The organism is Anaerotaenia torta, assembly GCF_050433395.1.
In the GTDB taxonomy this organism is placed as follows: domain Bacteria; phylum Bacillota; class Clostridia; order Lachnospirales; family Lachnospiraceae; genus Mobilitalea; species Mobilitalea torta.
On the sequence record NZ_JBNPXH010000009.1, the window covers coordinates 57,672 to 173,014 of the forward strand.

The 115,343-nt window shown below is 47.7% G+C and carries 99 protein-coding genes, 1 tRNA gene, 2 pseudogenes, 1 riboswitch and 1 other annotated feature (2 of these 104 cut by a window edge); of the genes and pseudogenes, 11 read left to right on the forward strand and 91 right to left on the reverse strand.

The window, feature by feature from the left end; translation table 11 throughout:
• The 8 genes from trpC to HNQ56_RS15135 form a co-directional block, all read right to left on the reverse strand.
• On the reverse strand, nucleotides 1-673 hold the 5' portion of the coding sequence (gene trpC / locus HNQ56_RS15100) for an indole-3-glycerol phosphate synthase TrpC (RefSeq protein WP_429147875.1). The gene continues 164 nt to the left of window position 1, outside the view; 673 of the gene's 837 nt are visible here — the first part of the coding sequence; its start codon is at nucleotides 671-673; the stop codon falls past the left edge of the window.
• 44 nt (nucleotides 674-717) lie between these two features.
• A complete protein-coding gene (trpD, locus tag HNQ56_RS15105; protein WP_429147878.1) occupies nucleotides 718-1,725 on the reverse strand; it encodes an anthranilate phosphoribosyltransferase in 1,008 nt (335 codons plus the stop codon).
• Nucleotides 1,726-1,847: 122 nt separating this feature from the next.
• On the reverse strand, nucleotides 1,848-2,462 hold the full coding sequence (locus tag HNQ56_RS15110) for an anthranilate synthase component II (protein ID WP_429148327.1): 615 nt from the start codon (nucleotides 2,460-2,462) through the stop codon (nucleotides 1,848-1,850).
• 48 nt (nucleotides 2,463-2,510) lie between these two features.
• The gene (trpE, locus tag HNQ56_RS15115; RefSeq protein ID WP_429148329.1) at nucleotides 2,511-3,983 is read right to left on the reverse strand and encodes an anthranilate synthase component I; all 1,473 of its coding nucleotides are present in this window, start codon (nucleotides 3,981-3,983) and stop codon (nucleotides 2,511-2,513) included.
• Between the two features lie 197 nt (nucleotides 3,984-4,180).
• Nucleotides 4,181-4,435: a binding site (T-box leader), on the reverse strand.
• Nucleotides 4,436-4,494: 59 nt separating this feature from the next.
• Nucleotides 4,495-5,412, reverse strand: coding sequence for a helix-turn-helix domain-containing protein (locus tag HNQ56_RS15120; RefSeq protein WP_429147881.1), 918 nt, complete (start codon nucleotides 5,410-5,412; stop codon nucleotides 4,495-4,497).
• Between the two features lie 80 nt (nucleotides 5,413-5,492).
• Nucleotides 5,493-6,086 carry a hypothetical protein gene (locus HNQ56_RS15125; protein WP_429147883.1) on the reverse strand — a complete coding sequence of 198 codons (594 nt, stop codon included), beginning with the start codon at nucleotides 6,084-6,086 and terminating at the stop codon, nucleotides 5,493-5,495.
• Between the two features lie 223 nt (nucleotides 6,087-6,309).
• On the reverse strand, nucleotides 6,310-7,170 hold the full coding sequence (locus HNQ56_RS15130) for a prenyltransferase (RefSeq protein WP_429147886.1): 861 nt from the start codon (nucleotides 7,168-7,170) through the stop codon (nucleotides 6,310-6,312).
• An 82-nt stretch (nucleotides 7,171-7,252) separates the two neighbouring features.
• The gene (locus HNQ56_RS15135) at nucleotides 7,253-7,861 is read right to left on the reverse strand and encodes a lactate utilization protein (RefSeq protein WP_429147889.1); all 609 of its coding nucleotides are present in this window, start codon (nucleotides 7,859-7,861) and stop codon (nucleotides 7,253-7,255) included.
• A gap of 229 nt (nucleotides 7,862-8,090) precedes the next feature.
• Between HNQ56_RS15135 and purE the strand changes: the two genes are divergently transcribed.
• Nucleotides 8,091-8,582, forward strand: a complete 492-nt coding sequence (gene purE / locus HNQ56_RS15140; RefSeq protein WP_429147891.1) for a 5-(carboxyamino)imidazole ribonucleotide mutase — start codon at nucleotides 8,091-8,093, stop codon at nucleotides 8,580-8,582.
• 334 nt (nucleotides 8,583-8,916) lie between these two features.
• Nucleotides 8,917-9,021: a putative holin-like toxin gene (locus HNQ56_RS15145; RefSeq protein ID WP_429147894.1), complete on the forward strand. Its 105-nt coding sequence runs from the start codon at nucleotides 8,917-8,919 to the stop codon at nucleotides 9,019-9,021.
• Nucleotides 9,022-9,162: 141 nt separating this feature from the next.
• Here HNQ56_RS15145 and HNQ56_RS15150 read toward each other — a convergent pair whose 3' ends face one another.
• The 3 genes from HNQ56_RS15150 to melA all read right to left on the reverse strand — a co-directional run bounded on the left by HNQ56_RS15150 (nucleotide 9,163) and on the right by melA (nucleotide 12,140).
• Nucleotides 9,163-9,483, reverse strand: a complete 321-nt coding sequence (locus HNQ56_RS15150) for a rhodanese-like domain-containing protein (RefSeq protein ID WP_429147897.1) — start codon at nucleotides 9,481-9,483, stop codon at nucleotides 9,163-9,165.
• 197 nt (nucleotides 9,484-9,680) lie between these two features.
• Entirely contained in the window at nucleotides 9,681-10,643 is a 963-nt protein-coding gene (locus HNQ56_RS15155) for an aldo/keto reductase (protein ID WP_429147900.1), read from the reverse strand.
• A gap of 12 nt (nucleotides 10,644-10,655) precedes the next feature.
• Entirely contained in the window at nucleotides 10,656-12,140 is a 1,485-nt protein-coding gene (melA, locus tag HNQ56_RS15160) for an alpha-glucosidase/alpha-galactosidase (protein ID WP_429147903.1), read from the reverse strand.
• 144 nt (nucleotides 12,141-12,284) lie between these two features.
• Between melA and HNQ56_RS15165 the strand changes: the two genes are divergently transcribed.
• A complete protein-coding gene (locus HNQ56_RS15165; protein ID WP_429147905.1) occupies nucleotides 12,285-13,187 on the forward strand; it encodes an AraC family transcriptional regulator in 903 nt (300 codons plus the stop codon).
• Here HNQ56_RS15165 and HNQ56_RS15170 read toward each other — a convergent pair whose 3' ends face one another.
• The 15 genes from HNQ56_RS15170 to HNQ56_RS15240 all read right to left on the reverse strand — a co-directional run bounded on the left by HNQ56_RS15170 (nucleotide 13,188) and on the right by HNQ56_RS15240 (nucleotide 40,854).
• Nucleotides 13,188-16,214 carry a glycoside hydrolase family 31 protein gene (locus HNQ56_RS15170; protein ID WP_429147907.1) on the reverse strand — a complete coding sequence of 1,009 codons (3,027 nt, stop codon included), beginning with the start codon at nucleotides 16,212-16,214 and terminating at the stop codon, nucleotides 13,188-13,190.
• A gap of 308 nt (nucleotides 16,215-16,522) precedes the next feature.
• Nucleotides 16,523-17,509 (reverse strand): carbohydrate ABC transporter permease, encoded by a 987-nt coding sequence (locus HNQ56_RS15175; RefSeq protein WP_429147910.1) that lies wholly within the window; start codon nucleotides 17,507-17,509, stop codon nucleotides 16,523-16,525.
• Complete coding sequence (locus HNQ56_RS15180; protein WP_429147913.1) at nucleotides 17,478-18,410, reverse strand: carbohydrate ABC transporter permease; 933 nt, start codon at nucleotides 18,408-18,410, stop codon at nucleotides 17,478-17,480. Before HNQ56_RS15180 ends, HNQ56_RS15175 begins: the two co-directional genes overlap by 32 nt.
• Nucleotides 18,411-18,414: 4 nt before the next feature.
• Entirely contained in the window at nucleotides 18,415-20,715 is a 2,301-nt protein-coding gene (locus HNQ56_RS15185) for a DUF5696 domain-containing protein (protein ID WP_429147916.1), read from the reverse strand.
• Nucleotides 20,702-22,798, reverse strand: a complete 2,097-nt coding sequence (locus tag HNQ56_RS15190; RefSeq protein ID WP_429147919.1) for a hypothetical protein — start codon at nucleotides 22,796-22,798, stop codon at nucleotides 20,702-20,704. The genes HNQ56_RS15185 and HNQ56_RS15190 overlap by 14 nt, the downstream gene beginning before the upstream one ends.
• A gap of 287 nt (nucleotides 22,799-23,085) precedes the next feature.
• Entirely contained in the window at nucleotides 23,086-24,006 is a 921-nt protein-coding gene (locus HNQ56_RS15195) for a carbohydrate ABC transporter permease (RefSeq protein WP_429147922.1), read from the reverse strand.
• A 12-nt stretch (nucleotides 24,007-24,018) separates the two neighbouring features.
• Nucleotides 24,019-24,936, reverse strand: a complete 918-nt coding sequence (locus HNQ56_RS15200) for a carbohydrate ABC transporter permease (protein WP_429147925.1) — start codon at nucleotides 24,934-24,936, stop codon at nucleotides 24,019-24,021.
• Entirely contained in the window at nucleotides 24,926-27,892 is a 2,967-nt protein-coding gene (locus HNQ56_RS15205; protein ID WP_429147928.1) for an extracellular solute-binding protein, read from the reverse strand. The genes HNQ56_RS15200 and HNQ56_RS15205 overlap by 11 nt, the downstream gene beginning before the upstream one ends.
• A 100-nt stretch (nucleotides 27,893-27,992) precedes the next feature.
• The gene (locus HNQ56_RS15210; RefSeq protein WP_429147931.1) at nucleotides 27,993-29,546 is read right to left on the reverse strand and encodes an ABC transporter substrate-binding protein; all 1,554 of its coding nucleotides are present in this window, start codon (nucleotides 29,544-29,546) and stop codon (nucleotides 27,993-27,995) included.
• An 86-nt stretch (nucleotides 29,547-29,632) separates the two neighbouring features.
• Nucleotides 29,633-31,840, reverse strand: a complete 2,208-nt coding sequence (locus HNQ56_RS15215; RefSeq protein ID WP_429147934.1) for a glycoside hydrolase family 65 protein — start codon at nucleotides 31,838-31,840, stop codon at nucleotides 29,633-29,635.
• A gap of 56 nt (nucleotides 31,841-31,896) precedes the next feature.
• Nucleotides 31,897-33,729, reverse strand: coding sequence for a glycoside hydrolase family 125 protein (locus tag HNQ56_RS15220; RefSeq protein ID WP_429147937.1), 1,833 nt, complete (start codon nucleotides 33,727-33,729; stop codon nucleotides 31,897-31,899).
• Nucleotides 33,730-34,079: 350 nt separating this feature from the next.
• Nucleotides 34,080-36,803 carry a glycoside hydrolase family 31 protein gene (locus HNQ56_RS15225; protein WP_429147940.1) on the reverse strand — a complete coding sequence of 908 codons (2,724 nt, stop codon included), beginning with the start codon at nucleotides 36,801-36,803 and terminating at the stop codon, nucleotides 34,080-34,082.
• 57 nt (nucleotides 36,804-36,860) lie between these two features.
• Complete coding sequence (locus HNQ56_RS15230; protein ID WP_429147942.1) at nucleotides 36,861-37,907, reverse strand: LacI family DNA-binding transcriptional regulator; 1,047 nt, start codon at nucleotides 37,905-37,907, stop codon at nucleotides 36,861-36,863.
• 445 nt (nucleotides 37,908-38,352) lie between these two features.
• The gene (locus tag HNQ56_RS15235) at nucleotides 38,353-39,024 is read right to left on the reverse strand and encodes a flavin reductase family protein (protein ID WP_429147945.1); all 672 of its coding nucleotides are present in this window, start codon (nucleotides 39,022-39,024) and stop codon (nucleotides 38,353-38,355) included.
• Between the two features lie 324 nt (nucleotides 39,025-39,348).
• On the reverse strand, nucleotides 39,349-40,854 hold the full coding sequence (locus HNQ56_RS15240) for an alpha-N-arabinofuranosidase (RefSeq protein ID WP_429147948.1): 1,506 nt from the start codon (nucleotides 40,852-40,854) through the stop codon (nucleotides 39,349-39,351).
• Nucleotides 40,855-41,075: 221 nt separating this feature from the next.
• On the opposite strand from HNQ56_RS15240, the gene HNQ56_RS15245 reads away from it, so the two are divergent.
• Complete coding sequence (locus tag HNQ56_RS15245; protein WP_429147951.1) at nucleotides 41,076-42,014, forward strand: ArsR/SmtB family transcription factor; 939 nt, start codon at nucleotides 41,076-41,078, stop codon at nucleotides 42,012-42,014.
• Nucleotides 42,015-42,050: 36 nt separating this feature from the next.
• Here HNQ56_RS15245 and HNQ56_RS15250 read toward each other — a convergent pair.
• From HNQ56_RS15250 to HNQ56_RS15275, 6 genes and pseudogenes are all read right to left on the reverse strand, one after another.
• A pseudogene (locus tag HNQ56_RS15250) lies at nucleotides 42,051-42,152 on the reverse strand (hypothetical protein); the annotation flags it as partial.
• Between the two features lie 267 nt (nucleotides 42,153-42,419).
• Complete coding sequence (gene yicI / locus HNQ56_RS15255) at nucleotides 42,420-44,765, reverse strand: alpha-xylosidase (protein ID WP_429147954.1); 2,346 nt, start codon at nucleotides 44,763-44,765, stop codon at nucleotides 42,420-42,422.
• Between the two features lie 120 nt (nucleotides 44,766-44,885).
• Nucleotides 44,886-46,403, reverse strand: a complete 1,518-nt coding sequence (locus HNQ56_RS15260; RefSeq protein ID WP_429147957.1) for a response regulator — start codon at nucleotides 46,401-46,403, stop codon at nucleotides 44,886-44,888.
• 23 nt (nucleotides 46,404-46,426) lie between these two features.
• Nucleotides 46,427-48,718, reverse strand: a complete 2,292-nt coding sequence (locus HNQ56_RS15265; protein ID WP_429147959.1) for a glycoside hydrolase family 95 protein — start codon at nucleotides 48,716-48,718, stop codon at nucleotides 46,427-46,429.
• 146 nt (nucleotides 48,719-48,864) lie between these two features.
• Entirely contained in the window at nucleotides 48,865-49,578 is a 714-nt protein-coding gene (locus HNQ56_RS15270) for a M48 family metallopeptidase (protein WP_429147962.1), read from the reverse strand.
• Nucleotides 49,579-49,682: 104 nt separating this feature from the next.
• Nucleotides 49,683-50,609 carry an NYN domain-containing protein gene (locus HNQ56_RS15275; RefSeq protein WP_429147965.1) on the reverse strand — a complete coding sequence of 309 codons (927 nt, stop codon included), beginning with the start codon at nucleotides 50,607-50,609 and terminating at the stop codon, nucleotides 49,683-49,685.
• A 164-nt stretch (nucleotides 50,610-50,773) separates the two neighbouring features.
• Here HNQ56_RS15275 and HNQ56_RS15280 point away from each other — a divergent pair, with 164 nt between their 5' ends.
• Entirely contained in the window at nucleotides 50,774-51,136 is a 363-nt protein-coding gene (locus HNQ56_RS15280; RefSeq protein WP_429147968.1) for a DUF5658 family protein, read from the forward strand.
• Between the two features lie 546 nt (nucleotides 51,137-51,682).
• Here HNQ56_RS15280 and HNQ56_RS15285 read toward each other — a convergent pair.
• The 6 genes from HNQ56_RS15285 to HNQ56_RS15310 all read right to left on the reverse strand — a co-directional run bounded on the left by HNQ56_RS15285 (nucleotide 51,683) and on the right by HNQ56_RS15310 (nucleotide 56,848).
• Complete coding sequence (locus tag HNQ56_RS15285) at nucleotides 51,683-52,414, reverse strand: HAD family hydrolase (protein ID WP_429147971.1); 732 nt, start codon at nucleotides 52,412-52,414, stop codon at nucleotides 51,683-51,685.
• A gap of 205 nt (nucleotides 52,415-52,619) precedes the next feature.
• Nucleotides 52,620-53,987, reverse strand: coding sequence for a DUF6179 domain-containing protein (locus HNQ56_RS15290; protein WP_429147974.1), 1,368 nt, complete (start codon nucleotides 53,985-53,987; stop codon nucleotides 52,620-52,622).
• Between the two features lie 66 nt (nucleotides 53,988-54,053).
• Entirely contained in the window at nucleotides 54,054-54,572 is a 519-nt protein-coding gene (locus HNQ56_RS15295; protein ID WP_429147977.1) for a DUF6323 family protein, read from the reverse strand.
• 247 nt (nucleotides 54,573-54,819) lie between these two features.
• Nucleotides 54,820-55,473 (reverse strand): hypothetical protein, encoded by a 654-nt coding sequence (locus HNQ56_RS15300; protein WP_429147979.1) that lies wholly within the window; start codon nucleotides 55,471-55,473, stop codon nucleotides 54,820-54,822.
• A gap of 114 nt (nucleotides 55,474-55,587) precedes the next feature.
• Nucleotides 55,588-56,043, reverse strand: coding sequence for a DUF1905 domain-containing protein (locus HNQ56_RS15305; protein ID WP_429147982.1), 456 nt, complete (start codon nucleotides 56,041-56,043; stop codon nucleotides 55,588-55,590).
• Nucleotides 56,030-56,848, reverse strand: coding sequence for a lytic transglycosylase domain-containing protein (locus HNQ56_RS15310; RefSeq protein WP_429147985.1), 819 nt, complete (start codon nucleotides 56,846-56,848; stop codon nucleotides 56,030-56,032). The genes HNQ56_RS15305 and HNQ56_RS15310 overlap by 14 nt, the downstream gene beginning before the upstream one ends.
• 275 nt (nucleotides 56,849-57,123) lie before the next feature.
• Between HNQ56_RS15310 and HNQ56_RS15315 the strand changes: the two genes are divergently transcribed.
• The gene (locus tag HNQ56_RS15315; protein WP_429147988.1) at nucleotides 57,124-58,332 is read left to right on the forward strand and encodes an FprA family A-type flavoprotein; all 1,209 of its coding nucleotides are present in this window, start codon (nucleotides 57,124-57,126) and stop codon (nucleotides 58,330-58,332) included.
• 63 nt (nucleotides 58,333-58,395) lie between these two features.
• On the opposite strand, the gene HNQ56_RS15320 is transcribed toward HNQ56_RS15315, so the two are convergent.
• From HNQ56_RS15320 to HNQ56_RS15335, 4 genes are all read right to left on the reverse strand, one after another.
• Entirely contained in the window at nucleotides 58,396-58,746 is a 351-nt protein-coding gene (locus HNQ56_RS15320; protein WP_429147991.1) for a hypothetical protein, read from the reverse strand.
• Between the two features lie 122 nt (nucleotides 58,747-58,868).
• Entirely contained in the window at nucleotides 58,869-60,335 is a 1,467-nt protein-coding gene (locus HNQ56_RS15325) for an alpha-L-fucosidase (protein ID WP_429147993.1), read from the reverse strand.
• A gap of 145 nt (nucleotides 60,336-60,480) precedes the next feature.
• The gene (locus tag HNQ56_RS15330) at nucleotides 60,481-62,079 is read right to left on the reverse strand and encodes a multicopper oxidase family protein (RefSeq protein ID WP_429147996.1); all 1,599 of its coding nucleotides are present in this window, start codon (nucleotides 62,077-62,079) and stop codon (nucleotides 60,481-60,483) included.
• Between the two features lie 126 nt (nucleotides 62,080-62,205).
• Nucleotides 62,206-63,489, reverse strand: a complete 1,284-nt coding sequence (locus tag HNQ56_RS15335; protein ID WP_429147998.1) for a glycosyltransferase family protein — start codon at nucleotides 63,487-63,489, stop codon at nucleotides 62,206-62,208.
• 453 nt (nucleotides 63,490-63,942) lie between these two features.
• Between HNQ56_RS15335 and HNQ56_RS15340 the strand changes: the two are divergent.
• A pseudogene (locus HNQ56_RS15340) lies at nucleotides 63,943-64,815 on the forward strand (choice-of-anchor A family protein); the annotation flags it as partial.
• A gap of 41 nt (nucleotides 64,816-64,856) precedes the next feature.
• Here the strand turns inward: HNQ56_RS15340 and HNQ56_RS15345 are convergent.
• Nucleotides 64,857-65,312, reverse strand: a complete 456-nt coding sequence (locus HNQ56_RS15345) for a hypothetical protein (RefSeq protein WP_429148335.1) — start codon at nucleotides 65,310-65,312, stop codon at nucleotides 64,857-64,859.
• Between HNQ56_RS15345 and HNQ56_RS15350 the strand changes: the two genes are divergently transcribed.
• The gene (locus HNQ56_RS15350; RefSeq protein ID WP_429148337.1) at nucleotides 65,298-65,510 is read left to right on the forward strand and encodes a hypothetical protein; all 213 of its coding nucleotides are present in this window, start codon (nucleotides 65,298-65,300) and stop codon (nucleotides 65,508-65,510) included. The genes HNQ56_RS15345 and HNQ56_RS15350 overlap by 15 nt on opposite strands.
• Nucleotides 65,511-65,840: 330 nt before the next feature.
• Here HNQ56_RS15350 and HNQ56_RS15355 read toward each other — a convergent pair whose 3' ends face one another.
• From HNQ56_RS15355 to HNQ56_RS15365, 3 genes are read right to left on the reverse strand one after another with little or no spacing between them, the layout of a single operon-like run.
• The gene (locus HNQ56_RS15355) at nucleotides 65,841-66,527 is read right to left on the reverse strand and encodes a methyltransferase family protein (RefSeq protein WP_429148000.1); all 687 of its coding nucleotides are present in this window, start codon (nucleotides 66,525-66,527) and stop codon (nucleotides 65,841-65,843) included.
• Between the two features lie 52 nt (nucleotides 66,528-66,579).
• Nucleotides 66,580-67,029 (reverse strand): chemotaxis protein CheX, encoded by a 450-nt coding sequence (locus HNQ56_RS15360; RefSeq protein WP_429148003.1) that lies wholly within the window; start codon nucleotides 67,027-67,029, stop codon nucleotides 66,580-66,582.
• Nucleotides 67,019-67,447 carry a bacteriohemerythrin gene (locus tag HNQ56_RS15365; protein ID WP_429148005.1) on the reverse strand — a complete coding sequence of 143 codons (429 nt, stop codon included), beginning with the start codon at nucleotides 67,445-67,447 and terminating at the stop codon, nucleotides 67,019-67,021. The genes HNQ56_RS15360 and HNQ56_RS15365 overlap by 11 nt, the downstream gene beginning before the upstream one ends.
• 655 nt (nucleotides 67,448-68,102) lie before the next feature.
• Between HNQ56_RS15365 and HNQ56_RS15370 the strand changes: the two genes are divergently transcribed.
• Both HNQ56_RS15370 and HNQ56_RS15375 read left to right on the forward strand, forming a co-directional pair.
• The gene (locus HNQ56_RS15370) at nucleotides 68,103-68,663 is read left to right on the forward strand and encodes a DUF2975 domain-containing protein (protein ID WP_429148008.1); all 561 of its coding nucleotides are present in this window, start codon (nucleotides 68,103-68,105) and stop codon (nucleotides 68,661-68,663) included.
• 12 nt (nucleotides 68,664-68,675) lie between these two features.
• The gene (locus HNQ56_RS15375) at nucleotides 68,676-68,888 is read left to right on the forward strand and encodes a helix-turn-helix domain-containing protein (RefSeq protein ID WP_429148011.1); all 213 of its coding nucleotides are present in this window, start codon (nucleotides 68,676-68,678) and stop codon (nucleotides 68,886-68,888) included.
• Nucleotides 68,889-69,086: 198 nt separating this feature from the next.
• On the opposite strand, the gene HNQ56_RS15380 is transcribed toward HNQ56_RS15375, so the two are convergent.
• From HNQ56_RS15380 to HNQ56_RS15425, 10 genes are all read right to left on the reverse strand, one after another.
• Nucleotides 69,087-70,475, reverse strand: a complete 1,389-nt coding sequence (locus HNQ56_RS15380) for an FtsW/RodA/SpoVE family cell cycle protein (RefSeq protein ID WP_429148013.1) — start codon at nucleotides 70,473-70,475, stop codon at nucleotides 69,087-69,089.
• Nucleotides 70,459-70,806: a PadR family transcriptional regulator gene (locus HNQ56_RS15385; RefSeq protein ID WP_429148016.1), complete on the reverse strand. Its 348-nt coding sequence runs from the start codon at nucleotides 70,804-70,806 to the stop codon at nucleotides 70,459-70,461. Before HNQ56_RS15385 ends, HNQ56_RS15380 begins: the two co-directional genes overlap by 17 nt.
• Before the next feature lie 208 nt (nucleotides 70,807-71,014).
• Entirely contained in the window at nucleotides 71,015-72,259 is a 1,245-nt protein-coding gene (locus tag HNQ56_RS15390) for a diguanylate cyclase domain-containing protein (RefSeq protein ID WP_429148019.1), read from the reverse strand.
• A gap of 174 nt (nucleotides 72,260-72,433) precedes the next feature.
• On the reverse strand, nucleotides 72,434-73,033 hold the full coding sequence (locus HNQ56_RS15395; RefSeq protein WP_429148022.1) for an ABC transporter ATP-binding protein: 600 nt from the start codon (nucleotides 73,031-73,033) through the stop codon (nucleotides 72,434-72,436).
• On the reverse strand, nucleotides 73,020-73,979 hold the full coding sequence (locus tag HNQ56_RS15400) for an ABC transporter ATP-binding protein (RefSeq protein ID WP_429148025.1): 960 nt from the start codon (nucleotides 73,977-73,979) through the stop codon (nucleotides 73,020-73,022). The genes HNQ56_RS15395 and HNQ56_RS15400 overlap by 14 nt, the downstream gene beginning before the upstream one ends.
• 47 nt (nucleotides 73,980-74,026) lie before the next feature.
• Nucleotides 74,027-74,872: an ABC transporter permease gene (locus HNQ56_RS15405; RefSeq protein ID WP_429148028.1), complete on the reverse strand. Its 846-nt coding sequence runs from the start codon at nucleotides 74,870-74,872 to the stop codon at nucleotides 74,027-74,029.
• The gene (locus tag HNQ56_RS15410; protein WP_429148031.1) at nucleotides 74,869-75,858 is read right to left on the reverse strand and encodes an ABC transporter permease; all 990 of its coding nucleotides are present in this window, start codon (nucleotides 75,856-75,858) and stop codon (nucleotides 74,869-74,871) included. The genes HNQ56_RS15405 and HNQ56_RS15410 overlap by 4 nt, the downstream gene beginning before the upstream one ends.
• Nucleotides 75,859-75,861: 3 nt before the next feature.
• Nucleotides 75,862-77,469 (reverse strand): ABC transporter substrate-binding protein, encoded by a 1,608-nt coding sequence (locus tag HNQ56_RS15415; protein WP_429148034.1) that lies wholly within the window; start codon nucleotides 77,467-77,469, stop codon nucleotides 75,862-75,864.
• 230 nt (nucleotides 77,470-77,699) lie between these two features.
• Nucleotides 77,700-78,476: a formate/nitrite transporter family protein gene (locus HNQ56_RS15420; protein WP_429148037.1), complete on the reverse strand. Its 777-nt coding sequence runs from the start codon at nucleotides 78,474-78,476 to the stop codon at nucleotides 77,700-77,702.
• 216 nt (nucleotides 78,477-78,692) lie between these two features.
• Nucleotides 78,693-79,502 carry a transglutaminase-like domain-containing protein gene (locus HNQ56_RS15425; protein ID WP_429148040.1) on the reverse strand — a complete coding sequence of 270 codons (810 nt, stop codon included), beginning with the start codon at nucleotides 79,500-79,502 and terminating at the stop codon, nucleotides 78,693-78,695.
• A 13-nt stretch (nucleotides 79,503-79,515) separates the two neighbouring features.
• Nucleotides 79,516-79,600: riboswitch (cyclic di-GMP riboswitch) on the reverse strand.
• 378 nt (nucleotides 79,601-79,978) lie between these two features.
• Here HNQ56_RS15425 and HNQ56_RS15430 point away from each other — a divergent pair.
• A tRNA-Glu gene (locus tag HNQ56_RS15430) sits at nucleotides 79,979-80,050 on the forward strand.
• A gap of 164 nt (nucleotides 80,051-80,214) precedes the next feature.
• On the opposite strand, the gene HNQ56_RS15435 is transcribed toward HNQ56_RS15430, so the two are convergent.
• From HNQ56_RS15435 to cheB, 35 genes are all read right to left on the reverse strand, one after another.
• Nucleotides 80,215-84,807, reverse strand: a complete 4,593-nt coding sequence (locus tag HNQ56_RS15435; RefSeq protein ID WP_429148043.1) for a PolC-type DNA polymerase III — start codon at nucleotides 84,805-84,807, stop codon at nucleotides 80,215-80,217.
• Nucleotides 84,808-84,837: 30 nt separating this feature from the next.
• A complete protein-coding gene (ispG, locus tag HNQ56_RS15440; RefSeq protein ID WP_429148046.1) occupies nucleotides 84,838-85,908 on the reverse strand; it encodes a flavodoxin-dependent (E)-4-hydroxy-3-methylbut-2-enyl-diphosphate synthase in 1,071 nt (356 codons plus the stop codon).
• A gap of 99 nt (nucleotides 85,909-86,007) precedes the next feature.
• Entirely contained in the window at nucleotides 86,008-87,300 is a 1,293-nt protein-coding gene (rseP, locus tag HNQ56_RS15445; RefSeq protein WP_429148049.1) for an RIP metalloprotease RseP, read from the reverse strand.
• 7 nt (nucleotides 87,301-87,307) lie between these two features.
• Nucleotides 87,308-88,477, reverse strand: a complete 1,170-nt coding sequence (locus tag HNQ56_RS15450; protein ID WP_429148052.1) for a 1-deoxy-D-xylulose-5-phosphate reductoisomerase — start codon at nucleotides 88,475-88,477, stop codon at nucleotides 87,308-87,310.
• 55 nt (nucleotides 88,478-88,532) lie between these two features.
• Nucleotides 88,533-89,333: a phosphatidate cytidylyltransferase gene (locus tag HNQ56_RS15455; protein WP_429148055.1), complete on the reverse strand. Its 801-nt coding sequence runs from the start codon at nucleotides 89,331-89,333 to the stop codon at nucleotides 88,533-88,535.
• 32 nt (nucleotides 89,334-89,365) lie between these two features.
• Entirely contained in the window at nucleotides 89,366-90,079 is a 714-nt protein-coding gene (uppS, locus tag HNQ56_RS15460; RefSeq protein ID WP_429148058.1) for an undecaprenyl pyrophosphate synthase, read from the reverse strand.
• A 90-nt stretch (nucleotides 90,080-90,169) separates the two neighbouring features.
• Nucleotides 90,170-90,724, reverse strand: coding sequence for a ribosome recycling factor (gene frr, locus HNQ56_RS15465; RefSeq protein WP_429148061.1), 555 nt, complete (start codon nucleotides 90,722-90,724; stop codon nucleotides 90,170-90,172).
• A 70-nt stretch (nucleotides 90,725-90,794) separates the two neighbouring features.
• Complete coding sequence (gene pyrH / locus HNQ56_RS15470; RefSeq protein WP_429148063.1) at nucleotides 90,795-91,499, reverse strand: UMP kinase; 705 nt, start codon at nucleotides 91,497-91,499, stop codon at nucleotides 90,795-90,797.
• A 17-nt stretch (nucleotides 91,500-91,516) separates the two neighbouring features.
• Nucleotides 91,517-92,437 (reverse strand): bactofilin family protein, encoded by a 921-nt coding sequence (locus HNQ56_RS15475; protein ID WP_429148066.1) that lies wholly within the window; start codon nucleotides 92,435-92,437, stop codon nucleotides 91,517-91,519.
• 27 nt (nucleotides 92,438-92,464) lie between these two features.
• Entirely contained in the window at nucleotides 92,465-93,670 is a 1,206-nt protein-coding gene (locus HNQ56_RS15480) for a polysaccharide deacetylase family protein (RefSeq protein ID WP_429148069.1), read from the reverse strand.
• A 163-nt stretch (nucleotides 93,671-93,833) separates the two neighbouring features.
• Complete coding sequence (locus HNQ56_RS15485) at nucleotides 93,834-94,262, reverse strand: VOC family protein (RefSeq protein ID WP_429148072.1); 429 nt, start codon at nucleotides 94,260-94,262, stop codon at nucleotides 93,834-93,836.
• A 19-nt stretch (nucleotides 94,263-94,281) separates the two neighbouring features.
• Entirely contained in the window at nucleotides 94,282-95,121 is an 840-nt protein-coding gene (locus HNQ56_RS15490; protein ID WP_429148074.1) for an endonuclease VIII, read from the reverse strand.
• Between the two features lie 67 nt (nucleotides 95,122-95,188).
• Nucleotides 95,189-95,902: a zinc ribbon domain-containing protein gene (locus tag HNQ56_RS15495; protein WP_429148077.1), complete on the reverse strand. Its 714-nt coding sequence runs from the start codon at nucleotides 95,900-95,902 to the stop codon at nucleotides 95,189-95,191.
• Between the two features lie 164 nt (nucleotides 95,903-96,066).
• Nucleotides 96,067-96,201, reverse strand: a complete 135-nt coding sequence (locus HNQ56_RS15500; protein WP_429148078.1) for a hypothetical protein — start codon at nucleotides 96,199-96,201, stop codon at nucleotides 96,067-96,069.
• A gap of 166 nt (nucleotides 96,202-96,367) precedes the next feature.
• Nucleotides 96,368-97,228: an SDR family oxidoreductase gene (locus tag HNQ56_RS15505; protein WP_429148080.1), complete on the reverse strand. Its 861-nt coding sequence runs from the start codon at nucleotides 97,226-97,228 to the stop codon at nucleotides 96,368-96,370.
• Nucleotides 97,229-97,246: 18 nt separating this feature from the next.
• Entirely contained in the window at nucleotides 97,247-98,377 is a 1,131-nt protein-coding gene (locus HNQ56_RS15510; protein ID WP_429148082.1) for a zinc-dependent alcohol dehydrogenase, read from the reverse strand.
• A 622-nt stretch (nucleotides 98,378-98,999) separates the two neighbouring features.
• The gene (locus HNQ56_RS15515) at nucleotides 99,000-99,563 is read right to left on the reverse strand and encodes an HD domain-containing protein (protein ID WP_429148084.1); all 564 of its coding nucleotides are present in this window, start codon (nucleotides 99,561-99,563) and stop codon (nucleotides 99,000-99,002) included.
• Nucleotides 99,564-99,671: 108 nt separating this feature from the next.
• A complete protein-coding gene (locus HNQ56_RS15520; RefSeq protein WP_429148087.1) occupies nucleotides 99,672-100,211 on the reverse strand; it encodes a histidine phosphatase family protein in 540 nt (179 codons plus the stop codon).
• Between the two features lie 597 nt (nucleotides 100,212-100,808).
• A complete protein-coding gene (locus HNQ56_RS15525; protein ID WP_429148090.1) occupies nucleotides 100,809-101,117 on the reverse strand; it encodes an SRPBCC family protein in 309 nt (102 codons plus the stop codon).
• A 147-nt stretch (nucleotides 101,118-101,264) separates the two neighbouring features.
• Nucleotides 101,265-101,447 carry a hypothetical protein gene (locus HNQ56_RS15530; RefSeq protein WP_429148092.1) on the reverse strand — a complete coding sequence of 61 codons (183 nt, stop codon included), beginning with the start codon at nucleotides 101,445-101,447 and terminating at the stop codon, nucleotides 101,265-101,267.
• A complete protein-coding gene (locus HNQ56_RS15535) occupies nucleotides 101,428-101,862 on the reverse strand; it encodes a hypothetical protein (RefSeq protein ID WP_429148094.1) in 435 nt (144 codons plus the stop codon). The genes HNQ56_RS15530 and HNQ56_RS15535 overlap by 20 nt, the downstream gene beginning before the upstream one ends.
• A 491-nt stretch (nucleotides 101,863-102,353) precedes the next feature.
• Nucleotides 102,354-103,286 (reverse strand): translation elongation factor Ts, encoded by a 933-nt coding sequence (tsf, locus tag HNQ56_RS15540; protein ID WP_429148097.1) that lies wholly within the window; start codon nucleotides 103,284-103,286, stop codon nucleotides 102,354-102,356.
• Between the two features lie 36 nt (nucleotides 103,287-103,322).
• Complete coding sequence (gene rpsB, locus HNQ56_RS15545) at nucleotides 103,323-104,078, reverse strand: 30S ribosomal protein S2 (RefSeq protein ID WP_429148099.1); 756 nt, start codon at nucleotides 104,076-104,078, stop codon at nucleotides 103,323-103,325.
• A 179-nt stretch (nucleotides 104,079-104,257) separates the two neighbouring features.
• Nucleotides 104,258-106,639 (reverse strand): DNA helicase RecQ, encoded by a 2,382-nt coding sequence (gene recQ / locus HNQ56_RS15550; RefSeq protein WP_429148101.1) that lies wholly within the window; start codon nucleotides 106,637-106,639, stop codon nucleotides 104,258-104,260.
• Between the two features lie 198 nt (nucleotides 106,640-106,837).
• On the reverse strand, nucleotides 106,838-107,566 hold the full coding sequence (locus HNQ56_RS15555; protein ID WP_429148104.1) for a hypothetical protein: 729 nt from the start codon (nucleotides 107,564-107,566) through the stop codon (nucleotides 106,838-106,840).
• A gap of 21 nt (nucleotides 107,567-107,587) precedes the next feature.
• Nucleotides 107,588-108,238, reverse strand: coding sequence for a DUF6115 domain-containing protein (locus HNQ56_RS15560; protein ID WP_429148107.1), 651 nt, complete (start codon nucleotides 108,236-108,238; stop codon nucleotides 107,588-107,590).
• A gap of 16 nt (nucleotides 108,239-108,254) precedes the next feature.
• Complete coding sequence (locus HNQ56_RS15565) at nucleotides 108,255-108,566, reverse strand: hypothetical protein (protein ID WP_429148110.1); 312 nt, start codon at nucleotides 108,564-108,566, stop codon at nucleotides 108,255-108,257.
• A 16-nt stretch (nucleotides 108,567-108,582) separates the two neighbouring features.
• On the reverse strand, nucleotides 108,583-110,184 hold the full coding sequence (locus HNQ56_RS15570) for a flagellar assembly protein A (RefSeq protein ID WP_429148113.1): 1,602 nt from the start codon (nucleotides 110,182-110,184) through the stop codon (nucleotides 108,583-108,585).
• Nucleotides 110,185-110,285: 101 nt separating this feature from the next.
• Nucleotides 110,286-111,053: a FliA/WhiG family RNA polymerase sigma factor gene (locus HNQ56_RS15575; RefSeq protein ID WP_429148116.1), complete on the reverse strand. Its 768-nt coding sequence runs from the start codon at nucleotides 111,051-111,053 to the stop codon at nucleotides 110,286-110,288.
• Between the two features lie 59 nt (nucleotides 111,054-111,112).
• Nucleotides 111,113-111,406, reverse strand: a complete 294-nt coding sequence (locus tag HNQ56_RS15580) for a hypothetical protein (protein ID WP_429148119.1) — start codon at nucleotides 111,404-111,406, stop codon at nucleotides 111,113-111,115.
• 72 nt (nucleotides 111,407-111,478) lie between these two features.
• The gene (locus tag HNQ56_RS15585) at nucleotides 111,479-111,964 is read right to left on the reverse strand and encodes a chemotaxis protein CheD (protein ID WP_429148122.1); all 486 of its coding nucleotides are present in this window, start codon (nucleotides 111,962-111,964) and stop codon (nucleotides 111,479-111,481) included.
• A 9-nt stretch (nucleotides 111,965-111,973) separates the two neighbouring features.
• Entirely contained in the window at nucleotides 111,974-112,591 is a 618-nt protein-coding gene (locus tag HNQ56_RS15590) for a chemotaxis protein CheC (RefSeq protein WP_429148125.1), read from the reverse strand.
• Between the two features lie 26 nt (nucleotides 112,592-112,617).
• Nucleotides 112,618-113,076, reverse strand: coding sequence for a chemotaxis protein CheW (locus HNQ56_RS15595; RefSeq protein WP_429148128.1), 459 nt, complete (start codon nucleotides 113,074-113,076; stop codon nucleotides 112,618-112,620).
• Between the two features lie 78 nt (nucleotides 113,077-113,154).
• Nucleotides 113,155-115,257: a chemotaxis protein CheW gene (locus HNQ56_RS15600; RefSeq protein WP_429148130.1), complete on the reverse strand. Its 2,103-nt coding sequence runs from the start codon at nucleotides 115,255-115,257 to the stop codon at nucleotides 113,155-113,157.
• Nucleotides 115,258-115,343 carry the final stretch of a chemotaxis-specific protein-glutamate methyltransferase CheB gene (gene cheB, locus HNQ56_RS15605; protein WP_429148133.1) on the reverse strand. The gene runs 1,105 nt beyond the window's last position, so only the last 86 of its 1,191 coding nucleotides appear in the window; its start codon lies beyond the right edge, outside the window; it ends in the stop codon at nucleotides 115,258-115,260.

The following is a 115,343-nucleotide window of genomic DNA, read 5'->3' on the forward strand; positions in this document are numbered from 1 at the left end:
GACTGCGAAGGCGGATGCTGTTTTGGATATCCACCTGGAAGGTCTTTAAGTTCCGGTTATTCACTCCGATGATTCTGGCTCCCGCCTCCAGGGCCGAAGCGATCTCCTCCGCAGAATGAGCTTCCACCAATGCCGACATCCCCAGCTCATTGCAAAGAGCAAGATAATCCTTAATTCTGACCGTATCCAGCAGGGAACAAATCAGCAGCACCGCATCCGCTCCTAACAGCTTTGCCTCATAGATCTGGTACTCGTCCAGGGTGAAATCCTTCCTTATCACCGGCAGGGGAACCTCCCTGCTGATCTCAGACAAATACCGGTCATCTCCCTGAAAGTACTCCGGTTCCGTTAATACGGATATGGCATCCGCACCTGCGGACACATATTCCCGGGCAATATCCAGATAGGGGAAATCCTCTGCAATTACCCCTTTGGATGGAGAAGCCTTCTTAATCTCACAGATGAAGGAAACCGGGCTGTTCCCCAGACGCACATTTTCTCCGCTCCTATTTCTCTTATCCAGGGCCTGTTCAAAGGCAAAGGCCTTTCTGCCGTGAAAATTCCGGATGCCTTCCGGACAATAGATTTTAGCCTTCAATTCCTCCTGGGACAGCCTGCTCTTAGCCCGCTCCACCCGGAGCTTCGCAGATGCTGCAATGGTATCCAGTATCATACTCGACACCGCCTTTCTGCCTATATTATGATAGTTACCGAAGATCAAGCATTCGATAAATGAATAAAACGGTTTAACTGCTCCATGGCCCTGCCGCTGTCAATGGTCTCAGCCGCCAGCCTCACGCATTCCCGCAGGGTAATATTGTTATAGGACATGTAGAGGCAGACCGCGCTGTTCAGCAGTACGATATCCCTCTTCGGCCCCCGCTCTCCCTGTAGAATGCTTTTTGCTATCCCGGCATTCTGCTCCGGGTCGCCTCCTACCAGTTCCTCCGGCCTGCAATACTCAAAGCCGAATTGGCGTGGATCCAGGAAGAAGCTGTTGACCTGACCGCTGTTCACTTCGCATACGGTGGTTTTTGCGCTCAGGGATACCTCATCCAGTCCGTCATGCCCGTGGACCACCATGGCCCGCTTTACTCCCAGATTCGCCAATACCCTGGCCATGGGCTCCACCAGATTCTCATCATAGACTCCCAGCAACTGAAGATTGGCATCCGCCGGACTGGACAGAGGGCCAAGAATATTAAATATCGTCCTGACTCCCAGCTCTCTTCGCACCGGAGCGGCGTATTTCATTGAGGAGTGGTACAGCGGGGCAAATAAGAAGCAGATGCCGATCTCTCTCAGAATTTCTTCGCTCTTCTCCACCGGAATGTCGATCTTCACTCCAAGGGCCTCCAATACATCGGCGCTTCCGCATTTGCTGGAAACACTCCGGTTGCCGTGCTTTGCCACCGGAATTCCGGCAGCGGATATAACCAGGGAGGAAATGGTGGAAATATTAAAGGTAAAGGCCTCGTCTCCTCCTGTTCCCACAATGTCAAGCACATCCCCCGTATGTTTCAATTTTTGGCCGTATTTTCTCATAATCATGGCGCAGGCCGTGATCTCATCGATGGTCTCCCCCTTCATCCGGATCGCCGTAATGAAACCGGCGATCTGGGCATTGGTAGCATTCCCGCTCATAATCTCATCCATTACTGCCTTGGTCTCTTCCAGGGTCAGATGCTCCCTGTTTAATACCTTATAGATTGCCTGTTGTATCATAATTCCCTCCATCGTACCGCTTTGCGGTATCCCAAAAAGTCATGGTTCCTGTTTCTCCTGTGGAATCTGTATGAAGAAGCTTTTTCCCAAGGAGGATCATTTTGCCGGCATCCTTTTTCACATCAGCCAGCCATATCCGCTCTTTGCATCAGTGAATAGGTGCTTTCGCTGCCTGTCTCCAGGAAATTCTTCATAATCACTTCTCCCTGGGGCGTCAGAATGGATTCCGGATGAAACTGCAGGCCGTAGATCTCATATCGGCGATGCTTCACCGCCATAATCTCTCCCTCCTCATCCTCGGCAATCACCAGCAGATCATCCGGCAGGGTCTCCTTACCGGCGATCAGGGAATGATATCTGGCTGCCTGGATGATGGGAGGCAATCCATGAAATACCCTGGCTCCGTTGGCAATATGGATGCTGCTCTGCTTTCCGTGCATGAGATGCTTTGCCAGAGTAATCTCTGCACCAAAGACCTCACAGATGGCCTGATGTCCCAGGCATACCCCAAGGATCGGAACTTCTCCCTTCAGGTGTTCTATAACCTCCTCGCATATCCCGGCATCCTTTGGGTATCCCGGCCCCGGAGACAGAATAATGTGGGTTGGTCTCAGCGCTCTGATCTCTTCCAGAGTCATTTCGTCGTTGCGTATTACCTTCATGTCGGCACCCATACCGCCGGCAAGCTGCACCAGATTATAAGTAAAACTGTCATAATTATCAATCAATAATATCATATTAATGCCCGCCTCCTTTTGAATCGTTCCCACGGTAAAACCGGATTTTTATACCACATCCCCGGCATTGATAATAGCCTCAATTACTGCCTTAGCTTTATTGCCGGATTCCTCATATTCCTTCACCGGTACACTGTCGGCGACAATACCTCCTCCGGCCTGGACATATACCTTGCTATCCTTTTTTACCGCCATTCGGATGGCAATACAGGTGTCCATGTTACCGGTAAAGTCAATGTATCCTATGGCTCCTCCATAGATCCCTCTGGGCGACTTCTCCAGCTCCTCTATGATTTCACAGGCACGAATCTTAGGTGCTCCCGACAGGGTTCCTGCCGGAAGGATTGCATTGATGGCATCCAGAGCATCCATGCCCCCACGTAGGGTTCCTTCCACTTCTGAAGTAATGTGCATGATTCTGGAATACTTCTGGATTTTCTTATATGAGGTAACCTTGACACTGTTGTATTCTGCAATTCTGCCGATATCGTTTCTTGCCAGATCCACCAGCATATTGTGCTCGGAAAGCTCCTTCTCATCGGCAAGCAGTTCCCTTTCCAGGGCCTCATCCTCCTCTGCATTCCCGCCCCTTGGCCTGGAGCCTGCAATGGGGAAAGTAGTGAGACGTCCATCCTTCAGTCGGATCAAAGTTTCCGGAGATGCCGACATTAACTGAACCTCCTTGTTCTGCAGGAATACCATATAAGGGGAAGGGTTGGTTGTTCTGAGTACACGGTAGGCATTTAACAGGCTCTCTTCGTAATCCGTCTCAAAACGCCTGGAGATTACCGCCTGAAAAATATCCCCGTTCACGATATATTCCTTCGTCTTCTCCACCAGCCCGCAATACTCCTCTTCTGATACATTGCAGATAAAGTCCGGTTTTCCCGCAGCGCTCTCCTTCTGGAAAATTACCGGCTCCAGGATAAGGGCGGTCAGCCGCTCCAGCTCAGCTACCGCCTTATCATACGGATCAGCCTCCTGCCCTGCATTCCGGGCATCTTTTGTATTCATATTTACCACAATACAAATCTTCTGCTTCAGATGGTCATAGGCAATTACTTTATCAAAGAGCATCAAGTCAAAATCATGAAACTCACTGCTTCTCAGCTTTAATACAGGTTCCGCATAGCCAATCATCTCATAGCCGAAATAACCAACCAGACCCCCGGTGAAGGGCGGCATACCTGCCAGCCTTGGCGCCTTGTACTGCTGGAGCAGATTTCTTAATATCTGAAAAGGCTCCCCTTCTGCTGCCTCCGGTCCGCTGCCCCGGTCAATCATTACCCTGTGGTTCTTGCAGGTTACATGTACGATAGGATCAAAGCCCAGGAAGGAATACCTTCCCCATTTTTCTCCCCCTTCAATGCTTTCCAGCAGGTAATACCTCTCGCTGATCTGCGATATCTTACGCAATAAGGTAATGGGCGTAATAATATCCGCATAGATTTCTTTACAGAGGGGTATCATGTGATATTCATTTTTTAACAATTCCATTTCCTTGCGGCTGGGAGTCACCATATTCCTCACCTTATTTTCATCCAGGGGATGAAAACTCCTTTCTTAAATTTCATCTTGATTCTTATTTCGTCTTGATTTGTTCGATAACAGTTCATTCCCCTATACACATGGGATCTATGTGTATATTCATAAATGCATATGCAAGAGTTAGAACACAGCCTCTGATTGCAATAAAAAAAAGCCTCTGCCCCTGCTATTACAGGGACAAAAGCTTCAGCTTCTGCGGTACCACCCGGTTTGATGTAGTATGAATACATCCTCTCATTCTGCATACTATCATATGCACCCCACTGATAACGGACAGGGTTCCCGTAAGCGTCTACTTTCATACTTCATGATTTCAAGCTTCCCTCACAAGTCCATTCAGAATTCCTATTGTAACCGCATTCCCACCCTTAGCGGCTCTCTGTGTACAAATCCGAACTCTTACTTCTCTTGCTCATCGGTTTCTGTTATTAAGCGCATTATAACAGGGTACAAATATTTTTGTCAAGAAGAAATTTTACAATGTTTATATACTATCTGCTTTAATAGGCAATACATAATCTATAATTACTTTCTCGCCCCGATTGAAAGGCTCACAATAGCGCTCGTCCGTGTATACCTCACACCAGTAAAAATGATCATGGTCAATTTCCCGGCCGGTTTTCTCAATCGCTTCCGTAATCAATAAATATGCCGAAGCAAGGATTTCTGCAGCATTACTTCCTTCAATTTGAACATGTGCCGTGAATCCGCCAGGGACATACTTTGCAAACAGACCATCCGGTATTTCCGTACCAACCTGTACAAAATCTCCGATAATGAATTCAAAATGATTCATATCCTTAAAATTGTACATCATACCGATCCCGGCATTGGAATCAATATCTTCGCAGCATTTTACTTCTGCCAGCCTGTCTAATTTCTCAGCCGCGTTACTTTCGAAGAAGCCTCTCCACACAGCTCCGGCCTCAGAAAAGGATGTTTCACGATACATTCCTACCATCAGGCGCTCTCCGGCTTCCTTATACACAATCTTTTTCATTTCTGCCATAATACGTTTTCCTCCTATAAATCTCATTTCTGAATAATTAATCGGAAGATAGTTATTTAGTCTGGCAGCTTCAAGCTTTGCTTCTGACGGCGTGATGCCATGGTGCTCTTTGAATGCACGTGAAAATGCGGAATGTGAATGAAATCCATACTTTATTGCCGCATCCAGAACAGAAATACCGCTGTTTTTCAGATCATACCCGGCTAAGGTCAGCTTGCGTTTTCTTACATAGTCGGCGATACTGACACCCGATACAAAAATAAAAATACGTTGGAACAACGCCGCTGGGCTCATGGCAATTTTTGATATTTCATTATAATCAATTTCACAGCCTTCATATATGTTTTTTTCAAGATACTGTATCACATCATCAAAGATTTTACTGCTGTTCATATCTTAATCCTCCGTGATTTATATATTAAAGCATGGAACGCCATTTTGCTTTGCATTCGGTGTACAAATTCTGCACAGGGCTATGGCAGGATTTGCTCAAGGTCTTTTGGCAGTAAATAATCCAGTACAGATATTGTATTTTCTATAAACTCAAAATCAGAAACTATATAGTGGGTATTTTCCACGGTATAGTCTACCCTTAACATGGATTTATCACTAAACCTGTGATAACTGTGATTCAAATAGATACAGGAGGACGGGTCATCCTTTATAATTTCCTCCTGCTTCATTCCTCTTGATATATTTTCAAATAATGCCTTGTCGGCAAGCGTCGAGACCAGAAAGCCATCAATCATATGGTAGCTCCCCTTGAATTCTTCATACAGCAGAAATAAATATTGACCTCCTTCCATATGGGAAACCGAATAAAACATATCTTTCTCTTTGTTATATCTTACTATGTCAATGAGACCATCTGATTTCAAGCTTTCAAGATCATATACAACAGACATTAACATTCTTTCTCCATACGGAATATTCAGGGATTGTATTTTAGAGGAGAATTCCTGTTCTCTGATTGCGGATATGTCTGACCTGTTATCATACAATAATTTTTCTTCTTTCTTACAAGCCGTAATCCCCAGAAACAAGAAGAGAAGAACTAAGAAATACATTGATTTTTGATATTTTCCTCATCATTTTTTGATCCTCCCTCATATATATGCTTCCCATTATATTCATAGTGGAGCAGGAGCTGTAACAAGGACGCACAATTTTCTTATGCCGTTAACCGTCTTTTTCCATCGATATAGGTCAAATCAGTGAAGGAAAGGGCGTAACTCTGCGGAAACATTATGTCTGTAATATGCGGGCTGATGGGTCTGCCATACTAGCTCTTTATTGAAGGTTTCGCAGAATTTCCTGATAGCGCACGGTTGCCAATTCACTCTTTTCACCCTTTTTACAGAAAGAAAGCCCAGCCAGCTTGGGAACAACACGCTCGACCACAATCTGCCCGTCCGCCATTTTTGACTCCAATGTTTTCAAGGCTTCGAGAAACCGTTTATCCTTCTTCGCATGATTGTAAAAGGATAAGACGTAGACATATACAAACAGATTATAGTTGCGGAAGGGATATTCCACCTGCATGAATAGGGTACCGATTCCATAGTGACATGGACCAATGGGTTTTCTGCTTGTCCAATGCTCCAGCAAAAAATCCACGGCCTTGTCAAGCGCCGGTTCCTTGTTCCAGTAATCCGTGAAACGGAACAGGTTCAGGGCAGTGAGGATTGGCAAGGGATTGGAATACTCCGTTTCCGGCCCCCGTCCAAAGCTGAATTTATTGCAGCGCCATCCGCCGTCCGTATACTGCGTATCGAAAAGATGCTGTAATGTCTTCTGCAGCCTGGCATCGGAAGCATACCCCAGGTGGCAAAGCACATTAGCGGCGTTAATTGTCTGGCAGGGATAAACGGCACCTTGCGGATACAATTTGAAACGTCCGTCCTCCTGCCAGGTGCTGAAAATCAACCCGGCCGCTTCCTTCAGCAGAGGTTCTGCTGGTTCCATGCCTAATTCCAACAGGTACATTACGCTGTCCAAAGTTGAGAAAGGTGATCCTTTTATGAGACGCTTATCCGGCGTAGTCCAAAGATCGGCTCCATTATCATACCTATGGGACAATATCACCTCCACATCGGATGCATACTGCTTCTCTATACACGGTTTTCCTATATACTGCTTCTCTATAGCCATCTCTTCCTCCCCTTCCGCCTTTTCTCAATACAACCCATAACCATCTGCTCTGCAGACAATTCTTCACGAACCATATGTGTAATTAGAACCCCAACTCCTCGTTTACAAGAATGACTGTTATTTTAAGTCCGCGCGGCTGCCTTCTATGTATGGTCATAACACTGCATATACATTCGGGCGACAAACAATCTTCGCACTTTCCCGTAATGGAACAAGGGGTTTTCCGGTTATACCTTTTTGCATTTTTTACTGCGGCGATATTTTGCGCCCGCTCTATCGCTTCTTCAAGAGATCTGGCAATCTTATTTTTTCCTACCACATAGATGACCTGTTTCGGTCCGTAGCAAGTTGCGGCAGTACGGTTTCCGGTACCATCAATATTGACTATGTGTCCTTCATAAGAAATTGCATTAGCAGAGGTAAAATATAGATCTGCCAGCAGCGCTTGCCGCGTTTCATCATCTGGGCTGCCCGGCACATGCCGGTATATGTGAATGAACTTCTCAGACCAAACCTCTTCTATTCCCAAAGCATCCAGTGTCAGAGAGTTCCCCATGCCGATTACCATATCCTGATTCGCAGGAAAGGTCTCTAAGATAAAAGTGGCGGCTTCTTGTTTATTATCGCAGACAGCTGTATTGAATCCTCTTTTCTTCAGATTGTCTTTCAGTATATCTAAATTAAAGTCCATGTTTTCAACCTCTTCCGTTAGACTGTGTAACTCCTTGCGGCTATCCTCCCAGATAATTATATCATAAAATCATAAGCTTTCCACTAAGATACAAAATGTTGTGAAGCTTTTATTGATGAACTTTGTCATTTTGTTTTACAATATAATTGACATCATCTGATAAATAAAGTATATTAAATTCACCTCAGCATTCGTTGCTGGCAGACCGATTTAAAGGAGAATGGATATCATGAGTAAAAAAGTAGCAGTTCTAATGGGCAGTGACAGCGATCTTCCTGTAGTAAAGGGCGCCATCAATACCTTAAATGGTTTTGGCATTGATGTCGAGGTACATGTGATGAGCGCACACCGGACCCCCAAGCTTGCCTGTGATTTTGCCGCCGCTGCCAGGAATGACGGCTTCGGTGTAATTATCTGTGCCGCCGGTAAGGCCGCCCATCTTGCAGGAATTATCGCCGCCCACACTACCCTTCCGGTCATCGGAATTCCCATTAAATCCTCCACCATGGACGGGCTGGATTCCCTCCTGTCTACGGTTCAGATGCCCAAGGGTATCCCCGTTGCCACCGTTGCCATCGACGGCGCCGACAATGCAGGCATACTTGCCGCACAGATGCTGGCAATCCAGGATGAGGAGCTGGCACAGAAGCTGGAGAAAATGAAACAGGATATGGTGGATGAGGTCGTGGCAAAAGACAAGAAACTCCAGGCTGAGATATAATCCTTGATCTGCTGTATATTAAATCTCTGATTGCTGTGCATTAGAATATAAAATAATAATCCCAACGAATCGAGAGCTTTTTACTCTGATTTGTTGGGATATTTTTTATTAGCATAAAAGACAGGGCTTAGGAAGTCTGATTCCCTTGAAAACATTCTCGTTATTTTCCATTTTTTATCAACTTTTTCCTTCCTCTATGCTATACTGTCCCTATGGTAACAGGAAAACGTCAGTTCGCTGGCGTGGGATAATTATGAGTGCTTGCCCTCTTATTTTTACATAGGAGGAGGTGAACTCACCTTGACTATATTACATAGAAAGGGGAGTGAGCCTTATGACAGTTGCAGAAGCTTTATCTTTAATGATAACCTTTGCTACTTTTGTTGTAGCTTTGATCACTCTTGTTGTTCATCTGATAAAGATGAGCAACAAAAAATGATTATCCTGCCAAACCCTGAGAAGTTTAGGATAATCATCTTTTAAACAATTAGGGCAAGCACAGGTTTTAACCCTGCTTTTCCTGTTACCTACATTATAACAGCTGCTTTCCTTTTTGTAAAGTAGTGGACTTCTTGTTGTTTTATTTTCTGTTTTTCCCCCGGTAACCGCTCATTCCTCCCCGGACATCCACCACATCGTAACCCGCACGGGAAAGTGCCGATACTGCACTGGCACTCCTTCCGCCGGACTGGCACATAATATAGTATTTCTTTTCCTTGTTGAGATACCGGTCCGGATTCGACATAAGCGCTCCCATCGGTATATTTTTTGACTGCCGGATACAGCCATAGGCACATTCATAAGGCTCACGGATATCAATTAAATCAATATCCTCTATGATATTATCAATTTCACTCACATGAAGCGAATTTGTATTGGATCTCTGAAATAAAGAAAACATCTCTGCACACATCCCTTTCCCTAATAGTATGAATATCTGTAATCATGTATTATGGAAAATATTATACCAAAGGTTATTCTTCCCGTATGTAACAAAATTACATAACCGTATGATTTATGAGAAGAGCCTTCTTTACATGAATTCACAATACAGGAGAAGTGTTTTTCTGACAGCATGATGTGTGAACAGAGCCTTCCTTACGTGAATTGCTTCATCCGGGAAACCGTCTCCAGCAGCTCTGTGGGGCATTCCTTCTTAATACTCCCCAGAGCCTCCTCCATTTGTCTGTCATTGCTGAAGGATGCAATGGGAATCGCCGGGAAGGGCTGGACGTGAAAATAGAAAAGACACAGTTCCAGCATTGTATAGCCCTCCGGCATATTAGTCATGAGATATTCCAGAATTGCTTCATTGGAGGCATTTCCGTATGTACCATCCAGGGAGGAAGTAATTTCCTTCCCTCCTGCTTTGCGGGAGAAATATCCGTTCGCTATGGAGGTATAAGCCATGGCGCTCAGATTGCTTTCCTTATGATATACAAAAGTCTCCCTATCCATAACCTTCATCGTTTTATCCCATAAGCCTTCGGGATTAATATCCGCCATACTCCACATCAGCTGGTTGCATGCAAAGCCTGTCAGCCCTGCCTTTGCAGCATAAGTCTGTGCCTGGATCATCCGCTCCCGGCTCCAGTTCGAGCAGCCGTAGTACCGGATGTCTCCGCGTGCCCGGGCCTCCTCCAGCACACCCAGTATTTCCTCTACGGGCCTTGCCGTATCATCCCTGTGCAGAAAATACAGATCAATATAGTCGGTTCGAAGGCTCTTCAGGCTGTCCTGCAAATCCGAACGGATGCTGTCTCCGTCCAGTCTGGGAATCTGCATGGATGCCAGCTCCGGATGCGCGCCCTTGGTTGATATGACGACCCTGGAACGGTATCCCCTATCGGACAGCCACTGGCCTATGATCCTTTCGCTGATGGCCGGTCCCCTGTTCCCCCAATCGCCGTATACATGCGCCGTATCTAAAAAATTACCTCCGCCGTCCAGAAAGCGGTCCATTTGCCGAAAAGCTGCTTCGTCCTCCATCGCCGTGCCATAATTCGCCGTTCCCAGACACAGCGGTCTGACCTTCAGTTCCGTATTTGCTATTCCTATCATAATTACCTCCTCCTACTGCTTTGCCTTATCTGTCTGAGCCGCGTTCTTTCTTGCCTCTTCCTTTGCCTGATACATCTCATCCACTGTCTTTTCCTTCACGCGGATGCCTCTGTAATTCTTAGGCTCAATGAGAGGGCCCGCCTTCTGGCGCTCCTTTGCCCGCGCAATCTCTTCCTTGTATTGGGGAAGCCATGCTTCTCCGGCTATCAGCATTTCATCCACCATCTGATAGATCTCCGCCGGTGTGCAGACCGCGCCGGTCAGAGGGTCCATAAGCATGGCCTGCCGGAGCAGAACGATATCACCGGCCACCGCCGCCTCTACCGCCAGCCTCTGCACCCAGATGCTCTGGGAGCAGACCGCGGCACAGCCAAGGGGCAGCTCTCCTACCTGAGGAATATTAATTCCGTTGGCATCTACATAGCCGGGAACCTCTACCACACATTCCTCCGGCAGATTGGTGATACACCCCTGGTTCATAACATTAAAATGTCCTCTGTAGATACGGCCTGTTTCAAGCCCCTCTATAATATACGAGCCGTGCTCCTGGCTTCTCTTCTCCGGGATGTACTCCTTCGCAGGCTCTTTCATCCAGTTGGGATAATCCTCCTCAAACCAGTTCCTGCCCTCGCGGCACACGCGAAGATATCCGCCGGTTTCCCCATTGATCCAGCTTCCCAGATCAATCCAGTCCTTGATCTCCTCCGGGCGCTTCCGGTACCAGGCCACGTATTCGGACAAATGTCCGTTGGACTCCGTGGAATAATATCCAAAGTTCTTTAACACATCGATTCGTACCTTTTCCGTTCTGGCCAGCTCTTCCTTCTCAAGATAGGCGGGCAGAAGCTTCGGCAGCAGATTCTCTCCCTTATGCTTCACGCTGATGTACCAGGTCTGGTGATTAATGCCCGCGCAGATAATATCAACCTCTTTCTGGCTGTATCCCAGGGCCTTTGCAATCTGGGCATGTCCTCCCTGCACCCCGTGGCAGAGACCGATGGTCTTCACCCCGCCGTATTTATTGGCCGCCCAGGTCATCATGGCGTTGGGATTGGAATAATTCAGCATGATCGCCCCCGGCTCCGCCACCTCCCGGATATCCTTGCAGAAGTCAAGAATTGCAGCAATTCCTCTCTGCCCATACATAATTCCCCCGGCGCACAGAGTATCACCCACGCACTGATCCACTCCGTATTTCAAGGGGATTTCCACATCGGTCTCAAATGCTTCCAGCATCCCAATGCGGACGCAGTTGATAATATAGCGCGCATTTTTAAATGCCTCGCGGCGGTCAAGGGTCGCCTGGATTTTAATCGGCACCCCGTTCTCCTCCAGATCCCTTTGACATAGAGAGGTAACCATGTCCAGATTATGCTGATTAATATCCGTGAATGCCACCTCAATGTCATGAAATTCTCTGACCGTCATTAAATCCGAAAATAACGTCCGGGTAAAGCCAACGCTTCCCGCTCCGATAAATGCAATTTTAAACGCCATAACAAACCTCCCTAATTCAAGTAATAATTTTATTATAGCGAAGCTTCCTCTGACACTGGAAGCTATTCTTTTTCTTCTTTTAAAATGTCAGATATTCTGCTATATTAATTATTATAGGACATGGTCGAAAAAGAGGAGGTCATCATGAAACCAGAGGCAGAAAGCATTTTTAAACCGGATATATTAAAGCATTGGCTGGAGATCAGGCGGTACTATGCAATAAATTATACTCATTTTGAGATGAAGCCCCACAGCCACCCCGAGCTGGAGATTATGTATGCCGTTCATGGAAGCTGTAAGATTATCTGCCGGAATAAGGACAGAGAGATGGTAGAATATTCTCTTAAGGAAGGGGAATATATCTTCCTGAACTGCAATACCCCGCACCAGCTGGAGGTAGTCAGGGGAATCCCCTGCCGTATATTGAATTTGGAGATCGCTCTGACTTCACCTGCAGAGGATTTTCATATTCGGAAATTATACGAGATCTCCCCTTCTGTCAGAGATTTTTTCACCACCTCCTTCTCCGCCTTTAAAGCCGCGGATCACGGCTCCAGTCTTCACCGCATCATTACGGAGCTGCAGAAGCAGTTTATGAACGGGCTGGATCAGTCGGAACACTGCATCGAAGTCAACCTGCTGCTGTCCCAGCTCCTTGTGGAGCTGTCCAGACAAAAAGGAAAGCGCTTCAGCTCCCACCGCGGAAGTATCTATGTGAGAAAAGCACTTTCCTATATTGAAAAAAGTTTTGATAAAGACCTTAGTGTGGAAGAGGTCGCCTTAGCCACCGGTGTATCGATCTCCCACCTTCAGCGGTTATTCAAGGAGCAGACCGGAGCCTCTCTCGTTGATAAGATCAATGAATACAGAATCAATAAAGCCCGGCTTTTACTGGAGAACAGCTGTCTGCCGGTGATTGATATCGCTTTCACCGTAGGCTTCCATAACCGTCAGCATTTTACTTATATCTTCACTAAAACAGTTGGCTGCTCCCCCGCTCTTTACCGGAAGCAAAAGGGCAACAACCAGCATTTGGTTGGTTTTTAATTATTCCGCAATCAACAAGGATGAGGACTTCATTATCTCTTCGATGCCAGCCTCCTCCGGCATCAAACTGACACTGGTATATCCTGAATTACTGTTATAAGAAGACTTCACCTTCTTCTCATTGACATAGACTTCTTTATACTGTCCCATCAGTTCCAGTCTGATTTCTCCTTCCTGTCCCTTGATCGTGATATTTCCCCGTCCATCCGAGGCTATATCAACCAGGGTATCCTTAACGTAATCATACCAGCGTGCCGTCCCCTGTCCGGGATAGATTCGCAGCGTCAGGCCTTCATAAGCATCCACCCTGTTTCCTACAGAAGAGCCCAGTTCGCCGCCCTCCTCCAGGTTCATAGCCAGGATACTTCCCTCCTTCACAAATACAGGGATCTCATTCACCTCACACGCCACCTCATATTCTCCGCCGCTATACCTTTTATGATCAAAAAGTCCATACCAGATACCCTCCGGCAGACATACCTCCGCCTTCGTCTTACGGCTTCCCGTAACCGGAGCCACCAGCAGACTGTCTCCCAGCATGTACTGGTATTGATATTTCTCATCCATAACCGGTCCGGGAAAAGAATATGCCATACTTCTCATCAGCGGCTCCCCCGTCAGGCTGGAATGCCTTGCACTGGAATAAAGATATGGCAGGAGATTCATCCTCACATTGGCATAATACCGGTAGGTTTCCAGGCAGGCGTCCTCCTGCTTCTGCTCCGCCATATTCCAGGGCGTGCGGGCCTGGCTGGGAACCGGGTCCCCGCTGCTCTCCGAGTGTATCTGCATGATGGGGGAAAAGGCCGCCTGCGCCACACTGCGCTGATATAACTCCGCGCTGGGCAGACTTCCGCTAAAGCCTGCAATATCCCAGGCAACAAAGGGGATTCCCGACATGGATGCGCTTAAAGTCGCACGGATTGCCGCCTCAAAGGCTTCATGGGTCGATGACTGGTCTCCCACCCAGCAGACCGGATGCAGCTGCATGGAGGAGCCCCCCGCTCTGCTGAAGGTCAGAGCATCCCCTACATAATCCCTGGCGTAATCAAAATAAGCCTGGGCATATAAATCTGGATATAGATTCCGCAGCTCATCCCCTTTGGTTCCATCGGAAGCGGTCACATCCCTTCCCCATACGAATTCCCCTCCGTCTGTCTTAAATCCGTCAATTCCTATCTCCTCCAGGAGATAGCGCCGCTTTGACAAGAACCATTCCGTTGCCGCCCGGCTGGTAAAATCCATCAACAGGCTGCTGCCGAACCAGGTTCCCTCCGGCAGCCGGTAAGGCTTACCCTTTCCATCCTGCAATACATATCCTTGTTCCATGGCGTAGCTCTGGTCACGGAGAGACTGTACCGTCGCTGTCCCGGAATGCTTCAGAACGGGAATCTGCCAGAGCAGGATCTTAATCCCATTCCCATGAAGCTGGTCCACCATATTCTTAGGGTCCGGCCAACGTCCTCCGAAGCGGAAATCCGACAGCTCCGGTACATGATCCCCCTTCTGAGGCTCATATTGGGAATCGTTGAAGGTGTAGAAGGTCTCCTCATCACTCCAGGCTTCCAAAACAATCACCGTGGTAGGAATTTCATGGCGGATGGTCTCTTCCAGCTGTTTCATAACCTCCGATTGTTTATCCCATTCATTTGCTGAAATCCACGGCCCGAAGGCCCATACCGGAGGCAGCACCGGATTCCCGGCCACCGCTGCATATCCTTTGGCGATGGAAGCGTTATCCCCGAAGAAGAGATAGCTGTCCACTCCCCGGCCAGGGCCGGTACGCACCTCGACGCTGCATACATCCTCCTGCACCGTATCAATCTCAAATTTGGAGTAATAAGTAGAATCCAGATAAAAGCCATACTTATCCGGAACAAAATAATAAGGCACCGGAGTATAAGTCTCCCCAGCCTGGTCCTTGTACCAATTCACACAATAGGTATGTACCGTTTTATTTCTTTGGTTCAGAGAATCATATTTCATCCCGAACCCGTAAAAACCATCCTCCGGAGGTGCGTCAAATTGATAGCGGATACCTTTCGCTTCTCTTCCGTCCGTTAATATCTCCAGACCGTTCTCCTTCGTACAGACAAGCAATTCCTTTCCCTTGGCATCTATCACCCTTAGTGCAAAAGGCTCCTTCCTAACCTCCAGGGCAAGCTTATCCCTGCCAAACAAATAAACTCCTTCCCTTTCCTCATAGGATATGGGAAGAGCGGCTTTGGCCTGCTCCCCGGATTCTGCCGGATCGATCCGAAGCCTGACCGTCCCCTCTCCTTGAAAGGCCAGGGAAATCTGTGGCATGAATGTTGCCGTGCGTGCCGTTAGAAATGCAACATCACCCTCTATACTGCACCCTGTAATTTCTTCTACTGCTTCCCACCGGCAAGTGGTAAACTGGTATGTTTCCGAGATTTTCTCAACTTCTCCGTCACTTCCCCCGCAGATGGTATATTCGATCCTGTCTCCCTGCTTGAAGGGTCCCAGCTTCCCCTGGTATTTCTTCTTCGTTATCCCGAAAGCCTTCAGATTAGCAGCATGCTTACAGGCAGCCGCCTCCATCTCCTGGCCGTTCAGCGTCCATTCAACCCACAGATCCATCTCTGAAACCTTCTCATCTACTGCCAGATTGATTATAATCTCCTCGTCCTCCTGAGGATCACCAGGCACCCGGTCCCACCATATTGGAGGAACTTCCTTTGCTCCATACAGATTATCCCATCCATAGGGTTCATGCATCAGCTCTGCCGCAGTAAAGATGTTGGCATTCTCTCTGTCCGCTGAACCCCTGCTGCCTCCCATTTTCTCCGGGTCAAGTCCACCCCCGCTTACCTCCTCGCTTACTTCTCCCAAACCTGCTTTTTCCCCGCCTGCTGTTCCCCCTCCTGCATCTTCCTGTCCAGCCTGCTTCTGTCCTTCTCCCTCTTTTATTGCTCCGGCGCCGGAGCCTGCCAGCCTACATCCAGCCAACAAGACTGACACCGCTAGAAGAAGTACAAATCTTATTCCCTTTTTCCATCCCATATATTTCCCATCCTCTTTTCTAAGATATTTAAAATCACACATTTTAAATCAAATCAAATTAAATATTTCAAATATTTCCTCATATATTTTTCAGTAGCTCATAACCAACGCCATAAAGATATACTTGTATCTGTACATTCACACACAAACACATTTATTTGCAAACAAATTTATAGGTAGATACATGAATACGCAATATACAGACAAGCATACAAATATAAAATACGTAATGTATTTTATACAACAATCCATATCCCGGCCTAAAATTCCACAGACCATGAACACTTGCGGTCATGGTCTGCTCTAGTCTATTCTCCGGTAATTCCTGTTTTTTCAATGCTTTCAACGAATTGCTTCTGTAATATAAGATATAAAGTAATCAATGGCAGAATGGATAACAAAGTCCCTGCCAGCCGAATGGACTCATTCAACGCGCCTCCCGTACTGACGGAAGCGGAGGAATACAGCTTATTAAACCGGTCTGCAAACTGCTGCAGAAGCATGGGAAGGGTGGTCGCCGCCCCTGTGGAATACTGGGGTATCTGGGTCGTATCATTCCATATCCAGATAAAAGAAAACAGGAAGCACACCACAATCGCCGGTTTTGCCATGGGAAGTGCAATTTGGGAAAAGACCCGGAACCTCCCCGCTCCATCGATACGCGCCGCCTCATCCAGCGCTTTCGGATAGGTAGCAAAGAAATTATAGTAAATCAGCAGGAAAATAGAACTTTTAATCCCCTGGCCCAATAAAGAAATCACATAAACCGGCCATATGGTTCCAACCAGCTTATAGGAGTTAAACAGCAGAAACCTGGGTATCATAGTGACCTGTGCCGGTATCAGGAACATTAAAACGGACAGGACAATCCACACCTTCTTAAGGGGAACCGGGAATCTTCCCAATCCATAGCCTGCACAAGCCAGTACCGCCGTCTGCAGCACTGCCGGTATGACTGTCATACGAAGGGAATCCTTGATTCCCTTCCACACATCCAGGGTCCTGGCTGCCTTAATGAAGCTCTCGAAGGACAGCCTAGTAGGAATCCAGGATACCGTGGAATCCACCAGATCCTTCGTATCCATCATGCTGGTGGAAATCATATAGATCAGCGGGTAGATGAACACAAAGCCCAGGCCGGTCAAGATTACATACACCACAATTTTAGCAAAAATACTGCCCCTGCCTATACTCCCAAGAAAGAAGCTGCGCAGCAGCTGCTTTCCCCAGCCCGTATAATCCCGGGATGCCCTGCTCTTCCTCCTACTGTCTCTCTCTGATGCTGCGTCTCTCATTCCTCGCCCTCCTTATCTCTTTCCAATCCGTGAACATCAGGAACACAATTACCATCAGGAACAGAAGACATACCGCATAAATCCATGACAATGTTGATGCATAGCTGTAGGGCCTTGCAATATCCCTCACGGATTTCACAATCAACAGATTGGTCAAATCATCGGAGAAGGTTCCCATCTCCACAATCGTATAGATAGAATTCAGCATTATAATGGGCTTAATATACGGCAGGGTAATCCTCCAGAACATCTCCCAGGCCGTAGCACCGTCAATGGACGCGGCCTCATACATATTGAGATCGATTTTCTGCAGCGCCGCCAGAAAGATAATGGTCTGAACGCCGGAGAACCAGAGGATACGCACAAACCCGCCTAAAAAGGTGAGCAGTACATTCACCCAGACACCGTCCATTTCCCGTAAGATGTCTATGATTCCGAATACATTGATATCAATATTCATGGCGGCGGTCTCCGTCAGAAGCTCCGACATAACCGGCCCGCTCATGATGATAACCGGAATAAAGAATATCATACGGAACAATGCTCTCCCGCGGAATTTCCGATTCAGCAAAATGCTGATGATGAGAGCAAAGACAACCGCCAGAGGTGTGCCCAGGGCCACATTGACCAGAGAGGTAATGAGCTTTGTGGGATACTCCGCATCAGCAAACAAGGCCTGCCGGTAATATTCCCATCCAACCGGCTCCAGCTGGATCACCCCCGGCTTTATTGCCACCTGGTTAAAGCTGATGGCAATGGAATAAAGCAAGGGATAGCATGTAACAGCAAAAAATCCGATTAGCCATGGAGAGAGAAATAAGAGTCCTGCCAGTGCGTCGCGGCGTCGGTTAGTCATGGCCGGCATCCTTCTTTTCTTTGTGTCTCCTTCTTTTCTTACCATTCCCCTACCCCCTTCCTTCAACGACTTTGAACCAGCCCGGTGAAACGGTGACAGCTCCATCCGTTTTCTCTGACGCGGTATAATTAACATAGATCCTCACCCCGTTTCCGTAGGTGACGCGGATAAAGCCTTCCTCCAGTGCTCTGTGCTGTACAATGGTCTCGCCCTGCACCCCTGCCAGGGCCTGTGATATCGTATCATAGGCTTCCTTAATATAGCTTTCCCAATCCGAGAAATTAGTGGAAATATAGTCCTCCTGGGTGGTACGGTGCAGCGCAAGGCTTTCACAATGGGTCACCGTGAAGGTGGGTGCCACGCCATATTCAATATGTCTTAACAGGCGCTCCTTGGAATAAGTTCCGGTATTCAGCGGCGCGGCATAGAGCGGTATGCTTCCCTTCAGCACAAGCTGTAAAAACGGCACCGTGTCCGTCTCATACAGGAACTGCCCGCTGGATAAAGGGGCATTATAGAATTCCGAGGTATAGCTCCACAGATATTGGTTCGGATTGTATAAGGGCATCCTCTGCCCATCCCCTGCCTGCTCCACCAGAGAGACCGTACGGACCAGATTCTCAGCTCTCGTACTCTCCTTTCCCGAAGTAAAATCACCATAGAGACGGTAGGACAATTCATCCAGGGCAAAGCCGGATATTTCACCGTAACTGCGTAAATTCCCGGCATTCTGAATCCGCCTGCCCACTTCACCGAGGCGGTAGAAATAAGTATTGGGATACATGATTATGATATTATTGCGTGACAGCTCAATCACCATGTTGGAAAGGTTGTTTGCCGCCTCTGTTCTCTTATTGATCTGGTCGGCATTGGCGCTGACGGGATTCAGATAGAAGTAGAACCGGTTTCCGCCCTCCCTGATCTGCTCAACCAGAGTCTGCACCTCCTCCTTGCTTCCCAGCTTTCTCAGGAAGGATGTACCTGCTTCATTATTCCTGGAATAGCTCCGGTAAACATAAGAGATATTCTTTATTCCCTGCTTCTCCAGCTTCTCTGCAAGAAGGGAAGCCTCCTTCACACTGGTGAATACCCGAAGGGAATTTCCTATAAATTCTTTGTGCAGACCGGCTCCCAGTATCTCTATTTTCAATGGAAGGCTTTCTTCCTCCACTGTCTGCCTGCTTATAATCTGCTTATCTGATAATATTCTCCGGTACAGTCCGGCCATACCGTTATAATCGGCTTCCTCCCCCTGGGTGATATAGACGGACAGCTCCGGCGATACTTCATTCCGGTGCTCCTGGGGAACCACTGCTCCTGCTCCCTTCTTCCGATTGATATTTTTATTATATCTCTGCCGGAATTCAAATCTTGCCGCACCCCAGTTATAAGGGTTGTTCTGCAGCGCCGGCGTGGCCAGGATGGAAGCATATTCCGCCCCGCTCTCAATCACTGCGAACAAGCCGTTCTGATTCATGCCATGGACTACCCCGTAGACCGGCATAATGATCTGGGGCTCCTCCACCACATAGTCATTGGGGCGGTAAGCCTGCAAATCCGAAGGCTGGGCCAGGGATTCGATGCCCAGATCTTTCCCGTATACTCTTCCGGCGAAGGTAGAGGCATATTGGGAGGGTTTCTGAAAGCGAAGCAAGGCTCCCGATCCGTCGGGAATCAGCAGATAGCCGTCCACCGAATCACTGTAGGAGGAACCGAGATAGGGTAAAAAAGTCATGGATTTCAGCCGGTAAGTACTATCCTGCATTCCTTCCGTCAGACTTTCCTCCTCCATGCGGAAGCTTAACCGATTCCCTTCAAGGGTTACGTTCAGGTCGAAGGAGATGCCGAGTTCTTTAAATTCCGCATGACATGCAAAGCCATCCGGGCGGACGGTATAGTCCGTCTCCGCATTTCCCGTCAGGCTGTACCGGCTCTCTGTGCCTGCCTCATCAAAGCACTCGATACCCACAATAGAATTTCCGTAATTATTCCAGGTCTTATTCAGCCCTTCCGCGCCCTCCAGGGGTAATGCCCCCCAGATATAGCCCGTGTTCTTATTTTTAATGCGAATCGTATTCCATTTCGTGTTCAGCCACAGCTGGGCCTGGTCCGTCTCTGCCGCCAGCTCAAAGCCTTCCAGGTCAAACCGGTTCTCCACCGCCTCGGCAGAAAAGGGATGAACCTGCCTGTTTGATAAGGCTTCCATCATATCCGTATGAAGGGGACGGGTCTCCGATCCAATGGAGGGCTTCTCCGTCACAGCATCCTGAGTCTCCGCACTCGCATGAATGATCAGTCCCAATGCCAAAGAGGCAGCCAAGGCAAATGCAATTTTTCTACGTAATGACACGGTACTTCACCTCCTCCAACAATTCCGCCGCAAAGCCCAGCAGCTCCTTCCACAGAATATACAGAATAATAAAGGCCAGGACTGCAATAACCATGAATGCTATGGTCAGCAGAATATTGCTGACCGTTTTACCCGGGGTATAGCAATGCGTCTCCTTCACCGCCAGGAAAATGAGAACCAGCGTATAGCCGATAATCATAAAATAACATAATCCATACAGGAAGCTTTCCTTCTTCGTAAGCACATGGGACACAAGGGTTAATACCGGAATATACGTGATATATCCTGAAAGTGCATACCCAAAAGAAACATATACATTCTTGATGGTACCCTCTCCGTCGTTGATGGAGCTGATGAGATAGCTGCCCACCACAAACAGGATCACCGGCAGGATAACGATAACCGATATCGCCGCAGGACTCTGCCACTGATTGATTCCTCCCCCAAACACAAAGGAGGTATACAGACGGTATATCATATAGACGATATAAGCTGCTATATACAGGATGGTAGCTCCTCTCACACTGCCCCGCCGCCCTGTTTTCAGATAATAGATGCCGTCAATGGGATGGCGCAGCATGAATCGGGAATCCACCATCAGCTCCTTGAGCAGCCGGTGCCTCTTACACTGTTTCTCCCATTCCTCCCGGATGTATTTCCTGTAATTTGATTTTTTCTGAACAAACCACAAGGCCAGTAAGACAATTGCGATGCCGATGCAGAGCATCAGGATGCGGTCCATATGCTCCCTCAGCCAACTGCTCCGAAGCTCCCAGTAGCATTCCGAGTATTTCCACCCGTCACCCATAATCCTGTAATGCTCCGCTGCTGTCTCATACTCTCCCAATTCAAACATTGCCTGTGCAAACCCGTTATGTGCCATGTAGGCAGAGGGACTCAGCCGGAGGATTTCCGTCCATCCCTCCAGGCTGGCGGTATAATCACCCTTATTATAATCCGCCTTTGCTTTATGCAGGAGCTTCGTATAGCTGGTGGGATAATAGGCTTGAATCAGCGCTCTCTCCTTATCCAGAATATAGATATTATCATTCTCATCCACTTCAATTGCACTGACCACCGCAGTCAATCCATTGCGGTCACTTGCTGCGGCCCTGCCTCCGAAGAGAATCATCAGCACTCCCGTATCATCAAACTCTTCTATAGACCCCGTATCCGTCACGGCAAAAATATTTCCTTCCGTGGTTACAGCTGCATCCACATAATTCTCCTCGCCCCAAATCCTGCCGGAGCGCTGCAACACATTCACCCCGGCCAGATTCAGCTTTTTAAGGGCATCCAAGCTGTCATTCTGGGTCACGGAATAAATCAGATTGGTATCCGCCACATCCAGAGATACAATATTAGGAGGGGTCCGGAAGAACAGCTTGGCTTTCTGCTCCTCTGTGTAGAAGGTCTTCTGAAACCATTCGATCAGGTTCAGTCCCTTCGTCTTATTCGCTCCGAAAAACCCGTTAAACCTTCCGTCTTCGCCGAATTGCAGTATTCCCTCATGGGTTCCCTCGCTGATGGCAAAGATATTGCCGAAGCTGTCCACATCCACCTTCCTCGGCTTAAAGGGACTGGCTCCGTAGATCATATCCTCCGGACGGCCGATCCGCTTGACGACTCCGCGCTCCTGAGACAGAAGAACGACCTCAGAAGCCTGATAATCCGCCACATAGACCATCCCATCCTCATCTACGGCAACTCCTGTGGGATACTTCAGCTCCCCTTCTCCGAGAAAGCTGATTCTGCCCTCCAGCAGATCATATCTCACGATCCTCGCATTGCCGCTGTCTGCAATATATAAAATTCCGTCCTTGTAATACAGATCCTCCGGTGACTTCATCCCGATTTCCTTCAGATATATTCCTCCCGGAATATAGGCATCCTGGGTACGAAGATATCCAAACCGGTCCGCGGCAATGGTATAGGTATAAGCCGTGCTTTCAATTGCCCGGACATGCCCCGGACCGCTGCCCGGGAATACGGATATCAATATAAGGATAACTGCAAGCAAAGTACGCCGGACGGCTCCTCTGTACTTACAGCCTGTATCTGTCCTCTTGTTTTTTCCTGTCATATGAAATCTCCTCACCTCAATCCTCCCCGTATGATTCATTACCGCCATCTCCTTCGCCCTGTCACAGACCGAACAGTTCCATGCCTTATCATTTCATGATTCGCCCGGCAGAAGCCATATATACTAACGCGGTGAATATGATTACATAGATATCCATCCGGGCGCAGACCGGGCTTCCCATGATTGCCTGCACTTGGCAATTATGGGATGTTAAAGGCAAGCCCAGATGGATATCTATGTAATCATATTCATCTCACAGCCTAAATCACGCCCATTTACATAGCAAATCATTTCATTCCTGAATGTGACATTGTATTCATGACCCTGGATTGCAGGATAATAAACAGAATCAGGTTGGGAAGGAACATGATGAGAGATGCTGCTGCCTGAATCCCCAATCCGGCGACGGTATTTCCCGTCATCATCTGTCCCACCATCCCATTGGCATTGCCTGAGCTGGCAGTCAGAGTAGTCATATAAAAGGAAAAGCTCTTTAACGCCTCATTGTTAATATAATAATTGGAGGCCTCCATACTGTTCCAGCTGGACTGGAAGGACAGAATAGCCACCGTAGCAAGAGCCGGGGTGATATTGGGCAGGACTACCTTACGCAGGATATAATAATCGCTGGCTCCGTCGATCTGTGCAGCCTCCACCACGGAATCCGGGAATTCATCAATAAACTGCTTCACCAGATAGAGTCCCACCGGCATGGCCACCAGGGGCACAATATGAACCAGAAAACGATCCACCATGCCCAGCTTATAAATAATCAAATAGCGAGGTATCGCCACTGCCACCGGCACGAACATCAGGGCCGCTTCATTGATGCCGAAGAAAGCCTTCTTCAGCCGGTACTTTCTCTTTGACATACAATACGCCGCCATTACGGTAATGGTCAGGGTCAGCAGCACAACCGCCAGGGTCGACAGAATGCTGTTAAAGAGATAACGGCTCATGGGAATCATTTTGTTCGCCGAGGTTGCCGCCAGGTTGGAAAAGTTCTGCAGGGTCGGACGCAGGGTGATGAATTTGGGCGGATAGACCAGCAGCTCATCCAGCGGCTTAAAGGCATTAAAGAAAATAAACACAATGGGCAGGGCGGTGATTACTACTACCGGCAGCAGATACAGGTAGAACTTGATCTGGGAACGGTCAAACCGCCTGGGATTAATCCCTATGATTCTGATTTTATTTCGTCTGCGCATAGATACACCACCTCAATCCTTATCCATAAAAAGTTTCTTGGCAATCTGTGATATCCCCCATACGAAGATCAGAATAATCACAGAAAGCGCCGCCCCATAGCCCATCTCATAACGTACGAAAGCATATTCCTCCGCGTGAGTCACCAGCAGCTGCCCGGCGTATCCCGGTGTCGGGTTGGACCCGGACAGCATGACTCCGATGGAGCCGTTCTGAAAGGTGCTCACAATGGACATTACCGCACCGAACATCATAAAGGGGCGGATTGCCGGAACCGTCACATAGATAATTTCCTGAAAACGATTCTTCACCCCGTCCAGGTAGGCAGCTTCATAAAGCTCCCGGTTCACATTGAGAATACCCGCCAGCATTGCCAGAAATCCCACTCCCATGCTGCTCCACAGGCTGACGGCAATCATAATCAGCAGCAGATACTGGCTGTCCGACAGCCAGAGAATCGGCTTCTGAATCACATCCATCTTCAGCAGCAGCGCATTCAAATACCCCACCTTATCTCCTGCAAAGACCACCTGCCATACGGTGGACAGCATGATTCCGCTGGTCATGGAGGGCAGGTACAGAATGATTGCCATGATGGTTCTCGGCACCTTGGTGATCTGCGCCAGGGACCAGGCCAGGAAGAAGGACAGCAGGTATCCCCCCACCCCCACGATAACAGAGAACTGTACCGTATTGGGAATGGCATTCTCCATGAAGACAGCATCGTCTGTAAGAATGTTCACGTAATTACCCAGTCCCACCAGATTGGGACTTTCAATGGAATTAAAATCCGTAAAGGAAAGTCCGATGGCGATCACTACCGGGATTATAATAAAAATCAGAAATAATGCCGCAAAGGGCAGCTGAAGCCAGAAAATGGAATGATGATCAAAAAACAATTTAATTTTACGCAGCCATTGCTTATTCTCCATCGTTACCTCCTCCTGCTCCCTGCTTATCCTTTAATTCCTGGATTAAGTCAACCTTATATTCCTTGACCGGATTTCCATCCTTATCATAATATCCGAACTCTGTCAGCTTCCTCTTCATCTCCCGGTTGGATGCCAGCAGTGCCTCATCCATCCTGGGCTGGAAGTTCTCACCCTTGGTGACGATATCAATCCAGGCATTGCTGATCTCCCTCTCCAGGATATAGCTTGCCGGGTGGCGCAGCGCCTCCTTCTGCCAGGACCACTGCTCCAATATGACCTCCCTATGCTTCCTAGGGTATGAAATCTGATCCAAAGCAATATGATTTGCCGTATTCCAGATGTAATCGGGGCCGTACTTCATCTGAAGGACCGTGGCATAAGCAGCCTGGGTCTCTCCCGACAGCCACCATTTTAAGAAGCGGTACGACTCATCCGGCATGGGAGTATTGGCAAAAATCATAGCCGCGGTCATATCCGCAGACCAGTACCGGTACACCGTCCCGTCCTCCTGGGTCGTTCCCGGAACCAGAGCGATATCCCAGCGTCCGGTCAGCTCCGGCGCTCCTATCTGAAGCTGGAGATAGGTAGCAAAATTAGAGATCCCGATGGGAACCGCACCGGAACGGAAGGCGTTGAAGAAGTTGGGGACATTCTGAACCAGGCCGTATACCTGGTATAAATCGATCATCTCCCGGATGCCCTTCAAGGTATTGGGATCGCTGAAATTGGCATGAAAGCCGTCCTTGGTATAATAATCTCCCCCGTTTTGGAACAGGAAGGCTCCCGTAGATTCAAAGCTCTTATATCCTACATTGTTGGCCAGGGTAAGATTAAAGTTCATTGCATTCCGGTGGAGGATGGGCATCATTTTCTTGACATCCGCCCAGGTGTCAGGCACCTCCAGCCCCAGCATATCCAGGATATCCCTGCGGTAGAACAGCACATAGAAATCCTGTGTCTCACTGGCTGCGTAGATTCCCTCATCATAGGCCATGGGAGTCAATGACTCGATATTATATTCCTTCCCGTACCAATCCATGAAATCCGCATATTCCAGCAAATTCTTCGCCATACCTCTCATGGCGAATTCCGCCGGCCGGTAGTAGGATAAGCCTAAAGCAATATCCGGGTTGGACCGGGTGGAGTTAGCAAGGGTGATCTTCTTCTCGTCCGGCATGACGGAGAATACCACATCGATTCCCGTATCTTCCGTAAATTTCTGTGCCGTCAGCTCTCTCAGCACCTCCACATACTGCATGGGCTTATTGATCCAGATCGTAAGCTTTTCCGTACCGCCCTTGATATCGGAAGACTCATTCATAGTGCCCGAGAAGGAATAGATGAATTGCTTTGCCCCTGTAATCAGTGTGGGCAGTATCCCCGCCTCAGGCGTAGGCAGATGCTCTCCCGCTCCGTGAAGGTAAAGGCGGTCCAGGCTGAGATTCTGCTCATGTATTTTAGTAAGCGTCAGTGCTGCCAATTGGGAGGCAGAGTCGGAATCATCGCTTAACAGCGCCATCCGGTTGGGTATCTCCCTTGGCTCGGATGCCAGTCGTTCCAGGTTCTGTGCCGCCAGCATCAGATTGCTGGCAAAGGAAGGCTCCCTTCCGCCCAGCTCCTTCAGCTCTTCATAGAGCCTCAGCAGGCGGCTGCGCCAATCCTCCAGATCAGTAAGGATATTGGGCATATATTGCAGAATGTCCCAGGTCCGGTTAGTATCGATCTTTGCCGTATCATCAGAATTGCTTCCCCGGATTTTCTTCATCAGTAAGCCGGTCTGATTGATCTCCTCTGTGATTTCCATAAGCTCCCGGTAGATTGCGTCCATGGGTCCTGCCGTCACCTTCAGGGCGATGGTATGAACCCCTGCTGTAAGATAAATCCCCATGGGCTTTTCCTTGCCCAGGGTATGATTTGCATATTTCATCATGCCGGTATGGGAAAACCCGATATCCCTGGCTTCCCGGTAAGGCACCCTTCCGTCAATCTCCAGGGTGCGGTAGGCGCAGCCCCCTGTCTTCAGCGGCTGGCTGTACTTGAAGCTGATATAATATATCCCGTCCCGGGGAATCTCTGCTTCATAGATGATCTTCTGTCCTATGGCTTTATTGGACTTATCATCCGTTGCGTTAATCAGTCTGATATAGGGGTTCTTCGGAAGTACTCCCACGTTCTGGACATTGGTTCCTCTGATATAGGAATCCGTCTTCGCCCGGTAGTCTTCCCCTTCGATAATAATTATTTTACCGTCATACACGGGAGCATCCTTGTATTCCGACAGGTACTGCTCATAGCTTATATCCTCCGTCGGAGGCACCAGGGTGACAGCATACAGGAAAAGTTCCTGGTTCTGTGGGGTGATGGACAGCATGTTCTCCCCTGCTTCCAGGTGAAACCGTTCAGGAGTTCTCTGAAAATGCTCATAGTCCTCCAGATAGGCGGAGTTCGTCACTTCCATCCGATATCCGTCGGGTGTGATTTCATTCCCATACCGGTCTGCCCTAGGCTCCGATATGTCATCCGCCCACAAAAGGGGGAAGGAACACACCAGTTCCCTTGTTCCGACTCTCACATTCGCGGTATTCTCAAACAGACTGTGCTCCGGAGAAGTATATTCCACCAACACCTCATAGTCTCCGGCTTCCAAAACCTCCAGCTTCACATGGCAGGAAGCATCCACCGGCACATAGGTTCCGTCAGAATCAACCTGTATGCCATCCCCGCTCACCAGGCTCTCCTGGTTCAGTAATATCCTGTAAGATGTCCCCTCGCCGGCAAAGGTCTGCCTCTCTGCCACTTCCCTGTCCTCCAGCAGAAAGCTTCGCTCCATTGTCTGTATCATGCGGTCCAGCTTGCTTACTTCCACATGTACAAGAATGACCAGGGGAAGAAGCAGAACGGATATTATCAATAGAAATACATATATTTTAGTTCTAAGAAGCTTCTTTCTCTTCATCTTTACCTCCAGGAAGCCATCTAAACTTCAAGCGGATGTTCCCAATCCGCGTTGATTTTCAGAGGGGGATTTTACTCCCCCTCTGAAACAGGCATGAAAATCAGCCGCCAACCTTCTCGTTAAATATCTTCAGCTGCTCCTGTAACGCAGCGTTTACCTTTGCATCAATCTGGGGAGCTACATCCGCCGCGTTCTTGCGGCCTTCCCGTACATCGCCCAGCATCTGCCATATCTCATCATTGAATACCGCATTATATCCGGGAACGATCTTGTTGATATCTCCTCTGATGGAATTCGCCGTGCTCTTATAGAGAGCCTTAAAGCCCTCGGTCAGATGGGGGTTCTTCTCAAACTTCGCAATCACATCGGGATGCTGTGTGCAGGGAATGAACCAGGTCTTTAACAGCTTCGTGTCGCCTTCCACCACATCCTTGTCGCCTCTGGCCTCAAAGATATCCAGTCTCTGGAGATTTCCTTCCACTCCGTAGGTCAGCCATTTCAGCAGCTGGAAGGCTGCCTTGGGATCCTGGCAGGTACTGGCCAGATAAGAACAGTCCACATGAATCGGGGTCTTAACCGGTGTGTTGGCATCCAGACGGGGATAAGGCCAATAATCCCAACGAACCTTACACTCATTACGCATCCAGTTATCATTCCAGGTAGCATTGGTACACAGCAGGGAGATTCCGTTTTTGAAGGTGTAATGATTATCATCCTTACCGGCCTCACCGAACTTCATCACATAATCACTATCCATGGGAGTGCTGCCGTCTTCCGCTTTCGGATATTTCATCGCCCATGCGTCAAGTCCGGGAACTGCCCTTAACTCAGCCAGACGGTTCATGGCAGGCACCCATTTCTCCGTAAAGTTGAACTTCTGGTTTACATAATCATAAGCGGGATAGAAATATCCATCCTCCTGGGCGGAATATACCTGGTCCAAATCCTCCAGAGTGGCAGAACCGCAGGTATCTGCAGTAATAGCCTTCTTCAGTATCTCCTCAAATTCAGCCATCGTCCAGTCATAGCCGGGCTTGTCGATATTCAATTCATCCAGCATATCCAAGTTGATGGTGATACCCATGGCATTCATCTGACAGGGCAGAGCATAGAGCTTTCCGCCATAGGTATAGGGGTCTGTCATGCCGGAGGGAACATAGGACGCTTCCTCATCCCCAGCCATAAGGTCATTCAGCGGCATAACATATCCGCTTGCCACCTGGGGAGCGAAGTCATTCCAATCCAGCCACATCAGATCCGGCATGGAATTTGCCGCAGCCTTCTGGGTCAGATACTCATTAAAAGCTCCTCCCGTACTTCCGGGGAAGGGTTCATCCACCACCTCAATATTGGGATATTGGGCGCGGAAGGCATCCAATACCGGAACAATTTCCGCCGTCTCCCCTTCGGGGTACGCGATTACTACCTTACCGGCTATCTCATATGGATTCTCCTGAGCCGGAGTCTGCTCCTGATTCGGAGTCTGTTCCTTGCCGGGATCCTCTTTCCCTGAATCAGCCGCGCTGGTAGGTGTGTTATTTTCCTTGTTCGTGTCCGTTTTTTTCCCATCTGAATTGCTGCAGCCGGTGAATAAAACCGCAAGCATAGTCACCATACAGATGACGGATAACAGTTTCTGATACATTTTCTTCATATTTTCCCTCCTTAAATGATTGGTTATAATATAATATAAGGACAAGCATTGCACAAGCCTTACAATATATCCATTTGTTTTAACGGTTAAATAGATTGCAGAAATGTAATCCGGGGTTCCTTTCCCCGTTCCATTCCGATCTCATATACTGCGTTTTCATAGCATAGCTTAAATTTCATTTTGTGTATTTCCTCCGGAAGATTGGGCTTACACTTGATTCCTCCGGCATCGGTCCAGATCCCTGCAAAGCCGAAGATTAATGCCTGCCAGGTGGCTCCCAGGGCCGCCGTATGGATTCCCTCTCCTGCCGTGTTGCCCATGACATTTTTCAAATCAAGAAACAGGGATTTGAAGAAATACTCCCAGGCTGCCTCTCCGATTCCTAATCTTGCCGCCAGCAGCGCATGAATCCCAAAGCTCAGGGTTGAATCATGCAGGGTCTTAGGCTCATAGTAATTCCATGCCGCCAGCATCTGCTCCTTGGACATCTCTTCGGGAAAAAGTGCCATATACATCAGCACATCCGACTGCTTTAATACCTGATACCTTTGCAGGCGGTCAAAGCTCAGCTTATGATACAAGGGAATATTATCTTCCTTATATGCGCTTATCTCAATGGGCTCCAGGCTCTCAAATACAGGGTCCTGAATCCAGAGCTTCCGCTCCTCATCATAGTAAGTCACCGCCTTTTGAAGCAGCTCCTGCCATCCCTTCGCTTCCTCCGCCCGGTACTCCAGCTTCTCCTTCAGGCTCTTCCATTCCGCCGGATACTCCTTCTCCATCCACCCAACAGAATCCAGGGCCAAGGTAAGATTATGGAGCGCCAGCTTTACCGTATAAAAATTATTCATGGTCACACCGCAATACTCATCGGGACCCTTTACATAGAGCAGATTATAGCAATCCTTCCCCCTGTCATAGGTAAAGCGTTCCATCCAATACCTGGCGGTCTGTATATAAATCTCCGCTCCGTAATCCCGATGGAAGGCCCTATCCCCCGTCAGCCGGATATACCGGCCTACGGCATATGCGATGTCCGCTGTGATATGGATCTCGCAGCAGCCCGTATCCCAGGTCTCACATTGCTCAAAGCCCGTGTCGGAAGACATCCAGGAATATCTGGCTCCCTTCAGCGAAAATCTCCCGGCGCTTTCCAGAGCGTCCTTCAGGGTATGATACCGGTATAGAAGCAGGTTCTTTGCCGCCTCGGGCCTTGTATGGAGAAACAGCGGCAGCATGAATATCTCCGTATCCCAGAAATAACAGCCCTTATACCTTCCATGCATCAGGCCCCTGGCTCCTATGCTGGCATGAGGATCATCGGCGGGATCGCTCTGGATCAGCTGAAGGATGTTATACCGGATCGCTCCCTGAATCTCTCCGGAAGCTTCCACCTCCACATCGCAGCTTTCCCATATCCTTTGCCATGCCTTCCGGGTTTCCAGAAGCATTCCGTCAAAGCCCAGGGAAATGCCCCGTTCCATATGTACCCGGGCTATCCTTCCCGCATCCTCTCCGTCTCTGTAATTAGCCGCGCAGATGAGCTTATCAATAACATAGCTTCTTCCCTGCTTTCCCGGAATTCGGATGACCGAACCCGTATATCTTTTCTTTGGAGCAGCCTCTACGGATATCCCGCAGCCCTCCGATACCTGAAGGTGATATTCCATCACCGTCCTTCGTTTGGAATACGCCGTTTCCGCAAAGAGCCTCCCCTGCCTGCCTTTCGAAGAGACATGAACCCTTCCCCACATACGGGCAAATTCCAGATTATCACTCAGTTGGTTATCCGCAATGGGAAGGTTGATGACATTCCCGTCAATTCCTGTCTCCAGGATTATCTCGCTGTCATGGTTCTCCGGCATCAGCTCAAACCGGATCGCCGCCGCATGGTTATCCTCCATGCTGAGAAACCTGGTAATCCTTATCCTGGTTCTCCTGTTCTCCTGATCCGCTGCCGTATAGGTCCACAGCACGGTGCCGTCCCTCATGTCCAGTGTCTGTCTGTAAGCGACCACCTCCATATCATTTACATCAATCCCGCCTACAGAAAGCCTGGAAGCTGCAAAATCCGGTTGATTCACCATGTCCGTAATGCCCGGCCTGATGTATTCAAAGAACCCGGAGAAAAACGTGGTGCGCTCCGCATCATTCCTTCTGCTTCCTATGGGGGAATAACCTCTTACTCCCATATAACCGTTTCCCTGGCTGAAGATGCTCTCCCGGTAATCCTTCGTCTCCGGGGAAGCTGTCCTCGTCTCAATTTCCCATGGATGGATAGTGAAACAATCCAACCTGACCACCTCCTCATATTGTTTTTTCAGTTCAGCCTGTGGCAGGGAGAACTGTTTTAGGAAGACATACTGTCCTTCCCGAATGCTCTGTCTATGGCATAGGCAAGAAAACCCGCACAGGTGGCAAAGGCATCCCCTGTCCTGCTCTCGCCGGTGTACTCATCCACACTCTCACATGCAATGCCGTTGTCCATCCTGCATTTCAGAAGATGGTCCCGGGCAGATGCTTCATTCCCGCTCAGCAAACTGTTGGCGATGCTTAACACCCACGGATGGGGCGCATGGGCACAGCCGATTTCCGCAATGGGACAGCCTGCAAAGGAATATTCATAATCCTTTGACCGGATGATACGGACGGTATTCCTCCATACCTCATCCTCAAACCCGCAATAATCATAATGAGGCAGCAACAGCAGGCTTCCCGGAGGCTCATCATAAATATCCCATTTCCCTTTCAGATCCACCGACCAGGCATAAATGCGAACCCCTTCGTGAACCTTGATGCAATGCTCCTCTATGGCCTTCCTTACCCTTTGGGCCTCCTCTTCCAGGCGGCGGATCTCTTCTTCCTCCCATCTGCCCCGGTAAAATTCCGCAATCCGCAGTAATATTCTCCATACCAGCACATTGTCATAGGTCAGATAAGGATGCACACGCATATCATCCGTCGGCTGGAGAAAGGTCTCATACAAGGCAATCTCCGGATGCCTCTTAGTCTGCAGTATCTTTAAAATCCTTCTGATTCCCGCCTCTATGTAAGCCTCTCCCAGAATAGTGTGACCCCCGGATACCTTCACATACTCGGCCAATGCCAGTACCGGCGCGCACAACTCATCCAGTTCAAACCCCGGTTCCAAAACGGTTCCGTCGATGTATCTGCTGTGAATGCCCACATTCTTAATCTGCCTTGTGAATACATAATACAGAATCTCCCTGGCATATTCGGCATCCGCCATAAGGATTGCCGGAAAGCTCCACAGCAGGCTGTCCCGGTCCCAATAGGCGGCGCTTACATAATACCTGGGGCTTCGCGAGGTCACTAATACGAATTCCTCCGTATCCAGGGTGATCCCCGATCCAAAGAAAAAGCTGAAGAACATATTCCGGTTTAAAATTTCCTGCAATTTCTCATCTCCGATACGCCGCTCCCGTTTAGAAAGCCATGCACAGGTCTTTTCATATTCCGCCTCATAACCCTGACGAAGCATCTCCTTAGCAGAGGTGGAGGCCGCAACCTCCTCAAAGCCTGCGCCAAACCAATAACTTTCCGCCGCCTCCTCCTGTGCTTCCAGCACTTTGGTCTGGAACAGCTCGTATCCTACGCTGCCATCCTCCTCCCGGCTATAGGAATACCTGGTATCGGAGGTCTCCGGTTTTTCCGAATAGATAGGTGCAAAGGCCAATACCGAATACCCGATCCGCAGATCCATTACAATGCAGTGATTCCATCCGCTCTCATACACATTGATCTCTTCCCGGATCTCCTTGCTTTCATTAATGGAGTGAAGGGTCTTATGCCAGTATCCCTTTACTCCGAAACGAAGGGGCACCTGCCGCTCACTGTCATTTTCCACCGATACGCGGTAACAGAAGCCTCTCTCCCCTATCGGTGCCAGGATGGTCCCCCGCACTCTCACCGCCCCGGCTCTCGCCCGGAAGGAAGGAATCCAATCATGCTCCAGCTCCCATTGCATCTTTGTCAGCGCAACCGGCTTCCCTTCTATTTCCAGAAAGGGTTGGAGAAAGGGCCTCTCACCATCTCCGCACAGCTCCAGCATACCTCTGGACGCCATATGAAGCAGGCTGATTCCTTCGATGCTGCCGTCGCTTTCTCTTATGGCAGGCAGTGCTGCCACTTCATTTCCTGTTGCAATATACTGCATTGACATACGAACCTCCTGATCCTGTGCGTATCACCGGTTTACCCGGCTGCCCGCTCCTTCTTACCTGCTTCTCTTATACGCTTCTTTTCCCCTCTTCTTATACTCTCTATCCAATCTGCTCAATCCCATACGTTCTATCCTATCCATTTGATTCAATCTGTTCAATCCTGTACGTTCTATCCTATCCACTTAATCTTATTTGCTCAGTCTTATCATTCGCCCGGCTTCAGGTCTCTTTATACTAATGCGGTGAATATAAGTGTATCGATATCCATCTCACAGCCTAAATCACACCCACCTGACTCTCAAATCACCTTATCTACCCGATCTTATCTGCTTGATCTCATCTCTTTTTACTAAATCGTAAGTTCATCGCCAGGTATCAGAATTTGGTATCCTGTGCACCGGAGGCCGAACACATGAAGTTCTCTTTCCCTTACCGACGCCATAGCATGATTGACGATGCATTCCTTCCTCACCTTTCCATCCATGGGAACGAGGATAATACCTTCAGTCAGCCTTCCATCGACGAAATATTGCTCTTCTGTAACGCGTACCTGAATATCTGCCCCCATATCATCCGCGAAGTCCATTCTTCCCTCTCCATATAAGAAGAAGCACAAGCTTTCATACCGGTCCCAACGGTTGGATACGGCAGCTTCCTTACTGCTGCTTCCCATTCGCAGACCATGGTTCAGGTTCAGCGGGAGAATGCTCCCTTCCCGGGCAAATACAGGAATTCTGTCGTAGCCGCAGGGAAAATACATTCTTCTATCTCCCGCATACCTTTCTCCATCCCACAGATCATACCAATTGCCCGGCGGCAGCCATACCTCTCTTCCGGCGGCTCCTTCCAGAATCACAGGAGCAACCAGAAGATCTCTTCCCAGCATATATTCGTCCTCTATATCCAGAATCTCTTTATGTAACGGGTAATCATAGATCAGATGCGCCATCATTGGCCGTGAGGTTTCCGCACAGAACCCGGCCTCCCTCCATAGATAGGGCAGCAAATTCATCCGAAGATTCGCATACTGCCGGTAAATGGCAATGATGCTGTCATCCTGATTGGCAGCCGCCATATTCCAGGGACTTCTGTCATTATTCCAATGATTTCTCTGGGTCATATAATACTGCCCGTATCTGGGCTCGGAATGGAACTGCATAATTGGCGCAAAGGCTGCAAAGGCAGTAGACCTGAGATATAATTCCGTGGTGGGAAAATCCCCTGCAAAGCCGCCGATATCAAAGCCCCAGAAAGGAACTCCCGACAGGCCAATGGATAGTCCTGCAAATAACTGCGCCTTTAATTCAGAGAAATTCGAAATCTGATCTCCCGCCCAATGAATCGGATATTGCTGTGCCCCCGCATACCCGGCACGGCTGAAGGTAACTCCCTTCCCCGCCCCCTTGGTACGATTCATGAACTCATGATATGCCCTCGCATAGAGAACCGGGTAATCATTATGCGCCTCTTCAATCCGCCTCCCGTCACTGAGGTAAGATCGTTCATCAAATAAGAATTCTCCGCCATCCGTCTTAAATCCGGCAACGCCCAGTTCCGTGATTAAATATTCCCGTTTGTCAAACCACCATTGGCAGGTCTTTTCATTGGTGAAATCCGGCATCAGGGAATTGCCGAACCACATTTCCGTAATCCGATAGGGACTTCCGTCCTCATTCAATATGCATAATCCGTTTTCCGTGACATATTCCGTATCCAGGTCCAGCTGCTCCCCATGAGCCGAGGCTTCGTACTTGATAACAGGTATCTGCCACAGAATTAATTCCAGGTTATTATCATGCAATATGCGGGTAAACTCCTTGGGATCAGGCCACTTCCCATCCTCCGGGAAGGTGAAATCCCGATAGGAGAAAGGACTCCCGTCCGCCCTGGGTGTATACTTCGCATCGTTCCAAATATAGAAGGTCTCCTCGTCACTCCATGCCTCCAACACCATGACCGTAGCAGGAATTGCAAGGGTATTCATCTTTTCCACCTGTTCCAATGCTTCCGATTGCGTATTCCATCCGTTGGAGGATATCCAGGGCCCAAAGGCCCAACGGGGAGGCAATGCAGGCTGTCCGGTCCGCCCGGTATAAGCTTGAAGCATTTCAGCAGGTGTCCCCGTTAATATCTCGGCATCCAGCAGCCTTCCTCGCCTGGGGCAGCGATTGAGAATCCTGACATCTTTCCAGCACTCTCCTTGTTCATTCAGAAAGAACTGCGTTTTCCAGGTTCCATGGTGCAGATAACCTACCTGGCAATCCGTGAAGAAGAAAGGAACCGGATAATATGTTTTCTCCTGCTGATTAGAATATTGCTCCACTACATAGGAAAGCGGCGACTTCCCTATTTGATTCACAGCATCAAACTTCTCACCAAAGCCATAGAAACCGGAGGCGGCCATTTCCATACAGCCTTCTATCTGGTAAGCCTCCGCTTTCCTGTCGACCCAGAGCCGAAATTTCGGCTGATAATCAACCACTTCTGCTCCATCCTTTTCCACGATTAGATGTAAGGGCGCTTTAAGCCGGACAAGGTATCCCCCTTTCAAGGTATAGGTTCTTTCTTCAAACCCATTATTTGCATTTACTTTATCGGTTAAATAGTCGTCTAAAAAAATGCGGACACTGTCCTTTACCTGAAGCCTTACTGTATATTCTCTTTCCCCCTTTTTATAAAGGGCATAAATTCCGTCTTTCGTCTCCGCCAGGGAATCCGGTTCCCCCAGATCCAGGACGCGCAATGTCTCAAATTTAAAATAAGGGCTATGATCCGCCTTGCTGCCGTTCTCCATCAGAAAAGAGTATGTAATCTCAGAACATTCCGGCAAGGTCTCAATAGAAAAAGAATAATACCGCTGTCCCCGGTCATTCTCACCCGTGCGTTCTCCCGGCACCTTGGGCATCTCCATCCCATTCACCCTCCAGACCAGGCTTACCTCTGTCTCCGGCAGCCCATCATCAAGGCGGCAGCCAATACGGACCCTCTCACCTGCCACCGGATATACCGGCCTTCTCTCCAACCCGCTGTCAAAATGCGGGAACAGCCCGCTGGGCATATGTTTTATCTTCATAATCATGGCCTCCTGATATAAATTCTTGAAAATATTGGTTATCTCCTCCAGGCTGTATCATAATTTCCTTACTGATTCCCGCTCAATAATTTCTATCGGAATTATAATCTCCTTCTTAGGATACTTACGGTTCTGGGCCGCGGCAACAATCAGCTTCGCTACCTCCGTTCCCTTATCCTCAATATTCTGTCGGATTGTAGTAATAGAAGGGTCACATATGACGGAAGCATAGATATCATCAAAGCCAATAATGGAAATGTCCTGCGGAATACGGACTCCTCTCTTGCGAAATCCTTTCACCATGCCCACCGCAATAATGTCCGCCGTCGCAAAAACCGCCGTAATTCCGTTATTGCTATCAACAATCCTCTCTGCTGCCTCAATGCCGAATTCATATCCTATGTATCCATTAATAACCAATCTTTCATCAGAGGGAATCTCATATTCCTCCAGTGCATCCTGATAGCCCAGGAAACGCATATGGTTTACACCAGCTTCCTTTGCTTCTCCGGAAACAAATGCAATTCTGCGATGTCCCTTCTTAATCAAATATTCTGTTGCCAGATATCCGCCATAACGGTCATCCGTTCTGACACTATGGAAATAGTGGTCATTGTCACAATAACAATCCACCATAACCGAAGGAATTCCCGATCTCTTGTATTCCTGTATCTCATCGGAAGGATACATACCAAGGATAATAATACCATCCAAAGACCTATTCTTTGCTATCTCTATATAACTCTGGTCCAGATTCACACCGGATACCAGGAGGTGGTAGCCTTCCAGCCTCGCCCCATATTCTAATGCACTTAAGAACTCTCCATAAAACGGATTGCTGAACATAAATTTCTTTCCCGGTTCCGTCTGAGGTATCACAACACCAATTAAATTCGATCTGCTATATCCTGTGGATCGGGAAGAACTTAGTGTTTTCGCCGCTTGATTCGGAACATACCCCAGCTTCTTCACCGCACTCCATACCCGGTCCTGGGTCTCGGCGCTTATGGTTACCGACGATTTTCCATTCAGCACATAAGAAACCGTTGCTGCTGTCACCCCGGCTTCCTTAGCCACATCCTTTGCTCTGACTATGTTTTTCATATCGCTTTTCCTTTACTTATCCGTTTAAGCTGATTTTACAATATAATTGCAATAAAGTCAAGCACCTTGTCCTAATTATTTTATAATATATAATGCATTTTAGACATTATACCTAATAAATACTTTCATATTTCTGATATTATTAATTTATGCGGTTAAATCAATTATTATTCTGTCCATATTTTATTTTTCTTTGTAACACCATCGCAAAGCTTGAACGTATACAGACCGGCACGATACCTCTCACAGATGAACATTTCAAAACCTTCCTCGAAAAGACATTGTCACCCGAACACAGCCGCATATTGGACGGGTTGACAGCGCAAAACGCCGCAGGCTAATCCCATACCCTTGCAAAAGGCAAGGCGGCCGGATGATAATCTATCCCGCCGCCTTGTTTTGCTTTATTGGGTCTACTGCCTGGAAAGCCAGCTACGCAGTATGCTTATTTTGTAATCCAAGGAATTGGATTTCCTTGCTCCAATATTCCGGGTCCGAAAGGTGTTGTTTCTCCTGTATCTGGATTGGTGGGTTGGTCAACTTGAAACAAAAAACCGCTCTTTCCGTATCTGCCGAGTTTGTTTTGGTCGTAATGTTCGCTATCCATGCAAATGTTGACAGCTTTCAATGCAACCGCCACTTCCCCGCTTCCCTCGACGAGCTCATGTTCCCATAAAAATTCACATTCGATATTCAAAAAACACTCTTTGATTCGCGGTGCGTTGACCTTTGAGGCTTTCTCCGCCGTTAAGCCGGAGGCGGTGATTTCATCTGTTTCAAACTGATTATTACCAATCGTTTTAACACAGCGGTCATAAATGTCGTTTGAAGGAAAATTCAACACGCACACTCTCGTTTCTTTCAGTGATTGATACATATGCCCGCCTTTATCGACTTTTCCCATGATACAGATATAGTTGTCCGCTCCGCTTCCCACAAAGGAAGACCAAGATTGCAGACAGGCGTTTTCTTTACCGTTCGATTTCCAACCTGTGACGACGAATACCAGCGACGGCATAGCTATCACAAAATCATACCATGACATATTACCGCAGGCTTCCAAGTATTGCTCATTAATTCTCTCTGGTCTTTCAAAAATAGAAATTTCCTTTTTCATAGTGAAGTTCTCCTTTTTTATTTCAATCATAACATAACAAACACGACAACGGTGTGTCATGTTTATTTGATTAAAATCCGTTGCAAAAAACAGCTGATGCTTCATCAATTCGAAACATCGGCCATTTTTGAATCTTCTATTATAGAATTTTTTCAAAACCTCCCGGATTATAAAGGCTTATTCAAAGAACAAAGAAAAAGCAATAAAATATAGCCGCATTTTCATAAAAAATGCGAAGAACACGGATAACAACATTCTTCGCATTTGGACTGTCAAAGACAGGACAGCCTATCGTCATTGCCTGATCTACATCTCAATGGCCTATTATATTTCAACCTCCAGGCTCAATACGCTGCAGGCGGGAATGGTAAACCGGATTCCCTTCTCCGTGACCTTATAATCCTTAAATTCCTTCGGCTGTACCAACTCCGGATTCTCAAAGGTATTGTGTGCCTTCCAGTCATTGGTCAGGATACAACCTTCCACCTTCTTAACTGCTGTTTCCGCAAGCACCGCATCCACCGTATAGCTGTCGGTAATCGACAGGTTATTCACTGTAATATGAAGCTTTCCATCCTGGTCCAGGGATACGGATTCATGAAGGTTCGGAACCATGTATTCATTCTCCAGTCCCACCGGCTGGCTCTCCAGGGAGCTGTCCAGCAGCTGTGCCTCCTGGTGCTGCTTATACATGTTGAATACGTGATAGGTGGGGGTAAGAACCATCTTCGCTCCCTCGGTCAGTATCACGGATTGAAGCACATTCACCAGCTGGGCAATATTCGCCATCTTCACACGGTCGCTGTTCTTATTGAACAGATTCAGGTTAAGTCCCGCCACCAGGGCATCCCTCATGGTGTTCTGCTGATACAAGAAGCCCGGATTCGTACCCGGTTCACAGTTGTACCAGGTACCCCATTCATCAATGATCATTCCGATCTTCTTCTCCGGATCATACTGGTCCATAATGGCTCCGTGGCGCTTGATCAGGGTTTCCATAAAGAGGGTCTTGCTTAAGGTCTTATACCATTCCTTCTCATCAAATTCCGTAGCGCTGCCCTTATCCTGCCAGTTACCGGGAACTGTATAGTAATGCAGGGAAAGTCCGTCCATGAAGCCGTGGCAATGCTCCGGCGCGTGACGGTGGGCGGCATCCAGCACCCCTCTGGTCCATTCATAATCACCTGCATTGGCACCGCAGGCAATCTTATAAACAGGTGCATTCTGGTTATAATTTCTCACATAGGTCTGATATCTGCGGTATTCATTGCCATAGTACTCCGGCAGCATATTGCCTCCGCAGCCCCAGTTCTCATTGCCCACACCAAAGAAATCCACCTTCCAGGGCTCGGGATGTCCGTTCCTGGCTCTGAGATCAGCCATGGGGGATACTCCCTCATAGGTCATGTACTCAACCCACTCGGACATCTCCTGCACCGTGCCGCTTCCCATATTGCCGTTAATATAGACCTTACACTCCAGCTGGCGGCAGAGCTCCATGAACTCATGGGTTCCGAAGCTGTTATCCTCCACCACTCCGCCCCAATGGGTATTAATCATCTTCTTGCGTGTTTCCTTCGGTCCGATGCCATCCCTCCAGTGATACTCATCCGCAAAGCAGCCTCCGGGCCAGCGCAGTACCGGAATCTTCATCTCCTTCAATGCGGCAACCACATCATTCCTCATACCGTTGGTATTGGGAATCTCGGAATTCTCGCCCACATAGAGGCCCTCATAGATACATCTTCCCAGATGCTCGGAAAAATGCCCGTAAATCTCCTTGTTGATCTTGCCCAGCTTCTTATTAGGGTTGATATAATACTTTACCATTTCCTTTACCACCTTTATTTTATTTTTTAATGTACTATTACGTTTATGACTTAACCATATCATCAATTTACTATATTTCAAGAAAAAGGTCAAGTTGTTTTCCGTGTTTTTTCTCTGCTATTCCATCTGTTTGTTTTTATTTAATTATTGACTTTAACAATACCTTATGTTTATAATTACCTTATTATAAAAAGCTGTGCAAGTCCAGCCAGGAGGTTCTTATGTTATACTTTCAAACAATACAAGGAGCAGAAGAGGTCCTGAAGGCCTTAAGCACTCCCATGCGTCTGAAGATTATGGAAATGATTTATGAGAATGATCAGCTGAGCATGAACGATATTGCCGAGGCCCTGAAGCTGACTAACAGCGCGATCTCCATGCATGTGGGCAAGCTGGAGAAGGCCGGACTTGTGAAAATCCACACCACTGCCGGCAAACGGGGAACCATGAAGCTGGTACAGCCCAACCATGACCGATTGATCATAGATTTTGCTCCGGTCCGGGAGACCAGGAGCTTCTACCAGGATGATATCCGCATCGGCTATTTCAGCGATTTCAAAATCAATCCCACCTGCGGCCTGGCCACCTCCAAAAAGGTGATCGGCGCCTTTGACGACCGGAGGTATTTCAGCTTTCCGGAACGGTATGATGCCGGAATTCTGTGGTTTGGAAGCGGCTATCTGGAATATAATCTGCCCAATCATCTTCTGGCCGGACAGACCCTGACCGAGCTTCAGATTTCCTTTGAAATCAGCTCGGAATGCCCCGGAAGCAGCGAGGACTATCCTTCCGATATCTATTTTTCCATCAACGGCACATCCCTGGGGATGTGGGTCAGTCCGGGAGACTTCGGCGCCAGAAAAGGCTTTTTAAATCCCTTCTGGTGGCCCGAACGTATGAATCAGTACGGTCTGCTGAAGACCATCATTATCAATTCCGAGGGCACCTTTATCGACGGAGGAAGCCGGATCTCCAAAACCACCATTCAGGATCTGGACATCGATTACACCAGCACCATAACCTTCCGCCTTGAGGTTCCGAAGGATACCGCCAACTGCGGCGGCCTGACCCTGTTCGGAGAAGATTTCGGCGACCATAATCAAGCCCTCCGCGTGCGTACGTTCTATCAGGAAAGTTCCAGAGACAGCCTTACTTCCTGATGGAAGGAATATTGAATATAAAATCCTTGAAAAATATTACAAAAAATGCGCCCGAAGGTGAGGCTGACTAAAGTCAAAATTGACTTTATCAAAATTGACTTTGTCAAAATTGACTTTGTCAAAATTAACTTTATCAAAATTGACTTTATCAACTTTCCCCTTCTAGGCGCATTTCTTGCTCTATTTATTTTTGCATTTTATACAACCATTTTACAGTTTACTCTTTTATGCTTCACAGCTTGCTCTCCTATAAATAGCACTGCGGCACAGCCAGCCAAGCGGTAAACTTCAAGATCATTTGCACATCTCTATACCGTTCCTGTACTATTCTTGTACTGTTTTTTGCCCTGTTTTTGTACTATTCTTGTACTTTTCTTGCCCTGTTTTTGTGCTGCCCTTCTCCTGTTATGCCAGCCTTACGGTAACTGTTCCCTCTGCGGCAGGGATAATCACCGCATTCTCATCCTCCATACGGAAGCTTCCATTTTCAACATCCGCAATTTCCGCACAGTTTACTAATTCCACCTGATACTTTCCGGCAGCCCTCACATCAATGGCAATACTCTTCCCATTTTTCAAAACCGCAGCCTCTAAGGCAGGATTAGCTTTCTGGTCATATACCGTCACCGAGGCAGCTTCTCCGTCAACCAGTTCATAAACCTTCAGCGTCACATCCTCGCCATAGTCATAAACAGGATCATCCTCCCTGGCACCTACGGCAATGATACTGTTCTCTCTCACCAGCAGCGGAATGCTGAGATATCCGTGATGCTCCTTATACCAGCGTCCTCCGGTCTTCTTCTCACCCGTAAGGTAATCCGTCCAGCGTCCCTCCGGAAGATAATACTGGGCCGTTCCTTCTTCGTTAAAGATCGGAGCCACCAGGAGCCTGTCACCCAGCATATACTGCTTCTCCAAATAGGCACAGGCAGGATCTTCGGTATACTCCATCACCATACTGCGCATGGAGGGAATTCCAAGTCTGGCTGTCCGGACTGCATTGCCAAACAGATACGGCATCAGAGCGGCTTTTAATCTGGTAAAGAACCGGACTACATCCACCGCCTCTTCATCATAAGCCCAGGGCACCCGGTAAGAGGAGCTGCCGTGCAGGCGGGAATGGGTGGACAATAATCCAAAGGCACACCACCGTTTATAAACATCCGGCGTGGAGGTACTCTCAAAGCCGCCGATATCATGGCTCCAGAAGCCAAAGCCGGACATGGTAAGGCTCAAGCCTCCCCGGAGGCTTTCCGCCATGGACTCATAATCCGACCAGCAGTCACCGCCCCAGTGAACAGGGAACTTCTGGCCTCCGGCAGTGGCACTTCTGGCAAACAGCACCGCTTCCCCTTTTCCCCGCTTTCTTTCCAGGAGCTCAAACACGGTTTTATTATAAAGATGAGTATAATAATTATGCATCTTCATGGGATCGGAACCATCATAATACACGGCTTCCGTAGGAATCCGCTCGCCGAAATCCGTCTTAAAGCAGTCAACCCCCATATCCAGCAAGGCTTCCAGCTTGGAGGAGAACCATTGACAGGCGGCCGGATTCGTGAAGTCCACAATCGCCATACCCGGCTGCCACATATCCCACTGCCATACATCCCCGTTCCTGCGTTTGATGAAATAACCGCCTTCCACGCCCTCCCGGAACATACTGGACTCCTGTCCGATATAGCTGTTAATCCAGACACAGATCTTCAGCCCCTTCTCCTTCAGCCTTTTTATCATGCCCGCCGGATCCGGAAACACTCTGGAATCCCAGGTAAAATCACTCCAGTGGAACTCCTTCATCCAGAAGCAGTCAAAATGAAATACCTTTAAGGGAATCCCCCTCTCCAGCATTCCGTCCACAAAACGGTTCACCGTCTCCTCATCATACCGGGTCGTAAAGGAGGTGGACAGCCACAGACCGAAGGTCCATGCCGGAGGAAGTCCCGGCTTGCCGGTCAGATCCGTGTAACGCATCAGCACTTCCTTCATGGAAGGCCCATTGATCAGGAAATAATCCAATCCCTCCCCGGGCACAGAGAATTGTACCTTTTTCACCATCTCGGAGCTGATCTCAAAGGAAACCCGTTCGGGATGATTGACAAATACCCCATAGCCCTTATTAGAAACATAAAAGGGGATATTCTTGTAGGACTGCTCCGTGGAGGTTCCCCCATCCTCATTCCAGATATCAATGCTCTGTCCGTTCTTCACAAAGGGAGTAAAACGCTCCCCCAGGCCGTAGATCAGTTCCCCCACGGATAAGGACAGTCTCTCCCTCATGTAGGTATCCTGTTCCCCGCCGTCGTCATAGGCAAGTCCCCGCCAATCCGTCTTAACATAGGCAAGATCACGCCAGCTGCTTTCCGTAATCCTCTCCTGTCCCCGGTAGAATACCATCCTCCAGTTCTCCCGGTCGATCTCCAGACGCAGCCCTCCGCTGGAAATAATCAGCTTATCCGGGGTCTCCTCTGCCTGCAGGCAGGAGCCCTTCCCCAGCTCCAGTTCAAATTCCGGTGATTTCTTCTGCCGCCCCATATAATGATCGCACCGTATCCGCAGAACATCGGGAAGCGGTGCACTGATCCGAATCGTCAGATTCGGACCGCCCAGGGTATCCCCCCGGTGGACAATCCGGTGGGTTGGCGCACACAGGGTCAGCAGCCCCTCCTCCTGCTTTGTATAATAAACATGGGCAGGGGAAAACACCTCGGTTCCTTCCTTCTGCAGCCAGCAGCCATTACTAAATTTCATAATTCTCTCCTCCTCATCTAAAACTGTTCCACACCTTGTCAGCAACATATTTCTTCAAAATTGTCTCTGTACAATATTAATAAAATATCTACATACTGTTCGGGAATGACTTTTCCTGCCCTATTGCTTTTTAAACTCCTTGGGGCTGATTCCGACATATTTCTTAAATTTAGAATAGAAATAATCAATATTTCCATAGCCCACCCGTTTGGAAACCTGATAAATCTTCAGATTGGTTTCCGTCAGCAGACGCTTTGCATTGGCAATCCGGATATGGTCCAGCATGTTATTGAAGCTTTCCCCCATCTCCTTCTTAAAGATCTTCCCCAGATATGCGCTGTTATAATTGAACAGTCTTGCAATCGCCTCCAGCTTCAGATCCTGGTCATAATTCTTTTCCATAAAAGCAATCATCCGCTTTACCACCACGTCCGTAGTGGACGCGCCGATGCAGTCCTTGGCTTTCAGGCAATACTGCTCCACCAGCTCCATGAGCCCTTCCAGGCTCTCCACATGCTTGATACCCTCAATAAGCTGGTCAAAATCCGGAAGCTCCTCCTGCTTATTCTCATACCTGCGCTCCAGAATGCTGTGCAGCAGGACCATGTTATGTATCACCAGCACCTTAATCTCCGCTTCCTTCATCAGCCTGTTTTTATAATTATTCTTCAGATCCCGCAGCACCTGCCGGATGGCTTCCGAATCTCCAATCTCAATGAGGCTGAACAGCTGATCCGTAAAATTGCCGACCTCATTCATTCCCATCTGATTCAGGATCTCAATGCTCACCGCTTCATTGTCCCTGTAAAGAAATTCATACTCGGACAAAAGCTTCGCGCACTCATAGGAGAAGCTTAAATCCTCCCAGTTGGCCACATCATGTCCGATTGCAATAAAGACGCTCTCTCCTGTAATCCGCTTCATTCTTTCATTATTCTTCAATAATATCCGGAGAACCTCCTGATAGGGCTGCCCCTTGCAGATGAGAACCAGCCTGTCATCCACTTCCAGCTTATCCCCATGGGTCAGCTCCCTCATCATGGCATCCTGGCATTCTTTGCTGAGACCTCTGCCGCCCGCCGGATCAGAATTTCTCGCACTGATGATTGCCGTGCAAAAGGAATGATAATTAAAGTCCATGCCATAGAGCCTGATCTCCCGGCGCAGGGTCTCTTTGTCCGCGGAATGCTGAAGCAGTCGGTGCAGCACCTCCTGCCTTGCCTTCAGCTCGCTCAGAGTATAATAATCATCCAGATGCTTCTTGGCATCCAGCTCATCCAGAACCTCCCGTATATTCTCCAGAAGCTCATCCTCATCAATGGGCTTGAGCAGATAGGCGCGCACTCCAAGATTGACCGCTGACTTGGCAAACTCAAAATCCGAATAGCCGGTCAGGATAATGAATTTTCCTTCAAAGCCTTCCTTCTTGGCTTCCCGGATCAGTTCAATGCCGCTCATCCCCGGCATCTTCACATCCACAAGAACCAGATCCGGCAGATATTCCAGAACCTTCCGCAGACCATCCTTTCCGTCCAGTCCCTCCGCACATATCTGGAAATTATAGTCCTCCCAGGGAATCAGCTGTTTAATTCCCGTTCTGACCACCGGTTCATCATCAATTATCATTAACTGATACATAGCTGCTCCTTTCCCCGAATCACTTATCCTTCCTCCCGTGTCAGAAAATAGATGCGATCTTTCACCATATGGAAGATCAGCCTGCTGCCCTCCATCCGGAAGCCGACTTCATTGCCCCAGCTGTCACGAATACAATATTTCTGATTCACTTCTTTAATTACGCAGTCACGATCGGTCAGCGATAGAATCTTTGCTTTGACCAGCTTATTGTCCGTCCATTCCATATCCACGGTAAATCCGCCCCTGGCTCTCAGCCCGGTCACCTCGCCGCTCTTCCACACGCTGGGCAATGCCGGCAGAAAATGAAGCTCTTCATAATAGCTCTGCAGCAGCATCTCCAGAATCGCCGCCGTTCCGCCAAGGTTTCCGTCAATCTGGAATATTCTCGGAGGATGAAGATCCAGAAGGCTGTCCGTGGCAAAATCACCGATCAGTCTTCGGATATGCTCCCAAGCCAGATCCCCTTCTCCAAATCTTGCATACAAACAGGCAACCCAGGCCCGGCTCCAGCCGGTGTACCCGCCTCCGGCCAGAAGACGCCGCTCCAGGGATACCCTGGCCGCCCGGAAAAGCTCCGGTGTCCGCTCCCGGTCAATCTGCTCTCCCGGAAATACTCCGAACAGGTGGGATACATGACGATGAGCCGGCTCTACCTCCTCAAATTCCTGATTCCATTCTAACAGCTGTCCCTGGGTGCCGATCTGCAAGGGAGGAAGATTCTTAAGTATCTCATCCCATACCTGGATTTTATCCGCGTCCTTTCCCAGAAGCCTGGCCGCGGCAATGGCATGACTCAGCAAATCCATAATCAGCTGAACATCGGACGAAGAGGACACGCAGATGGTAACCGGATACTCTCCTCCTCCGGCAAACCGGTTCTCGGGAGACTGGGAGGGCATTACCTGATAGATCCCCTTCTCATCCCGGACCAGAAAATCCTCATAAAAGGCTGCCGCCTCTTTAATAAAGGGATAGGCCCGATTCTCCAGGAATTCCAGATCCTGACCGTATTCATAATGCCACCACAGGTGCTGTGACATCCAGGCGGCAACCCCAACCCATACGGACCAGCCAAAGGTCTCCGGAGTAGCGCAGCCCCATACATCGGAGGACAGGGGCAGCCAGATCCCGCCGCAGCCGAAGAGCTTTCGGGCAGCATCCCTGCCATAGGGGATCATTTTCTCCAGATATACCGTCAGAGACTCCGTATAATCCTCCAGATGGCCGTTCTCTGCGGGCCAGTAATTCATCTGCAGATTGATATCATAATGATAATCACAATCCCAGGCAGGCATCAGATCCTGATTCCATTTTCCCTGAAGATTGGCTGGCAGCTCTCCGTTGGCAGAGGATGCACAGAGAAGATATCTGCCATAATTAAAATACAGCAGAGGAAGGGTCACATCATCCTTACCCTCCCGGTATGCCTTAATCCGTTCATTGGTGGGGATATTCGGCTCCCCTCCGGAGATATTCAGAGAAAGCCTCCCGTAATTCTTTTCATGCTCAACCATATTTTCTTTATAGAGACGATTCCAGGGCTTCACCGGAAGCGGATTCCTTCTGCATTCCTCCAGAGGCGTTTCCCCCTTCACATCCGTTCCAATATTAAGAAACACAAGAATTTCCTTTGCATTCTCTACCCTGATTTTATTCCCGTCCATGGGATAGATCCTTCCGCCCCGGATCTTAAAATCCGCCTTTACACAGAACTTCATCCCCTGATGAAAGGCCCCGTGCAGGATCATGGTGGCATTGCCCAGATCATAGGTGACGGTGCAGCGGGGATCCGGCAGACGATCCAGCCAGAAGGAGCCGCTGATCTCCTCTTCCCTGGCATAGATCCGGGTGATGATGACATCCTCGATCAGATGTCCGATCACCGTCCGGGAGATGTTTCGTTCCCCCGTGCGATAGGACACCTTTACCCTGGCCCGTTCCAGATTCAGATCTCTTCTGTAGTTCGTAACCTCTCCCTGGTCAAGGGTATAGCAAAAATCCCCCGCCGGCTGATAAGAATCCTCCATGGAAGGCCTGCCGCTGATTCCGCCGTTGCCTCCCCAGGCTTCATTGGCAAGAAGAGTAGCCTCTTCATACTTCTCTTCCTTCAAAAGCTTTCTGACCTGAGGTAAGAAGGAACTGCGGTCTTCATTTTTACGATCCTTATGTTGTCCCAGACAGAGCCACTCATGGTTCAGAGCAATTCTCTCCTCTTCGATTCCGCCCAGCACCATTCCGGCCAGCCTTCCCGTACCGATGGGCAGTCCACTCTGCCAGTCATCTGCCGGGCTTGTGTACCACAATGTATGATTCAAGCTGTTTCCTCCAATCAATCTTCACTAAAAAGCGCAGAAGAAGTGCTTTTTATTTATTATAGCCCAGGCAGGGCGATATTTTAACACTAATTTTTTAATCTGAATCACTGGGAATATTATAGAAGTATCAAGATAGAAAGGGGGCATCAGGACAGGCCGTTCAATACCCTTTTTAAAGTTCTCCAATTGGGCAGAAAACGGTCCATATAACCCTTAAAGACAGAATTATGGCTCTTTTCCAACAAATGCACCAGCTCGTGCACCACAACATATTCCAAGCATTCAAAGGGCTTTCCGGCCAGCTGCAGATTCAGGCAGATTCTCCCCGTGCGGATATTACAGCTTCCCCATCTGGTCTTCATATCCCGAATGACAAAGCTTCCCACCCGGACTCCTATAACCTTCTCCCACTTCTTTATCAGCCGGGGGATCTCCGCCTCCAGCAGTTCCCTATACCACTGATGCAGAATCCTCTTCCGGGCTTCCATTGTGCTGCCGGGCCTTATCCAAAGAATCACTTTCTCCTTCGCCGGATCAGAGGGGCTATACCGTTCAAAGGATGCTTTGGAGCGAAAGGAACCTTCTCTCACCTCCAGCCGGAAAGATCTTCCCCATACGAATACCTCATCTCCTGTAACATATTCCGTTTCCCGGAGGAGGGGAAGACGGCTGATCTTGGCCTGCTGCCGCAGAATCCACTCCCGTCTGCTCAACACAAAGCGGCGGATTATCTCCTCGTTCATTCTCAGCGGCGCAGAGATATGAACTCTTCCATCCGGGGGAAGAACCCGGAGATACATATTCTTAATTCGCTTTCTTTCCAGCTCTGCCGTTATTCCATTGATGTCAATCTGCTTCATCTTTATACCCGTGCATATCACAATCTTTGCTTGTGATACTGCTTCAATAAAGAGTTTGAAAGTGGTTTTCTTTCAAACTTCGCTCCCGTGTTTCCTGATACAATTTATTTCTTCTTCCTGCGTCTTCTGCGGGAGGCCGCCGGTTTACCCTCCTGTGCCTTTACCGTACCCTTGCTCTCTTTATCGGTACGGAGGGTAACCCACATGGAGCTGCCGCCCTTGCCGTCCGAGTTAATCTCAAGAAAATCAAATTTTTTGAGAAATTTGGACAGCTTGGTATCACCATAGTTGCGGACGTCAAAATCAGGATACCGTTTCACCAGACGGCTTCCCAGTTCACCCATATTCACTCTCTGGCCATCTTCATCCACTTCATTCATGATCTTAAGAATAGCAGCCTGAACCACACTGATATCCGTCATGTTCTTGCCCGCATCTCCGTTATCAGAAGGAAGGAGACTCTTCCCTTTTGCTTCCGCATCCGTCTCCTTGTCCTCCTTATCCTTCTTAAGCTCCGGCTTGCCCGCCTTCTCCGGCTCCTGCACCGGTCCGGCTTTCCCGCGGACCACCTCCAGCTCCATGCTCTTCTTGTCACTCTCAGCCAACACATCCAGGTATTTAAATTGATTACAGGCGGCAATAAAGGGCTTCGGAGTCTTGCGCTCTCCCATTCCCACCACCAGCATTCCGGATTCCCGCAGCCGGGAAGCCAGCTTTGTGAAATCGCTGTCACTGGAAACAACGCAAAAGCCCTCCACATTTCCGGAATACAGAATATCCATTGCATCTATGATCATCGCTGAATCAGTAGCATTCTTACCGACGGTGTATCCATATTGCTGTACCGGTGTGACGGAATTCTCCAGCAGCACATCCTTCCAGGATACCGCTGCCGGCTTTGTCCAGTCACCGTAAATTCTTTTGTAAGTGGCAACCCCATAATTGGCAATCTCATCCAGAATATATTTAATATACTTCGCGGAAACATTATCCGCATCAATTAGTACCGCAAAACGCTTTTCTCCTAACATCCTTCCCCTCCCTATTCTTAGACTGCCTGTACCGCAATCTCTCATAACTTTATTTTACCCCGAATAAATTCATCTGTAAACCATATTTAAATTATGAAAAAAATAAACACCTACTTGATTAATTATCCATATACTGGTAATCATTTTATCAAGGAGGTGTATTTATGATAGCATTTGTAAAAAACCACAGTCTGATTATACAAAAGAAAAAATTCATCCTTTTATATCTGCTCAACATGACCGACATTCTGTTTACCGTTCTGCTGCTTCAGACCGGTTATTTTAAAGAAGCCAATATTTTTATGGCAAAGATCGTTGTTAACCCGGTTGCCGGGGTGTTGCTGAAGATGCTGCTGCCGGCTCTGATGCTAGGCTACTTATACCGGCAATTACAGGAGGACGACGAGGAGCAGTTACGAGTTTCCAATATTGCCGTTAATTTTTCGCTGACCGTCTACACGCTGGTAAATCTCTCCCATCTTGTGTGGACTGCCCTGCTGCCCTATTTTATGTACTTAAACCGGTGATCAACAAAGTAAATTACAAAGGATATGCTCTTGAATTTATTAAAAAATCATGTTAAATTATGAATATAGAGGAATAACTGCTCATAAATAATGTGTGCAAATCATAGAAAGTACCGCCCTAGTTCCTGCCAAAGTTCCAGGGGTGGTTTTTCTATACAATGATTAAATATATGAATGTTAGTAATGCAATTAAAAATAATCCAAACTGCATCAAATCATTAAAGCTAAATTTATTTTTGATAGCATCACCTCCGATTTTATGTAAATATAATCACCATTATTTATATTGCAGTTATTCCCTGGAAATAATATACCATAATCCTCCATTTATGTCAATTTGTCTCTTATAACGTTATTGAAGTTTATATTGAATTTAAAATTAAAAGATGCTATAATATATTTGTCAGGGTCAATACCTGTGGATTGAAATAATAATGTTATCAGTGAAGAAGAAAAGCTTGCTATTTGATGAACATAGCAAGCTCTTCTTTTTATATAGTATATGCATAATGGACTAAAAGGTAACCATAAGCTTTAAAATTAGGATCAGATATTGTCACAGTTTCTACGATCAGGCAGCCCCGATATCCAGGTGAGCAAATCATCAAAATCACCCTGCTGGTATCCTGCAATGTCCTGATCCTCCGGGCAGATCAGACAATCCTTCAGCAAATAAGTGTCCATCCCCAGTTTAGCGGCACACATATCATCTTTCACATCATTGCCGATCATGATGCATTCTTCGGCGTTCTTCCCCAATGTCTCCATTACCTGAACATAATATTGCAAGCCTGGTTTACAGTAGCTGCTGTTCTCATAGGTTGTGATTAATTCAAAGTCCGCCGGGTCAAGGCCCGCCCAGCCAAGCCTGGCATGGGTTGCCACCCTGGGAAACAGGGGATTCGTAGCAAGAGCAACCGTATATCCTTTTTCCTTCAAAATACGGACACATTCCCTGGCATTAGGATGGGAGGAGGTTGTGTCCTTTGCCGCCTGGAATTCATTCCGATAGAATTCATCAAAAAACGGCTCCAGCTCTCTCCCTGTCTCTCCCGTTGCGGCAATAAAGGTCTCCCAAAAACGCTGCTCATTGGTCATGGTTCCGTCATTCTTCAGCATCGCTATTGTTCCCGCCCATACTGCTTTTATCAGTTTCTCCGAATCATGGCCATGGGCATTGAATTTGCCCGCCAGGGCCTTGAAATAAGTATTCATAAACAACTCCTGGTCCGGCATGGACAACAGGGTTCCGTCCAAATCAAAGATACAGGTATTCATAGTAAGCTCCTCTCGCAGTACTGTGACAGCTTTTTGCGCAGGGAGAGTTCTCTAAGAGCTAAGAATAAGGCTCTGAGCGAACTCTCCCTGCACAGGAAAACTGTCATATGTTTAATTTTCCATTATGCCCATACTACCAAATTCAAGCCCCGGATGCAATCCTTTTATAAAAATTAATATTCCGGCTGCAATTCCTCCGGCAATATCATGAATCCAGGCTTTCCTCCTCCTGAAGCTGAAACAGCTCTTTCTCCCATTCAGACCGAGGCTCATATTCCTCTTCATGGATGTTTCCATTCGCCGAAAGACACCCTTCTGCCAATATACTCTTTCGTAACAGAGCAACCTCCCCGGAACCCAGGAGCCGGTAAACCCTGGTATACTCACCCGGATAAAAGCATTCTTCCAATATCTCGGTTAAATCCGCGATACTGCTCACCCTTTCCTGTATCAGACGAACCTTACTCTCCAATTCCTCTGTCTCTCTGATTTCCTCAATCAATTCCCTCAGCCGCTCATCCTCCATAGGTTCTCCTGTATAAAGCTTTTCTTCCGCTTCCTCTTCCCTGTCCATATACAGGAAGAGCTTCTCCAATGAATTCGTATCAAGGTGAGACCAAAGACGCATCGCCAGTTCCGGTACGAAGCCTTGAATATAATCTGTCTCTTCCCTGGACAGCAGCAGAAATTCTCCCATCTGCATCACAGTGTCCCGAAGAAACCGCTGCATTTCCCCTCGGTCCGGCAAGCCCCGGCCGCCTCCCTCATCGGGAACGATACCGCCGCCCTTTAACAGCTCCGTAAGCTCTCCGATCTCTCTCCTTGAGAGGAGCGGCTCCCGAAGTTCCCTGCCCAGCAGCACACAACCGATGGCATTGATTGTTGCCAGCTCACACAGATTGACCAGTAAATGACGTGCTTCCGGGTCATAGCTGTCAATCAGGTGCCGAACCGCCTCCCCGGAGAATCTGCTCAGGATGTTGTCCTCTATGGTAAGACGTTTTAAATATTCATGTACATATTCCACCCCCAGGTAATCCCGCATGGTACACATCAACGGATAATCTATGCTGCCCGGTATCTCATGGGCTCCGTATTCGATATCATAATCATGAAAGAATTCTGGCAGCCCATGGTATACGGTATCCTCATAGGCGATGCTGTCCCATCTCCGGTTCTTTTTCTGCAGCTTTGTCAAAAGCTGCAGGGCTTCCTCCCGAGCCTCGGTGACAAGCTTCATTCCGCGGTAAAATAGTACCTCCGGTGCCTCCTGTTTCAACAAGTCCAGTTTATTCTGCATATCAGGAATCGTCTTTAGATAGCTTCCGATCTGATAGGTGATGGACTGCAGCAGCTCCTGGGCCTTCTCCACGGGAATGGAGCTGCTCTCCGCATTGGTATAACGCTCCACTTCCTTGGTCATAAGGTGAATCAGCCCATATTGCAGCTCCTGTACCTGCTGCTGCGTAAGCTGCTTCTGCTCCGCTGCCGCTTGTAACAGGCTTTGAAAATAATACCTTGGGTCCAGGCTTCCCTCTTCTATTCCAAGACCGGCCCTATTGAGATAATCCATATGTTTTCCTCCTCCTTCTTTCCCTATCCCTGTGATCCGCCCTCTCAGGCTTCCCTTTTGCTTCCTTTAATCCCATTCTCCCTCGTCCCAATCAAGAAAATCGATATAATTATCTTCATATCCGTCCGATGTCCGGTATTCCTGGGTTCCATAGCGAATATCACGGCAATGGTTCTCCAGCATGGTAGTCTGAAGATATTCGACAGACCCCTGGCATACATCTTCATAGTACAGTTTCATCAAATGAATCAGCTCATCATCGGGAAGCTCCTCCTGTGCCTCTCCTTTAAAATAATAAAAGCACTCCTGAAGCTGTATCAAAGTGTCCGCATAGTCATCCTGGTTCAGATAAGCCGAATCCGCAAACTCCATAATAAGCTTCTGTATTACTCCTCCTCCGAATTCAATCCTGCCCATCTGCTCCAGTGCTTCCCTCCGGTTCTCTACAAGCCGCCCTATTTCCTGTTCAGACAGCATCAGCCCGAAACGCTGTGTATAGGGATTGCATTCCCTGATCACTGCCGCCGTCTGCTGATTCAATATTGGTGCCGGGAGCATGATAAATAGATTTTCCGCCGTTTTCATCCTTCCTCATTCCTTTCAAAAAAATTTTTAAAAAGGGGTTGACATCTCAGGTATTTTGTGCTATCATTATATTGGATTTATATACAAAATTATCATTTAACATAATGATTATTAATTATATTATGATGTTCTTATAATGTCAATTCATAATTAAAGAATTATTATAGCAAAATAATACATAATAATAAGCCCTCCGGCATGACAGGCTTCATTCGTCCTATCCGGAAGGCTTTTTTTTATAAATTGACTATTTTACTTCGGTTCCGCCCCATTCTACCACGGTAAATCCATTTCGCTCAAAAGGAACGATTGCGGGTTCTGTCACTTCCATCGGCGTGTCTAACGCCTGATAAGCCATAAATACGCGAAGAACGGATGTGGGTTCGGGATTGATGTTCAATCCTGCGTGTTTCACGTAATCATCTTTTTGGAATGTAATGAGATTATAGGGATTTTCCTGCATTTCAGGAAGCCAGTATACGATAAACTCATTGTATTCTTTGGGCAGCAACCCCATTTTTGCAAGCGTTTCCTGAAGAAACTCTGCCGTCTCCTCACCCTTGACAATATAGCCCTCGCTCATGTCATAAGAAGCGTCCGATATTCCCTCCCAAAATAAGTAAGAATACTCCCGATTTGTCGTTAAATCCATCAGGGTGCCGTCTGGCCGGGCCAGTACTGTCCAGCCGTTCTCGTATGAGGGATAGGTGCAGGTTAGTTCTCCGTCATACTCCAGTTCCACCGTGACTTCCGTGTCTTCCTCCGGATAAAGGTAAATGACAGGCTTTGCCTCCCTGCTTTCACCCATTTTATTCTCACCTGTACTCTCATCATCAGGAGTGCATCCCGCCAATGCGAATATGCCAATAAGAACCAACGCCAATACCATGTATTTTTTCATAACGATCCCTCCTAATCGAATTTATCTGCTTATTAATATAGACGCGAAACTTCTAAAAAGAGTTCCGCGTCCATAGCATAAGCATGATCATCTGACTATCCCGTCAAAATATTCTTATCTGAGCTTCTTTCCTTCCGACAGCCTCTCTACCGATTTTTGAATACGCTCCCTGCGGGTCTCTTCCCTCTTGGCACCGGTAATCCACTGGACATATTCCTTCTTGCCGGTAAAGGACAGCTTCTCATAGTTCTCTGAGGCAGGAGCATTGCATTCCAAGGCTTGGGCAAAATCCTGGGGAAGCGGGACCACCCTCTCCTCTTCATCCCTTCTGACCGTAACCCTCACCATCTCTCCGGGTTCTTTGCCAATCCTTCTGCGGATCTCCTGCGTCATTCCCAACATATAGCATCCGCCCATGCGGACAAGGGACCCTCTGTACTCGACTCCGTCAAAGGTAGCTGCTACCTTCACCCGTTTGGCTCCAAAAACCTCTTCCACATCAAAGGGCGGCTCTACATAGGCCCCGTTGATGCCATCTGCCTTCTTAATAATTGCTTCAAATTCCTGCATTATAATTTTCTTGATCCCTCAACAGGCTCATAACCGGAACGCTGTATGCAATCTCCTTCGCATACTCCCGGTACACTTCCTCTTCCTGCTCCTTGGATTCCTCCTGTTCCTTCAAAAACAGCTCCAGAAACTTAAGATAATCATCATAGGAGAAGATGGCTTCCAGACTCTCCAGATCGCCGCCCTCCTTCACACTCTGGGCAATCAGAAAGGCGTAATTGTTCTGAACCGGAGCCGGAGCAGCCGTCTTATAACCTGCCTGTATGGTCCCGCCCGTCTCCCCGGTGCCTGTGCTTACTCTGATTCCCTTGGTGTCCGTTCCCTGGCTGACGTAATTCATAACCTTTTTCACATAATTCTGTGTTTCCTTAAAAGGCGGGATTCCGCCATACTTAGCCACATTATTGCTTCCGGCATTATAGGCAGCCAGAGCCAGCTTCGTGTCCCCGTCATACTTTTTCAGCATCTGCGCAATGTATTTTGCTCCGCCCATGATGTTCTGCTCGGCATCAAAGGAATCCGTAACCCCCAGCTCTTTGGCGGTACCAGGCATCAGCTGCATCACGCCCTGTGCTCCGCAGCGGGACACAGCCTTGGGATTAAAATCCGACTCTGCTTTCCCGATGGCCTTCAGAAGCTCCACCGTCACATTATATTTTACCGCCGCATTCTGGAATATCTCATCCAGGGACTTCGTCTCCCCAAGAAAGGAGGAAAATTCCGTACTTTCATTATTCCTTTTGACCGGAGAAATGCTCTGGGCATTCCTGTTTTCAACATTAGCAATTCCACTTACTTCAGCCATTGTACCACCTCTATCACGCTGCTCCGCGGCAGCCTGCTTTTGTATATTCCTCAATAAGGTATCCTGTTGTAATTTACTTATTACCTATTTTAAGGTATTTTCCTCAATTAATCAACAGGAATCTGGAAAGTAAACTGTATAAAAGCAGTAACCGTAAAAGTCACTTGTATTTCTTAAGGGTTATGTAGTACAATATCCGTGATGCAGTGATTGCAGCTTTAAGCCGGGCGGAGGACCCGTCTTATGCTAACGATATAATGTCAGGAGGTTATACTATGTATTGTGTTCGAGAAATATCACCCAAGGTGTTTTGGGTCGGCGGCAGCGACAGGCGTCTTGAGCTGTTTGAAAATATGTTTCCCCTTCCGAATGGAGTAGCCTATAATTCCTATCTCATTATGGATGATAAAACCGCGTTAATTGATACGGTTGACCGTTCCATCAGTGATCTGTATATTGAGAATGTAATTCATGTGCTGGGGGGCAGAACTCTGGACTATCTGGTAGTGAATCACATGGAACCGGATCATTGCGCCAATATTGAAGAGATTGCCAGACGCTATCCGCAGGTTAAGATTATCGGCAACAAGAAGACCTTTCAATTCATCGAGCAGTTCTATAAGATGGATCTGAAGGCAAATTATCAGGAGGTTAAGGAGGGGGAAGAGATCGTACTGGGCGGCACCACCCTTCGCTTCTATATGGCTCCCATGGTTCACTGGCCCGAAGTGATGGTGACCTACGAGGTAAGCCAGGGAATCCTGTTCTCGGCAGATGCCTTCGGCTCCTTCGGAGCTTTTGCCGGCAATATCTTTTCCGATGAAGTAGATGAAAAAGATATGGATGAAGCCAGACGGTATTATTCCAACATCGTGGGCCGCTATGGCTCCCAGGTGCAGGCACTGTTCAAGAAGCTGGCCGGCCTTGATATCAACATGATCTGCGCTCTCCACGGACTGATCTGGCGTAAGCCGGATATCCCGTTTATCCTTGATAAATATGATAAATGGAGCCGTTATGAGCCGGAGAAAAAGGGAGTTGTACTGGTCTATGCTTCCATGTACGGCAATACCGAGAATGTGATGAACGCCCTGGCCAACAAGCTGGCACAGCGCGGAATCCGTGATATGAAGATGTATGATGTCTCCAAGACCCACTCTTCCTATATCATTTCCGATCTGTGGAAATACAGCCATATGGTCATCGGTTCACCCACTTATAATATGCATCTGTATTTTGTTATGGATACCCTGCTTAAGGATATCGCGGTTCTTGGCTTGAAGAACCGGAAGGTATCCATCATCGGCAACCATTCCTGGGCCAGCGCCGCAATGAAAGCCATGAAGGAGCAGGTGGAGGCCATGAACACAATGGAGCTGGTCGGAGCTCCCATGGATGTACGTTCTTCTCTTAAGGCAGAGCAGGAGCCGGATCTGGATGCCCTGGCGGAGGCTATTTATGAATCCTGGAATACCTGCTGTTAGACTTGTACTGATGGCCGCAGCTTATTAACAGCCAACAGGGGGGATGTGACTCCCCCCTGTTGATCAACTACCGCCCTTATCCGCAGGAACAGGAGCGTCTTTGATAAACAAACGCGCCCTTTCAATATGACTCTCGAAATCAACCTTCTCAAAGTCTGTTGTGTCAATCTTAATGATCTCCCCGCCAACGGTAAAATCTCCGAAGGGAGGGATGTTTTTATCAAAATAATCATATGTAAGTTCCTCAAATACCCGATTTGCCTGTCCCCGTTCGGGAAGCTTCTCCCTTTCATTAAACCGGTCGCAAAGAACATGGGTGTCTCCCCAAAATATATAGGTAAGCGATTGATAATTATATTTATCAATCAAGGACTTCAATATACCCGCTTCCCTTGCCTTCCTATATCCGCCCAACACAAAATTCCCCTCGAGAATAAGCGGATATCCCGTTTCCATCAGCCTTTCCGTGACATAGGCGATTGCGTCAAAGGTAACGGCACTGAAACGCCTGCCCTCCTCTCCCTGCTTCCCGCAGTCTAATCAATGGTTACCTTGCACACCACCGGATACTCTGTCTTAATACCGGGGGCTAGAATCGTCAAGGCCTCTTCTCCTCTGCTCCAATCTAATTCTCCCTCATAGCCCAGGATGGATACCTCCCGTATAATTCCGTGAAAATGCGGCAATCTGGATGCGTCCTTCTCTCCCAGAGATCGTATCTGAAGCCTGCCGTCCTCCGGGAACCGGAGCACCGTAGCATACAGACTGCTTCCCTTCACTGTAAACCGGATATCCTCACTGGTAAAGTTCTTGGCGCTGCCATCTGCAAACTGACCCTCCTCAATCTGTGTCGGCCCTTCCCCGGAACTCCTCCAGACAGAAGTATCATAAATCGCCTCCCCATTCACCTTGAGCCATGCTCCGATCTCCTGCAGAATTCTCTTATCCTCCTCCGGAATGGTTCCGTCGCTCTTGGGTCCGATATTAAGCAGGAGGGTGCCGTTCTTGCTCACAATATCCACCAGGTCGCAGAGGATCTCCCTGGAGGATTTATAGTTATTATTCTCTGTATAGCACCAGGAATTGCGGGCCACAGAAGTATCCGTCTGCCAGTAGTAAGGCTTTGCCTGTGCAAACTGTCCCCGCTCAATATCCACAACCGCACAGCCGAACTGGAAGGCGTCATGCTTATAATTAATTACCACCTCTTCGCCCCACTCCCTGGCCCGGTTGTAATAATAGGCGGCAAATTTCTTCAAATAGGGCTTTACTGCGCTGTGCTGAATCCACCAGTCAAAATAAATAATCTTCGGCCTGTACTGATCTACAATTTCACAGCAGCGCACCAGCCAATCCTCCAGAAATTCCTGGGACGGCACATTGTTAAAGAGATCATGATGGTTCTTTGGTTCGGGCATTGCCGGCCAATAAAAGTCCCCGCGTTTCAAAGGCTCTTTTATATCACTGTCAAATTCCTTCCCATGGCCCATGAAGAACCAATGCTCCACCCGGTGGGAGGAAGTGCCGAAGATTAATCCATGGCGGCCTGCAGCTTCTTTCAATTCTCCCAGAATATTTCTCTTCGGCCCCATCTCATAGGCATTCCAATGGGATAATTCGCTCCGGTACATCTGGAAGCCGTCATGATGCTCCCCAACCGGAATCACATATCTCGCCCCCGCATCCTGAAACAATCGAGCCCATTCCTCCGGATCAAAATACTCCGCCTGAAACAGAGGAATCAAATCCTTATAACCAAAATTCTTATGCTCTCCGTAAGTCTTTACATGATGCTCAAATTCCGGGCTCCCCTGGATATACATGTTTCTGGAATACCACTCACTTCCAAAGGCCGGCACCGAATAGATGCCCCAGTGGATAAAAATCCCGAACTTTAATCTCCGGTACCAGTCCGGAACCCGGTACCCGGACAAGGAATCCCAATTGTCCTTATACTCTCCCTCTTCAATCACCTTATGAATGCGCTCAAGATACTCCCTCATACTTATTCCCCTTTTCTATCTGTTTTTTTCCAAACGGCGGTTATCCCTTTCGCCGCCCGGTCTCTGCAAGCAGTATTGAGTTTTATGATAATCTACTTTGACCTTGTTGTCAATTTGACCTTTTTCCCTTTGATCCTTATACTTTTTAAACTATGACCAGCGGCCTCATCATATCATGATCCTCATGCTCCAGGATGTGGCAGTGCCACACATAATTCCCCTTATGCTCCTTAAAATGCATAATAATGGATACCACCTGCCCGGGCTCTGCTCTTACCACATCCTTCGGTCCTCTTTCATAGGGCAGCGGAGGTGTTAATTTCTCCCTGTCGAATCTATAATTTCCCTCCGGATCAAAATCCTCTTCGGAGAACGTCTTCCTGCCCAGTATGTCAAAGTGTACCAGATGGAGATGAACCGGATGAGGAAAGGCAAAATGATTCACCAGATGCCAGATCTCAATGGTATCCAGCTTTGGCTTCTCCGTTGCAGGTGCATCCCAGCCCAATCCGTTCAGCAGATGCAGAACTCTTCCATAAGCATCCGTTGTTTCATCCAGATGCAGCGTGCGCTCTCTGGCTGCCAGCTCCGGCCGAATGCTTCCGTGATGAGGCATAAGCTCCATGGGAATCTGGCTGTAATCCGGTTCTGATAAGAACTCGCCCACTCTGAATTGCAGTATCTCCTCCATCTCCGTACCGGCTGCTCCCTGATCCGTGTTTCTCAGGAGGATTGTCTCTCCCTTACAATTTGAAAAATCAATAATCAGATCAATCCGTTCAGCCGGCTCCAAAATAAAGGAATCGATTTCCTCCGTATGGTGCATCATTCCCAAATCCGTCCCAATCTGATGAAAAACCTGCCCATTGCTTAATCTCAGCTCATAGGGCCGCAGATTGGACCCATTGAGTATCCGGAACCGGTATCTGCGCGGCTCAACCTCCAGGTATGGCCAGAGCTTTCCATTGACTGCAACGGTATTGCCCAGGAAGAAAGAGGGTGTGGACGGCACCGGATGCTCCACGGGAGGCGCGGCGTTATCGGGATAGAACAGGGAACCGTCACTGTTAAACTGCTTATCCTGTATCAGAACGGGTATTTCAAAAGGTCCCTCCGGCAGCTGGAGCCTGGCCTCCAGGGCATCCCGGATCAAATAGAACCCCGCCAGCCCCGCATAGACATTCAGTCTTGTAATCCCCATGGCATGGTCGTGATACCACAGGGTCGCTCCGGCCTGATGGTTGGTATATTCATATATCTCCCGGGTATAGCTCGGCCCGGTGTATTTATTATCCCTCGTAAACCAGGCTTCCGGATGTCCGTCACTGTCGTCCTTCACCTTGGCGCCGTGAAGATGGACCACCGTTCTGACATCTGGTCCATCTGCCGCTCCGTGAAGGGTATGATCCACCGGGAGGATATGTCTTAAGGGTAATCTATTCTCCCATTTTACCCGGATGCTGGTGTCCTTCCTTACCTCTATGGTCGGCCCCGGATAAGTGCCGTTGTAGCCCCAGATAGTAGTCAGCGGAAAATATCTATGGAAGCAATGCTTTGCTTCCAACATTTTAATATGGTAGAAGGGGCTTCCTCCGCATCCGGCTTCATACGGGGAAAGGGGCTCCGCCTTCTGCGGAATTGGCAGACGGTCTACAAATCTGGGGATGGTTGCAGGATTTGCGGGATCCACCCTGGATCCTGTCTCCTCCTGTTTTGAATTCTGCAAAACACAATTTTCTTTCATTCTCTCACCTCTATATTCCTTATTCAGACCAACCATTATTTTTAAATTCAGTTTGCCTTCATAATAATATATGACACCTTTTTCAATCGGTGTCATATATTATCGAATATAGGGGAATATTGTCTATCAAAGAAGTTTTTTCAGCTGATGCTCGAATACCCACCGGGGACTGTAGCGTTTCCTTGCCTGCATTCTTGCCTGAACCACGGGGTTTTTCAGCATTTCTTCTATGATTCGCTGTCCATGCTCCTCATAATAAGCCTGTTCGCTGGGATGATAGGTTTCCGTGGTATAGAAGCCAAAATTGCTGGCGTCCCAGCGCATAAAGTAAGCCTGCAGCGTGTCGCCCAGCTCCTTCAGGGCCGGAACACATTCATTCAGAACCAGATAATTTCCCATGGCCGCCGCCTCCAGAGCGGTTAAACCAAAGGATTCTGAAACGGAAGGGCAGATGAAGAGATTGGACAGGGAGAACAGATCCAGCACCGAATCTCTGGTCAGTCCCATGGGATAGCCGTAATCACTGATGAATACCATATCCTCCCGGTCCAGCCCGCTTGCTGTCCCTGCTTCTGCCACATACCTCTTGTAATCCTGCATATCCGTATCCATCGCCTCAAATTCACAGAAAATGATCTTAACGCTGTATCCGCTTACCTTTTTAATGGCTCCGCCCAGCATTGCCACCTTTTCAAATTTTTTGCCGATGGTAAACCTGGCCGGATAGATAATGAGCAGATCCGGCGAGATCAGATCCGTCCTGCTGTGAAGCTCCTGAACCTGAGCGCTCATATGCCCCATTAAATCCAGGGTATTGTTCAGCACCCTGCATCTTTTCAGCTTAACATGATACTGCCGGGCAAGGGAGGGCAGTCCGCATTCCGTCGGATAGGTATAGATGGTATTTCTCATAGGGCTGTATCTGGCCGAGTGAGGCCATGGTATGTCCCTGCCGTATCCGGATTCGTCCGGCAGGGAGTGGGTTACCGCAATAAATTTAAGCCGGGGCAGTCTCTCGGCAGCATACCGCACCGCAATATTATGGAGCAGATGCCAGCCCTGATAATGGATATCATGCATCATGCAGACCGTTACATCCTTAAGCTTTTCTGTCAGATCCGCCCCTACCGCCGCCGCTTCCTCCAGCAGCTCCGGGTGAATTGGTGTATCCGGTGAGCTGTAATCCCTCCAATGAATCTGTTCTCCCCTATACCGGTTGCATACCTTTGCCCATTCTATCCTCGGATCCAGGTAGATACCGTGCTTCTCGGAATCAGGCAGGTCCTCGCACACCAGCAGCTTGACCTCAATTCCCGCCTCCAGCAGCATTCTGATATGCTCGGCAACCACGTTAACCAGGGAGTAGATCGTCGCCAGACCGCCGAACATTGTTAATATTCCTACCTTCACCTTCTCCTCCTTCTCAAGGGCTGCTTTTTTATACCTTATGCTATAAAAAATACGCCTATGCATAAAAAATAGGGTTCCGTCTGCGGCAGGGAGGGGAGTATGATGCTCCCATAATGCACTGTATGGAAGAAATGTCACTGGATTTGTATGGCACAGACGAACACACCTGTACGGTTGTGACATACAAATCCAGTCATATGTCTTCCATCCTGTGTGTGAGGGAGCATCATACTCCCCTCCCTGCCGCAGACGGAACCCTTACCTTTTTTTATTTCTTATGCCTGCATATTCCTATTGTTTCGACACCTATCTACAGTCTCTGCATATGATAATAATATATAGAGCTTTCCCGTAAAACTGTTCCTTTGGGCTTCCATACAGGAACACCCCGCCCGAATGCTCTTATTAATCAATAAATGGAGTGATCACATGAGTTTATTATCTAAGAAGAAAATGATAAAAAGCCGCTCACCCCTCTTCCAGGCTGCAGAGTATAATCTGTTTACCAGATTTGGGGCGGAGTTTAAACAGAGTGATATCGGAGGAAGGGCAGCGATTGGAACGGATGCCCTGCTGGCGGATCTTACCCTTGGAAAGGAACTATGCCAGCACCCTCATGTTTCCTGTCCCCTCCACGGCACAGATTCAACCCTTATTGCAGGAGGGAATATCACCTGGCATACGGGAATAAATTACAGCGGCAATACCGTTATGCTGCCCCATACCTCCTACCACGCCAAGGATGTATCTTACGAAAATGCCAATCCTCAGCTTCAGCCGGTACGTTCCGACGTTCTGCCGGTTAATTTTGATGAAACCTTTCAATATCTGGAATGCGTATCAAGAGAATGGGATAATTTCTGCAATTCTATATTTACCACAAAAATACGTCTCATAGGGGATCATCTCCTTATGATCGGATTGAGCAGATCCACGAATGTATTCCACCTTCCGGAGGGAAACAGCTCCGGATTCATCGGCTGCACAGCGCCTTCCTGCGGCAATCTGCGCAGTCTGACCATTATTGCCCCTCACGGATCAACATGCTTAATCAACGTACCCGGCAATACCGCTTCCTTCGATCATCTGACTGTACTTCGCAGCACCGTTGTTCCGCCTCGGCTGTCTCTGCTGTCTCCATTCTCTTCCAAGGATATCATGAGCGGAAGAATTAGCGACGCCGCTGATAGTAAACTCATTTTATGGAACTTCTATGAAGCAGAGCGCGTTGATATTTCCAATACCAGCTTCCCCGGCACCATTTTAGCTCCCCATGCGGAGGTTAGAGTCAAAGGAAGCAGACTGCTGGGAGGCGTGATAGCCAAAAGCGCTCAGGCAGAAGCCACAGGGCTGAAGCGGACGGAACTTTATAACTGTCTGTTCGAAGGAGTCCTTCCTCGAATCCGGTGCTGTCTCCCTTCCCGGCCGTGTCCTTGCCCTCCCGTCACCACGACCCGCTGTACTACCACTACACCATGCACTACTACCACACACTGCACTACCTCAACCCCTTGCACCACTACCACCACCCGCTGTACCACTTCCACACCATGTACCACTACCACCACATACTGCACTACTACTACACGCTGCACCACCTCGACACCTTGCACTACCACCACACGCTGCACCACTTCCACGCCTTGCACTACTACCACACGCTGCACCACTTCCACACCTTGCACCACTACTACGACGCGCTGCACTACCTCGACACCTTGCACTACCACCACATATTGCACCACTACTACACGCTGTACTACCTCGACACCTTGTACTACCACCACACGCTGCACTACTTCTACACCTTGTACTACTACCACGACACGCTGCACCACTTCCACGCCTTGCACCACCACTACACGCTGCACTACTTCCACACCTTGCACCACTACCACACGCTGCACTACTTCCACACCTTGCACCACTACTACACGCTGCACCACCACTACACGCTGTACTACCACACGTTGCACCACCACTCGCTGCACTACCACATACTACACCTGCAGACGCTGTAATCCCTCGCCGTTCTTCAACAGGCGCTATACCTGCAGGTACTGTAACTCTGCCCCTTACACTACTACCCACTGCACCACCACACCCTGCACATCTTCTACCACCTACTGTCCCTTCCGCCGTTGCTGGTGGTAATCTCTTACCATCCGCTTCCTTGGACGCGTTCGAGAATTCCTTTCTGCACAATATTCGTCATAATTCATGGGAAGGATCAAAGATTTTTATGAAAGATTTGCTTCAAATACCAGAGACAGAGCCAATATTTCTGCAATAAAAATTAGCCATCAGCATAATGAGATGGCTAATTTTATTGCAGATTACTGAAATTTCCCCTACCAGATATATGGAAGCAGACGGTAACGTACCTTCTTTGTATATTCGGAATATCCCGGCAATTCCTTTTGGAGCATGGTATCCTCCAGGTACGTTCTTATCACAATGACGATGACAATAAGAACAGCTGTCATTCCCGCAAGCATTCCGAACATCATAGGCATTCCCACTGACCACAGCAGAATAACAGAATATCCCGGATGCCGAATGATGGCATAGGGACCGGTGGAACATACCTTTTGTCCCCGATCTTTTTGTATCCGTACGCTTGACTCAAAATTCCTGTTTTCCATCACAGGCCATACCGCCAGAAAACAGGTAAGCGCCATGATTGCCATACCAATCCAGAAAAGAACAGGGGATGTTTCCGGACTGTGAAAACGAACGGACAACCCGGCCGCAGCATAGATCCCATAGAAAGCAAGCACCACAAATATCAGCAATAACACCTTATCCCAGCTTTTTGTGTCAGAAGTAACCTTTCTGCGCGCATTTAACAGCTCCGCATCATGCCGGTACAGGATTACGGACGCAATCACAGTCGACACAATGTAAACAGCAAAATAGGCAATTCCCCTGGGGACATCCCACGTACCGGCCCCAAGAAAGAAAGCTGCCGCACCTAATCCTCTTTGCAGTATCATCTTCCCGATGTATTTAACTGCCCCTGACTTTATCTCATTCATCGCTGCCCTCCATATTCTATATTCGACCAAAGGAATCAGGAATAATGTATATTCATTTTGCCGGGTTCAGTCTTATATCCAGGCAGGCATCTCCCACGGAGGTGGTGATACAGCATGCGGTACATATTACATACTCCTTATCCTCATCCGCCTTACGAAGTACAGGAGGAAGGATATCACAATTAAGATCATTTTCCGCCAGCAGGGTGAGGACATTGCCGCTGATGATATTGGCTATCTCCGCAATAGCAGAGGTCACGAACTCATCCACGGAATCCATCTCCATACCGCTCATAATATTAACCATCTTAAGCGATGTGGGATCCGGAAAATGATAGATCACCTCTCCCACAAGATCCCCTGTTACCTCTATGGATATATCTGTATTATCATCATGCTGGAAGCTATCTGCGGGGCGGTCTGTGACATCGGAAATATCAAGCATCATCTGAAATACATTAAAGGTCGCCTTTAAAAATAATTCTTGCAGATTATTTGACATCCTTTGCCACCCCCTTTTCAATTGCATAAATCGCAATCTGCTGATCCTCCGTGGCAACATGATTGATCAGCCAGGCCAGAAGCTTTCCTGCAAACTGCTGCGCCAGCCTCTCGCTGTAGCCGCTGTTGGTATAATCCTCTGTAAACTGCAGGACATAGTTCACCATATCGGTATGAATCTGCTTATGCTGCTTGTACCTCGGATAACCAATTCTCAGCTGGTATTCCTCCTCATCCCGAAAATGCTCTACCACATACAATTTCATGAAGTCCAGGGTCTCATTGACATGCTGCACCTTTTCTTCCCAGGATGCAGCGGAGCGCAGTACCTGCATAAATGCTTCTACCCTCCGGAACAGTTCCTTGTGCTGCTCATCCACAATGGTAACGCCCAGCTCATACTTATCTTTCCAGATCATAATATTCCTATCCTTTCTCATCCATATCCTGATACGGTATCTCCAGCTCATCATATGCCTAAGGAGAAATTGACAAAATGGGGAGTATGCTCCTTCCATCTGCATTCTCCTCCCCTATTTTTCCAGTGCTTGCTATGACCACTGCTTTCGGTCAGCATGGCCGGATAATCCGTTCACCAGATTGTGATGCCGTGTATTCTATTATATCAGCTTATTTCGACTTATTTCAAGCCCATCTTGTCAAAAACCCGATCTTCTCGGCCTCACGGGTTACAGTTCAGACGTCAATGTCAGTTAGTTAAGCGAGGTTCTCTCCACCAGGTCACTTTTGCTTGCCTTACCTTCGTGCGTTCAGAGCGCTCTGCTTTACAAGATGCACTCAGACGGTTAGCGCAAAAGTGACCTGGTGGAGAGAACCTCGCTTAACTAACTGACATTGGTTCAGAGGGTGATATTGCAGGGGATATGGTGCTCCACCACGGATCAGCCCCAACAAGCGTTTTTTCAAATTTCTTGCCATTTAAATTGCTTTACTATTAAATGGTGGTTAGTGATGGTTTCAATTACAAGATAAATATTTATTATATTACATACAATATTTATTGACATACGATAAATCACATGATATCATAATAAAAAAAAGGAGGTATCCAACATGAATGAAATTCAAAAGTTAAAGTCCTATCATCTACTGAAAATAGTGATTGATATTGGATTTTGGATTGGTGTTGTGTTTTGCATTGGCATGACAGTTTTTCTTTTCATTAACGAGGGGAGTACCGTATTTACCCTTAATATTAGCTCCGGCAGTGGGTTTGTTATCAACAATGGCACACTTTCTCAATTTCCATTACCCTTTCAGGCAAGAGCTCTTACCTTCGTTGGAATCAATATTTTGAGACTATCTTTGGTCTGGTTGTTTCGCAGTATCGTGCGTTCAATTGGCGATGATACGCCATTTATACATAAGAATGTAAAACGTATACGCTATGCTGCCCTTCTTTTATTTGCACAAAGTTATATTTTTATGTTTATTGGCTATTTTGCAGCCCAACACCACAGGATAATTGCTGAGCAGGCAGGACTTCAACCAGTTTTAATCGAAAGATTAACTATACTGCCCGATAACGCTATTTTTATGCTGTGTTTGCTTGTGTTGGCAGAGATTTTTCGTTATGGCTGCATATTACAAGGGGCATACGATACAACGGTGTGAGGGGGGAATACAATGCCAATTATCATTCGTTTAGATCGTATGATGGCTGACCGTAAGATGTCGCTCAATGAGCTTTCAAAGCATGTAGGGATAACATTGGCAAATCTATCCAACTTAAAAAACGGTAAAATCTCTGCTGTGAAACTTAGTACGCTTGAAGCCATTTGTAAAGCATTAAATTGTCAACCGGGGGATTTGTTTGAATACATTGATGATGAAGAATAAAATTGCGGCCGTTGATGCTCTTAAATTTATTGTAACCGTTCAGAAGGGATACGGGAGGAGAACATACCCCCGTCCCCCTTCTGAACGGTTACAATAACTGCAAATCCGGTTCCGCTGCACCGGGACCTCCGGGCTTCTTCCTCCAGGAACATGATGAAGCTTGCCCGGTTGGATATCCCAGAAAAATCCCAATCCCATTCATCCTCTTAAATTAATAACCAGCTTTCCGTCTTCCATTTTAACGATCTGCCTGCTCTTCCTATCGGTCTCTCCTCCATCCCGGATCAAATCTCCGGACCGAAATACAGAAAGCATGATACCGATCAGGGCGGCATTCAAAAACAGGGATGCTTTTCCGTAGGATACCAGGGGCAGGGACATTGCGGTTAAGAGGCCATAGCCCAGATTAGCCGCAACATAGACAACCGTCTGGCCTGCGAAAATAAGCAGGATGGACAGGGACACCAGCGTCCCCAGCATGCTTTTCTGTCTGGAGGCATACAGGAAGCCCAAAGCGGAAAACACAATAAATAAAAGCACAATACCTGCAAATACAATCCAGCCATAGCTATGGGTCAGCGCCGTAAGCATGAGATCCGTATCAAACAAGGGTCCGGACAGCAGGCTGTCGCCATATTGCCGGGGTATCGTTCCGCTGCCTGAGAATGCGGAACCGGACATCAGATCACGCACCATGACCGTCATGTACCCATGCAGATGTGCATCCGGATTGATCAGTATTCTGAGCCGTTCAAAGCGGTAGGGCTCAAGCAGCATCGCCAGCAGGCAGAGTACCAAGGCTGCCGTAAGAGCGGCGCCAAGAAACTGGCTCTGCCGTCTGCTGCATCCAAACCAGCCTTTTCTCATTGCCAGGAAGAGTAAAATCCATGCAGAAAAGGTATAAATCGCAAAACCGGTGGCAGTCGGAAGCAATAACAATATTACTGCAAAGGGAATATATGCGATTGCGCATTGCAGGATTCCCAGACGGCCTCTGTTGCGCATCGCATAAATTATCAAGGCATATACCAGGGGAAAGATCAAGGCCAGGTACGGCAGGCTGAAGGAAAAACCGGCAATTGAGATCCACCATCTCCTTCCATTCACCTGGCTCCTCAGAATCAAACCGGCTATGCCCATAAATAAGGTAAGAAAATAGCATAAGCCCGGATGTTTAGCTAAAGCTGTAAAATCCAGAAAATAAGCAGTCAGAAGTATCCCTATTGCTATTACGGTTGGAACAAAATCTGAGTTCCTTGACACTATTCCGAAGGGGTTCTGTACAGAAAGAAAATATCTTGCCGCACTTCCTATCACGATTAAGGCTGCTGTCAGCAAAAGCAGCACCCATTGAGGCTTCGGCCTGTATATCTTATCCATCTCAAGCCCGACACTGACCGCATCCCCCATCTGGAGAACCGCCTTCCGGGTTGCAAGGTCTTCTTCTTCTCCTTCCGCAAGATAATAATCCCGTTGGTCACATATATGATCCTCCAGCTCCCGGGCTATGCCGGGGCGGGCTTTCTTCCATCTGATCTGTTCACAGACGGCTGCACTGTAACTTTTGATTTCATCCAATGACTGCAATGCCCGCACCTCCGTTCAGCACCTTATTAACAGCTCCGGTATAAGCCTTCCACTCCTGCTGCTTTTCCTCCAGAAGCCGTCTTCCCCGGGACGTCAGATGGTAATATTTCCGCAATTTAGCTCCGTCCGCCTTCTCTTCGTAGGCATCCACCATGCCCTCCTTCTCCAGACCATGCAGGATAGGATACAGGGTGCCGGCTTTCAGATGAAAGGTATCATCGGATTTCTCCGCCAGAGCCTCAATCATCTGATACCCATACATATCCTGTTCTTCCAGCAATTTTAGAATAAGCGTCGTCGTACTGCCTGCAATCAAGCTCTTATCAATCATTATAGATTGCCCTCCTTTATATATAGATCATCTATGTATGTAAGTATATATCGACGATCTATATATGTCAATCCCATTTCCATCATTATCAAAAAAATAACTGGGAGCATCTATTATCTCCCAGCTAGAATTGAAGCCTTATGATCTGCAATCGGAACAAAACATTCTGCAGCATCCTTTCCGGCAGTTATGCTTCCTGTGGTGCTGCCTACTCCATCTGATACAGGCAATAGCCTCCTCCGCCCCTATGCTTCACCTTATACATCGCCTTATCGGCACAGAGCAGCAGGCCGTTTGTCTCCGACGCATGTTTGGGGTACCGGCTGATACCGATACTGATGGTGACATGGATCGGTATGTCCTTATACATCACAGTCCCGCTCACAGAGGCTTGTATCCGCTTAGCCAAGGCCGCCATATCGCTCTCATCCTGGACTCCCGCCTGCAGTACTACAAATTCATCCCCGCCCAGTCGTCCGATCCGGTCCGTATCCCGGAGGATCTGCCGTACCTTATCCGCTACCCAGCGAAGCACATGATCCCCGGCCTCGTGTCCGTACCGGTCATTGATGCTCTTAAATTTATCAATATCAAACATCATAACTGCAAATCCGGTTCCGCTGCGCCGGGACCTCTGAATTTCTTCCTCCAGGAACATAATAAAGCTTGCGCGGTTGGATATTCCTGTCAGGGCATCGTGTCTGGCAAGCCATGCGATCTTTTCCTCATTCTGCTTGCGCTGCGTAATATTTCGAATAATATGTATACGGAAATGCCCTCTTTCCGTATAGGTACTTTTTGCGCTGACCTCTACGGGGAAGGAGGAACCGTCACTGCGCATATGGGTACATTCAAATACCACTCCCTCTTCATCCGCCAGCTCCATCTGCTGTTCAAATTCGTGGTTGGTGAAAGGATGGCGGATATCCTGTATTGTCATGGACATCAGCTGTTCCCTGGTATAGCCGTACTCATCACAGGCACGCTTATTGGCATTGACGATATGCCCGTCATCCTTGATATATAAAATAATATCGTGAGCATTTTCAAATAAAATCTCATGTATCCTGAATGCTTCATCCGCTTTCTTTTGCAGCGTTATCTCTGTGGAAAAGAGTACTGTCCTGTTCTCGGAAGGATTAAAAGCGCTGAAGAAAAAGCATTTATCCACCGCTTCGAAAAGAAATTCAAACTGTACCGGAGCTTCTGAATGAGGCATGTTTTTTAGGAACTGCTCCCAATTCTCATCCACTGCAAGGAATACCTGACGGATGGTCTTCCCTATCATTTTACTGCGAGGTAAACCGGTATTGATGGTAAATTGCCTGTTAACCTCCAGAATCTTATAATCAATGGGTTCGCCTTCCGCATTTTTTATAAGCTCCAGCAATGTATAGCCCTCTAGCATGGCCTCATATATCACAGGGGAATAGCTGTCCTTACTTTCCTTCATACATCCATCCTCCTTTCTTATGTTCAATTTTTCATCTTGCTATTATTATAATCGAAAATTGTATAAATGTCTATTCATCCTGCGAATCTCACAGTCACAGGCCGGCTTATGCCCCTGAATCAAAACGGGAAGCCCTGGACCGGTGCCCACTGCTTCCCTTGATTAATGCTGATTTTATAATTCTACAATCCGGTCACAAATCCGTTCTAACAAAATCCTGTCATGACTGATTACCGCCACGCCCATGCTGTGCTCCCCGGCATACTTCAGCACGGTATCCCATATCTGCACCTGAGTCACCGCATCCAACATGGAAGTCATCTCATCCGCGATCAGGAACTTTGTTCTCTCGTTAAGCACCCGAAGAACGCAAAAACGCTGGAGCTCACCGCCGGAGAGCTCCGCCGGCCACCGATCCAGCCAGCTTTCCTTAATCCCCATGGCTTCCATCAGTTCTCCGGACGGCTCTGCCGCTTCGTTCATAACCTTTCTCATTTTCCACTTTGGGTTCACTGCTTTTTCCGGATGCTGAAAAACCAGCTGCACCGGATGGTATCCCTTCCCGTTCCAATCCTGCGCTCCCTCTATTGTCACACTTCCCGCCTCCGGCACAAGATATCCCGCAAGAATTTTAGCCAGAGTAGTTTTACCGAAGCCGCTTGGGGCGAAGATTCCCACAATTTCTCCGCTCTCAAGACTGAAATCAACCTTAGTAAGAACAGGCTGTTGGCTGTTATAGCCAAAACAGATTCCCCGGGCTTTAAGTCGCATCATGACACCTTACCTTTCCTCCCCGCAGCTCCCTCCATTCCGGTACTGCTTTCCTGCAGTGCTCCCTTCTTCTCCCGCACCTTTCATAAAAGCTGCAGCCGGAGGGTACCTCTCCCGGAAGAGGCTGGCTTCCTTCCACCGCCCTAAACTCCCTGTCAGGCAGGGCGTGCAGAAGCGCTCTTGTGTACGGATGGCGGAGACTCTCTCCATTTCCTTCAAAGTCCCCGGCTCCGGCGGTTTCCAGAGTGCTTCCCGCGTAGAATATGGATATCCTGTCAGCAATTCTTAATGCCGCATTAATATCGTGGGTTATCATCAGCACCGCCTTATTGCTGTCTGCCAGTTCCCTGAAATCCTTCAGAGCCTCGTCCAGAGCCCTGGCGTCCAATCCGGGCGTCGGTTCATCCGCAATCACTACCCGGCTGTCCGAGGCCAATGCCGTGCTCAGAAGCACCTTTCTCGCCATTCCTCCCGAGAGCTGGTGCGGATAATACTCTTCCACCTCATCCCCAAGCCCGTACCGGTTCAAAATACTTCTTATGAGACCTTCCTTGTGATGAGAGCTTCCCTTCTGCAGGAGCTCTGCGTCCCGGAGGGAGATTCCGATCTGCTTCTTCACCTTCATCAGGGGATCAAGATAGTTCACCGACTGGGGAATCAGGACAATTTCCCTTCCCCGCAGATGCTTCCTGTCCTTTTCCGTCAACAGCCGGTCCCGGTAATAAATCCGTCCCTCTGCAACCGCATTTTCCGGGAGTATTCCCAGGATGGCGTGGGCCAGGAGACTTTTGCCGGAACCGCTTGAGCCTACGACCGCAAGGATCTCCCCTTCATATAAGTCAATATCCAGATTGGTGATGGCCCTCATCTCACTCCGCCTCAGTCCCCGGGTATACTGGGAAAAGCTGACGCCAAGGCCTTCCACCTTCAATATTGGTTTCTTCTCCATCCTCCGGCCCTCCTTTCCTGTTTCGGTTTCTCACTAATTCTTTCCCATTACCTTCGGTATGCCGTCTTCGGATTCAGCATGGTTTCCATGTTCTTTCCCAGCCGGTCCACCAGCATGGAGACAGCCGCCAGGGATATCCCCGGAAAGAATGCCAGCCACCATTTGCCGCCCGTCAGGTATTTCATGGACTCCGACAGAATCACGCCGATTGCCGGCTCGTGGGGCGGAAGTCCGAAGCCCAGAAAGGTAATGGAGGCCTCATGAAGGATGGCGTGGGGAAAGATCAGAACAACTCCGACAATCAGCTGGGGAATGATATGGGGAAAGACATGCTCCCAGGCAATGTACCACCGGCTCCTGCCCATCTGCTTTGACACCTTGGCATACTCTGCCTCCCGAATCTGCATTACCTCCGCTCTGATTACCCTGGTTAGGGAGGTCCAGTGAGTCAGGGTGACCCCTGTGACAATTCCTCTGATTCCCCCTCCGCAGGCCATGGAGATCAGTATAATCAATATGGCATGGGGTACCGAAAGCATCAGATCAATCAGCCATGCCAGAAGAGCGTCCGTTTTTCCGCCCAGCAGCGGACCGAAGATCCCCAGCACCACCGCAATCACACCGCTGATCACCGCGGACAGTACCCCTATGGTCATGCTCAGGGAAAGCCCCTTCAAAGTGCGGAGCAGCATATCCCGTCCGGTCCAGTCGGTTCCGAAGGGATGCTGCCGGGAAGGCGGCTGAAAAATATTTCCCAGATCTACCATCAGCGCGTCCTCGCTGATCCGGCTTCCAATGATAAGCACCGCCAGGAATAAAACGGACAGAAGCCCTATCTGGAGTATGGTCTTTTCCCTGATTCCAAGCTTCGGGAGACATCTGCTCTTTCTCATAGGCTCCGCCCCTCCTTAATTCTTGGATCAATCCTTCTGTAAAGCAGATCTGCCGCCAGATTGCCCGTATAAATAAACAGCACGCTGATTATGGTAATTCCCATGAGCAGAGGCACATCTCCCCGCAATCCTGCCTGCACCGTAGCCATACCCAGTCCGGGGTAGGAAAATACCTGCTCCACAAATACCGCTCCTCCAAACAGCTCTCCGAAGGACAGAAACTGCAGGGTCACAGCCGGCAGGGAGATATTCTTAAGGACATGATGAAAGACGATTTCCCTCTTCGTCTCTCCTCTGGCTCTTGCGAAGATAATGAAATCCTCCGTCAAAATTTCTACTGTCTTTTCCCTTGTATGCATGCAGATATTGGCTATTCCCACCACTGCCAGAGTAAGGGAGGGGAGAACCAGGTGGGACAGCCGGTCTGCCAGGCTTACTTCTGAAGAAACCACCCCAAGGGGTACGGACAGCCCTACCGGAAACCACCCCAGTCTCACAGAAAAGATCATTACAAACAGAATTCCGATCCAAAAGGCAGGGGTGGCTATTAAGATATGACAATATGCCCGAATTACCCTGTCTATTATTTTTCCTTCCTTCATTCCCGCCAGGACACCGAGAACAAAGCCGATGATCCCCGACAGCACCCAGGCAACTCCCATAAGCAGGAGGGAGGTAAGGAATTTCTGTCCGATTACCTCCATCACAGGGCGGCGGTATATGATGGAATTCCCCCAATCCCCTTTTATCATGGAGGTCAGCCACGCCATGAAACGCGGGAGCGGCGGCTTATTCAGCCCCCATTGCTCCGCGATCAACGCCCTCTGCTCCGCCCCCACCTTGGTGCTGGTTCCCACATAGGCGGTGATGGGATCGATGGGGGATAACTCCATCAGCACAAAGGTCAGTATGCTTACGGAAAGGAGCAATATCAAAAGTTTTACCGCCTTTTTGACTAAAAACAGAACCAGACTATTCCTTCTCATCCTTTACTCCCATGTCCATTCATTTACATTATCAAAAATTCGTCCCCCATGGGGCTGCACCACGGGATTTCCGAAGGAAAAGCCTTCTGCCGCAAGATATACATGATTGGCATTGACAAGCCAGCAGTAGGGGGCATCCCCTCTTGCCGAGGCTGTCGCCTGAAGAGCCTTCCAATGGGGAAGGGCCTCCGCCTCATCACTGGAATTCAGCGCCAGGTCAATGCATTCGTTGGCATATTCATTGTTATAGCAGCCGGAATTATCCCAGGCAACCGTTCCTCCTGCTATGCCTCCGTAATAGAGGTTATACAGCTCGGATGGATCCCCTGAACCAAAGCCGTACAATACCGCCTGGCTGTGAATATCAGGAAGAATGGTATCCCAGGTCACCATCCTGAGATTAATTTTGATTCCAATCTGCTTTGCCACATTGACACATTCCAGCGCCAGCTCCTGCCGGTAGGCTCCTTCAGTATACAGTAATTCAAATTCTGCGGCAAGGCCGTTCTTTTCCACGATCCCGTCACCGTCGGTATCCTCCCAGCCGCCTTTCTTAAGAATGCTTACGGCCAGCTCTGTGTTGGCATATTCCGTCGGCTCCAGTACGGTCTCCTCATTAAGCCAGGGCATCTTCTCCAGTCCGGTGGTGGAAACAGTCCCATAGCCGTTCAGTATCCCATCCACCATTCTCTTCCGGTCAACTGCCGCATTCATTGCTTTCCGAATGGCTATGTCGCTGGTAACATTATTCCCCATAACCGCCCCGTCCTGTGCTGGATTTCCCTCATTGGGTATCATGGGAAAGCAGATACCATAGCATTCAATGCTGGGAATATCGATGATCTGCCCTGCATTCCCGGCGGTATCCGCCAGGCTGCCTGTTATCTGTGCCACGTCCGCTTCCCCGTTTTTCACCGCGGAATAGGCGGTGTCCGCCTCCAGGAATACCATGGTCAGCTTCTTAATCTTTGGTATATCACCGTAATAAGCTTCATTCGCTTCAAAGATAACCTGCTGTCCCTTATCCCATTGCACAAACCGGTAGGGTCCCGATCCGATCGGGTGATCCTTGAAATTCTCATCATGGGCATGGCGGGGGATAATCCCCAGGTAGGCCAGCCTTTCCAGGAAAGGAGAATAGGGCTTGATCAAACTGAATTCCACCGTATGCTCATCCAGCTCTCTGATTCCGCTGATCATGGTCAGGTCGGTCTCCGAAGCGGATTCCTTCGCCATATTGTAAGTGTAGACCACATCCTCCGCCAGCACCGGCGTGCCATCGGTGAATACCGCGTCCTCACGCAGTGTAATGGTCCACCGGAGCTTATCCTCCGATACCTGGTAACCCGTGGCCAGGTCGTTGGTCCAGCCCAGCTCCTTATCCCTTGTGAAAAGGGTGGAAAAGAGGATTCTGGTAATGGACCCGTGTCCTCCCGTGGTGGCATCAAATCCGGCCTCCGGTTCCGAACCGATTGCGGCGATGAGCTCCTTGTTCTCCCTTCTGGTTCTGCGTCCTGATATTCCTCTGTCCCCCGGATTCTGGCAGCCTGCCAGCAGGACACCTGCCATGACCACGGTCAGCAGCAAAGCTGTAATTTTTGTATGTCTCATGGTTATTTTTCTCCCCCTTTGCTTTATCAAAAAAAGAACGAATCCTGAACTTCGTACAGAAATTCACTGATTCGCTGTCTCCATGACCTCTTTTTTAATTATTTAATTATGATAGATCATCCTTGATTTCGTCCTTCTTATTGAAGATAAATGTTTCTTCTTGAAACAACCATCGATATTCTACCACATGTATCCGTTTTATACAACCCGGCTTAATGAAATTTCGGTTACTATTGTTCCTCCCTTCCTGCTTCTTTGCGTATAAGGAGATAGTTCATTCCCGATACCACAATGCCGCCTCCAATGAAATTGCCCACGGCTGACACGCATAAGCTGTAAAGTATCTGGAGCAGACTGATCTCCGCCCCGCCAAAATATGCCGCAAACAGATAGTACATATTTGCCACTACGTGCTCCGTTCCCGTAAGGACAAAGACGGTAATCGCCAGCCAGAGTGCTATGATCTTGCTGATTTCTTCCTTGCAGCTATAGGCCAGGCAGACTCCCGTGGATACAATAATATTACATAAAATACTGCTGACCAGCATCCTTCCCAGGGGAAGATGCACCTTATGCACCGCCTTGCTCATCACCAGCTCCATGGTCTTACCATCCAGGATTCCCGACGTTCCCGTCATCCAGGCTGTTAGAAGCCCTCCAATCAGATTGGAAACCAAAACCAGAACCAGGACTTTCATAATTTTTCCCAGCTTAATGCGTCCGGTATAAACCGCCAGCATTATCATGCTGTCACTGGTATACAGCTCCGCCTGCATCAGCAAAACTGCCACAATTCCCATGGGGAAGACTACCGCCCCAAGGAAATTCCCCAGGCCCGGATCGCTCAGGCCGGCTGCCAGCTTCAGATATCCGACGGCTCCAATGGCGATGTACATTCCCGCCAGAATTCCCTGGATGAGGAGGGTAACAGCTTTCTTATCTGCTTTTTGTCCGCTTTGTTTCAATATGTATTCTGTCAATGCAACAGGTCCAGTATGGGTCTTCATTCCTCTTTCCTCTTTCTTGTTCTTTTTGCCTCCGTTGGAACTGTCCATCCGGAGATTATTCCGCTATGGGCGGTCCGGCGTCTTGGCGCCTCAAACAATATAGCATACTTTTTTATAAAAATATATAGTTTTATGTTTATATATTTTATGATTATAAAAGAAGAGCATGTTCCCATGCTCTTCCGGAGAAAGTCGATCTGTCTTCTGTTAACGTTATTAATATTGTTTCTCTATGGTATACCGGCCGGCTTTCTTACCCATAGAGCCGCGGGCCTCGTCACTGACTGCCGCATCCAGTGTAGTATCAACTGTAACCCAGCTGCCGTCCAGATATACTTCATTCCACGCATGGTATTCACTGACATCCCTGCTTCTTCCCATGAGAACCTTCACCGGAACGCCTGCGCTTCTGAGCATCGATGCAAATAACACGGAATAATCATAGCATATTCCCTTCTTACTCTGAAAGGTATCCTCAACAGAGGAGATATATCCGCTTACCACGGTCTCTGCTTTCTTATTATCATACTTGTAGTTTTCTACAATATAATTATAGACAGCCTCGGCCTTCTCTTTGTCCGTCTTCTTTCCCCTGGTTAATTCAGCCGCCTTTTTGACTGCCTTCATGCCGGTATCCCAATTCACCAGCTGAGTGCTCTGCAGATAAACCGTAACCCCATCATCTGTGTCGTATTGAACCTCGTCTGACAAAATACGCTTATACTTGCTGCCCTCTATATGGGAATAAAGCTCTATTTTATAAGTTCCATTCCCCGATTGAAGAGGAACTCTGATATCATCGTTGTAATCATAGTAATAAATGATATCGTCCTTTACCACCCCTATCTTATCTATCTGTTCTGCTGCCTGCTGACCATGAATAACAATGATGCCATTCTCAATCCCACTTTTATCAACAACTGCTTCCGCATCCTTTGCTAATGCTACGGAAGAATTATCAAATGCGGCCAGACAAATAACCGCCGCCAAGAAGCTTAATAATCCCTTCTTTATATTTTGGTACATAAAAAACTCCCCTTTCGGAAACTGGCTGCCATGTTATATTTAACGAAGGCCCTATAGCTTTGCGTCACCAGTTTTCACTGGTTTTGCTAGTATCGTTGGAAAGTGTCACCACTTCTATGAAATTAACCACAAACTAAATTGTATACAACTTATACTTACATACTAACATAGAATAATTCATTTGAATATAGGTAATACAAACTAAATATTAATTATTTTCAACGAATCGTGATATGTTTTGGCCAAACCAATAAAGCATCCAATCCCTCCATACAAATATATCTCACTGTGGTACTCATGCCAGGACTCCTTTGGTGAAATTTGACCCGTGTTTTTATATAAGAAGGATATGGAAAAGCACCCATGCCTTTGGCCATAATAACGAAATGTGTTAATTGACAGAACAATTCAAAAAAAATATTAAAAAAGGGCTTGCTTTTTTCTTCAACATAGTATAGAATAAATATTGTTCTTAAGGCTCGTTGGTCAAGGGGTTAAGACGCCGCCCTCTCACGGCGGAAACAGGGGTTCGATTCCCCTACGAGCTGCTAAACTTAGTAAAAACACTTTCAGACTCTTGAAAGTGTTTTTTTACTTTGTATACAAATAATTGGAGTGGGATTTTTTTAAATCCCACTCCATCTGTATTTAGAGCCATTATCTCTTATACCGGAACCGGTGCTGGGCCGCCGCTATAACCTCAATCTGCTTTCTACTGTAGAAAATCCATTAAGGACATCTGATTCGAAAGGGGAAGCTCTCCCATCAGCCCCATCTTCGCCATATTATCCACTACGGTGGAGCTCACCTTACAGCGAATCTTAAAATCATCCCGGGAGAGGAACGGTCCCTGCTGGGCAGCTTCCACCACCGCATCCGCCGCCTTGTCCCCAAGTCCGTCGATAGTACTCAGGGAGGGCATCAGCTTTCCATCGATAATCTGGAAGGCATGGGCCTTGGCCCTGTAAATATCAAGGGGCAGGAAATCAAACCCCCGCGCGTACATCTCCTGCACAATCTTCATATCCTTAAAGGTATCCTGCTCTTTTTTACTCAGCATATTATATCTTCTCTTATAGTCCGCTATATGCTGCTCCAATACTGCCCTTCCCTGGCACATCAGCTCATAATTAAAGGCCGAGGCCCGGATGGAGAAATAGGCCGCATAATACGCCAGAGGATGATATACTTTAAAATACGCGATCCGGAAGGCCATCATAACATATGCCGCCGCATGGGCCTTCGGGAACATATACTGTATCTGCTTGCAGGACCAGATATACCAGTCCGGCACATCCGCCGCCAGCATCGCCGCCTCCATCTCCGAAGTCAGGCCTTTTCCCTTACGGACACTCTCCATGATCTTAAAGGCCTGTCCCGGCTCCACACCGGTGGAAATGAGATAGATCATAATATCATCACGGGTACAGATTGCCGTGGCCAGAGTACATTTTCCGTTCTGAATCAGGGTCTGGGCATTATTCAGCCATACATCCGTACCATGGGACAGGCCGGAGATCCGCACCAGGTCGGAGAAGGATTTGGGCTGTGTGTCCTTCACCATCTGCATAACAAAATCCGTGCCGAACTCAGGGATTCCAAGGCACCCCAGCTCGCAGCCGTCTATGTCCTTCGGTGATATCCCCAGGGCGCTGGTATCCCGAAACAGCGACAATACCTTCGGTTCATCCAGCCGGATTTTCTTGGCATCCAGTCCTGTCAGATCCTCCAGCATCCGGATCATGGTGGGATCATCGTGTCCCAGAATATCCAGCTTCAGCAGGTTATGGTCAATGGAATGGTAATCAAAATGCGTCGTTATGGTCTTGGTGGTCATATCATTGGCCGGGCGCTGCACCGGAGTGAAGGAATAGATATTCTCCCCGTGAGGCAGTACTACAATGCCGCCCGGATGCTGCCCGGTCGTCCTTCTTACACCGACACAGCCCTCTATAATACGCTCAATCTCCACATTGCGCTTATGGATGCCCCGTTCCTCATAATAATTCTTCACATAGCCGAAGGCCGTCTTATCCGCCAGGGTACCGATGGTCCCCGCACGGAAGGTATGTCCCTCGCCAAAGAGCACCTCCGTATAATCATGGGCCTTGCTCTGGTATTCTCCGGAGAAGTTCAGGTCGATATCCGGCTCCTTATCCCCGTAGAAGCCCAGGAAGGTCTCAAAGGGGATATCATGTCCGTCCTTTTCCAGCGGCTGTCCGCAGACGGGACAAGCCCGGTCGGGCATATCACAGCCGGAGCTGCCTCCGTATTTCTTAACCTCCTCGGAATCGAAATCAGAGTAATGGCAGTTCAGGCAATAATAATGAGGAGCCAGAGGATTTACCTCGGTAATGCCCGCCATGGTTGCAACAAAGGAAGAGCCTACGGAGCCTCGTGAGCCCACCAGATAGCCATCCTCGTTGGATTTCCACACCAGCTTCTGCGCAATGATATACATAACTGCAAAACCGTTATTGATGATGGATTTCAACTCATGCTCCAGCCTGGCCTCCACCGGAGCCGGAAGAGGGTCACCGTACATGGAATGAGCCTTCTCATAGCAGATATTTCTTAAGTTCTCCTCTGAATTGGGGAGTACCGGCGGGCATTTATCCGGGCGCACCGGGGATATCTTCTCAATCCGGTCCGCAATGAGATTCGTATTGGTGATAACCACCTTTTCCGCCTTTGCCTTCCCCAGATAAGAGAATTCCTCCAGCATCTCCTCCGTGGTCCTCAGATAGAGGGCCGCCTGCTCATCCGCATCCTTAAAGCCCTTTCCTGCCAGTATAATTCTCCGGTAGATTTCATCCTCCGGATCCAGAAAATGCACGTCACAGGTAGCCACCACCGGCTTGTTGTATTCCTCTCCCAGAGCAACAATTCTGCGGTTCAGCTCCATCAGATCCTCCTTCGAGGTGATATCCCTCTCATCACTTCGGTCACTGCGGATCAGGAATTCATTATTACACAGGGGCTGTATCTCCAGGTAATCATAGAAATTTACCAGCTTTGCCAGCTGTTCATGTGACTGGTTGGTCAATACGCCCCGGAACACCTCCCCTGCCTCACAGGCAGAGCCCAGGATAATCCCTTCCCTGCACTCCATCAGAAGGCTCTTCGGAATCTTCGGGCGCTTATTATAATATTCTATATGGGACAGGGACACCATCTTGTACAGGTTCACCCGGCCCGTATCATTCTGTGCCAGAAGGATGGCATGATAGGCAGGGAGCTTTCGGATTGCCTCAGCCGACATTCTGCCCAGCTGATCAATCTCATTCACCGTATGTATCTCCCTCTCCTTCAGCATCACCACAAACTTTTCAAAAATCTGTGCCGTGGCACCGGCATCATCCACCGCCCTGTGATGGTTCTCCAAGGAAACACTCAGAGCCTTTGCAACCGTATTCAGCTTATACCTGCTTAACTCCGGCAGGAGGATTCGAGCCAGGCCCACCGTATCAATTACCGTAAAATCCGTTGTAATTCCCTGCCTTGCCGCATTCTTATCAATAAAGCCCACATCAAAGGAGGCATTGTGTGCCACCAGGCTGCAGCCCTCGCAAAAGGCAAGAAATTCCGGCAGCACCTTCTCAATGGTGGGCGCATCCATCACCATATTATCATTAATGGAGGTAAGCTGCTCTATCTCATAGGGAATCGGCACCTCAGGATTCACAAAGGTGCTGTATCGCTCCGTGATCTCGCCTCCGATGACCTTAACCGCGCCGATTTCAATGATCCTGTCATTATTCTGGCTAAAGCCAGTGGTCTCGATATCAAACACCACAAAGGCATCATCCAGACTCTGCCCCCTGGCATTTACCACCACTTCCTTCAGATCGTCCACCAGATAGGCTTCCATGCCATAGATCACCTTGAAGTTCTTGGCACGCTTCTGTTCCTCCTCGTCGGAGTAATCCTTTGGATTCAAGGCATGGCTGGCATCGGGAAAGGCCTGCACCACCCCGTGGTCAGTGACGGCAATCGCCGAGTGTCCCCACTGAAAGGCTCTCTTTACCATCTTCTTTACATCCACCACGGAGTCCATATCACTCATCATGGTATGGGCATGGAGCTCCACACGCTTAACCGGAGCCTCATCCTTCCTGGCGGAGGCGCTCACCTCACTGGCGGAACGGATGCCCACTACGGAGCCGATGGTAATGTCCCTCTCATAGGTATCCATTTGGGCAATTCCCTTCAGCATAAAATATCCGCCGGGCTTCAGCATCGCCATAATTTCTTCCACTTCGATGGTTTTAGCGTAAAGCTTGACCTTGATGGAGTCCGTAAAATCAGTTATGACAAAGGTGATGATGCTCTTCTCATTCCCTATGGTGCGTGTATCCGGCTTAATGAGCTTACCCCGGATGACTACCTCTCCAATCTCGTCAATGATATCACAGATGGAAATCGGACTGCCTTCAAAATTCCTGCCGTAAACAACGGACGGGTCCTGGGGCAGCTTGCGGTAGCTTCCCTTTCCCTTCTCATAGGCGCTTTTGCCGAAGGATTTGGACGCTGCCGGCTTCGCAGGCTGTTCCGCCTTGGGAGGCTGCGCCTTCTCCGGGGCGGCTGCCAAAGCAGAAGAACCGGATTTTGCAGCAGGGGCATGTCCTGAACCTGCCATCTCCAGAATATCTCCGGGACGGCTCCCCGTACTCATAAACACTTCCGGCTGCTCCTGGCTGTCCGGGACATAGCCTTCCTCTATTGCCTCTCTCTCCGCTCTGCGCAGCATATTCCTCTTATATTCCAGGTCATCCCCCTGCTGGGTATCCTCCGGCTCCCTATATTCAACAAGCACCTGTACCGTATAATTAAAACGCTCCTGAAACAGAGTCTCCAGGTAGTCCTTGAGCTTCATCATCTTTTCTTTGACAACACAGCTGTCCGTAACTTGAACGGTAATCTTTCCATGCATTGCCGGCTGTGCATCCTCAATGGTTACCTCTGCCATGGAGAAGATGTGATAGCTCACAATGCTGCTCTCCTTCAATTCCTCCAGAATGCTGTCCCGGTAGATGGGATACAGATTCGGCAGAGTGTATTGTGCGGAAAGCTCGAACTGCGGCTTGATTACCGCCCGGTTCCCGGTATGTAAAAAGAGCTGCCGGTTCAGCAGTTCTTCCATTCTTCTTATATGGAGTCTGCTGATCAGGCGGCTGCTCCGGATACAGATGAACACATCCTTTGTCCGCCTCGAAGCAACCACCTTAACTACATCCACCTCGCTGTAAAGCTTCTGCAGTTCCTGATCTGCAGATACCTTCTCAAATGCTTCAAAAAATAACATGGTACATTCTCCATTCCTCAAAAGTGTCTCCTATTCCTTTTCAAAATGAGACAGCTCCTGGCGCAGCTCCTCCAACAGCCGGTCTTCCGGAACCTTTCGGAGAATCTCGCCTTTTTTGATAATAAGTCCTTCGCCGTTCCCCCCGGCAATGCCGATATCCGCTTCCCTGGCCTCTCCCGGACCGTTCACCGCACATCCCATAACCGCAACCTTAATATCCAAATCCATATCCGCAACCATTTCTTCCACCTTGGTTGCCAGCTCGATGAGATTAATCCGTGTTCTGCCGCAGGTGGGGCAGGATACCACTTCCACTCCGCCTTTGCGGTAACCCAGGGTCTTTAAGATCAACTTGGCGGAACGAATCTCTTCTACCGGATCTCCGGTCAGAGACACCCGGATGGTATCCCCTATCCCCTGGTACAGAATCATTCCAAGACCCAGAGCCGACTTGATATTCCCCGCGTTGACGGTACCCGCCTCGGTTATTCCCACGTGGAGAGGATAATTGGTCAGCGGAGCAATGAGCTCATGGGCATGGACACACATCATAACATCAGAGGATTTAATACTGATTACCATTTGGTCATAATCCATATCCTCGATGCGCTTCACCTTGTCCAGAGCACTTTCCACCAACCCCTGGGCGGTGACTCTCCCGTATTTGGCCACGATATCCTTCTCCAGGGAGCCGCTGTTCACACCGACACGGATTGGAATCCCCCGCTCCTTTGCTGCGGAAACCACTGCCCGCAGCTTCTCTTCGTTCCCGATGTTCCCCGGATTGATCCGTATCTTATCCGCACCGTTCTCCATTGCCGCAATGGCCAGACGATAATCAAAATGAATATCGGCTACCAACGGTATGGTGATCTGCTTTTTAATCTCACGAAAGGCGGCGGCAGCTTCCTGATTGGGAACTGTACACCGGATTATCTCGCAGCCTGCCTCGGTCAGGCGCTGTATCTGCGCTACCGTTGCCTTTACATCCTCCGTCGGTGTGTTCGTCATCGACTGGATTAAAATCGGATTCCCGCCGCCAATTACTCTGTCGCCGATCCGAATTACTTTTGTATTATCACGATACATACTAACCTCCATGTCTTTCCTGCTTCCCGCCTATTTAATTTGTAACCGTTCCGAGGGGGTATTATGGTCTCCGCCTGGCCCCCTCTGAACGGTTACGTTTATTACCTCTTGTTACTGGAATATATTACGAATATCATTAAATGCCACAAGCACCATCAGAAGCATCAGCAGAGCCATTCCCACCAGATGAACGATGGCCTCCTTCTCTCTGGGAACGGGCTTTCTGCGGATCGCCTCGATAATAATAAATACAATTCTGCCCCCATCCAGTGCCGGAATCGGCAGCAGATTCATAACCCCCAGATTTGCACTCAGCAATATGGCGAATTGGGCCAGGGAAAGCAGGGTGGTTCGAAGTCCGTATGCTTTGGATTCTGATACAATATCGCCCACTACGTTGACTATTCCAACGGGACCGGCTACCTCCTTTACACTGACCTTCCCTATGATGAGGGAGACAATGCTTTTAACCGTGTTCACCACATTGCTTTTCAGCTCGAAAAAGCCGTATTTGACTACCTCCAGGGCATTCACCTTTTTCCCGTACTCGTTATAGCTCCAGCCCAGATCAAAACCGCTTTGGACTAATATGGGCGTCACGGTAATCTCCGTCTCCTGTCCGTTTCTCGCATAGGTTAAGGTAACAGGCTCCGCACCCAGCGGATTGCCTGCGAGATAATCTGCCAGCTCCTGGGATGTGCTTATTTTAACCCCATTCATTGCTACAATGGCATCTCCTACCTTCATACCGGCTTTCTCCAAAGGATATCCCGCCACGATTACCTCTGCTACGGCAGCGGAATTGCCAGGCGTATAGTTGAAACCGATTTGATAGATATCACGCCATACGGGAACTACCGAAAGGGTATGCTTTTCACCCTCCCGCAGCACCTTTACCTCGATGGGCTTCTCCGACAGATGATTGAAATAAAAAGAATACTTGATATCCCTGGCAAAATGAATTCCGGAGCCATTAATTTTTGTAATCAGATCCCCTTCCTTCAAACCGGCCGCCATCGCCGGGCCGTTCTCACTCAGTCTGGTGATATAGGGCTTATCTACCCCCACATCCCCCAATACAACCACCGCCAGGATAAAGGCCAGGATAAAATTAAAAAAAGCCCCTGCAAAGAGAATTGAGAATCTCGCCCACGGCCCTTTTTTATTAAAGGCGCCTTCATCCTCGATATTCTCATCCTCGCCCAGCATCATACAGGATCCCCCGATGGGCAGCAGCTTCAGAGAATATCTGGTTCCTTTGCGCACAAAGCTGGCGATTCTGGGCCCCATGCCCACGGAGAATTCCGTCACCGTAACCCCATGACTCCTGGCCAGCAGAAAATGGCCCAGCTCATGGATAATTACAATTATACTCAGTATCAGTAATGCAACAATTATATTCATAACAATATCAATCCTTTCTTACACCGGCTTTGGTAAAGCTCCTTACAAAATCATATGTCTCTTGCTCCGTGTTCAGAATTTCTTTTAAGGAGGGGTTTGGAATCAATGGATGATTCTTCATGGCCTGCTCAATTAAGGCCGGAATCATAAGGAATTCAATCCCTCCTCCGAGAAACTGCGCCACCGCCCATTCATTGGCCGCGTTATATACCGTGGGCATGCTTCCGCCCATCCGGCCTGCTTCATAAGCCAGCCTCAGGCCAAAGAAGGTCTCCATATCCGGTTTCTCAAAGGTAAGCTGGCTCAGCCGGTAAAAATCCAGCTTTTCCTCCGTATAAGGCACCTGTTTTCTATGAGGATAAAATAAAGCATAGCGGATGGGAAGCTTCATATCCGGCACCCCAAGCTGTGCTATTACGCTTCCGTCCCGGTACTCCACCATGGAATGGATGACGCTCTGGGGGTGCACCACTACCTGGATAGAATCCAGCCCCATATCAAACAGCCACGCCGCCTCCAAAACCTCCAGACCCTTATTCACCATGGTGGCAGAATCAATGGTGATTTTCTGTCCCATAGTCCAGTTGGGGTGCTTTAAGGCGTCCCGGGGCTTTATATTCTTAAGCTCCTCCCGCTTTTTTCCGCGGAAAGGACCGCCGGAGGCGGTCAGCAGTATTTTGTATGCCTCTTTCTTATCTTCTCCATTTAAAGCCTGAAATATTGCAGAGTGTTCGCTGTCCACCGGAAGCAGGGCAACTTTTTTCTCTTTTACCAACGGCATAATGATATGTCCGGCGGTTACCAGCGTCTCCTTATTGGCCAATGCAATATTTTTCCCGGTTTTGATTGCTTCAATGGTGGGCTGGATACCGATCATCCCCACCAGAGCCGTCACAATGGTGTCCGCATCCGTGCCGGCGGCGCATTCTATCAGTCCCTCCATTCCGGTGACAACCCTGACATCGAGGTCCCGAACCATTGCCTTGAACTGCGCGGCCTTATCCTCCCGGTATACGCAGACGATCTCCGGCAGGAATTCACGCACCTGTCTTTCCAACAACTCTATATTCCCATGAACCGCCAGAGCGGTAATTTTCAAATCCACATTTTCCCGTACAATATCCAGTGTCTGGGTTCCTATGGAACCGGTTGACCCAAGAATACCGATCTTCTTCATCCGCAACCTCCATTCCGCGGATACCGAATAGCATCCGCAGATTAGTGCATCTCTTTTATTTTAACATTACCGCCAGATAATATACAATCGGCGCCGTAAATATAATACTGTCAAACCGGTCTAAAATTCCTCCATGCCCGGGAATCAGTGTTCCATAATCCTTGATATTATGATTTCTCTTGATGGCGGAAGCAGCCAGATCACCGATCTGGGAGATGACACTGGAAGCCGCCCCGATCAAGGCAAAGACTAACTGCGGATTCATAATACCCGTGATTTGACTCCGTATGGCCGTGGCATACAGAAAACCGATCAGTGCGGCTCCGATCACCCCGCCGATACAGCCCTCCAGGGATTTCTTCGGACTGAGCTCAGGAGCAATTTTATGCTTTCCGATCAGTATGCCTACAACATAAGCGCAGGTGTCGGAACCCCAGGCACCGATAAAGCTCAGCCATACAATCCAGGCCCCATCCTCCAGCATACGAACCTGATATATGTAACTCAGCATAATACCCACATAGAAAAGGCCGAAGAAAGCAACGGTAATCTGCTCCGTAGAATACTTCGGAAAGCCGAACACATACGCAAACATCAGCAGAATCAGAAAAAAGATAAACAGCATCAGCTGATACTCGGATAAATTAAAATAAAGTAATCCATAGTAGGCGATTATCCCCAGATATCCTATGATACCCGGAAGAGCTTTGTCCACCCGGACAATTTTATATAATTCATTTAAACCAATAATGGATATGGCCAATATAACCGCAAATAATACATTGCCTCCCAGAACTACTACGGTAACCGCGATCGCCAATAAGATAACTCCGCTGATTAATCTTGTCCTAAACATAATCTCCTCCGAAAGGTACGCCCGTCAACACACTACAACGCACCGAATTTTCTGGTTCTGCTGCTATAATACTCTACTGCCTTCTGTAATTCCTTTTTATCAAAATCCGGCCATAGCACTTCCGGAAAGTAAATCTCCGTATACGCCAGCTGCCACAGAAGAAAATTGGACAGCCTCTGCTCTCCGCTGGTCCGGATCAGCAGATCCGGATCCGGGATGCCTCCGGTATCCAGATACTGTTCAAAAGCAGCTTCGTCAATCTGATCCGGTTTTTTCCTGCCTTCCGCAAGGTCCACAGCCAGAGCCTTTGCCGCGCGAAGCAGCTCATCCCGCCCGCCGTAATTAATAGCAACCTGAAAGTTCAGACCTGTATTCTCCCTGGAGGCCTCCTCCAGCTCGGATATGCTTTTGCGAATCTCAGGGGATAACCCAGTGGTATCTCCTATAATCCGGACCCTCATATTGTTCTTGGCACTGGTCTTAATGCTGGTCTCCAGATAACTCTGGAGCAACTTCATCAACGCATCCGTCTCCTCTTTGGGCCGGCGCCAGTTTTCTGTGGAAAATGCATAGACGGTAAGATATTTAATTCCCATCTTATATGCGTCCTCGCATATTCTTTCCACATTTTTGCTGCCCTGGGTATGCCCGTAATTGCGCGGCATTCTCTTCTTCCTGGCCCAACGGCCGTTACCGTCCATGATGATTGCCACATGCCTTGGTACGATTAATTCCTTTTCCTGCATCCTGTTCTCCTTATTGCATGAATCCAAGCGAAAAAAGGGGGCTTCAAAAAATAAGCCTTTTGAAACACCCCAAAATACTAAAATTGATCGCTATACCGTAAGAATTTCCTTCGACTTGTCATCCATCACTTTATCGACTTCAGCAATATAATGGTCGGTAAGCTTCTGCACGCTGTCCTCCAGACTCTTGAACTCATCCTCTGAAATCTCACTGGCCTTGCTCTGCTTCTTGAAAGCCTCGTTGGCATCCCGCCTGATGTTTCTGATCGCAACCCTGGCTGTCTCGGCCTTTTTCTTGATGTCCTTAACCAGATCCTTTCTTCTTTCCTCCGTAAGCTCAGGAAATACAAGGCGTATTACTTTACCGTCATTGCTAGGTGTCAGCCCCAGATCAGAAGCAAGGATTGCTTTTTCAATTTCCTTGATCAATTTGCTCTCCCAAGGCTGAATCTGGATGATTCTCGCCTCCGGAACAGAGATATTCGCCACAGACTGAAGAGCGGACGGCTGTCCATAGTAATCCACTCTGAGTTTATCTAACAGATGAGGATTGGCTCTTCCTGCACGTATGGTAGAATACTCTTCCTTCAGGGTATTCACCGTCTTCTCCATCTTTGAACTGAATTGCTCTAGCTTTGCCTCCATTTTAATCCCTCCATATATTTCTAAATATTAATTATTTCCAATTATAATTCCTTTTCGCTATGGCTTATTCCTATACCGTAATTTTGGTTCCGCCGGATGATCCGGCTGCCGCCTTCACGATACTCCCCTCTTCGGATAGGGCAAATAGCAGGATCGGCATCTTATTCTCTATGCACAGCACCGTTGCCGCCATATCCACGATCCCCAGCTTCTTATCCAGAACCTCCTGCAATGAAATCTCCGAATATTTGACCGCATTGGGATTCTTCTTCGGATCGCTGTCGTATACCCCGTCCACCGCTCGGGCCATCAATATGATGTCACAGTCCAGCTCCACGGCCCGAAGCACGGTAGCCGTATCCGTGGAGAAATAGGGGTGTCCCGTACCTCCTGCGAGGAATGCCACTCCGCCCTGCTCCATATATCCGGTGACCCCATCCTTTGAAAAGAGCTCCGTCATGCTTCCGCAGGCAAAGGGAGTATATACCTTCGTCTTCATCCCCGCATAGCGGAATATCTCGGATACATAGATACAGTTCATGACGGTAGCCAGCATACCGATCTGATCCGCCTTGGTGCGGTCGATGGTCTTGCTGGTTCTTCCCCTCCAGAAGTTACCTCCGCCAATTACAATACTGACTTGAATTCCATCCTCAACCAGCTGCTTCACCTGTCTGGCAACACCCATACAGGTCTCCTCGCAAAAGCCTGTGCCTCTGTCTCCCGCCAGAGCCTCACCGCTCAATTTAAGCAGTACCCTATTATATCCTTCCATTACCGTCCTCCATTCTATTATTCAAAGATATTATCCACATCCACGGAAGAATAGCTGAGAGAGCAGAAACCTTCGATTATGGCGCCGTTATTGATCTGTATGGATTTTCCCTTAATGTTCCCCTTGATGATGGCGGTAGAATCGATCACAATGGGCCCGTTAATATCCACTTCACCCTTCACCGCTCCGGCAATGACACCGGAAGTAGCTGCAATATCGCCAATGACAACAGTGCCAAGTCCTATCTTAACGCTGCCCTCACTGACAATTCCGCCCTCCAGGCGCTCTGTATTTACATATACCTCTGCCGCCGAGGAATTCCCCTTCACCTTACCGGTAATGGATAACTTGCCCAGACATTCCACATCTCCCACGATGGTTCCGCAGACCTCCAGGGAGCCGTCGGAGGAAATACTGCCGTTAATGGTCGTACCCTTGGTTATTACCGTAACGTCATCCTCACTTGCGGCAGAAGCAGCGCGCGGCTTTACTTCCGCCTTCTCCTCTGTCTCTGTCTCGTTTATCTGCTCTTCTTCATTCAGTGCTGCCAGCAGCTCAAGATCTACATTGTCATTCTCAACCATAGTGTTCTCCTCATCTTCCTCTGTTTGATATATTTCTTTTGCTTCATCCGTATCTTCTATATTGATTTCCGCTACATCCATTATCTCCTGATCTGTTTCCAGGGACCATATATCCTCCGCATCCGGCTGTCCCGCTTCCTTCTGATCCAACTCTTCCAGCCATTCCTTCATCTTTTCGCTGTCCGAGGTGTCATCCGAAGCAATCTCATCAAAATCCAATGTGTTCACCAGCTGCTCTTTCTCTTCTTCCTCATCGGAGTTCTTCTCATCGGCCGCTTTCTCCTTGACCTCCTCCGTGATCAGTTCACTCATTGCCTGTGATACGTCTTCCCTTAAATCTTTAAAAAAACCCATTTGCTCCATACCTCCCTGTTCTTGGCTTTACTTGACTGTATCGGCTTTAATCATTTGAATCGGCGGAACCGTCTCATCCAATGGAAGAAGCTGCGCTTCTTCCGATATCAGAATATCCAACAGCTTCGGCAGTGATTTCACCGTCTTAGGCCTGGTTTGGATATCATGCATCAATACAATGACATTTTTCTTAATATTTACGTCTCTTAGAACATTGTTAATCAGTTCTTCCTCGCTATAATCCACCTTGGTGGCATCCCCGTTCAACGCGTTCCAATCAAAATATACAATCCCGGCTTTATTCAGGTACCGGATAAAATCATTCATGCCATGCTTATTCACCATATTATTGCTTCCCCCGGGGAAACGGTAAATAGTAGGCTTGTATCCAGTAGTATCATATAACAATTTCCATAGTTTTGTAAAGTCCTTATCAAAATCTTCTACAGAATTATATATTTTTGAGTATTTATGGGAATAAGAATGCATTCCCAGGGTGTGCCCTTCTTCCACAATCCTGCAGTAGAGTTCTTTGGATTTCTTATCCTCCATGCCCACCACAAAGAAGGTAGCCTTTACCCCGTATTCCTCCAATATGTCCAGAATCTCATCCGTATAGATGCTGGGGCCGTCATCAAAGGTCAGATACACCTTCTTGTTTGCATATTTCCCTTTCTTCTCCTGTGTTTCCGTTGTCCCTGGCTTTTCTGACGGTGCAGCCTGTTCCCCCGCTTCTTCCGAAGCTCCCCCGTGATCTGTCTCTCCCGGGGAATCCAAAGAATTAGATGCTTCCGTATTCTCCGGCCGGTCTGTCGGGATAGGAGTCACTTCTTCCGGGTCAGTCTTTGTATCTGTGCCAGAGTCGACCTGGGCCTGCTCTTCCTGCCGCGGTATGTATGAGGGAGACCCTTCGGCTGCCGTATCCTTCTCCCCGGTATGAATATCCGGATGCCGCACAATGCCTCCGGACACCGTCCCTTCCTGCTCCTTGTCGGCCGCATAGGCCAGATTTCCAGAGGAGGAACCATACTGTCCATGCATGCTTAATAAATCGTCCACCTGCCTTTGCAGGCGATTCACCTGAACGCCCAATATAATGCAGCAAAGAGTCGGCAGAATTAATAGGATAACAGCAATAACTATAATTATGGTTTTAATTTGATTAACTCGTTTTCTTCTATCGGAACAGCCACTGCTGTTATTATTCTTTCCATTTGATTTATTTTCGTCCATATCCCAAGCAGGTCCTCACTCCCAATCATATTTACCATTCTATTTTAACAAACAAGCCGTCATCTTGCAACTTCTATCAATTATTTCTTATGAGGAAGAAAATGCCACGAAAAAGGCCTATAAACCAAAGAAAAGGGTTTACAGACCTTTTGGAATTACACTGTCAAGGCTGGTATCTGCCTGTTATTTCGATACAGGTTCCGTCCGGATCATAGAGATTAAAGAAGTAATACGGCATTGCAATATTAACATACATAATTTCTGATACGGCACCTATGTTCAGCCTCTTCACTCTGTTGTATTCCGCCGCCAGATCCCCCACGCCGATATTCAAAATCACATGGTTGCCGTAATTGACCGGTCTCTTTTTATCCTCAAGATACGCCGTATTAAAATGCCCGGACAAGTCCTGTCCGCTTTCAATCAACACCTCATCATAGCCCGGATTATATAATGCGATACTTGTATTTCCGATATCAAAAACCGCAAATCGCTCCGGGCAGCCGCCGGAAGGTTCCACTCCCAAAAATGTTTTATAGAAAGCAACGGAAGCCGTCATATCTTTTACGATCAAATAGGTTGTTAAAAACATTATGCCCTCCTTATTCAGATCACTTCTCCCACTGCTGGCAGGTCGGACAGTAGTAAATATTTCCCCCGAGATATGCTTCACGTACGAGATTGTCACCGCAAACCGTGCAAGGATATTGGATGGTTTTAGCGGAAAGGCGGGTCTTATATCCGCCGCTGTGCCCGAACAAATCCTTCTCGGTATCCCGCCCGCCGTTCACGGTCATATCAAGCAGAGTGGATTTAACGGAAGCATACATGCCGGCAAGCTTGCTGTCAGACAATTTTTCCAGCTTAGTCTTCGGGTTAATTCCTGCATTAAATAAAATATCTTGTAAAACGCCGTTTCCAAGGCCGGGGATGCGCTGTTCCGTGGCTAAAAATGCTTTTGCTGAAAGATTCTGCTTCGACTTCTTAAGCAGATCGTCAAAATATGCTTCGTCAAATTCATCTTCCAGGGGCGTAGGGCATTGGTTGACCTTATATCCGTCAGGCAGACCGTTTTCATCTGTTCCGTAGCAGAGCATCGCACCCCACATCTGTACTGTGCAGGAGAGGTGGGAAAGATCTTCAAATTCTATCAGTAATTGATGTTTTACAGGCAGCTTTTCACCAGGTTCATGATACTTAATAGGTGTGGATATTACCAGCAGCATATTTTCGCAGATAATCTCTGTATTGCCGCCGCAGGTATACCCGGTGCCGGGATTGGCAGCCGTGATTTTCTTTCCGGCCAGTTTTGCATGATATTCCTCCGGGTCACCGGAAAACCAGGCAAACGCATGGGGAGAAGCGTTAGCCCTTACATTCATAATCCTTCTGCCAACAAGACTCCGGTTAATCTGGTCAGCCAATACATAGGTTTCAGGTAATTCAATCATTTGCTTTCCCTCCTGCTTTTTTATTACACTACCCATTTTTTAGACTCGGGGTTTATCATACCTTATTTTACCCTATTTTGTTTGACCACCTTTTTAACCTTGGAAAGGTCTTCTGCATTACTTGTCTGGCATTTTCAGCGCTCCCATAATAATCAGCACAAAAGGGAATGCAGCTTTCAATCATCTCGTCCATTGTCTCCTCCTTAAAAAAGGAACCATTGCCATAACAGTGGCAGCAATAATCGGTACTTTGACTTTTGTCTTCCTCCGTACCGAAGTCCCCTGTCTGGGTCATGGGCATGGAGCAGGACTGGCAGATTCTATAGACCGGGATCCAGATTTCAACCATAGAATCGGGCTTGTCACCGCCCTTAAATTTATCATTGTAGCATTCTATCACAAATTTCTTCCCATCCAGTTCCCGCTGTCCGTACTGGCTTGCATTGTCCACAAGCCATTGATCCATCGCTGCATTTTCGCTGTCATAGCCTTTTGCCACCAGCACATCAAATACGGCATATTCCGTTGCGGGAAGCTCAAGGGTTGAAAACCCGGAAGCCTCACTATTGCCGGCACAAAAACCCACGTGGAGGTCTTGCTCCCCAACCGTTTTCTCCTCTCCGTCATAAAAGCGAAGCTCATAGCCATTATTATCCTGCTTCTCAAACGGGTTGTTCTCGTATTGTTTTTCAAAATCATCCCAAACCTTACCGGTATTAGCTCCGCTGCCTGTAATCCCCTTGATATAAAGCCTGTCCCTATAAATCATATTCGGTTGCATAGACAATCCCTCCGTGCTGTTTTTCTTCTATTATACAAAAATAATCTGACAACAGCACGTCATATTATAAATATTTTTTACCCAATTTATGACAACCATTCTGTACACTGACTTTCATTCTAATATTATTAACATGCTTCAATACTCCCCTTATAGGAACCGGATCACAAAGAAACGGACCGGGACAGCCAGTCAATCATCATTGCAATCCATACCTCAGGAATGCCTAATTTATAAGTAATTGCCATCTCCCATTCTCTTCTGCTATAAAGGATATCATTATAAATTATTAATGTCAATCAAGCAGAAAGAGTATACCACTCCTTCCGGAATCACATACTCTTTCTAATTAAATTATTCAGTTATACCTAATCTCATGAAGACATATTTTTTATCCATCCTCTCCAATGCTTGAGCCAATTGCAGACGGCATTTGCTCAGAGGGGGATGTGCTATTGCATTCAATTAATTAATAATGGTTCCGCTGTTCACATGGAAAACCTGTCCGGATATATTGGAGGAGTCCTCACAAGCCAAAAAGACATAGACAGGTGCCAGCTCGCACGGCTGTGCTGCCCTTTGCATAGGGCTGGTAGAACCGAAAGTCTGAACCTCCTCCGGAGAGAAACTGGAAACGATCAACGGTGTCCAGACAGGGCCGGGTGCAACAGCATTGACGCGGACTCCCATTTGCATAAGGGACAGAGCCATGGAACGTGTAAATGAAACGATTGCTCCTTTTGTGGAGGAGTAATCGATCAAAGTAGGTTTTCCCTCAAAGGCTGTAATGGATGCAGTATTAATAATAGCAGAGCCGCAGGATAAATGCGCCAATGCCGCTTTTGTCATATAGAAACAGGAGAAAAAGTTACTTTCAAATGTAGTGACAAGCTGCTCCTTTGTGATGTCCAATATGCTGTTTTGCGGGTACTGTACCGCAGCATTGTTGATCAGGATATCCAGCCCCCCAAGCTGTTCGATTACTTGCTCCACTGATTGGACAGCGTTTTCTTCCACGCGGAGGTCGGCCTGAATTGCAATACACTTTCTTCCAAAACTTTCAACTGCATGAATGGTCTCCCGTGCGTCACTGTTTTCGCAGAGATGGATGATTGCCACATCGGCCCCTTCTTTGGCATAAGCTACGGCAACGGCACGGCCAATCCCGCTGTCGCCGCCTGTAATCAGAGCTTTCTTTCCAGACAGCTTGCCCGATGCCTTGTATGCCGGATTATCGTATTGGGGAAGAGGGTCCATCTCCGCCTCCCGGCCAGGTTGACGGTTTTGATGTTGAGGCGGAAAAGTGTTGTGTGGCTGTGATTTCATAAAATCTACTCCTTTCATCTAAGGCTTTAAGATCACCTTGATACAATTATCAATTTTCTTGTCAAAAATAGAATACGCATGTTCCCCTTTGCTCAGAGGCAGCGTGTGCGATATGATATCTGTTGCATCAAATTTTCCGGTCCTGATCAGCTCCATAATTGGCTCTGCGAATTGTTGTGCAGGGCACTGGCCCATTCGCAGCGTAATATTTCTGCAAAAGAACTCACCAAGAGGAAAATGGTTGTATGGTCCGCCATAGACGCCCACCAGCGTTACATTTCCACCCTTTTTCACCGACTTGGATGCAATTTCTATGGCAGATTTGGAGCCGCCTTGCAGCTTGAGGGCGGATTCGATTTTCTCCAGAACGGAGGCTTTACCGTCAAGTCCCACACAATCAATGACACAATCTGCACCCCCGTGAGTCAGCTCTTTGAGGTATGCACCGATGTCCTCCTGCATTTCCAAATGGACCGTCTCAACGCCGTTATGCCTTTGGGCATGCTTTAATCTATAGTCAACACAGTCAACCGCATAAATCCTGCCGGCCCCCATATATGCCGCCCATTTTTGCGTTAACAGTCCCACGGGGCCGCAGCCTAACACGATAACGGTATCACCGGGCTTTATTTGGCTGATGGAAGCTCCCCAATAAGAAGTTGGCAGTATATCGGTGAGAAAGAGCGCCTGTTCATCCGTAAGATCCTCCGGCACTCGGACCGGCCCAACATTTGCATAGGGAACACGCAGGTATTCCGCTTGCCCGCCTGCATATCCGCCAAAATCATCCCCATATCCGAACAGGCCGCCGACTTCGCCGTGCTCATTGGAATTATCGCATTGACTGAATAGCCCGCTGTCGCAATACGAGCAGTGGCCGCATGCAACAGGAAAGGGGATAATGGCCCGGTCACCGGGCTTTACCCTTGTGACATCCTTTCCGGCTTCCATTACAATTCCCATAGCTTCATGGCCAAGGGGTATTCCTTTTCTTAGATTGGGGACAAATCCGTGAACCAGATGCAGATCCGATCCGCAAATGGCTGTAGAAGTGACCTTTACAATAATGTCGTCGTGCTTTTCCAGCTTTGGATCGCACACCTGCTCAACCTTAACGTTATTCATTCCTTCATAGACAATCGCTTTCATTTTTATCTCCAATCTCACGTGTGATTTTGCGCATCGAAAGCTTCTTCTTATCCCGGTTTTATGTTCCCTCCTCATTAGTATGTCCGCATCGGATAAAATTATCTGCAATTTATAACAAAGAGCACCGCACTTTGCGCTACATATTATAGTAAAAATTCATTTTACGGCATCCCCTTTTCTGTTTTGAGCATGAAAAAAGGAGCTGCTGCTCCAATAGATTATTCCTCTATTTTTGCAACAGCCCCTTGCAATTACTCAGAAAATTCAGTTTTTTGTTACTGAGTGGTATCATATAGTGACCAAAGCCTTGCTAATTCGCCGTCTGAACGAACCAAGCCTTGAAATGTTCCGCTCTCTACCATTTTGCCATTGCGAAACACATATACATAGTCAAACATCGGCAGCAAGTGTAAACGATGTATATATTCAGGTCAAATCTAAAGAACAAACATATCTGTTTTCTCCTTTGAACCAATAATTACTAATATGTAAAATTTTAATATAAATTTGCAAAAACATCAAGACTGTGTTGACATCATTATATCCTTATTTTACTCACTTCCTGATAAAAATCAAATATTTCACGGTAGTTTACCTTCTTTCAAATTGGAATTTATGATTATCATCCTAAAAAAAGCATAGCTTTCCGATATTTATTCGTATAATAACCTTTACTCTCTTCTGAAAGCTTTTGAAAACTTCTTTCTAGTTTATTTTTGACGAATATCTTACCATCTTCAATTTTCATATTTTTGTTGACATATGCCAAATATAATAAGCTTGGAATATTATCAAAATGCGAAATTGCATCAGCATCTGCAACACACAATTCTTCTAAAGAATCTTTACTACTATCTACACTGCCTCTATGATTTCTGATACATTCTTGAACGAGTGCAATTTTATCCTTTTCATATCCAAATTTGGTTAATATCTCGCCCGCCATTCTAGCCCCATGTATATGATGAAGTTCGTAAAGGTTATAATCACTTATAGAAGCAATATCGTGAAGCCATGCTGCTATTATTACTATCTCTTTATCTGCACCATATTTATCTGCAAGCAGCTCTGCATTTTTAACAACTGCCTCAATATGGTAATAACATCCTATACCAAATTTATTTTCAGGCTTTTGACTTTTTAAATACACTTCATTTTTCAAATAATCTATAATATCAGTTCGCATTATACTCCCCCTATAAATTCGAGTTGAACAAAATCGCTGCGCGATGGCCTGCCTGTTGTATTATATCCATAATGATACTATGATCTTAATATTACTGCACATTGCAGATTATTTATGCAATATGTATTCCCAACCCTCGCGCCAATCAAACTGGGCTGTAATCAGGTCCTCTAAGGATATGCCGTTGAGTAAATGGTCAAAAGCCCATCGGGTTGCAACATGTCCAATAATTAGCACACGTGCTCCCTCCCATCGGAAAAATAAATCAGGAAGAAAACATCCGACACGTGCAATCGCTTGCCGCCAACTTTCCCCGTTAGGATATGGTGTGTCAAGAAAATGCCAACGCTCACGATGCAGATCTTCTGCTTTTTGTCCATTTAATGTACCGTAGTTGCACTCACGCAGGCGCCAGTCTAAAAAGATGGGGATGGGTGTTTGGGCAAAAGCAATCTTGGCTGTTTCCACAGCACGTCCAAGATCCGATGTAAAAACAGCTTTGATTCCATCGTGACGCCGACGTGCCCCTAACTCAGCAGCGAGTGACCGCCCTCGTTCTGAGAGCTGTCCATCTTGCCAGCCGGTTGCAATTCCTTTTTCGTTATCTTCGCTTAAAGAATGAGTTTCAAAGACAATTTGTATCTCCATAATATACCTCTCGCTTAGTTCTTCAAATTCGGATTTGTTTAATTATATCATAGTACATAAAAAAATAGCATCAAATATTTATACAAATATATTCAACGTTGTTCCTTTTAAAATTGATTTTGTCTACAGTCTGAGGTTGCTTAAAAAGGTACTTTGCTATTTCTCTTAATTCAAAATGATAGCATTCAATGACTGAGTGCGAAATAATATCATATGTATAATGACTTTTTTAAGCTTTTCTTGTTTGCCTTCTGCGCTTCATACTTTGTTTCACCAAAGGACGGGATTGCCGTGAACTCCTCAAAATTATGTTTTCATTCCGTGAGCCACAGCTTATCCATTCACAAGTGGAAAGTAAGCTCTAAGAATAGAAATCTCTTATTTCCCAGATCCGGAAAAGAGTGGTAAGGGAATTGCTCAGCTTGATATTATTCGTCTAAGTGTATATAATAAGGTCAACTTTGGAAGTATTCTCATGGATTACATTACACTGAAAGATGCCGCAGAAAAATGGGGCATTTCCGAAAGCCATGTTCAAAATCCATGCGAAGAAGGCCGGATACCTTACCCATATTTTTGTGCTCCTTTTCTTGTTTTCTATATTGTAATACTTTTCAACCTATCCTCCAGTTGGGCAAGAACCAGCGGCCATGCCTGTTCATGCTTGTCCCTCGATTCTTCATCTGGAAACCCTGCATGATTTAATCGTAATATTGTTCCATTCTCAACTTTTTTTAATTCCACAGTCACAACCGTTTCAGCGCCTTTGGTTCCGTCAGCACCCGTCAGCCATGTAAGTTCAACCAACTGGTCAGGCATAAGTCGGAGAAAACGGCCATAGTGAGGATGACGCTTCCCTTCAAAGGCTGTTTCAAAATAAAAAACGGTGTTGACTTCCCCTTTCATCAGAACTGAACCTGGTTCTGCAAACCATAAGTCATATTAAATGTTTATTCTGCTAATAACGCTTTATACAACCCGCTGTTAAACTTCCCGACAAATTCTTTACATATTTTTTTATCTCTAGATATTGGCAACACATTGCTCTTCTATTTATTCGAACATATTTTTATGAAATATGCTAATGTAGCAGGCCTCTAGGGCTAAAGGTATCATCGATGCTTTGGGTAAAGCAGGATCATAGTTCATCAATGTATTTTCTATTTCATTTCGCCTAAGCTCCTTTGTATAGTCACCCGGTCCTTTCTTTATTTCATCAACAAAAGAATCTGACATCCATATTATATTTTTGCCGTAAGTCATCTTCAGCTTTAGCTCGATTTCTATCAGAAATAAATTGATTACTCATAAAATATATTTTTGTATAACCACGTCCTGGTTGACAATTAACTTCAGTTATTTTTTCTATATCAGAATAAAGTTTTGACTTCCATTCTTGCTTTGCACTAAATGCAAAAGTCCACCTCTCTTGAATAGCTGTGGGACCCGTTTGCGGGATCAGATTGGGACAGATTTCTTTTTCTGCAATGCGTCGGCAAAAGACTTCAAATTTCTTTTCCTCACCGCGGCTGGTCAGTGTATTTAGATAATAATCCAAAAAAGTCTTATCCAACTTTGCAGCACGTATTATCTCGGAGTCTGAGAACTGGTCAGGATGGTTGTGTTTATAAAATTCATACGCTTTTCCCATACTATTACTCCTTTTCATTATTATATACAAAGTAATCATTCTTTTTCGGGCAATATTTATTTACAATCTCATCTTCATCGAGCTTCTTTCGACATCTTTATATTTAAGTCGCTCCATCTTCTTACATTATATCTCCTTTATTAACAATTTTAAAGAACTTTCTTTCTAAATATAATTGAGTAGTTAAGTTTATGTAAAGCGAAAAGAAAGATGCAAACTTTGCCGAGTCAAAGTTGGTACGGGATTTTACCAACTTTCGTACCAACTTTTTACCAACTTTCCCCCAAAAACCTGCGGTATTTTACGATACCCTCAAAACGCAAGAAAACCGCCGGAAACACTGGGTTTTCGGCGGTTTAGCACTATATAAAAATTATGAAATTAATTGCCCATCTGCTTAGCAAGCTTCCAAGAGGAAGTTGCTTCTACATCTTGACTAGTTGCCCATTTGCTTAGCAAGCTTCCAAGAGGAAGTTGCTTCTACATCTTGACTAGTTGCCCATCTGCTTAGCAACTTCCTCTGCGAAGTTTTCACTCTTCTTCTCAAGGCCCTCGCCGGTCTCAAAGCGAACGAACCGCTTCACAGTAACATCAGAGCCAACCTGCTTGGACACGCTGGCAAGGTACTGGCCAACGCTCATGTCGCCATCCTTAACATAGGCCTGGTCAACCAGGCAGAATTCCTTTAATTCCTTATTAAGACGGCCTTCCAGCATCTTCTCGATGATGTTCTCCGGCTTCTTGGAATTGGAAGGATCGTTCATAATCTGAGCCTTTAAGATTTCTTTCTCATGAGCGATGAAATCAGCGGAAATCTCAGCCTGGGTTACATACTTGGGAGACATAGCGGCGATCTGCATTGCCACATTCTTTGCAGCCTCCTGAACCTCGTCATTGTTCACGGCACAATCCACATCAACCAGGATACCGATTCTGCCGCCGCCATGGATATAGGATACCACAAAGCCGTTCTCGGCTGTGATCTTCTCATATCTTCTGATGTTCATATTCTCACCGATAATGGAAATCATGGAAGATAATTCTTCCTTCACCGTCTTAGCAGGCTCCAGCGCCCACTTCTCTGCAAGAAATGCTTCCAGATCAGCAGCCTCTGTTTCAGCAGCCTGCTTTGCAACTGCTGCAACGAAATCCCTGAACTTCTCATTCTTTGCCACAAAGTCGGTCTCGCTGTTGACTTCCACAATGGAGGCAACCTTGCCGTTTGCAATAATACAGGTATCAACAATACCCTCTGCCGCAATTCTGCCAGCCTTCTTTTCAGCTGCAGCAAGTCCCTTCTCTCTTAAGAACTCCACTGCTTTATCCATATCGCCCTCGGTAGCTGCAAGAGCCTTCTTGCAGTCCATCATACCGGCTCCAGTCATTTCTCTTAACTCTTTCACCATATTAGCGGTAACTTCCATCGTATCTTCCTCCATCTATTCGATTCTATAAACTGCTTATTCAGAAACAGCCTCATCCAGAAGAACTTCTGCTTCATCACTGCTGCCGTCGGATCCATCGGTTAGCTGAACTCCCTGATTTGCCTCAATAACAGCATCGGCCATCTTGGAAACAATTAATTTAACCGCTCTGATGGCATCGTCATTGCCGGGAATTACATAATCTAATTCTTCAGGATCACAATTAGTATCAGCAATACCAATCAACGGTATTCCAAGGTTATGTGCTTCCTGGATGCAGATTCTTTCCTTCTTGGGATCTACTACAAAGATCGCATCCGGAATTCTCTTCATATTCTTAATACCGCCAAGGTTCTTCTCCAGCTTTTCCCATTCTTTTTTGATCTGGATTACTTCTTTTTTAGGAAGAACATCAAAAGTACCATCCTCAGACATTCTTTCGATCTCTCTTAATCTCTCAACTCTGCTGCGGATGGTCTTGAAGTTGGTCAACATACCGCCCAGCCATCTCTCATTTACGTAGTACATACCGCAACGCTCCGCTTCGGACTTAATCGCATCCTGCGCCTGCTTCTTCGTGCCTACAAAAAGAATCGCGCCGCCTTCTGCAACAATGTTCTTGATTGCGGTGTAAGCCTCGTCTACCTTACCAACAGACTTCTGCAGATCGATAATGTAGATACCATTTCTCTCAGTGTAGATGTACTCCGCCATCTTGGGGTTCCATCTTCTTGTCTGGTGACCAAAATGTACACCAGCTTCCAATAACTGCTTCATTGAAATAACGCTCATAATATACCTCCATTTGGTTGTTTTCTTCCGCATATATCCTATCCCTGACAGACCTGAAACTTCAGGCACCATGCCCAGTGAATCCATATGCGTGCAATTTGACCTCAAAAGTATATCACAATATTTCCTTCATGACAAGTGTTTTTTGATGTCAAAGATCGAAACAAAAAATCTACAACTTACTTGTTACTGATATCGCCTGTGAAAAAACCATTCTCCTCCTGAGGCAGCAATGATAAAAGAAGCATATGGGCTTCTTTTGTATATACCGCAAGCTCATATTCATTACCCTTCTCACTAATTCTCTTTTCTAATAATATACCATGACGTACTCCTTCTTCCGACGGAACCGTCGTATTGCGTCCAATCTGCCGGCAAAACTGCCCTGTCAGGTATCCCTCTTCCTTAAGCTTCGTTGTCAGATATACCGCCGTCAGACGTTTCATCCTCTTCTCATCACGAAGCTCATTCATGCTCTCTACAAATTGGCTCATTGTGACGTTTCCCAGGGCTTTTACCCCCTGCCTCATGGTTTCTGTCAGGTAGAATTCTGCCTTCTTCGGCTGAGATTGCATTCCGGCCTTGGCTGGCAGCTCCTCATGAACCGGTTCATAGCACGTACCGTCCCGGTTCCCATGAGTGAAATCAAGAATAGCATCTATAAAAGTCTGCCCGTATTTTCCAAATTTATGTTCTCCGATCCCATTCACCATTAACATATCCCCCTTTGTCAACGGTACCTTTACGCATAGATCGGTCAGAGTTTTATCAGAGAATATAATATAGGGCGGTATTCCTTCTTCTCTTGCCAACTGGGTTCTTACCTGACGAAGCCGTTCGAACAGTTCCAGACCCTTTGAAGTAAGCAGCTCAGACCGGCGCAGGTTTTTCCCCTCTTTCGATCTCTGATTCGGCATATTCTCAGAGATGGCTTTTTCAGATAGAATATTCGTCCTGGGAAGCTTCATTATAATCCGGGCTTCGCCCTTGAGAATGGAAGCCGCAGAACGGTCCGCCCGGACAATGGCATATTTATCATTACTAAGATACAGGAAACCATCAACGATCAGCTTATTGGCCACATGCCTGAGAAATGCCTCGATATCAGAGGCTCGCTTCCCATAGAAGCCGTTATCCACCATATGATTTACCGTGAGCTTCGCTGTCTTCCGTCCCTGTAAAGTGGCGATAATTACATTCATGCCAAAACGTTGGCCGCTTTCTCTCACACAGCCGATAATATCCTTGCCTGCCTCCGTAACATCCAGTTCATCAAATTCCGAAAGACAGTTGGAACAATTATTACAGCAAGGAACCCCATATTCTCCAAAATATCTTAATATGTATTCTCTTAAACAATCCCTGGTAAAGCAGTAATAAGTCATTTCCTTCAGCCGTTCTTCATCACGCTCCCGAATCAGCTCCCTCTGAGCCTCGCTCATCTCATCACTATCATTGCTGTTCTCTATCAGAAATTGATTGATTCGCACATCTCTTGCACCGTAAAGCAGGATACACTCGGCTGCCTCCCCATCGCGGCCTGCTCTTCCCGCCTCCTGATAATAGCCCTCCATGTTCTTCGGCATATTATAGTGAAGCACGTATCTCACATTGGATTTATCAATTCCCATACCAAATGCATTAGTGGCAACCATCACTGTCTTTCTGTCATAAATAAAATCCTCCTGGTTGTCATTGCGTTGGGCATCATTCATACCGGCATGATATTTTGCCGCATCGATTCCGTGTCCCGCCAGCAATTCCTGCAATTCATCCACTCCCTTGCGGGTGGCGCAGTAGATAATGCCGCACTGGGTTTTGTGCTCCTTGACGTAGCTCACCGTCTCCGCATTCTTATCCTGCGGGCTGCGCACCTCAAAATACAGATTCTTTCTATCATACCCGGTAACTTCCACCACCGGCTCGTCCAGCCGGAGAACACAGCATATATCTTCCATAACCTCTTTCGTCGCTGTCGCTGTAAAGGCGCTGATCACAGGCCGCCTGGGCAGTTCCTGAATAAACCGGACAATCTTCAGATAGCTGGGTCTGAAATCCTGTCCCCACTGGGAAATGCAATGGGCCTCATCCACCGTAACCATCCTGATATCGGACTGCAGGGCAAATTCGAGGAATTCCTCTGTCTCCAACCGCTCCGGAGCCGCATAAATCAACTGATATTTCCCCTGTCTGGCATATTGCAGGGCAAGCGTAACCTGCCTGGCAGAAAGCGCACTGTTGATATATGCGGCGTGAATTCCCGCCTGGTTAAGCGCCGCCACCTGGTCCTTCATTAAGGAAATCAACGGGGATATGATCAATGTGATACCTCCCATGGCCAGTGCCGGTATCTGGTAACAGATGGATTTGCCGGCACCTGTGGGCATTATCCCCAATACATCTTTTCCGGACAGAATGCTATTGATTAATTTCTCCTGTCCTTCACGAAAACTGTCGTAGCCAAAATAAGTCTTTAATATATGGGATGGTGAACTGGTTGTGCTTTGCAATAGATACTCCCCTTCCGAAATTACATTCTCCTGCTGTCTGAGAATTATCATATCACAGGCTCCCTTCCTTCGTCTATTACTTCCCCTCAGAAGTTGTTATTTTCATGATTATCAATAAAATAATGTAAAATATACAGCAATCTGACCAAAACAGTAATAAAATACCGCCACATGGCTCATGCAGCGGTATCTGTTATTTTTCCGGCCGTTTTATTACAGCCTTCCGGTCAAATACCGGATCGAACTGTTTTATTCTGTGATTTCTTTTATAATTTCATCATAGGTCGCACCCATAGGCAGGGTAAAGCTTCCCACTCGAATCACACTGGCCTTCCCTTTTTTTATAATATACTGGTTGAAATCCTTTGCATCCTGGATCAGTCCCGCCTCTTCCAGTACCTTCGACACTTCTCCGGAATACATTCCCCTTACTACCGTAAAGGTAATCAGCTCTTCTGCCGGATTCAATCCCTCCGAAGGATCCTGTTCTGACGTCACTTCCGGCGTTGCTTCCTCTCCGGCTTCTGCTTCTTCCCCAGGTATTGTATTCGTTCCGGTCTCCGTGTTCTCCCCAGGTTCTGTACTCGTCCCTGTCTCCGTGTCCTCCCCAGATACTATATTCGCCTCGGTCCCTGTTTCCTCTTCCGGTCCTATATTCGTTCCAGTCTCTGTGTCCTCCCCGGATTCTGATATATTCCCATCAGCTTCCTGTTTTGTTCCCGCTTCCGGATCAGTCCCCTCCCCGGGCGCTGTATCCGCTCCCGGTTCCTGAGAATCTTCTCCATTATCCAGTATCCCATTAAGAACCTGATTTTTCTCTGAATTCAACTCATCCGAGCCATATCCCATGCCCAGGGCTTTGGCCCGCCGCACAATCTCCTGATCCGTCAACTCTTCCTTCGGCCTGGCTATTGCCAGGATCAGAGTGGTAAGAACAATTCCAATACCCAGACCCCGCATATAATATTTTAATTTCATTGTATCTACCGGCCTTTCAGATTACTTCTTTCCCTTGAATAAATCAATCACCAGCTTTACTTCTCCCTGACCGAGATCTAATATCCTCGATATCTCCACAATCGATTTTCCACGGGAATATAGTTCTAAAATCTGTGTGTTATTATTGGAGACCATCCCCTCCGTTTGAGAAAGCTCCTGCAGTTCCTGAACCACTGCCGCAGGTGCTTTTTCACCCTGTCCGCCTCCTGCTGCCTGGGTCTGGACTGCCCCCTTCTCTGATACCTGCGGCTTTACTTCCGCCGTTGTTTTGAGATGTTCGCTCACAATTGATTTTAATTCCTTTTCCTTATCATTCAACATATTATAAAGAAATACCACTTCTTCATGATTTTGCCTGATTTTCTCAAGAAGCTGGTCAGAAAAATCACTCACAGCCATAATTTTTTCATTTGATAACTTGCTTAGGGCGTGATCCGTACGCAGGATGGCCTCTTCCTGAACCTGGGCCAGAAGTGCTTCCACCTGTTTAAGCAGCTGCTTTCTGTCCTCCTGTGTCAGCGTCTCCTCTATGGAAGCGATGCTCTTCCCCAGCATTTGCTTCTGTGCCGTCTGAGAACGATCCACCAGAACACAGCTGATAATAATAACCAGGATGCCCGCGACAATCAGCACTATATCAATTGGATTCATAATTACCTCCGCAAAACTAAACCCGCATATCAAAGCGGCCGTTATGAGGGATCTTCTTCACCGGCTCTGACTGCTCTTTTGCTTTTTCTTTCTTCTGTCTATTTTTACCCGATCCCTGATACTGGTTATTTCCCTTTTCCTTCGCATCATAACGATATTCCTTCTGCTCGCTCTTGGATGCTTCCACCGGCTTCCTCTGCTCTGCTTGAACCATATTCTGAAAATTCCGGCCCAGCTGATCCTGATTATGCTGAGCACGCTGAGTATCCATGTGTTTGATTTGTGTGGCTTCCTGTGCCCTGATTGGTTCCAGCGGTCCTACCTGCATATGCTCCCTCCGTTCCTCACATCAGCGGAATCACTTTAATATCAGCCCTGTCTCTTACAAATTTGCTGTGATGTGTCTCTTCCCGAATAAAATACATCACATTCGCTATTACAATCTTTGTTCCGGGATAGACAATATCGGATATCTTAATAACACCCGATGTATTGCTGTCAACGTCAATCTTCAAATCCTCATAACGTTTTCTGGCTTCCTTGATCTGCATCTCCAGCAGAATATTATTCTGAGTCACCTGCTTCAGATACTCTCTCTTATCCTCTGTAAGCTGGGCACCTGAGGAAATCCTCTTGCGAAACATGACCAAAGCCTGGGCCAGCCTCTCCTTATCCGCCATCATGGATGCGATCTTTTTCTCAAGTAAACGAAATTCCTCCAATATCTTCGGCTCTATTCCAACCTCCAGCAGGGTGGATGTTCCCATCTGGGAACCGGCTGTCTTAACAGAAATCATCGTAGCGGAACGAATCTCACCGCCTGTGACAAAGCCTCTCTTACCGCCTACCATCACATCTCCCTTGGCAGATACCTTGCTGTGAAGAATCGATTCCGTTGAAACATAGCCCCCGGCCACTACTTCCGCATTTTCGATAAATTTAGTAATAATATTACCATTAGCCCGCAGAACACCCTTATTCATGCCCTGCATACCGCGCTTGAGAACGATCTGTCCCCCTGCTTCGATATAGGCTCCCTCAACAACGCCATTCACCTCTACATTTCCCTTGGCTCTTATGGAAAAACCGGTGATGACATTCCCTTTCACTATAACATTGCCCTCATAGTCAATATCTCCCGTAGAGGCATCCACGTCAGCCGCCACCTCAAGGCTGTCCGACACAAACACCCTGCCGTCCACCAGGCTGACATGCCCGTCTACCTTGGAATACATTTTTAATCCATCCTCGGACAGAAAAACATTTTTGCCATGACGAAGCACTCTGTTCGTCACCTTATTCGGACGAAGCACCGTACCGCAGACATCAATACCCGGCTTTCCCGGATCCATGGGATTCAGCGTTGCCAGCAGCTGATTCTTACTGCAATGGCTAATGAGATCCAGCTGATGAAAATCAACTGATCCGTCTTCATTTCTCTTCGGCTTCTGGGTCAGATTCGTATTAAAATGATATGTAATTGCTGCATCATGCCCTTGTACCGGAAGAGTCGCCCTTGCAAGGATATAATTCGTACAATACCGCCGGTCCTTCAGATAATTTTCAATAGCCTCCTCGTTCAGTCCGTATTTGACACCTGACCTTACCAGCATAGAGACAATATCATCTTTTTCCATCAGCTTTCCTCCGTCCGAGGGAGGATAGAATCTCGCCACGGCGTACATCCGGTCTTCCGAGATAGTCACACGAACCGTCTCGTCAAGGATGATTGTCAGCGCCTCGGCAATCCTCACTTCATCCTCCTCATTCGCCGTCAGAGCCCGTCCGATCGCAAGCTTGTCATATTCAAAGATGTTCCTGTCCATAAGGTATTTACTGATTTCCTCGTAAGAAACAGCCTCTCCGCCTTGTTCGGCAGCATATAGCTTTAAATATGTTCCATCCTGCTTTACCACAATCTGAAAGAAACCATTCCTACTGTCCATTCCACTCTCCATTCTGCCGGGACTCCGTGAATCCGGATGCCGGCACAATCTTTGCACAGCAAATTGTATCATCAATCCGCTGCCTGTTAACTTAACTCCTTTTAAAATCCGTTAAAAACCTCTATATTGCTTCCCAGACGCAGCTTCATCTTCTGCAGTGCCTTCGTATGCAACTGGGATATCCGGGACTCGGATACCTCCAGGATCCGGCTGATCTCCTTCAAGGTCAGTTCCTCATAGTAATAGAGAACGATGACCTTTTTCTCCTTCTCTGTCAAGGTCTCAAGGGTTTTGACCAGCAGCTCCTTCAGCGCCTGTTTCTCCACAATTTTATCCGGCTGATCAAACTCCGCCGTGAGATTCTGCTCTACTCTGGCCTCCGATCCCTGCTCCATAAATTCATCCAGAGAAATCACATTGGTCACCTTGGTCTGATTCTGCCAGTTCTCAAATTCATCCACCGATATCTCCAACTCGGCGGCAATTTCTTCGTCACTGGCCATCCGCCCATATTTCTGCTCCAGGCTCTGGTAAGCCACGTCAATTCTTCTCTGCTTCTGACGAATGCTCCTTGGAATCCAATCCATTTTTCTGATCTGATCCAGAATCGCACCGCGAATCCGCAGGGAAGCATAGGTCTCAAATTTTACTCCCTTGGCAGGATCAAACTTGTCCACCGCATCAATTAACCCGAAGGTTCCGTATCCAACCAGATCGTCATATTCCACATTATATCCCAGATACATGCTGAGACGTCCGGCAACCAGCTTTACGAGGCCCGCATATTCAATTATAATCTTCTCCTGAAGCTCAGGGGTTCTTTTCTCCGCATAAGCTTCCCATAGTTTTTGTTTCCCTTCCGCGTTCATTGTACCTCCAAAAACTGTTCTTACGTATTATGCAGAACTATGTTCAAGGAATTCGTTGGTTAATTCCTTTGTCCTCCCTGTTGTACCTTCGCCGGCTGATTCCTTTCTCCGTCTTCGCTTCCTTCCTCTTCCCCTTCGGCAGCCTCGGTAGCGGCTTCTTCCTTTCCGGGAGCATTGATGACCGTCTTTACGATGATGGCCTTTACAACTAAACCTGCAATATAAAATAAAAACAGCACCAGGAGCAGCCTTTTTAAGCCTTCTGCTGTCTCCACCTTATTTACAATGTTGAGGATGCTGGTTATGGCACCGGCAATCAGCATTATGAGAGCCGGAATGTATCTTTCCTTCATCGTATCACCCGCCATTTTCCTAAAATATTATTTTCCCTAAAGGATTTCCTTCTCCTAAAGGACTTTCTTGTCCTAAAGAACTTTCTTGTCCTTACCTACCGACTTAATCAGAAGCGCTCCCGTCTCCGGATAGAATTCAATTGTCCGGCCATAATTGGCTCCGGTATCCTCTGCCATAATTCTGATTCCAAGCTGGCCCAGCTTCAGTTTGGTGGCCTCCACGTTCCGGTCGCCAATCCGCATCATGTCATTGTTGCTTCCAAAAGCAAACATCTGGGCTCCGCCTGCAATCTTGGCAATCAAAACCCTCCGGTCCGCTCCAATCTCCGCCATGCGCTTAATCAGCAGATCAATTCCGGTATCGGCAAATTTGGCTTTATTTTCATTATTTAATATCTTTGTACTGTCAGGAAGCATGATATGTACCATTCCGGCTATTTTCTTCACCGGATCATATAGTACAATGCCTACGCAGGAACCTAAACCTAATGTTGTAATTGCATTGGGTGAGATACATACGTTTAAATCTGCCATCCCTACCTTTATCATTTCGTTCATGAACTCACCTTATAACCCCAGGGAAGATAGAATTACTCCATATGAATCAATCGTCGGAATTAATATAAAAAATCCATTTACTGCCTTATCGTCATCTACAAATTCCGTCTCAATCAGCAATGCCTTATCCCCGATTTTACCAAACTCAATGGCGGGCACGCTTAAGATTGCACCGGCCATGTCAATTGCCAGGTAGGGTATACTGGCAGTAATAACGATGTTTGTCAAAGTCGAGAGCGAGGACAGGTAAGCGCCGGCAATAATATTCCCAATCTCGTTCAGTGCCGACAATTCCATTTCACTGAATTCCTCAGAATGATCCTCCGTATTGCCCATGAGAGAAGTCACCAGATGCTTTGATGCCGGCAGATCCAGCATAAACATCATCATCCCCTGAATCTGGCCCTCCAGGGTAAACAAAATGCCTGCAACCAGATTCTCCGCACCGCCGACAATCTCCGACAGCTCCTTGAACTCCAATAAGTCAACCTTGGGTACCTTCATATCAATTTTTGAATTTATCAGTTGTGAGAGGGCTGTTGTGGCATTCCCTGCTCCTATATTGCCGATCTCTCTCAGTACGTCGTATTGCATATTATCGATTTGATTAATATCCAAACGGGACACCGTGCCTGCACCTCCTTCTATGTAGCCTATTCCTTCCTTGCGTTACCATCCTTTTCAATTACAATATTGGGAATATTCAAAAGATTAACCAGCTCCGCACCATATTTGCCGATGCCGATGCTGTAATTAGCCTTTTCATCCTGTTCCTCATAATTTATTTTCTCAATTGCACCAGGTTCCAGCGTGATTACCTCTTTGACGGAATCCACAATAATTCCCACCGGCGCCGCCTGACTGTCAGGACGGACAATGATAATTCTGGAACTGGAGGTACAGGGTGTTTCCTCCTTTCCCAGTCTTTTGCACAGACTCATCACCGGGACGATCTCCCCTCTCAGGTTAATCACTCCCTGGAACCAGCTCTGGGCCTTGGGAATTCTGGTAATACTCTGCATAACGATAATATTGTCGATATAGTTGATATCAATACCATACTGATCCTTATCCAGATATGCAATGATAAACTGTTTCATATCCGTAGCCATAGCAACCTCCATACTGCCGTCAGGCAGCTCATAATCATAGATTATATTGAAATGTTTAAAACCAACTCAGCTCTGCTTCTATACCAGGGAGTTAACATCAAGAATTAAAGCCACCTCACCGTTGCCAAGAATGGTAGCGCCGCTGATAATCTTATGACTCTTGATGTATTTTCCAATAGACTTGATTACAATTTCCTGCTGTCCCATCAATTCGTCCACTACCATTCCGGCCAGGCGTTCTCCCTTCTTGACAATGACCACCAGCAGCTCTTCCACCATCTCCTCCGGCTTCCGGCAGTTCAAAAGATTACCCAGGCGGATGACCGGCACAACTGCCCCTCTTAGATTAATGACCTCTTTACCCTGGATTGTCTTTACCTCCGCTACCGGAATATTCTCCACCGTCTGAATACTGCCCAAGGGAAGCGCATATTTCTCGCCTCCGATGATTACCATCAGGGATTGGATAATCGCCAGGGTAAGGGGCAGCCGAATGATGAAATTGGAGCCTTCGCCAAGACGCGTCTTCGCCTCGATCTCACCGCCAAGAGCCTCTATCTTCGTCTTAACTACATCGAGACCTACTCCGCGGCCGGAAACATCCGTAACCTTTTCCGCAGTGGAGAAGCTGGGCCGGAAGAGAATATCAATAATATCCTTATCCGTCATACCCTTGGCCTGTTCCTCCGAAAGGGTTCCCTTCTCGATTGCCTTTTGCCGGATCCTCTCCGTATTAATGCCGCCGCCGTCATCCCTTACCTCGATCACTACATTGTTGCCGTCCTGATAGGCATCCAGATAAATGGAACCAACGGGATTCTTGCCCTTCCTGCTTCTTTCCTCATTGCTCTCCAGACCATGATCCGCGGCATTCCGCAGCAGATGCATCAGAGGATCACCGATCTCGTCAATTACGGTACGATCCAGCTCTGTTTCTTCACCGGTCATGTACAGCTCCATCTCCTTGCCCAGGTTCTTGGACAGGTCACGGATCATTCTGGGGAAACGGTTCACCACACTTTCAATAGGCACCATTCTGGTCTTCATTACCGATTCATGAAGGCTTGTGGTAACACGCTCCAGATATTCGATCTGCTCGTGAAAACTGCTGTCAGCCATGATTTCCCTGCCGCTGCTGATGGAGATCAGACCGTTCTTGGCAATAATCAGCTCGCTGACCAGATTCATAAGTACGTCCAGTTTGTCAATATCCACACGCACGGACCGGTTGGCAACCGGCTTTGCCGTCTGCTTGGCAGTGCCGCTTCCTGCCTTCAGCGATCCGGCATCCCTAGCCGGCTGCTTAGGCTGGGTTGCAGCAAGCTCTTCCTGCTTCAGCTCCTGCGTAAGGGCCGCCACCTCATGATCGGGCAGGCGGACATAGCCGGACACTACCTCCTTGATCTCGGATACACCGGACGCGGCCTGGGCCAGCTTCTCCGGCGTCTCCTTTGTTATTACAAAGGCAGAATAATCAAAATCATATTTTTCATCCTCCAGGTCCTGGGCGCTGGGATTCAATTTAATAATCTCTCCCAACTCCTCCAGCGTACGGTTCACCATAAAGGCCCTTGCCCCTTTAAGCATACAGTATTCCTGAATGTATACCGTAAGTCCCACTACATTCAGTCCCAGCATCCCGGCCTTGACCATAGCCCTCTTCTCATGCTCCTCGATGGGAACACCGATAAACTTCATCTTCCCGCCCGCAGGGGAAGCACCGGAGATGCTCTGCGCCTGCACTCCTGCCCCGCTCTTCTCCGGCACGGCCTGTTGGACAGCCGATGTCTTACCCAGACCCTCATTGAGAATCACATTCAGGGCATTGATAATATCCTCATTATCCTCTTCCCCTTCGTTGGCCTCGGCCTGGATATTGCCAAGATATCCTTCCAGGGCATCCAGCCCTTTAAAAAGAATATCCACCAACGCGGAGGAGACCTTCATCCTGCCATTGCGAATCTCGGAAAATACATTCTCCATATCATGGGTCATTCTTTGCATCCTCTTATAACCCATGGTTCCTGCCATTCCCTTTAAGGAATGGGCGGCACGGAATATCTCATTAATAGTTCCTTCGTTCTCCGGTTCCCGCTCCAATATTAAAAGATGCTCGTTCAGGCTTTGCAGATGCTCCTTCGTTTCTTCGATAAATATCTCCAGATATTGACTTACGTCCATTTAGCACACCCCCACATTCTTTATGATCGCACCGGACACTTCATTCAATGCAACCACTTCATCCACGAGTCCTGCGTCCCTAACCA

Coding starts and splice junctions, on each gene's coding strand:
- trpD (WP_429147878.1), bottom strand. CDS start 1,725: ATGATACAACAGGCAATCTATAAGGTATTAAACAGGGAGCATCTGACC.
- HNQ56_RS15110 (WP_429148327.1), bottom strand. CDS start 2,462: ATGATATTATTGATTGATAATTATGACAGTTTTACTTATAATCTGGTG.
- trpE (WP_429148329.1), bottom strand. CDS start 3,983: ATGGTGACTCCCAGCCGCAAGGAAATGGAATTGTTAAAAAATGAATAT.
- HNQ56_RS15120 (WP_429147881.1), bottom strand. CDS start 5,412: ATGAACAGCAGTAAAATCTTTGATGATGTGATACAGTATCTTGAAAAA.
- HNQ56_RS15125 (WP_429147883.1), bottom strand. CDS start 6,086: ATGTATTTCTTAGTTCTTCTCTTCTTGTTTCTGGGGATTACGGCTTGT.
- HNQ56_RS15130 (WP_429147886.1), bottom strand. CDS start 7,170: ATGGCTATAGAGAAGCAGTATATAGGAAAACCGTGTATAGAGAAGCAG.
- HNQ56_RS15135 (WP_429147889.1), bottom strand. CDS start 7,861: ATGGACTTTAATTTAGATATACTGAAAGACAATCTGAAGAAAAGAGGA.
- purE (WP_429147891.1), top strand. CDS start 8,091: ATGAGTAAAAAAGTAGCAGTTCTAATGGGCAGTGACAGCGATCTTCCT.
- HNQ56_RS15145 (WP_429147894.1), top strand. CDS start 8,917: ATGACAGTTGCAGAAGCTTTATCTTTAATGATAACCTTTGCTACTTTT.
- HNQ56_RS15150 (WP_429147897.1), bottom strand. CDS start 9,483: ATGTTTTCTTTATTTCAGAGATCCAATACAAATTCGCTTCATGTGAGT.
- HNQ56_RS15155 (WP_429147900.1), bottom strand. CDS start 10,643: ATGATAGGAATAGCAAATACGGAACTGAAGGTCAGACCGCTGTGTCTG.
- melA (WP_429147903.1), bottom strand. CDS start 12,140: ATGGCGTTTAAAATTGCATTTATCGGAGCGGGAAGCGTTGGCTTTACC.
- HNQ56_RS15165 (WP_429147905.1), top strand. CDS start 12,285: ATGAAACCAGAGGCAGAAAGCATTTTTAAACCGGATATATTAAAGCAT.
- HNQ56_RS15170 (WP_429147907.1), bottom strand. CDS start 16,214: ATGGGATGGAAAAAGGGAATAAGATTTGTACTTCTTCTAGCGGTGTCA.
- HNQ56_RS15175 (WP_429147910.1), bottom strand. CDS start 17,509: ATGAGAGACGCAGCATCAGAGAGAGACAGTAGGAGGAAGAGCAGGGCA.
- HNQ56_RS15180 (WP_429147913.1), bottom strand. CDS start 18,410: ATGGTAAGAAAAGAAGGAGACACAAAGAAAAGAAGGATGCCGGCCATG.
- HNQ56_RS15190 (WP_429147919.1), bottom strand. CDS start 22,798: ATGACAGGAAAAAACAAGAGGACAGATACAGGCTGTAAGTACAGAGGA.
- HNQ56_RS15195 (WP_429147922.1), bottom strand. CDS start 24,006: ATGCGCAGACGAAATAAAATCAGAATCATAGGGATTAATCCCAGGCGG.
- HNQ56_RS15200 (WP_429147925.1), bottom strand. CDS start 24,936: ATGGAGAATAAGCAATGGCTGCGTAAAATTAAATTGTTTTTTGATCAT.
- HNQ56_RS15205 (WP_429147928.1), bottom strand. CDS start 27,892: ATGAAGAGAAAGAAGCTTCTTAGAACTAAAATATATGTATTTCTATTG.
- HNQ56_RS15210 (WP_429147931.1), bottom strand. CDS start 29,546: ATGAAGAAAATGTATCAGAAACTGTTATCCGTCATCTGTATGGTGACT.
- HNQ56_RS15220 (WP_429147937.1), bottom strand. CDS start 33,729: ATGTCAATGCAGTATATTGCAACAGGAAATGAAGTGGCAGCACTGCCT.
- HNQ56_RS15225 (WP_429147940.1), bottom strand. CDS start 36,803: ATGAAGATAAAACATATGCCCAGCGGGCTGTTCCCGCATTTTGACAGC.
- HNQ56_RS15230 (WP_429147942.1), bottom strand. CDS start 37,907: ATGAAAAACATAGTCAGAGCAAAGGATGTGGCTAAGGAAGCCGGGGTG.
- HNQ56_RS15235 (WP_429147945.1), bottom strand. CDS start 39,024: ATGAAAAAGGAAATTTCTATTTTTGAAAGACCAGAGAGAATTAATGAG.
- HNQ56_RS15240 (WP_429147948.1), bottom strand. CDS start 40,854: ATGGTAAAGTATTATATCAACCCTAATAAGAAGCTGGGCAAGATCAAC.
- HNQ56_RS15245 (WP_429147951.1), top strand. CDS start 41,076: ATGTTATACTTTCAAACAATACAAGGAGCAGAAGAGGTCCTGAAGGCC.
- yicI (WP_429147954.1), bottom strand. CDS start 44,765: ATGAAATTTAGTAATGGCTGCTGGCTGCAGAAGGAAGGAACCGAGGTG.
- HNQ56_RS15260 (WP_429147957.1), bottom strand. CDS start 46,403: ATGTATCAGTTAATGATAATTGATGATGAACCGGTGGTCAGAACGGGA.
- HNQ56_RS15270 (WP_429147962.1), bottom strand. CDS start 49,578: ATGAAGCAGATTGACATCAATGGAATAACGGCAGAGCTGGAAAGAAAG.
- HNQ56_RS15275 (WP_429147965.1), bottom strand. CDS start 50,609: ATGTTAGGAGAAAAGCGTTTTGCGGTACTAATTGATGCGGATAATGTT.
- HNQ56_RS15280 (WP_429147968.1), top strand. CDS start 50,774: ATGATAGCATTTGTAAAAAACCACAGTCTGATTATACAAAAGAAAAAA.
- HNQ56_RS15285 (WP_429147971.1), bottom strand. CDS start 52,414: ATGAATACCTGTATCTTTGATTTGGACGGAACCCTGTTGTCCATGCCG.
- HNQ56_RS15290 (WP_429147974.1), bottom strand. CDS start 53,987: ATGGATTATCTCAATAGGGCCGGTCTTGGAATAGAAGAGGGAAGCCTG.
- HNQ56_RS15295 (WP_429147977.1), bottom strand. CDS start 54,572: ATGAAAACGGCGGAAAATCTATTTATCATGCTCCCGGCACCAATATTG.
- HNQ56_RS15300 (WP_429147979.1), bottom strand. CDS start 55,473: ATGAAAAAATACATGGTATTGGCGTTGGTTCTTATTGGCATATTCGCA.
- HNQ56_RS15305 (WP_429147982.1), bottom strand. CDS start 56,043: ATGCAGGAATTTGAAGCAATTATTAAGAAGGCAGATGGCATCAACGGG.
- HNQ56_RS15310 (WP_429147985.1), bottom strand. CDS start 56,848: ATGGCTGAAGTAAGTGGAATTGCTAATGTTGAAAACAGGAATGCCCAG.
- HNQ56_RS15315 (WP_429147988.1), top strand. CDS start 57,124: ATGTATTGTGTTCGAGAAATATCACCCAAGGTGTTTTGGGTCGGCGGC.
- HNQ56_RS15325 (WP_429147993.1), bottom strand. CDS start 60,335: ATGAGGGAGTATCTTGAGCGCATTCATAAGGTGATTGAAGAGGGAGAG.
- HNQ56_RS15330 (WP_429147996.1), bottom strand. CDS start 62,079: ATGAAAGAAAATTGTGTTTTGCAGAATTCAAAACAGGAGGAGACAGGA.
- HNQ56_RS15355 (WP_429148000.1), bottom strand. CDS start 66,527: ATGAATGAGATAAAGTCAGGGGCAGTTAAATACATCGGGAAGATGATA.
- HNQ56_RS15360 (WP_429148003.1), bottom strand. CDS start 67,029: ATGTCAAATAATCTGCAAGAATTATTTTTAAAGGCGACCTTTAATGTA.
- HNQ56_RS15365 (WP_429148005.1), bottom strand. CDS start 67,447: ATGATCTGGAAAGATAAGTATGAGCTGGGCGTTACCATTGTGGATGAG.
- HNQ56_RS15370 (WP_429148008.1), top strand. CDS start 68,103: ATGAATGAAATTCAAAAGTTAAAGTCCTATCATCTACTGAAAATAGTG.
- HNQ56_RS15375 (WP_429148011.1), top strand. CDS start 68,676: ATGCCAATTATCATTCGTTTAGATCGTATGATGGCTGACCGTAAGATG.
- HNQ56_RS15385 (WP_429148016.1), bottom strand. CDS start 70,806: ATGATTGATAAGAGCTTGATTGCAGGCAGTACGACGACGCTTATTCTA.
- HNQ56_RS15390 (WP_429148019.1), bottom strand. CDS start 72,259: ATGAAGGAAAGTAAGGACAGCTATTCCCCTGTGATATATGAGGCCATG.
- HNQ56_RS15395 (WP_429148022.1), bottom strand. CDS start 73,033: ATGATGCGACTTAAAGCCCGGGGAATCTGTTTTGGCTATAACAGCCAA.
- HNQ56_RS15400 (WP_429148025.1), bottom strand. CDS start 73,979: ATGGAGAAGAAACCAATATTGAAGGTGGAAGGCCTTGGCGTCAGCTTT.
- HNQ56_RS15405 (WP_429148028.1), bottom strand. CDS start 74,872: ATGAGAAAGAGCAGATGTCTCCCGAAGCTTGGAATCAGGGAAAAGACC.
- HNQ56_RS15410 (WP_429148031.1), bottom strand. CDS start 75,858: ATGAGAAGGAATAGTCTGGTTCTGTTTTTAGTCAAAAAGGCGGTAAAA.
- HNQ56_RS15415 (WP_429148034.1), bottom strand. CDS start 77,469: ATGAGACATACAAAAATTACAGCTTTGCTGCTGACCGTGGTCATGGCA.
- HNQ56_RS15420 (WP_429148037.1), bottom strand. CDS start 78,476: ATGAAGACCCATACTGGACCTGTTGCATTGACAGAATACATATTGAAA.
- HNQ56_RS15425 (WP_429148040.1), bottom strand. CDS start 79,502: ATGTACCAAAATATAAAGAAGGGATTATTAAGCTTCTTGGCGGCGGTT.
- HNQ56_RS15435 (WP_429148043.1), bottom strand. CDS start 84,807: ATGTTATTTTTTGAAGCATTTGAGAAGGTATCTGCAGATCAGGAACTG.
- ispG (WP_429148046.1), bottom strand. CDS start 85,908: ATGGAGGTTAGTATGTATCGTGATAATACAAAAGTAATTCGGATCGGC.
- rseP (WP_429148049.1), bottom strand. CDS start 87,300: ATGAATATAATTGTTGCATTACTGATACTGAGTATAATTGTAATTATC.
- HNQ56_RS15450 (WP_429148052.1), bottom strand. CDS start 88,477: ATGAAGAAGATCGGTATTCTTGGGTCAACCGGTTCCATAGGAACCCAG.
- HNQ56_RS15455 (WP_429148055.1), bottom strand. CDS start 89,333: ATGTTTAGGACAAGATTAATCAGCGGAGTTATCTTATTGGCGATCGCG.
- uppS (WP_429148058.1), bottom strand. CDS start 90,079: ATGCAGGAAAAGGAATTAATCGTACCAAGGCATGTGGCAATCATCATG.
- frr (WP_429148061.1), bottom strand. CDS start 90,724: ATGGAGGCAAAGCTAGAGCAATTCAGTTCAAAGATGGAGAAGACGGTG.
- pyrH (WP_429148063.1), bottom strand. CDS start 91,499: ATGGAAGGATATAATAGGGTACTGCTTAAATTGAGCGGTGAGGCTCTG.
- HNQ56_RS15475 (WP_429148066.1), bottom strand. CDS start 92,437: ATGGGTTTTTTTAAAGATTTAAGGGAAGACGTATCACAGGCAATGAGT.
- HNQ56_RS15480 (WP_429148069.1), bottom strand. CDS start 93,670: ATGGACGAAAATAAATCAAATGGAAAGAATAATAACAGCAGTGGCTGT.
- HNQ56_RS15485 (WP_429148072.1), bottom strand. CDS start 94,262: ATGTTTTTAACAACCTATTTGATCGTAAAAGATATGACGGCTTCCGTT.
- HNQ56_RS15490 (WP_429148074.1), bottom strand. CDS start 95,121: ATGATTGAATTACCTGAAACCTATGTATTGGCTGACCAGATTAACCGG.
- HNQ56_RS15495 (WP_429148077.1), bottom strand. CDS start 95,902: ATGCAACCGAATATGATTTATAGGGACAGGCTTTATATCAAGGGGATT.
- HNQ56_RS15505 (WP_429148080.1), bottom strand. CDS start 97,228: ATGAAATCACAGCCACACAACACTTTTCCGCCTCAACATCAAAACCGT.
- HNQ56_RS15510 (WP_429148082.1), bottom strand. CDS start 98,377: ATGAAAGCGATTGTCTATGAAGGAATGAATAACGTTAAGGTTGAGCAG.
- HNQ56_RS15515 (WP_429148084.1), bottom strand. CDS start 99,563: ATGCGAACTGATATTATAGATTATTTGAAAAATGAAGTGTATTTAAAA.
- HNQ56_RS15520 (WP_429148087.1), bottom strand. CDS start 100,211: ATGGAGATACAAATTGTCTTTGAAACTCATTCTTTAAGCGAAGATAAC.
- HNQ56_RS15525 (WP_429148090.1), bottom strand. CDS start 101,117: ATGAAAGGGGAAGTCAACACCGTTTTTTATTTTGAAACAGCCTTTGAA.
- HNQ56_RS15530 (WP_429148092.1), bottom strand. CDS start 101,447: ATGTCAGATTCTTTTGTTGATGAAATAAAGAAAGGACCGGGTGACTAT.
- HNQ56_RS15535 (WP_429148094.1), bottom strand. CDS start 101,862: ATGGGAAAAGCGTATGAATTTTATAAACACAACCATCCTGACCAGTTC.
- tsf (WP_429148097.1), bottom strand. CDS start 103,286: ATGGAAGTTACCGCTAATATGGTGAAAGAGTTAAGAGAAATGACTGGA.
- rpsB (WP_429148099.1), bottom strand. CDS start 104,078: ATGAGCGTTATTTCAATGAAGCAGTTATTGGAAGCTGGTGTACATTTT.
- recQ (WP_429148101.1), bottom strand. CDS start 106,639: ATGATAATTCTCAGACAGCAGGAGAATGTAATTTCGGAAGGGGAGTAT.
- HNQ56_RS15555 (WP_429148104.1), bottom strand. CDS start 107,566: ATGAAATTAAAATATTATATGCGGGGTCTGGGTATTGGAATTGTTCTT.
- HNQ56_RS15560 (WP_429148107.1), bottom strand. CDS start 108,238: ATGAATCCAATTGATATAGTGCTGATTGTCGCGGGCATCCTGGTTATT.
- HNQ56_RS15565 (WP_429148110.1), bottom strand. CDS start 108,566: ATGCAGGTAGGACCGCTGGAACCAATCAGGGCACAGGAAGCCACACAA.
- HNQ56_RS15570 (WP_429148113.1), bottom strand. CDS start 110,184: ATGGACAGTAGGAATGGTTTCTTTCAGATTGTGGTAAAGCAGGATGGA.
- HNQ56_RS15575 (WP_429148116.1), bottom strand. CDS start 111,053: ATGAACGCGGAAGGGAAACAAAAACTATGGGAAGCTTATGCGGAGAAA.
- HNQ56_RS15580 (WP_429148119.1), bottom strand. CDS start 111,406: ATGAAGGAAAGATACATTCCGGCTCTCATAATGCTGATTGCCGGTGCC.
- HNQ56_RS15585 (WP_429148122.1), bottom strand. CDS start 111,964: ATGAACGAAATGATAAAGGTAGGGATGGCAGATTTAAACGTATGTATC.
- HNQ56_RS15595 (WP_429148128.1), bottom strand. CDS start 113,076: ATGGCTACGGATATGAAACAGTTTATCATTGCATATCTGGATAAGGAT.
- HNQ56_RS15600 (WP_429148130.1), bottom strand. CDS start 115,257: ATGGACGTAAGTCAATATCTGGAGATATTTATCGAAGAAACGAAGGAG.